Here is an 83,881-nt window from a genome sequence, read left to right as displayed (position 1 = left end):
GGAGGGTGGTGCGCCGGAGGCGTCCGTTGAGGGTGGTGGTGGGCGACGGGTGGGCATAGTGACCCCATGGAACTGGTCACCGCCGACGACGTCCGCGCCGCCGCCGCACGGGTGGAGGGCCGCGTCGTGCGCACGCCTTTGACGGTCGGCCCCGACGGGGGGCCGCCGTTCCTCGTCAAACCGGAGAGCCTCCAGCCGACCGGAGCGTTCAAACTGCGCGGGGCCACCAACGCGGTCGCGCTCCTCACCCCCTCCGAGTGCGCCGCGGGGGTGGTGACGCACTCCTCCGGCAACCACGGCCTGGCCCTGGCCCATGCCGCCCGGGACCGGGGCGTGGCGTGCACGGTGGTGGTCCCCGAGGGGGCGCCCGCGGTGAAGGTGGAGCGCATGCGCGCGTGCGGGGCCCGCGTGGTCACGGTGCCCCCGGGCCAGCGGTCGTCCACCGCGCGGGCACTGGCCGACGATGAGGGGATGGTCCTGGTTCCGCCGTTCGACGACCGGCGCGTGATCGCCGGTCAGGGCACCGTGGGCCTGGAGATCCTGGAGCAGTCGCCGGAGGTGACCACGATCGTGGTGCCGTTGGGCGGGGGAGGGCTGGCCTCCGGGGTGGCCACGGCGGCGATGACCGTGCGGCCCCGCCCGGTCCGGGTGGTGGGCGTGGAGCCGGAGTTGGCCGCGGACGCCGCCGAGAGCCTGCGTCTGGGCCGCCGGGTGGCGTGGTCACCCGAGCGCACCTGTCGGACCATGGCCGACGGGGTGCGGGTGTGTCTGTCCGACCTCACCTTCGCCCACCTGGTGGCGCGGCTGTCGGACGTGGTGACGGTCACCGAGGACGAGATCACCCGCGCGGTGGCCGCCCTCGCGTACGGGTCGCGCCTGGTGGCCGAGCCCAGCGGCGCCCTGGCCGCCGCCGCGGTCATGGCGGGCCGGGTCCCCACGGAGCCGGGTCGACCCGGCTCGACGGTCGCGGTGCTCTCGGGCGGCAACGTCGATCCGGGTCTCTTCGCCCGCCTGGTGGCCCCGAGGGGGCGCGCCACCGCTCCCGGGAACTGACCACCTCCCGGGGCGGTGCGCCTGCCCGCCGCGCGGTCAGCGGGCGGCCGGGTGACCGTTGTGCCGTGCCGGATCGGCGGTCTCACCGCCGCGGCGATCCGCCGCGGCTCGGTCCTCGCGCCGGCGCAGCGCCATGTCGGAGATGATCGCCAGTCCGAGGGCCAGGACGAAGGCGGTGCCGATCAGCACGGACCACAGGGCGGTGCCGAAGGAGGCGGGATCGGTCATGGGGGCTCCCGGGGGGTCGTCTGTCCTTCCCCAAAGCGTAATACCCGTTTACTTTTGAACCTACTGTTAGCGGGAGTGAACTGGGTCATAGCCAGGGGATGGATCTGTGCCCCGAAAGCCACTGGCATCACCGCGTGTCACGGGTGTACTCCGGTGTGCAGACCCGAAAACTGGTTCAGGTCATGTCCTCCGACCCTCAGGAGAACCCCATGCGGCAGAAGTGCACCGTCCTGCGTGACACGGGAAGTCCGTCGACCACCGGCCCCTTCGACCTCGGCGGCCTCAGGCGCCCTTCGGCGCTCGCCGCGACCGTCGAGGCCGCCGGTGAGCCGGTCGTCGAGGTCCTGGAGATGGACAAGCACGACCTCGACGACGCCGCGCGCGATCCACGGGTCCGCGCGGTCGCCCCCGTCATGCCCACCCTCCTCATCGAACCCGCCCCCCACGACACCGAGGCCGGCACCACCGTTGACGACACCCGCACCTGGGGCGTGGCCGCAGTGGGCGCCGACGCCTCCGCGGCCACCGGCGCCGGGGTGACCGTGGCCGTCCTGGACACCGGTATCGACGCCGAGCACCCGGCGTTCACCGGCGTCGACCTGGTGCAGCGCGACTTCACCGGCTCCGGGGTCGGTGACCGCCAGGGACACGGCACCCACGTGGCGGGCACGGTCTTCGGCCGCGACGTCGACGGCACCCGCATCGGAGTGGCCCGCGGAGTGGAGCGCGGCCTCGTCGGCAAGGTCCTCGACGACCGGGGCCGGGGCGACTCCGAGATGCTGCTCCAGGGCATCCAGTGGGCCGCCGACCAGGGCGCCCACGTGGTGTCCATGTCCCTGGGCTACGACTTCCCCGGCCTGGTGTCCGACCTCGTCGACCGGGGGTGGCCCGCCGATCTGGCCACCTCCTCGGCGCTGGAGGCCTACCGCGCCAACCTGCGGATGTTCGACTCCCTGCTGGACCTGTTGCGGGCCCGCGCGGCGTTCGGGAAGGGGACCGTGGTGGTGGCCGCCGCGGGCAACGAGAGCCGCCGCGAGGTGCACCCCGACTACGAGATCGCCGTCTCCCTCCCGGCCGCCGCCGAGGGCGTGGTGTCGGTGGGGGCGCTCGGCCAGGGCGACTCCGGACTGACCATCGCCCCCTTCTCCAACACGTTCCCGCAGATCAGCGCGCCAGGTGTCGGTGTGTTGTCGGCCAAGGCGGGCGGTGGCCTGGTCGCCTTCAACGGCACCAGCATGGCCTGCCCGCACGTGGCGGGGGTGGCCGCCCTGTGGTGGGAGCGCGTCCTGGCCGACTCCGCCCCGCACGCGGCCACGACCGTGACCTCGCGCCTGCTCGCCCACGCCGACGCCGGAGCGATCGACCCCGGGGTGGCCGCCGCCGACCGCGGGGTGGGCATCGTCCGCGCGCCCTAGGGGCGGACACGTGTCGGGGCCGGGCGGACGGAGACCGTCCGCCCGGCCCCGACCGGACCGGGAACCGCGCCTAGAGGATGGCGCCGGGGCGGTAGGCGGCCGCCTCGGGGTGCTCCTCGGTGATCTCGATGACGCGCTCCACGACCGCCGCGACCTGGTCCTCGGCCGCGCCGGTGAACGTGATCCGGCTGCCCAGCAGCGCGTCCAGCTCCGCCCGGTCCAGCGGGAACCGCTCGTCCTCGCCCAGCCGGTCGAGCAGGCGGTTGCCCGTGCCCTCCTGGCGCATCGCCAGCGCGGAGGCGACCGCGTGCTCCTTGATCAGCTCGTGCGCGGTCTCCCGGCCCACGCCCGCGCGCACGGCCGCCATGAGCATCTTGGTCGTGGCCAGGAACGGCAGGTAGCGGTCGAGCTCGGCGGAGATCACCGCGGGGAAGGCGCCGAACTCGTCGAGCACCGTCAGCATGGTCTCGACCAGCCCGTCGAAGGCGAAGAACGCGTCCGGCAGCGCCACGCGGCGCACGACCGAGCACGACACGTCGCCCTCGTTCCACTGGTCACCGGCCAGCTCGCCGGCCATGGACGCGTAGCCGCGCAGGATCACGGCCAGCCCGTTCACCCGCTCGCACGAGCGCGTGTTCATCTTGTGCGGCATCGCCGAGGAGCCGACCTGGCCCTCCGCGAACCCCTCGGTCACCAGCTCGTGCCCGGCCATCAGGCGCACGGTCTTGGCCAGCGACGAGGGCCCCGCCGCCAGCTGCACCAGCGCGGTGAGCACCTCGAAGTCGAGCGAGCGCGGGTAGACCTGGCCGACGCTGGTCAGGCGGTGCTCGAACCCCAGGTGCGTGGCGACCTCGTCCTCCAGCGACCGCAGCGCGTCGCGGTCCCCGCCCAGCAGGTCCAGCATGTCCTGGGCGGTGCCGACCGGGCCCTTGATCCCGCGCAGCGGGTAGCGGGCGATCAGCTCCTCCAGCCGCCCGTGGGCGACCAGCACCTCGTCGGCGATCGACGCGAACCGCTTGCCGAGCGTGGTGGCCTGGGCGGCCACGTTGTGCGACCGCCCCGCCATCACCGTGCCGCCGTACCGGGCCGCCAACTCGCCGAGCCGCGCCAGCAGCGCCACCGTGCGGTCGCGCACCAGCAGCAGGCTGTCGCGCACCTGGAGCTGCTCGACGTTCTCGGTGAGGTCGCGCGAGGTCATGCCCTTGTGGACGTGCTCGTGGCCCGCCAGGGCGTTGAACTCCTCGATCCGCGCCTTCACGTCGTGCCGGGTGACCCGCTCGCGTTCGGCGATGGAGGCCAGGTCCACCTGGTCCAGGACCTTCTCGTAGTCGGCCACGACACCGTCGGGCACGTCGACGCCCAGGCGCGCCTGCGCGCGCAGGACGGCCAGCCACAGCCGCCGCTCGGCGACCACCTTGTACTCGGGGGACCACAGCCGGGCCAGCTCCGCGGACGCGTACCGGGCGGCCAGGACATCGGGGATCAGAGGTTTCGCGCTCACGTCGTCCCACCCTACAGTCCTGAACTGCGGAGTCCGTGCCCGGTCCGACGCTCGCGGGGTAGGGCTGGACCCACCGCGGAGGGTGGGGCGCGACCGGTTCCTCCCCACCCGCCCCTGCTCCTAGCTTGGGCACATGACAACGCTCGACACGCGGTCGGCGCGGCCGGGGAGCCTCGCCCAGGCCATGGCCCGTCCACGTTTCCTCCTCACGGTCTGGCCCTGGCGGGCGCTGCTCCACTCGATGACCACCGCGGTCGTCGGCCTGGTCGTGGCGGTGGTCGCACTTCCCCTCTACCTCCCCTGGACCCTGGCCCTGAGCGCGGTGGTCCCGGAGTGGGGCGCCGTCCGGATCGGGGCGCCCGCCGTCGCGGCGCTTCTCGTGGGTGTGGTGATGATCGCGGTCTTCGCGCCCCTGCTCGCCCTTCCCCTGGGCGCCCTGGAGCGCCGCCGTCTCTCGCTCGTCTCCGGGGGCCGGGGCGGTGGCGGCCACCGGCTGCCGCCGCCGGGCCTGTGGGGGTGGGTCCGGACGCGGTACACCGAGGGCGCCACCTGGCGGACGGTCGCCTACATGTTCCTCCTGATGCCGATCAGTGTGCTCGTCGTGAACGTCGTGGGCGGACTGGCCCTCATGGGAGCGGTGATGGCGGTCGCCCCGTTGCTGGTCCGGGACGCCGTCGGCACGCAGATCTCCCTGGGTTTCCACACCGTCACCACCGTCGAACAGGCCGTTCCCTTCGCCGTCGCCAGCCCCCTGGTCCTCGTGGCGCTGCTCTACGCCTCCGGGATCCTCGCCCAGGGGCACGCGGCCATCGCCAGAGCCCTGCTGTTCGGTCCGCCCAAGGAGAAGCTGCGTGCCGAGCTGAGCCAGGTCACCGAGTCCCGGGCCCGCCTGGTCAACGCCTTCGAGTACGAGCGCCGACGCATCGAACGCGACCTGCACGACGGAGCCCAGCAGCGGCTCGTCGCCCTGTCCGTGGACCTCGGGATGGCCCGACTCGACCTGGCGGAGTCCTCCGAGGCCGACCGGCGCGTCGCCGCAGCCCAGACCAAGGCCAACGAGCTCATCGACGAGCTGCGTGAACTCGTGCGCGGTATCCACCCCCGGGTGCTCACCGACCGCGGGCTGCCCGCCGCGCTGGCCGAACTCGCCGACCACTGCCCGGTCCCGACCCGCGTGGACACCGAGATCCCCGGCCGACCGCCCGCCCACGTGGAGGGGACCGCCTACTTCGTCGTCGCCGAGGCGCTCACCAACGTCGCCAAGCACACCGAGGCCAACGCCGTCACCGTGCACGCGGGCACGGTCCCCGGTAAGGACGCGGCCCCGGACACGCTCGTGGTCGAGGTCACGGACTTCGGTCCCGGCGGCGCCGACCCCTCCCGGGGCACCGGGTTGACCGGCCTCCGGGACCGGGTCGCGGTCATGGGCGGCACAATGTCCCTGTCCAGCCCCGTCGGGGGACCGACACACATCAGAGTGGAGCTGCCGTGCGGCCCGATTCCGCCGACCCCGGGTCCGTGACCCCCGTGCCGACCGTCCTGGCCGAGGACGGGGTGCTCCTCAGGGAGGGGCTGGCGGGGGTCCTGGAACGGTTCGGGTTCCCCGTCGTGGCCGCGGTGGGGGACGGGGAGGCCCTGGTCGGGGCGGTCGCCGAACACCGGCCCGGCCTCGTGGTCACCGACATCCGGATGCCCCCCGACCTCACCGACGAGGGGCTGCGCGCCGCCGTGGCCCTGCGCCGCCGCGACCCGGGGCTGGCCGTCGTGGCGCTGAGCCAGTACGTCGAGCTGAGCTACGCCGCCGACCTGCTCGACTCCGGGAACGGCCGCGGGGTCGGGTACCTCCTCAAACAGCGGGTGGGTGACGTGCGCGAGTTCGCGTCGGTGCTGCGCCGGGTGGTGGGGGGCGCCACCGTCGTCGACCCCGAGGTGGTCCGCCAGCTGCTGCGCCGCAGCGCCGATCCGCTGGACCGGCTCACCCCGCGGGAACGGCAGGTGCTGGGGCTGATGGCCGAGGGGCACTCCAACGCCGCGATCGCCCGGCGGCTGACCGTCAGCGACGCGGCCGTGGGCAAGCACATCGGCAACATCCTCGCCAAGCTCGACCTGCCCCCGGACGACGGGGTGCACCGCCGCGTCCGCGCCGTCCTGGCCTACCTCCGGGGCCGGGGCGACTGAGGGCGCCGCACCGGGGCGGCGCCGACCGGGTACGACCGGGACTCCGGGGCGCTTCGGCCACCCATCCGAACGGCGAGCGAACCGGGACGTATCGTGGGAGCCGAGCCCGCCACGCGGTGCGGACCCCCGCGGCCCCTGGAGGAGACCGGATGCAGCCGACCGTCGCCGCCCCGGAGAGCGTCACCTGGAAGATCCACCTGGACCGCTCCATGTGGGTGGCGGGCGTCCGCGCGCTCATGCTCCAGGCCCTGCACCCGGTGGCGATGCAGGGCGTGTGGCAACGCTCCGACTTCCGCGTCGACCCCACCGGGCGGCTGCTGCGCACCGCGCACTTCGTCGCGGTCACGACCTACGGCAGCCCCGACGAGGCCGAGGAGCTCGGCGCGCGCATCCGGCGGGTACACCGCGCACTGCGGTTCACCGACCCCGCCACCGGCCGACGCCACCGCGTCGACCAGCACGACCTGCTCGTGTGGGTGCACTGCGCCGAGGTCTCCTCCTACCTGGAGACCACCCACCGGGCCGGTGTGCCGCTGACCGCGGCCGAGATGGACCGCTACGTCGACGAGCGGGCCCGCGCCGCCGTCCACGTCGGACTGGAACCGGGCGACGTGCCGCGCAGCGTGTCCGAACTGCGCCGCTACCTCGCCGCCGTGCGGCCGGAGCTGCGGGTCACACCCGAGGCCCGCCAGGCGGTGCGGTTCCTGCTGTGGCCCGCGGTTCCCGACCACCTGTCCTGGCTGGCCCCGCTCAAACCCCTGTGGTTCCCGGTGGGCGCGCTGGCCTACGCCACCCTGCCCGCGTGGGCGCGGCGGGCCTACGGCGTCCTTCCTGAGGCCCCCGGCACGCGGTCGGCGGCCACCGCCGCGCTGCGCGCCCTGCGCGGGGGCCTCAACCTGGTCCCGGAGCGCTACTACAACCTCGTCTTCGACGAGGCCACCGTGCGCAGCGCCGAGGCCGCCCGGGAGCGCCTCCTGGCCGCCGGGTACCGGGTCGAGAACGGGTTCCGGGCGCTGCGGGCGCGTACCCTCTTCACGTCGCCGGTTCCGGAGCCCCGCGCCCCGGTCTGACCGGCGTCCAGGCACGTGAGGAGGACGAGGGTGACACACGCCCAGGGCACGGGTGCCCAGACGGGGGGCGCGGCGGAGGCCGGGCCGCGAGACGGCGTCCGGATCGCGCGGGTCCACCACGACGACCCGCGCGTGGCCGGGCTGCTCGCCGGGCTCCTGGAGGAGTACACCGAGCGCTACGGTGCGGACAACGCCGCCCGGGAACTGGAGCGCTATCCGGTGACGGAGTTCGCGGCCCCGCACGGCCGCCTGGTCCTGGCCGACCTCGGCGGTGAGATCGTGGCCGGGGGAGCGGTGCGCCCGTACAAGGAGGGGCGCGCGGCCCAGACCGGGACCGCCGAGTTCAAGCGCGTGTGGACCTCGCACCGGCACCGCCGCCGGGGGCTGGCCCTCAGGGTCATGACCGCCCTGGAGGAGGCCGCGCGCGACCTCGACTACACCCGCGTGGTGCTGTTCACCGGCCCCTCCCAGCCCGAGGCGCTGGCCCTGTACGACCGGATCGGCTACCGCCGCCTGGGCCGGGGCGAGGTCGACGAGTTCCCGCACCCCGACGCGATCGGCTTCACCCGCGACCTGGCCTCCTGACCGCGCGGGTCACGGCTGGTCCGGAGGGGGCGTCCCGTCCGGCGGCGCCATCCCGTCCGGGGGCGTGGCACCGCCGGGAGGCGCCATCCCGTCCGGAGCTCCCCCGCCGGGAGTGCCCCCGCCTCCGCCGCCCGGGGACTCCTCCGGGGTGACCCCCACGGCCACGGTCAGGGTGTACCCGTCCTCGGGTGCGCCCTCGGCCACCGGGACCGGGGTCACGACCATGCTGTCGGGTTCGCCCTCGACCGACTGCGCTTCCCGGTACACCTGGTCGTCCTCGACCCGGGTGAGCTCCAGGACGTGCTCGGAGTAGGGCTCGCGCTCGGCGACCTCGGCGCAGAAGCCGTCGGAGAACAGCAGTTGGCCGGTGTGCACGGTGGTGCCGCCCTCGTAGGTGGTGTCGATCTCCCCCCGGGTGTGCACCTTGAGGTGGATGTGCGTGACACGCGGGCTGTACCATCCCGGAACGATCGTGCGGAAGCGTGCGGTGCCCTCCTCGTCCACCGGCTGGACACCGCGCAGGTAGGAGTCCTCGTTCCCCTCGCCGTCCTCCGCGGGGACCTCACCGCCGGGACCGGCCTCGGTGTAGCCCGAGTAGTACCCCCACGCGTCGCAGTGCCAGATCTCCACCGCGACGTTCTCCTCGGCCAGCGGGGCGCAGCCGTTGGCGTGGTCGACCACGGTGATCGCCAGTTCCAGCGGGAACCCCTGCTTGCCCTCGGTGATGTCCTCGCGGACCAGCTGTCCGTCCAGGTAGTAGGGCCCCTCGGTCACCTCGGGGCTCAGCACGCAGACCTGCTCCCCCGTCGCGGGTGAGGGGGACGCCGTGGTCGTGCCCGAACCGCTGTCGCCCGCCGTCGCGCATCCGGCCAGCGCCGTGGCCGCCAGCGCGGCTCCGCCGCCGGCCGCGATCGCCTGCCGCCGCCCCGGGACCGGCCCCGTCGTCGGTGTCTCGCCCATACGATCCGTCCCGTCGTCGTGCGGTCACTTCCGGTGAGCAACTCCGTGGTCCGCACGTTATGCGGGACACCTGGGAGAAGTGTGTGAACGGTGTTCGAGAGCCGTGGGTACCGGGCGGCGTCCGCGCCGGGTCGGCGCTCCCACCTGGTCCGGCGTTATGGGGGCCGCTATGTCCGTGGAGCGGACGGGCCGACGGCGCCGCCGTACGATGGGTCACACGGGCCGCCGGGAGCGGCCGAGACCCACGCGACCGACGAGGAGAGCCACGACGTGAGCGACCAGCAGCGCCCCGAAGCCGAGAAGGACACCTTCGTGTTCACTCCACGCAAGAACGGCCAGGCGCAGTCGGTCTCCGACGAGCTCGCCGCGTGGATGAGCACGGGGTGGGCCGACACCGAGCGGCGCGACCTGGAGCCCATCGAGCAGGCCGAGCACACCGCCCGCCGCCGTGCCGCGCTCAGCGCCGCCTTCCCCGGTGAGCGCCTGGTGGTGCCCGCCGGCCAGCTCCTCACCCGGTCCAACGACACCGAGTACCCCTTCCGCGCGGCGACCGACTACGCGTACCTGACCGGAGACACCTCCGACGGCGGCTGCCTGGTGCTGACCCCGCGCCCGGACGGCGGCCACGACGCGGTGCTCTACCTCAAGCCGCGCTCCGACCGCGACAACGGCGAGTTCTGGCTCGGCGGGTACGGCGAACTGTGGACCGGCCGTCGCAACAGCCTGGACGAGGCCGCCGACCTGCTGGGTGTGGCCACCGCCGACGTGCGCACCCTGCCCGGCTCCCTGCGCGCCGACGCCGTGGCCACCCGCATCGTGCGCGGCCACGACGCCGAGCTGGACGCGGTCGTGGACGGCCTGCGCGCCGACGCCGACGACGAGGCCCGCGCCAAGTCGGCCACGCTCGACGAGGACCTGGGCGTGGCGCTGGCCGACCACCGCCTGGTCAAGGACGAGTGGGAGGTCGCCCAGCTCCAGCTGGCCGTGGACGCCACCGTGCGCGGCTTCAACGACGTCGTCACGGCGCTCCCGCAGGCCAAGGACACCTCCGAGCGCTACGTCGAGGGCACGTTCTTCCTGCGCGCCCGCGTGGAGGGCAACGACGTCGGCTACGGCACCATCGCCGCCTCCGGCCCCAACGCCACCACCCTGCACTGGACCCGCAACGACGGCCCCGTCCGCGACGGCGAGCTGCTGCTGCTGGACGCCGGTGTGGAGACCACCACCCTGTACACGGCCGACGTCACCCGCACCATGCCGGTGTCGGGCACGTTCACCGACCTCCAGCGCAAGGTGTACGACCTGGTGTACGCCGCCCAGGAGGCCGGGATCGCCGCCGTGGCGCCGGGACGCCCGTTCACCGACTTCCACGAGGCCTCCCAGCGCGTGCTGGCCGAGGGCCTGATCGAGTGGGGTCTGCTGGAGGGACCGGTCGACCGCGTCCTGGAACTGGGCCTCCAGCGCCGGTACACCCTGCACGGCACCGGCCACATGCTCGGCCTGGACGTGCACGACTGCGCGGTCTCCCGCCAGGAGGTCCACCTGTACGGCGACCTGAAGCCGGGCATGGTGCTCACCGTCGAGCCGGGCCTGTACTTCCAGCCCGACGACCTCACCGTGCCGGAGGAGTACCGGGGCGTCGGCGTGCGGATCGAGGACGACGTGCTGGTCACCGAGGACGGCCGCCGCGTGATGTCGGAGGGCCTGCCGCGCGCGTCCGCCGACGTCGAGGCGTGGCTGGCCGAGCGCATGCCGCGCTAGCTCTGCTTGTTCTGGGCCTCCGTCGCGCGATGACGGAACCCCGCGTGTCCGGGCCGTCTCCCCGTGGGGGAGGCGGCCCGCCGCCGTCGGGACACGGTACGCCGTGATCCGACGGAGGGTGGGCGGGGACATGGTGCGCGTGGTCCGGCTGCGGGACCGGGGCCCGGCCGGGCGGGGAGGCCGTGTGCCCGGCCGAGCCGCCCGGCCGCCGCCCGGCGCGAACGTCACGGGCCGGGACCGCCCCAGCCGCCGGTGAGCAGGTGGAACACCAGGTACGGGACGGCGATCAGCGGCGTCCACGCCAGCCACGGACCCGGACTCCGCCTTCGCATCAGCGGGATGAGGACGTTGATGAGAAGCGCCAGCAGCATGAGGGCGCTCCCGAAGACGGCGAGCCCGGACATGACGACGGGATAGTGGTCGAGCGTGGTGTAGTTGCAGTTCTCCATGCCGGGGGCGCCCATCTGCTCGACGCTCCGACAGTCCATCGGCAGCAGGTAGGTCACCAGCCAGAACACGCAGAACGAGGGAATCAGGGCGAAGACGCCCAGACACAGGTTGGCGACGACGGGTTTCCACGTGGGCGTGGGTGCGCTGGACACGGCTCTCCGGGGGTGGGGGAACGGGCTGTGACGAGGACGCGCGGGAGCCGTCCGGCGTTGACCGCGGTGCTCGGCCCGCGTGTGCGTGTTCGGTTGCGGGTTCGTGAAGGAACGCACTGACCTGTGGTTTTTCCGTGTGTCCTGTGCTGTGGTGAGGAGCATGAGGACGGACCGGGTTCGGCATCCCCTCTTCGCCCGCTTCTACACCTGGATGGCCGGGGCGATGGACGACGCCGGTCTGGTCGACCACCGCCGCGCGCTGGTGTCCGGGCTCCACGGGCGGGTCCTGGAGGTCGGTGCGGGCCACGGTCCCAACTTTCCCCACTACCCGCGCACCGTCGACCACCTCACCGCCGTGGAACCCGAACCCCACCTGCGCCGCACCGCCCGGGAACGGATCACGGCGGCGCCCGTCCCGGTCACCGTCGTGGACGGCCGCGCCGAGGGGCTTCCCTTCGGGGCGGCCCGGTTCGACGCCGCCGTCGTGGCGCTCGTCCTGTGCTCGGTCGCCGACCAGGGCACCGCCCTGCGCGAGATCCACCGCGTGCTGGTCCCCGGCGGTCGGCTGCGGTTCCTCGAACACGTGCGTGCCGACACCGCCCGGATGCGCCGGACCCAGCGGTGGATCGACGCGACCCTCGGCCCGCGCCTGCTCGGCGGCTGCCACTGCGGGCGGGACACGCTCACCGCGATCGAGCGCGCCGGGTTCACCCTGACCGTCCTGGACGCCTTCCTCTTCCCCGAGGCCCGCACCCCGCACTCCTTCCACGTGCGCGGCGAGGCGACCCGGTCCTGACCCGGGCGCCCGCGTGGCGCCCGCCCTCGGGACCGGGTCGTGACCGCCGCTCCGGGCCTTCGCCCACGCGGGTCAGCCCGCCGCGGACGCCTCCGCGAACGCGGCGCGCAGCCGCACGACCTCGGCCGGGTCCCACCCCGGCCCGGGGACGCTGGAGACCAGCATCCGCGTGTAGGGGTGCTCGGGCCGTCGCAGGACGTCGTCGGCGGCCCCGCGCTCCACGACCGCCCCCCTGTACATGACCAGGACGTCGTCGGCGATCTGGCGGATGACGGCCAGGTCGTGCGAGACGAACAGGAGTGCCACCCCCGACTCGCGCCGGATCCGCGCCAGCAGCCGCAGGATCTGCGCCTGGACGGACACGTCCAGGGCGGCCACGGCCTCGTCCAGGACCAGGACGGAGGGGTCGGCGGCCAGGGCGCGGGCGATCGCGAGCCGCTGGCGCTGCCCTCCGCTGAGCTGGTGCGGTCGGGCACCGGCCTCGCGGTCGCCCAGGCCCACCTGGCCGAGCAGTTCGGCGGCGCGTGCGGCGGCCTCCTCCCGGCCCGCGCCGTGCAGCCGCAGCACGTGGCGCACACACCGCTCGGCGGTGAGCCTGGGGTCGAGCGATCCCAGCGGGTCCTGGAAGACGAGCTGGATCTCCCGGGCACGGCGCAACCGGGCCGCGCGTCCGCGTTCGACCGCCGCGCGCGACCGCCCTTCGACCCGCACCCGCCCGGAGTCGGGCCGGGTGAGACCGGCCAGGATCCGGGCGACGGTGCTCTTGCCCGACCCGGACTCGCCCACCACGCCCAGGGAGCCCCCGGCCGCCAGGGTGAAGGACACGTCGTCCACGGCCACCAGGTCCGGTTCGCCGTGGCCCAGGGGGAAGGTCCTGCGCAGGCCCTCCACACTCAGCGCCGGGTGGTCGGTGGTCATCGTGTCTCCTCCTGGCGAACGTCGTCGGCCACAGCGGTGTCCGTGCCGAGGTCGGCCCGGCGGCAGGCCACATGGCCGTCCGGCAGCGGTCGGCGTTCGGGCCGCCAGGTCGCGCACGCGTCGTCGGCCTCGGCGCAGCGCGGTGCGAAGGGGCAGCCGGTGAAGGCCGTGGCCAGCGACGGCGGGGCCCCGGGAACGGGCTCGGGCTCCCGGTCGGAGTCCAGCCCGGGAACGCACGCCAGCAGGCCGCGGGTGTAGGGGTGGCGGGGGTCGGCGAACAGCGCTGCGGCCGTGCGCTCCTCCACCACGCGCCCCGCGTACATCACGTACACGCGGTCGCAGTAGGCGGCGGCCAGGTGCAGGTCGTGGGTGATGAACAGGACCCCGATGTCGCGCTCGCCGCGCAGGTCGCGCAGGAGCCAGAGCACCTCGGCCTGGGTGGTGGCGTCCAGCGCGCTGGTGGCCTCGTCCGCCAGGACCAGGTCGGGTTCGGCGGCCAGGGCTGCGGCGAGCACCACCCGTTGCAGCATCCCGCCGGACAGTTCGTGCGGGTACTGGCGCAGCCGTTCCTCCGGGCGGTCCAGCCCCACCCGCTCCAGCAGCTCCCGGGCCCGTTCCACGGCCCGCGCCCTGGGCACGCCGAGCGCCAGGACCAGCCGTTCGGTGAGGAAGTCGCCCACGCGGCGGACCGGGTTGAGGACCGAGCGCGGGTCCTGGAACACCATGGACACCCGGCGCGAGCGCAGCGCGGTGAGCGCGTCACGGTCGGCGGTCAGCACGTCGGTGCCCGCGACCGAGGCCCGCCCGCGCGCCGTGGCGCCCTCGGGCAGCATCGCCAGGGCGGCGCGCGCGGTCGTGGACTTGCCCGACCCGGACTCGCCCACCAGGCCGACCACCTCGCCGGGGGCGACGGTGAGCGACACCTGGTCCAGGACCGGTCGGCGCGTGTCGGCGCCGGGCAGTTCGACGGTGAGGTCGTCGATGTCGAGGAGCATGGGACTACCTCCGTGGGCTGAGCAGGTCGGCGAGGCGGACCCCGACGATGTTGAACGCGATCACGACCAGGGCGATCGCCGTGCCGGGCACGAGGGAGGGCCACAGGACGCCCTGGATGAGCGCGGCCTGCCCCTCCTGGACCATGAGCCCCCACTCCGAGCTGGGCGCCTGGGCGCCGAAGCCGAGGAAGCTGAGCGTGGCCAACCCCATCAGGGCCTCCCCGAACAGCACCACGAGGTAGCCGATCAGGGCGGGTGCCATGTTGGGGATGACGTAGCGGACGCAGATGAGGAGTCCGCCCACGCCCTGCACCCGGTAGGCGTCGACGTAGGGCCGGGCGACCTCGGCGAGCGCGAGGCTGCGGGTGAACTTGGCGATGATCGGGGCGAAGGCCAGTCCGAGCGCGACGACGGCCGTGGTCATGCCGCTGCCGAACACGGCCACGACCAGGACGACGAACAGCAGGCCCGGGAACGCGTACATCACGTCGGTGACCCGGGCCAGGACGGCGTCGACCCAGCCCCGCCGCCAGGCGGCCAGCGTGCCCGCGGCCACGCCCAGCACGGAGGCGAGCAGGAGCAGTGCCAGGGGAGCGAGCAGCCCCTCGCGGGCGCCGAAGACCACCCGGGAGAGCAGGTCGCGGCCCATCTGGTCGGTGCCCAGCCAGTGCTCGGACCCCGGCGGGGTCCACACGCTGCCGAAGTCGATGGCGTCGGGGTCGTAGGGGGCGATCAGCGGGGCGAACACGGCGGTCAGGACGACCGCGCCGAGGAAGGCGGCGCCCACCCACAGGGGGCCGTTCCCGCGTCGGCGGGCGGCGGAGGACCGCCCTGCGGCGGGGCGCGCCGTGTCGGCGGTGCTGGTGGTGGGGTCGCTGGTGGCGGGGGCGGTCATACCCGGCTCCCTTCGGCGCGCACCCGCGGGTCGAGCAGCGGGTGGACGAGGTCGATCAGGGTGGTGACGGCCATGTACGTGATGACCATGTACAGCAGGACCGCCTGCACCACGGGGAAGTCGAAGGTGTTGATCGCGTCGACCAGTAGCGATCCGATGCCGCTGAGGCCGAACGCCGCCTCCACCACGACGGTTCCGCCGAGCATGCTCGCGATCACCAGGCCGCACATCGTCACCACGGGACCCAGGGCGTTGCGCAGGACGTGGCGGCGCACGATGTGCCCCTCTCCGATCCCGGAGGCGCGGGCGGCGGCCACGTGCTCCAGGTCGAGCTGTTCGGACATCGTCTGGCGGGTGACGCGGGCGACGATGGCCAGCGACCCCAGGGACAGCGCGACCGCGGGCAGGGTCAGGTGGTGGATCCTGCCGAGGAGGCCCTCGCCCAGACCGGTGACGGGGAACCAGCCCAGGCGCACGCCGAACAGCGAGACCAGCGCGATGGCCAGGACGAACGGCGGGATCGACGCGGCCAGGGTGGTGCCCGCGGTGACGGCGGCGTCGGTGCGGCGGCCGCGCCGGACGGCGGCCAGCGCGCCCAGACCGACGCCGAACACGGTGAAGAGCACCGACGCGTAGCCGACGAGGGACAGGGTGGCGGGCAGCCGGGTCAGGATCAGGTCGCCCACGGCGGCGTTGTACTGGAACGAGGTGCCCAGGTCGCCGGTGACCGCTCCGACCGCCCACGCCCCGTACTGCACGAGCAGCGGTTCGTCGAGGCGGTAGGCGGCGCGCACGGCCTCGACGCGTTCGGGGGTGACGTTCTCGGGGTCGCCGATGAGGAACGACACGGGGTCGCCCGGGGCGGCGTACATGGCGCCGAAGATCAGCAGGGAGCTCACGGCCAGGGTGAACACCATGCCCAGGAGTCGGCGCAGGGTGCGCACGATCATCGTTCTCCCTCCGCTCGGGCGCCCAGACCGGCGGCCCAGGGGCCGGACAGGAACATGGCCGAGGCCGGGGCCCCGGTGACGTCGGCGGCCATCGCCAGCGTGGTGGGCACCTGCACGACGGGGATCCACACCATGGACTCGGTCCAGCGGCGCTCCAGCTCCACGGCGAGTTCGGCGCGCTCGGCGTCGTCGGTGGCGGCCTGGGCCTCGCTGACGAGGCGGTCGTACTCGGGGTCGGCGAAACCGGAGAAGTTCACCCCGGCGTCCGAGGCCCCGTTCTTGTAGAAGCCCACCGGGTCGTTCTTGGAGATCCAGTACTCGTCGGCGAACAGGTCGACCTGCGTGCGCTGCTCGGCGTCGACGTAGAAGCTGCCGAACTGCTGGCGGGGCACGGTGAGGATCCGGGCCCTGAGGCCGATCCGGTCGGCGGCGTCGACGACGGCGTTGGCGATGACGGTGCGGGCCGCCTCGCCGTCGCTGGCCACGACGATGGGCTCGTCCGGTGCCCCGGCCTCCGCCACCAGGGCGCGCGCCCGGGCCAGGTCGGCGTCGTCGGGTTCGGCCGGAGCGCCCCCGATCGCGTCGTAGGCCCGCTGGAAGCGTGCGGTCTCGTATCCCCAGCCGCCGGGGCCGAGCGGTGTCGACCACGGTTCGGCCAGATCGCCGAACGCCGCCCGGGCGATCCCGTCGCGTTCCAGGGCCAGCGAGAGGGCGCGGCGCAGGCGCGGGTCGGCCAGGCCGCCCCGCTCGGTCGTGATCAGGGACCACACGTTGGTGGAGGGCCCCTGGAAGACCTGGACGGACCCGTCGCTCAGCAGCGGCACGGCGGCGGCCGCGGTGTCCAGGTAGGCGCCGTCGGCCTCGCCGGTGGTCAGGGTGTTGACGACGGCGTTCTCCGCCGCCCAGCGGAACTCGACCCGCGCGGTGCGGGCGGCGCCCCCGGCGTCCCAGTAGGCGTCGTCGCGTTCCAGCACCACCCGCTGGCCCGCGCGCCACTCGGCGACCCGGTAGGGCCCGGTGCAGGCGTCGGAGCCCTCGGGTGTGCCGTAGGCGTCGCCGTCGGCCTCGATGACGCGGCGGTCGTAGACGATGCCGCCGTTGCCCGCCATCGCGGGCAGGAACACCGCGTCGGCCTGGGCCATGTGCACGGTGACCTCGTACTCGCCGGTCCGCTCGATCGACTCGACGTTGGCGTACTCGTCGGCCTCGGCGGCGCCCTCGGCCGCGTGCCGCCGCATGCTCCACACCACGTCGTCGGCGGTGATCGGGGTGCCGTCGCGGAAGGCGGCGCCGCGGTCCAGGCGCAGGACGACCGTCCGGTCGTCGGTCCAGGCGGCGGACTCGGCCAGGTGCGGTTCGGTGCCCAGGTCGGGGGTGATCCGCATCAGCCGCTCACACGTGTTGGCCAGGATCGTGTTCTGCGCGGTGCCGCCGTCGTCGTCCAGGTCGAGCGTGCCCGGTTCCTCCGGGAGCATCCAGGTCACGGTGTCCAGGTCGCCCACGGGCGCGGCCGTGGTGGGGCTGGGATCGGGGGCGGTGGCCACGGGCGCGGCCGCGCAGGCGGTCGCGGCCAGGGCCAGCACCGCGGCGGGCAGCGCCAGCGGTGGCCCGGTGCGGGAGTCCTTCATGGTCGTCTCCAGTGGATGGTGTGCGGGGGATGGGCGCCGGGGGTCACGGTGTGCCGCCGGGGCCGTCGTAGAGGTTCCAGGGAACGGGGAGGAACTCGTGCTCGCAGGGGTTGCCCGCGGCGACGCGGTACTCGCCGCTGGTCAGGTCGACGAGGTTGGCCAGCACCGTGGACCACCGCCGCACCTCGGATCTGGCGGGGTCGGGGTGGGTGCACAGGGACTCGGGGTGGCCGAGGTGGTCGGACATGGCCTCGCGGACGGTCGCGCGGACCTGGTCGCCGGTGCGGGCCAGGCGCGCGGCCCGCAGGCCGCGCCGGGCCCGGGGCACCCGGATGAGGGAGTCGGCGGCGATGGGCCGGTAGTCGTCGGCGAGCTGGGGCGGGACACCGGCCTGGTAGTGGTTGCCGTGGACGAGCAGGCCCTCCTCGTCGGGGTACATCCACTGGCAGGGGCCGGGGGTGGTCTCGACGTCGACGGCGTACCCGGATCGGTGGGTGAGCAGCGCGTTGCTCGCGATGTGGGCGCGGGTGCGCAGCAGGACGTTCAGGGCGTCGGTGAGACCGGCCGCGTCGAGCACGCGGCGGCGGATGAGGGTCTGCGGCACGCCTGTGGCCGAGCCGAACCGGCCGCCCAGGCCGTTGGCGTTGAGCGCCAGCCCGGCGGAGTTGGCGCCGTGCCGTCCCACCTGACCCGCCTCGACCTGCATGATCAGGGTGGGCTTGGGCGGCTGGACGACGCGCAGCATGACGATGGTGTCCTTCGTGCCGTGCCGCCAGTCCCAGTTCTGGCCCGCGTACACGTGCCCGTCGCCCGCGGCGCCCTCGGCGAGGGCGAAGGACGTGCAGCCGTCGGCGGCCTCGCGCTCCTCCGAGGGGGTGTCGGCGGGCATGCGGGTGAAGGAGGAGTCGTAGATGATCTCGCCGCGCACGTTCAGGGCGAGCACGTCGAGCAGGTCCACGCCCGCGCCCTCGGCGATCCCCTCCATCTCGGTGGCCAGGTCGGCGTCGAAGTCGCGGCAGACCGGGAGCCAGCCGCGCGCCCGGTCCAGCACCCCGCCCCAGCTCAGGCCCCGCTGCTCGGCGAAGGCGCGCTCGTAGAACTCCAGCGCGGCGGTGATCCGGTCCCGCGCCGCCGCCCCGTAGGCCAGGCCCCGGTCGCGCGGCCCGCCGGAGATCTCGACGAGGGGAAGGTCGGCCGGCGGTGTGTGTGGTGCGCCCATGCTGTGGTGTCTCCCGGCACGCGTCGCGTAACATCCATTACAAGGACGCGTGATGTTGAACTGATTGTTTCTCTCAGGAGTGTAATGAGTAATACGCCACAGTCAAGGGATGTAATGGATGTTTCACACACGCCTGGCCTGGACAGACTCCGCGCCAGCGTCCGCGAACACTGGCACACCCTGTCCCCGGCGGAGAAGTCGGTGTGCCGCCTGCTGACCTCCTACACCAGCGCGCAGATCCTCTACGCCAGCGCCCAGGAGCTCGGATCCGCCAGCGGCACCAGCAACGCCAGCGTCATCCGCACCCTGCGCCGCCTCGGCTACGAGGGGCTGCCCGCCCTCAAACAGGAGATCGCCGCCCCCTTCAGCTCCGTGGTCGCCCCCGAGGTCCGGCTGCGCGACCGCATCGACCGGATGGGCGGCGACCTCGCCCGGATCTGGGACCGCGTCACCGACGAGGCGCGCGAACGCGTCGAACACCTGCGGACCGCCGGCTCGGCCGAGGACCTCACCCGCGCGGTGAGGCTGCTGGCCGACGCCCGCGAGACCGCCACCTACGGGGTCGGCGCCTCACGCATCGCCGCCGAACACCTCGCCCTGCGGCTCAACCGGATCGGCGCCCGTGCCAGGCACCTGGACACCGACGGCTTCCGCCTCGCCGACGACCTGCTGCGTCTGGACCGCGGCGACGCGGTCGTCGTCTTCGCCCCCGGGCGGGTCCTGCCCGAGGTCGAGGTCCTGCTCGAACGCGCCCGCCAGGTCGGCGCCGCCGCCGTCCTGGTCACCGACGAACTCGCCGACGAGCTGAGCGACCGCGTCGACGTCGTCCTCCCGGCCCCCCACACCCCCACCGGCATGACCGCCGAGGCGCTGACCGGCATCGTCGTGGCCGACGCGCTCGTGCAGTCCGTCGCCACCGTCGGCGCCGACCGCGCGGTGGCCTCCTCCCACGAACTCACCGCGCTGCGCGCCCGCCTGGGCTACTGACACCCCTCGGCCCCCACACGAGCGGTGTCTCCCGGGGAGGGGCGCGCCCCCGGACACGACGGGGGCCGGGCCGCACGACGGCGCGGCCCCCGTCGTGCGGCCCGGCCCCGGACGTTCGTCAGCTGCTCGTGCCCGCCACGGCGTCGAGCGCGGCCCGGTAGAACAGGCCGATCGTGACGGCGCCGGGGTCGGGCACGCCCAGGGCCGCCTCGCCCACGTAGCTCGTCCGACCCTTGCGGCCCAGGATCTGACTGGTGCCCTCCGCACCCCGCTCGGCGGCCTCCGCCGCCGCGCGCAGCCCCGCCTCCAGGGGTTGGGCCTCCTGCTCCGCGCGCTTGAGGGCCTCGGTCGCGGGGGCGATCGCGTCGACCATCGTGCGGTCGCCGACCTTGGCCGACCCCAGCCGGGTGACGGTGTCCCAGCCCTTCTGGCTGGCCTCGGCCACCGCGCCCAGGGTCAGGAAGTCCATCTGGGACCCCACCTTGGCGAAGTCGCGGAACCACATGCCGAACAGCGGGCCGCTCGTGCCGCCGCTGTGGGACAGGAAGGTGTCACTGAGCACCTGGAACGGCGTGCCCGGGGTGTCCGGCCGGTCGGGCAGTGCGGCCAGGGCGCGGCGCAGACCGGTCGTCATGTTCACGCCGAAGTCGCCGTCGCCGCTGCGCCGGTCCATGTCGGTCAGCCGGTCGTTGGCCTCCTCCACCGCGGCCGCGAAGCCGCGGACCCAGCGGTCGGCGAGTGTGGGGCTGAGCTGTTGGGCCATCTCGGATCTCCTCTGCGGTCGCGGTCGTTTCACCAGGTCAGCGCGGGCGTGGCCACGGGGGCGTCCCACAGGTCGAGGATCTCGTCGTCGGCGCGCACCAGCGTCACCGAGCAGCCCGCCATGTCCAGCGAGGTGACGTAGGAGCCGACCAGCGAGCGCGCGGTCTCGATCCCGGCCTCCTCCAGCACCCGCCGCACCTCGCCGAACACCCCGTACAGCTCCAGGTCGTGCGTGCTGCCCAGGCCGTTGACGATCACGATCACCCGTTCGCCGCGCTCCAGCCCCAGCGCCTCGACCACCGGCGCGGTCATCTGGGGCACGATCTCGCCCGTGGGACCGAACGCGCGGCGCTCGCGGGCCCGCTCGCCGTGGATACCCACGCCGAACTCGACCTCGTCGCCGGGCAGCTCGAAGGAGGGTTCGGACTGGCCGGGGTGGGCCCCGGCGGCCAGGGCCACCGACAGCGTGCGGCTGCCCGCCGCCACCCGGCGCCCGAGCTTGGCGAGTTCGTCCAGGTCGGCGCCGCGTTCGGCCGCCGCCCCGCACACCTTCTCCACCGCCACGACGGCGGCCGTGCCGCGCCGTCCCGGGGCGTCGGGGTCGTCGGTGTCGGTGGCCAGGTCGTCGTCGACCAGTACGAACTCGGTGCGTACGCCCTCGTCGGCCAGGAGTTCGCCCGCGATGCGGAAGTTGAGCACGTCGCCGGTGTAGTTCTTCACCACGTGCAGGACGCCCCGGCCGCCGTCGGCGGCCAGTGAGGCGGCCCTGATCTGCATGGCGGTGGGGGAGGCGAAGACCGCCCCCGGGACCGCCGCGTCGAGCATGCCCTGGCCCACGAAACCGATGTGGAGGGGTTCGTGGCCCGAACCGCCTCCGGAGACGACCGCGACCTTGTCCCGGGTGGGCGCGGCGCGCACGACGTAGCTCGGCTCCGGGCTCCAACTGACGTGGTGCGGCCACGCGGCCGCGAAGCCCGCCAGGGCCTCGGGCACCACGTCCTCGGGCGAGTTGATGAACTGTCGGCGCATGCGCTGCCCCCGTCGAGTAGCCCCTGTGTTGGCTGGCGTGGCACATCCAACCACAGCGGCTCCCGGCGGAGCCAGAGCCGCGCGGGGAGCCGGTTCGGCCGGGGGCGGGGCGCGCGTCCCCGGGCTGTGCCGAGCCCCGCGCGGCTCCGTTCCCACCGTGATCCGGGTCTGCGTTCCACCGGGTTTCCGGCGCGGAGAAACCGACCCCCGGGAGCGCCTTCCCCGTGCTTCGCGGGAGGGATATCCCTCGGTTGGTCCGGGCCTGTCCGCCGGACTCGGCGAGCGCCTCCGACACGGATGATTACGGAGGGTGTCGACTGGGGGAGGTGGTGTGTGACCCCCGGTGCCTGGCGGACCCCACACCCCCGGCACGGGGGTTCCTCTTCCGTCTCTCCCCAACCTCGACGAGGTGTCATGCCGATCGACGTCGCCGAGTTGCGACCACTCCTGGACGACTCACCCGGACACGTGGAACTGCCGCGGTCCGTGTTCGCGTTCGACGGGCTCCCCGAGCGCGTCACCAGTCTGTTCCCCGCACCCGGACTGCGCCTGGACGACGCGCGGGCCGACCCCGAACGGCTCACCGTCACCGGAACCGCGCCGGACCCGGACACCGGAGGACGGCTCGCGGTCCGGGTCGCCTTCCACACGGACGGCCCGACCGTCACCGGCGCCGAGGTCACGGTCGACATCTCCGGTGCCCCGTCCTTCCGGCGCGCGCCCACCGCCCTGGACGCGCTCACCCGCGCCGGGTTCACCAGCCCGCGCCTGGTCCTGGTCGCCGGAACCGCGGCCGACGGCGGGTTCGAACGCCACGTGATCGGCCTGGACACCGTCGACGCCGACGGCGCCACCCGGCGGATCGACCTGTCGGCGTCCGCCGACGGCGCCGCCGACACCGTCGTCTACAGCGCGACCACCGACCCGGTGGCCGTCCACGACCTGGCCCGCGCCCTCGGCCTGGACGACGCTCCCGGCCTTCCGGAGACCGCCCTCGCCGCGCTCACCGACCTCGCGGTGCACGCGACGGCCGACGGCGTGGTCCTCACCGGCAACGGCACGCGCGGACGGATCGCCCTCGTGCACCGCGGCGGTCAGGCGACCACCGCCCGTCTCCTGGTCGCCGAGGGGGACGGCGACTGGCAGGTGCTGTGCGCCGACCGCGACCTCGGCCCCGCAGCCCTGGCCGAGGCCACCGCCCGCCTGACGGGGGTGGACGGCGCGCCCCGACCACCCCTGGTCGACCGGGTCGGCGAGGGTGCGTGGCTCGTCCTGCCCGCGGGCCGCGACGGAGCCCCCGAGTCCCTGCCGCTGCGCGCCCGCGCCCGGCGGGCCACCGACCCCGACCGCCGCGACGGCCTGGGCCGTCCGCTGCCCGAGGGCGCGCCCCAACGCCGCTCCCGCGCCCGCCTGCGCGCCAACCGCGCCCGCCGCCACGCGGTCGCCGGACGCGACGGCTTCCTCGTCGTCGACCACGGCCCGCGCGGCCGTGGCCGCGGACTGCGGCGGCCGACCGTCCGGCGCACGGTCACCCCGCTCGGCTTCGGCGCGCCGAAGATCTCCGACGGCATCGTCTCCATCTCCTACGCCAGGACGCCGCTGAAGATCTCCGGCGCGCTGACCGCGCGACCCGCCGAGTCCCCCTACGACACGCTCTTCGGCGGCGCGGTCTCGGTGAGCGCCACGACGCTGTTCGGCAGCGGCGCCGCCGCCTACGTCCTCCCCGAGAGCGGCACCGAGCCGTCCTTCTTCGCCTACGGGGCCGTCCAGTCCCGCAAACCGATCGGCCCGCCGCCGTTCCAGGTCCGCGGGATCGCCCTCGGCATGGGGTGGAACAGCCGCATCCGCGTCCCCGGCGACATGGCCGAGGTCCCGAACTTCCCCCTGGTCAGGGCGCTGAAGGACCCGGGGGCGATCGGTGCGGAGGGCGGCGACGCCGTCCAAGTCCTCAAGAACCTCACCGGCGGCGGCCAGCCGTGGATCACCCCGTCCGAGGACGAGCTGTGGTTCGCCGCCGGGCTGGCCTTCAGCAGCTTCGAACTGCTCAAGGGCGAGGCGGTGATGGTCGTCCAGACCGGTGCCGACCTCACCCTGGCCCTGCTCGGCCGCGGCGGTATGGCCTTCCCGTCCGAACGCAGCAGGAAGATCGCCGGGATCGACCTGGCCGTCAGCGCCGTGCTCAAACCGGACAGCGGCGAGCTGTCGATGAGCTCCCGGCTGACGTCCGACTCCTACGTCCTGGACAGGAACTGCAAGATCACCGGCGGCAGCGCGCTCATGGTGTGGTTCGGCGACCACCCCAGCGCGGGCGACTTCGTCTTCACCGTCGGCGGCTACCACAAGGAGTTCGAGCGAAACCTGCCCGCGCACTACCCGCGCGTGCCCCGCCTGGGACTGGACTGGGGCGTGGGCTCCTCGGTCAGCATCACCGGCCGGACCTACTTCGCCATCACCCCCTCCGCCGCCATGGCGGGCGGGCTGCTGGCCGTCCGCTTCCACGCCGGACCGGTCAGGGCGTGGCTGGACGCCTGGCTGGACGCCCTCGTCACGTGGAAGCCCTTCTACTTCGACGTCGGTATCGGCGTCTACGTCGGCGTGCAGGCCAGCGTCAAACTCCTGTTCGTCCGGATCACCGTCACCGTCGAGGTCGGCGCCGACATCACCGTGTGGGGTCCGCCGACCGGCGGCGAGGCCAGGATCAAACTCTGGTTCGTCTCCTTCACCATCGACTTCGGCGCCGGCCGCGACAGGGGCTCCCCGACCGTGGACTGGCGGGGCTTTCGCGACGTGCTCCCGCCGCCGGAGAGCACCGTGCGCGTCATCGCGGGCGACGGGCTCATGGTGGACGAGCACGACGACGGCGAGCGGACCCGCGGACGGGGACCGGCCTGGCAGGTCTCGGCGGCCGGGTTCACCTTCCGTACCGACTCGGCGGTGCCGCTGCGCGACCTGTACCTGGACGACGGCGCCGAGCCGGTGTACTCGGGTCCGGACCTGCGCATCCGCCCCATGGACGAGAGCGGGCTCACCAGCCGGAACCGCGTGGCCCTGACCCGCGACCTGGACCCCGAACCCCTGGCCGCCTGGGAGCCCGCCGCCCTGCGCGGCGCGGTGCCCGCCTCGCTGTACGGGCCCGGCGACGGCTCCGCGCTGCCCGCCCCCGGCGACCAGCTCCTCGACGACCGGCTGCTCGGCATCGAGCTGACCTCGCCGCCGGTCACCCATGGCACCACCACCGGCTACGTCTCCGAGAAGGCGCTGGCCTTCACCACGATCGTGCCCGACGGACCGGAGCCGCTGGACCCGCAGGCCGGGCCGGTCGGGCCCGGCCCCGTGCACCGCGCCGGCATCGCCGCCGAGATCCGCGACACCGTCGCCGCCGCCACCCGGGACGCGCGCGACGCGCTCGCCGCCGCCCTGGCCGACCTCGGCGCCGACGTCGGGGAGCGCGACACCGAGCTGCCCGGCTACGCGCGCGAGGCCGCCGTCGCCTTCACCCGCGAGCCGATGCTCGTCCCCGCAGGCTGAGCAACGAGGACGAAGAGGACACGATGACCGACGACACCGTCCAGACCCGCACCCGGTTCTTCGACCACCGCATCCCCTCCCTGTCGGGAGGCAAGTACGACATCACCGTCACCCAGGGCATCGACGAGCTCGACACCGGCGACGACCTGCCCCGGGTCCCCCAGCCCTTCGACGTCCGCACCCAGCGGTTCGTGCTCGGCGACGACGACGTCCGCGCCTGCTACCCGGTCCCCGGCACCGTCGGCGACTACAAGGGGCTGCTCCCGCACGTCACCGTCGAGCTGCCCGCCCTGGCCTGGGCGCGGACCCTGTTCGACGACCAGCGCGAGATCCCCTGGGTCGCGCTGCTGGTCTTCCGCGAGGGCGAACTGCCCGAGGACCCCGACGCCCTGGGCCTGGCCGAACAGCTCACCGTCCGGGACCTGCTGCACCACGACACGTCCGAGATCCGGCCCGACATCACCGACCACTCCGTCTTCGACGACGAGTGGAACCTGGCCTGCGACACCGTCCTCGTCCCCGGGGACCTGCTGGCCGCCGTGCTGCCCCGCCGGGAGGAGGCGGCGCTGCTGGCGCACACCCGCGAGGGCGGCCCGCCCGACGCCACCCACACCCGCTCCGACCACGAGGACGACCCGCCCCGCGAGGACGAGCTGACCTCCGTGGTGGTCGCCAACCGCTTCCCCGCGCCCGAGGGCCGCCACGCCGTCCACCTCGTCTCCCTGGAGGGGCTGGAGGCCTACCTGGACGGCACCGTGCCCGCCGGGGACGTGCGCGCGGTCTCACTGTGGTCGTGGTCCTTCGAGGCCGAGGACCGCACCACCCTCGGCTTCGGCGACGTGGTCAGGAACCTCGCGACCGAGGGTCTGCCGGACGGGGAGCGGCCCGACCTGCTGCTGCGGCTGCGCGTCCCGGGCGGCTCCGGATCCACCGACGCCGAGAAGGAGGCCCGCGCACGGCTCGCGGGCGGCGCCGTGCCGCTCCCGCACCGCCTGGAGTCCGGGGAGCTCGGCTACGCCTTCCACCGGGGGCCGCTCACCGCCGCCCCGGCCCAGGCGCTGCCGGACACCCTGCCGCCCCGGTTCGACTCGGCCAACTCCGCGCTGATCTACCTGGCGGAGTACGGGGTCTTCGACACGACCTACGCGACCGCGTTCTCCCTCGGCCGTACCCTGGCGCTGGCCGACGCCGAGTTCCGCCGCCACCTGCTCGCCTACCGGTCCGCGGCCCGCTCGGCCGTCCGCCGCCTGGCCGCCCTCCCGGACGTGTCGGGCCGCTCGGCCGCCCAGACCACCGCCCTGCTGCGCCCGGGCGCAGCCCGCAGCGCCTTCGACCGGCTGCTCACCGCCGACGGCGGCGCGGCGGTGGCCGCGGCGCTCGACGGCGCCGGTCCGGCCCTGTGCGCGGGGAACCGGCGCCGGCGCGTGAGCACCGCGCGCTCTCCGCGCCCGCACACCGCAGACCTGCGCGCCCGGATCGCCGACACCGGGGCGCGCGCCGCCCTGACCGGCGTGCTCGAAACCGAACTGGAACCGGTCACCGCCTGGCTGGACCGGCTGCGACTGCTGGAGCCGGTGCCCTTCGACCACCTGGTCGCCGCGTTCGGCACCGAGGACGACGAGGGCGCCCTGCCGCCGGAGAGCGTCCGCTTCGCCTACGTCGACCCCGGCTGGGTCCGCGCCGCCGTGGACGGCGCGCTCAGCGTCGGCGTCGGCCACGTGCTCGACGCGGCGCTGAACGACCTGGCCTCGGACGGGTCGGCCGTCCCGGAGGCGGCCGTGCTGGTCCGCTCGGAGCTCGTCCCCCACTGGCCCGACACCGTCTTCACCGCCCACCGGGCGGGCGAGGAGGTCGCGGCGGTGCGCCGGTCCGACGTCGGCGAGGACATCAGCGTGTTCCTCTACCCCGAGGTGATCGACGCCTTCGCCGTCGCCGAGCCGCCGCAGGGCCTGCACTTCGGGATCAGCAGCCTCGGCCAGGTGACCCTGCGCAACCTCGACCCGGACAACGGGGACGTGGGTACCGAACTCGGGCCGTTCCCCGAGCGGACGCACGACTTCGCCCGCTTCCTGCGCAACCCCTCCGACGCCGCGCTCGGCGCCGACGTGGTCGCCGTCACCGAGGGAGCCGACCCGCTGGCGCCCGCCGTCGCCGCCGCGCTGGCCGCGTCCGGGGGCGGCGACGGCGGCGCACTGACCCCGGCCCAGTTCGCCCTGGAGATGGTCAACGCCCCCGAACTCCAGCGCTTCACGCGCCCCCAGAGCTAGGAAGACCCGCACACCATGACCGAACCGCAGTCCATCCCGGCCGCCGACACCCTGGTGGTGCCGGTCGAGGTCGCGGCCCTGGCCGTCAACGAGACCGTCCGCGACACCAGCGTCGTCTACCGGGGCCGGGCCAACTACCGCACGGTCCTGGACGGGGAGCGCGCCGCCGACCCCGCCCCGTTCACCAACGACACCCAGTGGTGGCAGAACCCCGACGTCCCCGGCGTCTACCTCCAGTGGCAGCTGCCCGAGGCGCTCACCCGGGGCCGTCAGGGACCCGACGGCGAGATCGGCGACTTCCCGCTGGTACCCAACCGGTGGCTGGTGGCGCGCTACCGCTTCGCCTCCCGCCAGGTGCGCGCCTGGATGGTGCACAGCGACTTCGTCGACGCCTGGGACGGCACCGTCTCCTTCGTCGACCCGCACGCCCACGCCCCCGAGGCGACCAAGATCGGGCGCAAGACCGACCTGGTCAAGGGCACACCCTGGAGCGAGCCCGACGACGGCCGCGAGCCCTTCCTCACCGCGGTCGGCCCTGGCCTGCTCACCTTCTCCGTCTACCAGCCGTTCAACGAGAACGTCTTCTCCGTCCACGACCCGCTGGAGGACGTCGGGGGAGAGGAGCGGATCGGCTACTTCGTCGCGGGCTGGTACTCCGACCCCGACAGCGACATCCTCTCCGCCGGGCCCGACCACGCCGCGCTCCTGGACCGGCTGGGGTGGCGCTCGCCCCCCGGCGCGGGCGAGCGGCGCCGTTCCCTGTACACCGGCACGGTCCTGGGCGTGCCGTGGAAGCCCACGGGGCACCTCGACGGGGACGACGCCATCCCCGACCGGCGCGACGTCGCCGTGGCCGTGGGCAACAGCACCGCCGAGGCCGAGGGGGCGCTCCAGGAGCAGGCCGACGGGGACGGGGCGATGAGCGCCCAGGACGCCGAGCTGTTCCGCGCGTTCCTGCTCGACACCCTCGACGACATGGACCGGCCCGAGGCGGACATCATCCTCCAGCGGGCCGCCCACCGCTCCGGTTTCGGCCGCGGATCCGGCGGTTACACCTGGCAGGTCGCCGACCGCGGCGACCCCTCCGCGCTGCCGCCCGAGCCCGCCGACGCCCGCGAGCGCCGTCTGCGCGACGAGCACGCCGTGGTGGGCGCGCTCAACCGGCTCCAGTCCGAGCACGACCGCCTCGAACGACGGCTCGCCGCCGCCCGGGACCGCCTGTACCACCTGTGGTTCCTCCAGCGCACGCCCACCTACGAGGACAAACCGCGCGAGTTCACCGACCACATCACCGCCGAGCTGGACCCGGGCGACCCCGACGGCGCCGCCGGGACCGTGCTCCGCCTGGCGGGCGAACTCGCCGCACTGCGCGGCGCGACCGGGACCGGCCAGGACCGGCCCTGGGTGCCCTGGGGGATGGACCCCCACACCCTGGAATCCCGGACCCGCGCCTACGCGGACGCGCACGGCATCACCGGCACCCGGGTCCTGGTGCGGGTGCCCGACACCGGGTTCGACCACGCGGCCGACCCGGTCGTCCTGCTCCAGGGGGCCGGTCTGCACGCCCCGATGAGCCGTGACGGCCTCCTGCCCTGCCGCACGCCCGACCAGGCGGTCACCAAGGTCACCGACGGCGGCACCACGGACGCGCCCGGAGTGCGACCGGAGGTCGACCAGATCGAACTGACCGGGCTGCCCGCAGCCCTGGACCCGCTGGCCGCGGAGTTCTTCGTCCTCGAACGCGCCCGCGCGCGCGGAATGAGCCTGGACGACCACGAGGGGACCCTGCCCGAGTACGGCACCGACGACTGGAGGCAGGCGTGGCAGCCGCTCGCCCTGCACTGGAGCGTCCGCTACTTCCACACCCCCTTCCAGCAGGACGGCCAGGACCGGTGGGAGTTCGACGCCGCCAGCCTGCGCTACCGCTGGAAGGGCGGCGAGAGGCAGGACGGCTACCGGGAGATCACCGGAAAGCAGTACCTGATGCCCAGCGCCGGCGCCGACCTCGACGGGCGCATCGCCGCCTACGCCAGGAACCGCACCGATCTGGACCCCGCGCTCGTCCGGGGGCTGCGCCGGCGCGCCGGCGAGCTCGACGTGCTCTCCCAGCGCCTGGACGGCTTCTCCACCCGCCTCGGCCAGCGGCGGGCGGGCGGGCACGTCGCCCCGACCGGCCGGATCGGCGACCTGGTCGGCGACGGCCAGCGGCTCGCCCCCGACCCCGGCCCGCTCCCGGGCAGGCTCGACCCCTGGCCGGAATCGGAGTTCGTGGACCTGCGCGCCGGTCAGGTCCTCTTCTCCAGCCTGACCGTCGTCGACCGGTTCGGCCGCGCCGTGCGCCTGGTGCCCGACGACGACCCCGCCCACTTCGCCCTGGACGCCGTGCCCGCCACGATGGTGCCCGACCACCCGGTGGGGGAGTTCGGCGCCGACCGGTACGTGGAACTGGGGCCGCGCCTGCTGCAACCCGCCCGGCTGTACTTCGAGCCGCTCATCCCGGGCAGTGACGACCCGGTCGCCCACGACCCGTCGCGCAACCCGGTGTGCGGGTGGGTGCTGCACAACCGCCTGGACGCCTCCCTGGCCTGCTACGACCCGCGGGGTGCGGCGCTGGGGGAGCTGCGCACGGTGCTCGACCCCGATTCCGGGAACCAGGCGGTGGCCTGGCGGCGGCTGCCCGGCTCGGACCTGCACACCATGGACGACCTGAGGGACGCCCACCCCTACCTGTACGACCTGCTGGAGCCGGTCCGGCGCAAGGGGCCCGACACCCTGGACGCGCTGCGGGCCACCCTCGACGAGGCCCTGGCCGGGATCGACCCGGGCGGCGCCGAGCCGGGCGGGGCCGGGTTCTTCCTGGGCCGCCCCCTCGCCCTCGTGCGGGCGCGGCTGGACATGCAGCTGGAGGGGCCGCCCCGTACCGATGTCGGGTGGCGCGAGGCCGTCGACCCGCCCGCGCCCGCCACCACCGACTACCGGTGGATCGTGCGGCTCGGCGAGGCCCGGCAGAGCGACGACGGGCTGGTCGGCTACGTGCTCAACCGGGACTACGAGCACCTGGAGACGGTGGTGGACCCGGAGGGGCCCGCCACCGACTACCTGCGGCCCGTCGGCAACGGGGACCGGCTCCGACTGCGGCTGGACACCGACGACTCCGCCGAGGTGATGCTGCTGCTCGACCCCCGGGCTCCGGTGCACGCCGTCAGCGACGTGCTGCCCGTGGGGAGGCTGAGTGTCCCCGACGAGTTCGTGGCGCCCGCGCTGGAGCACATGTCCGTGTCCTTCCGCACCGGGCCGGTGCTGGCCGCCACCGTGCACCGTCAGGTCGAGGGGGAGCGGGTCAGCGCCGTGGCGGTGCCGTGCCCGTCCACGGTCACCGGTACGTGGACGTGGACCGAACCGGTCGGCGAGGACTGGCGGACGCACGCCGTCCAGACGCCCGACCCGGCGGAACCGCCCGTCGCGCCACCGCACATCCGGTCCGGGTTCCTGGTGCTGGACGACGCCGTCGCCGCCCGCGGCGCGGGCGAGTAGTCATTCTCCTCAGGAAAGGAAACACGGCACATGCCGATCATCAACACCGTGCGCACCGGCTCGGAGGGTTCTCCGGGGTTGGAGTACAGGCTGTACACGACGCCGCATCCGATCCGGGTGTCGCCGGACGGTGCGCAGGAGGGTGACGGTCCGGAGGTGGATCCGGTGCGGGCGCGGTTGGATTTCGTGGCCTCCAACAACGGTCGTTACGCGCTGAGGTTGGAGAAGTTGTCGGTGGAGATCCCCACGGGGGAGTCGGCGGCCCAGTTGGCGCTGTCGCTGGACCGGGCGGAAATGGATATCAGTCTGGCGGGCTGGACGGCGGCCGTGGTCGGGGAGCGGGTCGAGTTCACGACCACGGACCCGTACGCGGAGTTGGCGCCGGGGGACGGGTTGACGTTCAAGGTGTCGAACATCCCGGTCAACCACGAGGTGGGGGCGGTGGAGTTGCGTGTGCGGGAGGAGTTCGACGGGGATGGCGGCAACACCGTAAGCATCGTCACGGGCAAGTTCCCGCAGGACTTCTTCCTGGACGACTTCGCGGCCGACGCCTACGAGATCGACAACGGCGGGTCGGTGGTGCTGACGTGGAAGCGGTCGGAGGGGGTGACCACGACGCTGCTCTACGGCGGGAACGATCCGTCGGACGTGACCGACCTGGAGCGCACGGTGGTCGAGAAGGTCACGGCGACCACGACGTTCTACCTGATCGGCCGGGTCGGGGACGTGGAGATCATGAGGTCGGTCCTGGTCACCGTGCTCAATCCCGACCTGGTGGTCAACACGCTCACCGTCAACCGGGAGTTGTTCGTCAAGAACACGGCCGGTGACGTGAACCTCCTCCGGGTCGGCGAGGGCAACGGCTTCGGGGTGAACGCGCCCGCCTCCTTCCACAACACCGTCACCGCCAATGACACCGTCACGGTCAGAGGAGAGTTGACCGCACAGCGGAAGGTGGACGCGAAGGCGGGACTGGACGTGGCCGAGACACTGATCGCCAAGGGAGCGGCCACGGTGCAGGGGCAGCTCTCGGCCGAGGGGGACCTGGCCGTCGACGGGAACTTCAATGTGAGGGAATTCCTCACCGTCGACCCGACCGACGACGCATACGGCACCGCGCCCGGCCGGTTCCAGGTCGCGAACGCGGTCATCAGGCCCGGTGACATCCTCGTCCGGGACGGGATCAGGGTGGAGGGCGAGTTGGCCGCGGAGGGCGGCACCACGGTCAGCAAGCACTTCACTCTGGACAGCATGACCGGGGGTGTGTCGCTACTGGGATCCAGTCACAACCTGAACGCCCGACACCCGTTCTCGGGACAGGCCGAGGGCACGATGTACAAGTACCGGGCCAACACGGACGGATTCGTGTTCGCCACCGTCAAGCGCGGCGACAGGGGCTGTGTGGCCAGGGCCAACATCCACAACCTCTCCACCAACGTGGTGACCGGTGCCCTGGCCGATCCGGCCAACCTCGCACCGGACCGGACCTCGGCGGTCATGACCGTGGGCAAGGGGCAGGAGTTCGGCCTCACCCGTGCGGTCTGGTCGGGCCATGTGTACATCTACTTCCGTTGGTTCTCCATGGGGCCCGGTGCTCCCGAACCGAGCTACATCGGCACGGCGTCGGTGTCCGCCGACGAGTTCACCGAGGCCGCGGAAACCGACACCGACCGCGCGCTCGACGAGGCCGGTGTGCCCGAGCCGAGGTAGTCGCACCGGCGTGCGCGTGGGCCCCGCCGGGATCGGCGGGGCCCACGGGGTCAGAGTTTGGCGGTGGTGAGGAAGGCGTCCCACTCGGCGGCGGGGAAGGGGAGGTGGCCCTTGGCGGGGTGCTTGGAGTCCCGGACGGCCGCGCCGCAGGGGAGGGAGCCGACCTCCACGCAGTTCTGGCCTTGGCCGCTGTAGCTGCTCTTCCGGAAGTTCGCGGGGATGTGGGCGACCTCCACACACTCCTGTCCTTGAGCGCTGTAGCTGCTCTTCCGAAACTCCAGCTTGCTGATCATGACCGGCCTTCTATGGAACGGAGAACGTCATCGATGAACTCCAACGACAGGGCTGTGGACAGCGCCACCCCCTGTACGTTGCTGAACGCCACGCTATACCGCTCCAATTCTTCGGGCAGTTCGAGGTACAGGCCGTCTGATGCAGTCTCGATGTACACGATCGGTTGGTCCCGAGGCTCAGGGAAGTCGAGGATCGTGAAGGCACCCGCAAGTGCCAGGTGCGCTCCGGCCTGGTAGGGGAGCACCTGGATGTCGATGTGGTGGCGGATGGCCATGTTCTTGAGGTGCACAAGCTGACCACGCATCACTTCGGGGCCGCCGATGGAGCGACGGAGGGCACCTTCATCCAGAACCGCGATCAGGTGCGGGGGCTTGATCCGGTTGAAGATCCTGCGGCGCTCCATGCGGGCCTCAACGCGACGTATGACCTCGGCTTCGTCTATGGCTCGCCCCGCTCGGAAGACCGCCGCAGCGTACTCCGGTGTCTGTAGAAGGCCGGGGATCGTCTGTGCCTCGAACCTGCGGATCATGGAGGCTTCGGCCTCCCAGTCGGGGAGTGCCTGGTCTCCGAAGATGTCCTTGTACTTCGACCACCAGCCACGCTGTTTGGACTGTTGGGCGAGTTCGTGCATGCCCTCGCGTGTAGCCGGATCAACCTTGTAGAGGTCCGCCAGGGAGTCGAGGTCGGCTTTCCGGAGTCTGCGCGCTTCGGCGGTCTCCATCCGGCCGAGCGTCGAGCGCGGCACCTTGGACTGCTTGGCCGCCTGCTCCAACGTGAGATCCGCCTTCTCGCGGAGGCTGCGTAGGACGTGGGCGAGTCGTCGCCGTCGGATGTTGGGACTCTGCTGATCCATGGGGGCACCTTACATCCTGTTCATGGGAATCCCATGAAAACTCTTGACTTGTGGGATTCCCATTATACTCTTATCGTAGCGGGATGACTACGGGGTGCCACTCCGTGCTGAACGCTACTGCGCGCCCGTCCTCCCTGCCCCGGCAACCGGGAAACCTCCCACGGGCCCGCGCGAACCGTTGCCCACTCCCACACGCCAAGGAGCCCGTTCGCCATGCGCTCTCTCGCGCCGCCGCCCGCCCTGCCCGAGGTGACCGTCCCGCTCATGGAGCTGGTCCACCCCTACTACCGGCACTACTTCACCGGCAGCCCCGACGACGCCCACTACCGCGTCCGCCGCCACGACTTCGGCCCCTCGCCGCTCTACCTGCCCCTCGTGCGCGCCTACCTGGGCACCCTCTCCGCCCACCGCGACGACGAGTACCGCCACCTGTTCACCCTGCTCGGCTCGGAACTCGCCGCCAACGCCCTCACGCACACCCGCTCCGGCCTGCCCGGCGGCTCCTACTCGCTCCTTGCCCAGCGCCACCGCGACGGCATCACCCTCACCTGCCGGGACGAGGGCACGCCCACCAACCGCGTCGTCGGCCACCGCGACCGTGAGTACCTCGCCCCCGACCCCGGCGGCCTGGACCCCTCCGCCGAGGCCGGGCGCGGCCTGGCCATGGTCGACGCCCTGTCCACGCGCTGGGGCGACAACGGCCAGCCCACCCACCGCCAGGTGTGGTGCTTCCTCGCCTACGACTTCGCCGACAGCGCCTGGCCCGGGCTCTGATTCACACCCCGGAAACCAGAAAGGCTCAGAAGAGCGCGGCAACGCTCCTCTGAGCCACACGAACCAGTCCCAAACCACTGCAAAGAGTCAAGGAAGGATTCGATGACGCATCGTATCCCCTCCCCGCGCCCGTCCAGCGACCCGCTGCACCGCTCCCGCCCGCCGCTGCCCCGACGACACCCGCTGATCGGCCCCGCCTGCCCGGTGTGCGCGCACCCGTCCTGCCGTCGACGCCGTGCCGAACGCTCGCCCCGCCTGGGCGGCCACCGCGCCGAGTTCGCCCCCGAGCATGCCCTCGCCGCCACCGTCCAGGCCCGCCACCGGCACCTGGTCGTCTGGTACGGCGAGGAGACCGGTTCGTACTGGGTGGCCTCCTCCACCGGCCTGGCCGAGGTTCCCGACGCCGGGACCCTGACCCGCCTCCTGACCCCGGTTCCGGCCCACGTCTGACGAACCCCGAGAACCAGGGTGGGGCGGACGGGTATTCGTCCGCCCCACCCCTCAGCCCTCGGTCCTAGGTCCCCAAGGCGGACACCCCGCCAGATCGGTACCCGGATACGTGGGCCACCGCTACGAGTACGAGTGTGGACTGATGGTCCGGGTCAATCCGGCCACGCACGTGCCGACCATCCCGACGGTGGTCGTCACCGCTCTCCACGTCCACCGAATGACTGCTGTGCGGGCGGCCGCCCGGCACGTCATCGCCTCCGGGGGGACCACGCGGTCCAGAGCGGCCCGCCCCACCCGGGCTGACCGGGACTCGGCGGGCGGGGCCGGGGCCGTTCAGGTGTGCGGTGTCCAGTAGGCCGCCAACCGCGTGGTGCCGGACCCCACGCCCTCCCAGGAGCCGGTGAAGGTCAGCACCGCGACCGCGCTCGTGGGGAATCCGGAACGGTCCATCCAGGAGAGCAGGTCTCCTCCGGCCTCGCCCGAGAGCGTGTCGGCCAGCTCGTGCAGGCCGGGGTTGTGGCCGACGATCAGCAGGTTCTCCACCTCGTCGGCGGTCTCACCGATCACGGCGATCAGCTCGCCGACGGAGGCCCCGTAGAGACGGTCCTCGTAGACGGTCCGTGGCCTGCGCGGCAGTTCCGCGACGACGAGTTTCCAGGTCTCGCGGCAGCGTGCGGCCGTGGAGCACAGAGCCAGGTCGGGTGTGATGCCCGATCCCGCCAACCAGCGGGCTGCCCGGGGAACGTCCCTGTGCCCCCTCGCGGCCAGGGGGCGGTCGTGGTCGTCCACCGGGGGCCGGTCGGCTTTGCCGTGCCGCACGAGGACGATGGTGCGCGATCGCTCAACCATGCCACCGATCGTTCCACATGTCGTGCTCGCACCACCGCGTTCGGTCACCTCCGCGCGTCGGGGAGGCCGGAAAAACCGGACGCCGACGGACGGCGGGCCGGTTCGCGCCCCCCGTACCCGGTCGCCTGGCGTGGGGAGGAGGCGGGGGCGTGCCGGGCGGACTCCTCCACCGGCCCCGGCGCCGGGGCCGCACTCTGGACCGTCGGGCCGTTCCGCCCCGGCGCGCTGCCCCCGGTCCGGGCGGCTCGTGTGGGCGCACGGCCCGCCGGTGTCAGCAACCGTGGCGGGTCCCGCCCGCCGACGATGGCCGAGTCCCCTCAGGCCACCCGTCGCCGTAGAGCACGGTGCCTGTCCCGACGGTCCGGCAGAGCTCCTCCGGCCTCCGGCTGTCAGCGTGTCTTAGCGAGGAACTCCGGGGCTTCAGCCCCGGGAGGAATCGCCCCCAAGACTAGGTAGAGCGCCGCTCGATCCCTGGAGCACCGGGACCGGGACGTTTCTGGTTCTCGATGTACTCCCGCACGATCGACAGCGGCGCCCCACCACACGAGCCGACGAAGTAGGACGGCGACCAGAAGTGTCCGTGCATGCGGGCACGGTTGACCCGTCCGGTGAACTCCTGACGAAGCCTGCGAGCGGACACACCCTTGAGCGAGCCGACCAGGCGAGACAACGCGACCTTGGGCGGGTAGTGCACCAACAGGTGGACGTGGTCGGTCTCGCCGTTGAACTCGCGCAGCTCCGCCCCGAAGTCGGCACACACCTCGCGCATGATCTCCTCGCATCGGGTGAGCATGGCGTCGTCGAACACACCCCGGCGGTACTTCGGTGTGAAGACCAAGTGTGCGTGGAGGTTACAGACGACGCTTCTTCCCCTGCGCATGTCGGGGTCTGGTTCCCATCGCGGTGACATAGATCAATGCTACGGTGCGGTGGTGTCCACGATCGTCGTGCAGCTCAAACTCACGCCTTCGCCCGAACAGGCGGCGGCGCTTGAGGCAACCCTGCACACGGTCAACGAGCAGGCCAACCGTGTTTCCCGGATCGCCCACAGCGAAGGTGCCCACCGCAACTACGCGCTGCGCAAGCTCGTCTACGCCGACGTGCGCGCGGCCGGTGTCGGATCCCAAGCGGCACAGCATGTCGTAAAGAAGGTCGCCGACGCCTACACGACGTTCAAGGCCAACCTGAAGGCCGGGAACTATGGAAAACCCGGGTCGAAGCGGCGCGAGCGCGTCGAGGAAAAGCCGATCGTCTTCCGGTCGGACGCCGCACAGCCCTACGACCAGAGGAACCTTTCCTTCTGTGTGGACGCCCGCACGATCTCGTTGTGGACTGTCCGGGGACGGTTGAAGGACGTGCCCTTCGCTTGCTCACCTGATGCGGCCAAGGCCTTGGGCGAGCACAAGCGCGGAGAGTCCGACCTGCTGTATCGGGACGGGGTGTGGTTCCTGTCCGTCACGCTCACCGTGCCCGACGACGAGGAGTATGACCCGGAGGGATTCCTGGGTGTGGATCTGGGGATCGTCAACATCGCCACCACCAGCGATGGCCGTGTCATGGCCGGGCGCAAGCTCAACCGGTACCGCGGGCGGCAGCAGCGTCTACGCCACAAGTTGCAGGCCAAGGGCACCACGTCCGCCAAACGTGTGTTGAAGCGGCAGCGACGCAGGGAATCACGCGTCGCCAGGGACGCCAACCACTGCGTCTCCAAACGCATCGTGGCCGAGGCTGAACGCACCTCGCGCGGGATCGCCCTGGAAGATCTTTCGGGCATCCGGCAGAGGGTACGGCTTCGCAAGCCCCAACGGGTCACGTTGCATTCCTGGGCGTTCGCCCAGCTCGGGAGCTTTATCGTCTACAAGGCCAGGCGGGCGGGTGTGCCCGTGGTGTTCGTGGATCCGGCGTACACGTCCCAGACGTGTAGCTGGTGCGACCACCGCGAGAAGGGCAACCGGATCAGCCAGGACTCCTTTGTCTGCCGGTCGTGCGGCGTCGTTGCGCACGCCGACCGGAACGCTTCCCGCAACATCGCCCACCGTGGCGGGGTTGTGTGGAACGCGGGGCGGAAGTCACACGTCCCACCCGGATCCTAGGATCCGGGTAAGACGCGGTGGACGTTCCTGGCAGCCAGTCAGGTGTTCGACCGCAAGCTCGGCCCTTCAGAGCCGAGAAGCTGACAACAGAAGGAAGCTCCTGCCCTCGGCGGGCCAGTCGACATCGTTCTCCCCTTCGAACGCGACCGGCATGACCGTGCCGACATCGGTTCCGGCCCTGGTCCCGCACGGCTGGTCCATGATCACGACCAGCGCCTCGCTGTTGTTGAGGATGCGCGAGGTGCCCCGGGGCGCGTCGTGGCAGTCCCCCCTGTCCAGGTCGGTGAGCACGTGCACCTGGATGACTCCGTCCCGGTTGCCGAAGAGCACGATGCCGCCCTCAGCGGATCCGGCCTGTGCCGGTGCGGCGGTGGACAGGGCCAGTCCGCAGGCGGCCAGCGTCGTGACGGCAGCGGCGGGAGTACGCACCACGCCACCCCTTTCCGTGTTCGTGAAGGTGCACGCCGTGATCGGCGCGGGTCAACCAGTACCACGAACACGGCGGCGACACGCCGCTCGGCCACGCTCCCGGGGAGAGCGTGTCGACGGGTGGCCGACGGCCTCGGGCGGAGCGTCGGGGCGGTGCCGCAGCGTCCCCGCACGACAGCGACGCGTATCAGTGGGCGCCGTCGCGGGAGACAGCGGCGGATCGAACGGCGGCTTCGCAGGCGTGGGGCCACAGGACGCGCACCCGTTCCAGCCACAGAGCGCCGTATGCGACGCACCGCCCGTACCGCCCGCCGGTGAACGCGAACCGGTACCGGAACCCGGTCAGCGCGGTGGGACCGCCTCCTCTCCGTTCGGGGCGGGGCGGCCGTCCCCGTCGTGAAGGAGGAGGTCTGCCCTCCCCGTACGAGGGCGGGCAAACCCGTGCCGTGTTCGGGGGCGGCCGAAGGTCCGTGCGCTTCTCGGCGCTACCCGAAGGCGGAGCGTCGCTCCGGTGGGACGGCGGTGCGTCGCGCCCAGCGGTGATCGGGCCCGCGGTGACAGGGTCAGGGCTCCTCCACGAGGTCTTCGATCCGAACGAACCGGTAGTCCCTGGCCAGCAGAGTCTCGATGATCACGGGCAGGGCCGCCACGGTCTGCGCCCGATCCCCTCCGCCGTCGTGCATCAGGATGATGGACCCCGGACGGGCCCGGTCGAGTACCGAACGAGTGATGGCATCGGTTCCGGGTGTCGCCCAGTCCTTCGAGTCCACGTCCCACAGGACCGTGGTCGTCTCCGTCGTCAGCCAGTCATACGGTCCTGGTGGCAGGGCGCCGTACGGGGGGCGAAAAAGTACGGGCGCATCGTCGCCCGTGGCGGCAGAGAGGGATGCACCTGTTCGGCGTATCTGTTCAGTGATCTGTGCTTTCGACAGATCAGGAAGATGCGGATGCGACCACGTGTGGTTTCCGAGCCAGTTTCCTTCGTTCTTGATCCGTCTGATGATTTCGGGGTGGGAGATGGAGTTCAATCCCACACAGAAAAATGTTGCTGGAACCGAGTAGTGGTGGATTATGTCCAGTATCTGGCCGGTGTAGGGGGGAAGTGGGCCATCGTCGAAGGTCAGGGCGATCTTCTTTTCGCCGCGCGGACCGTGGTCAAGGAATCCCCCCGGGCCGGGTTGGGCGGCCACCGCGTCCATGCTGTTCTCATATCCCTCGGAGAGTTCCTTGTCCCGGCCGGAGTGGGTGCCCGAACCCGCGGTCAGCATGGTGAGGGCGGACCGGTCGCCGATGGCCAGGCGTGCCAGTTCCTCGGCGGAGGCAGACCCGAGAAGAGGAAGTTCGCACGGATCCCAGCCGTCCGCCCGGTACACGGTGATGCCTGCCTCGGCGAGTCGGCTGTCGAGCAGGCCGTTGGCGTTGTCGATGACGACCTGTCGACCGTTTCTGTCGAGGAAGTCGATCATGGCGTCGATATCGCCTGCCTGGAATCTTTGGGATGGTCGCACCGTTTTTCCGTGCTTATCGACCACGGAAATCCAGAATCCTGCCGCATCCCACGCGATTCCTGCATGCATCGCTCAGCTCCGTCGGTTCCTCGGTGCCCGATTCAACGATGATGACCTTTGCACGCGATTCATCCGGTGTCCAGGTCCGGGAGGGCGCGGAAGGGGGCGTGCGGGTTGTGCGCACGGTTTCCGGTGAACGGCGGCGATCGCGGCCACGGCTCCGCGCTGGTGAGGTCGCACGCCGTCCCGAACCGTCTTCCGGGCGCCGCCGGTGTCGAATCCGGCCCTCGGCCCGCAGAGGACACGAGGAGCCGTTGGCCACATGTGGCCAAAAACGCATTCCCCGCAGAGTCAGCAAAAGTACGTTGAACTGCGGCTATCGCCCCCGATTCATGGCCCCGACGCGTTCCGGTCGCCCGGGGAGGGCGGTGACTTCCTGGTGAACATTCCCTAGGATCGGTCGCGCCCATCCGGTCTATACCGGTCCAGACATGTGGTGAAGCACGCGACATCCGGCGCTAGGAGCCCACTCATCCTTCCGCTGCTGCCCCTCGTACAGACCTCCCCCTACCTGAGCACCGTGGAGCCGGACCAGCCGTCACCGGTGCGCTACCTGACCGACACCTTCGGACCCACCCACCCGAGACAGGAGCCGCCCCCGCCGGGCACCGCCTTCGGCGTCGTGGGCCTTGACCGGAACGTGCACTGGCACGCGGACATCCGTATGCGGCACCTGCTCCGCGACTGCGCCTCCGCGCCCACCCCCTCAGCGGCGGTGTCCGCCCGTTTCGGGGCCGATCTGGTGGAGGAGGCCGTGCGCCGGGACTGGCTCCAGGCCCCGGAGGCGCTCTGCCGTGACTACCACCTGCGCAGCGGGGAGATCGAGGTCACCGCGCACTGCAACTGGGGCTGTGACTTCTGTCCGGTCTCCACCGACCCCAAACCACGGCAGACCATGCCCATGGACCTCTTCGAGGAGGTCGTCCAGAAACTGGCCGACCTGGGCACCGTCGAGTACGTCACCTTCCACTTCTTCAACGAACCCACCTTGGACAAGCACTTCAACGAACGCCTTGAGGTGCTCGCCGGACACGGCCTTCCCCTCGCCCTCTACACGAACGCGAGCGGACTCAACGGGAGCAAGATCGAGGCGCTCCGCCACCACGGCGTACTCCGCCACCTGATCGTCAACCTGCCCACGGCCGACGAGACGCGGTTCGCGGGACTGACCCGGTCACGCACCTACTCCCGCACCCTCGCCAACCTCGAAGGGGCCATCCACGCGGGGTTCCCCGTGCAGATCGTGGTGAACGGCGTCGGTGAGTCGCGCGAGCGCGACCTCCACGACCTCCGGGAGAGGTACGAACCCCTCGGCGCCGAGGTGGTGCCCACCATGACCTGTGACCGGGCGGGTGACGTCGGGGGGGAGTACCGGCAGGACGTCCGGCTCTCGGGGCGGCTCACCGGATGCGGTTGGCCCCTGGCGCACGGCAACATCAGTGTCCGCGGTGACCTCTTCCTGTGCTGCAACGACTACTACCAGCGTGAGGTCTTCGGGAACATCCGGGACGGCTCGCTGGACGAGGCCATGCGCAGTGACGCCGCGGTCGGACTGCGCCGGAAGGTGTTCGGGGTCGCCGAGGCGGAGGACGACTTCATCTGCCGCAGGTGCCACAACCAGACGGTGGACTTCCCCGGTCGCGAGTTCCGCCCCATCGCGACCTTCGGCTAGCGGCTCCGGTTCCGTCAGCCGCCTCCAGTGCCGTTCCACGCGGCGGGCCCCGCCCCTGCGGCTCCCCTCGGGCGGGACCCGCGTGCCCCCACCACCCTCCAGGAGGACGTGTGTCCGATACCCCGCCGCTCCGCGTCTGGTACGTCGCGGGACAGCGTCTGTGCAACTTCGACTGCCCCTACTGCGTCTCCGTCGGGGACTGGTCCAAGAGCCGCCGGAGCAACTGGAAGACCCCCCGGGACCTGGAGGACTTCCGGTCCATCGTGCGTTGGATCGGTACCAGACCCCACGAGGTCTCCGTCCGGCTCGGCAGCCTGGGGGAGCCCTTCGCCTCCCCGGACTTCCTGGAGGAGGCGGGATGGCTCACCCTCAGGCCCAACGTCAGGTTCGTGGAACTGCTGTCCAACGCCTCCCTGCTGGAACGGCGGCTGCCCCGGATGGCGGACAGCGCCAACCTGGGCAAGCTCTCCCTCTGGCTCACCTACCACGACGGCGAGATCGACCTGGACCGTTTCTTCCGCAACGCGCGCGCGGCCCAGGACGACTTCGGCTGCTTCACCGTCGTCAACGTCCTGCTCTTCCCCGGCAACGGTGCTCTGGTGGAGCGTTTCGTCGAACGGGCCCGTGAGTACGGGCTGCGCTACAACGTCGACCTGGGCTACGACCCCGAACTCCCCTCGGACTCACCCGAGAACCCCGACCCCGAGCGTGCCGTCCCGGTCCTGGGCACGACGGACGTCCTCCGGCGCGTCGAGTGCCTGGGGGGAGACACCGAGCTGACCAGGGTCGCCCTCACCGCCCTGCGCGCGCCCCGCGGACTCCCGTGCAGTGCCGGACACGACCACATCTTCATCGGAATCGACGGTGAGGTCTACCCGTGCTCCCGCTACCACGTCCTGGAGCACCAGCGCATCGGCAACGTTCTGGACCCCGACTTCCGCCTGGAACGGCGTGAACGGCGCTGGTCCCCGTGCTCCGCCGAGCACAGCTGCTGCAACAAGGAGGACTTTCTGAACCTCGCGCCGGCGGAACGGCTGCGCCCCGAGACCGTGCCGAGCCTGGGATGGACGGACGCATGAGCGACGGTAGGCACCCCCACCATCTGCGGGCCATGGCCTGGCCGGAGTTGCGGGAGTCGGCGGGCACCTCCCTCGCGGTCCTGCCCGTCGGTGCCATGGAGCCCCACGGGCCACACCTGCCCCTGGCCTCGGACACCATCATCAGCGAGTACTTCGCCCGGGAACTCGCCGAGCGGGTCCGGGCCTACGTCCTGCCCTCCCTCGGGTACGGGGTGTCCACGCCGCCCTTCCGCCTCGGAGGCCACTTCCCCGGGGTCTTCGCCGTGTCGGGGGCCACCTTCACCGCCCTCGTCGAGGACCTCCTCGAAGGTATCCGCGAACACGGCACCCGGGACACCGTCGTGGTCAACTCGGCCATCGACAACACCTCCTTCCTGTACGAGGCGGCGCGACGGCACCGCCAACGCCACCCGGACTCCCGGATCATGCTCGTGAGCTGGTGGGACGTGGTGGGTGAGGAGTTCCGCGACGCCCTCGCCGAGGAGACCGGGGTGGGCCGCCACGACGACCACCACGCGGCGATGGTCGAGTCCAGCCTGGTGGCGCACATGGCCCCGGAGTCGGTCCGGCTCGAACTGGCCCAGGGGACCCGCGAGCACACGACCCGGCGGATCGGCTATCACATGCTGCCCCTTCCGGAGGGGTGCGGCACCGAGAGCGGCGTCGTGTACCGGGCCGACACGGCCAGCGCGCAGATCGGCGCCCGGGTCGCCACCCAGGTCACCCGGAACCTCGTCCGGGCCGTGCGCGAGGAGTTCGGCCTGGAGGGCGCGGGGCGATGAACCGGCACCTGCTCTTCTCCCCCTCCGCCACCTATCCGGTGCCCGTGGCCTACCTGGTGGACCACACGGGCCGGGTGGTCCACACCTGGAGCAGCGGTGAGGGGCAGCCCGACGCCGCCGACCACCCACCCGGCTACCTGCGCGGGTGGAACCACGTCGAGCTGGGTCCGGACGGCAGCCTCTACGCACTGGTGCCCCTGCACGCCCTCCTCCGACTCGGTCCCGAAGGCCACCTGGTGTGGGAGCGGGAGCTCCCCGTCCACCACGACCTGGACGTCGACGCCCGGGGGCGGGTGTACGTCCTCACCGAACGTCCCCGAACGGTCGGGGGCGGCGACGGGAACGACGGCGGGGGCCGCCCCCGCGTCGTCCTGGACAACACCGTGGCCGTACTGGACCCGGAGGGCCGCTCCGTCGCGGAGTACTCCCTCCACGACCTGCTCACCTCCGACCCGGAACTGCGTCCGTTCGTCCAGGACCTGCACGAACGGCGGTGGCGGGCCTTCACCGACAGCGGGTGGTCCCCCTCCTGCGCACGGGAGGCCGACCTCGTCGAGCGGGCCGAGTACCGGGGACCGACCCGGGACGCCCTGCGGTTTCTCCGGGACCTGCCGGGGTCGCCCGCCGACATCCTGCACGCCAACACCGTCGAGCTGCTCGGGGACCACCCCGCGGGGTTGTGGTGCGAGGGTGACGTCCTGCTGTCCTTCCGCGACCTCGACCTGGTCGTGGCCGCGGACCTGGCCGCCCAGCGCGTCCGCTGGTGGTGGGGGCCGGGAACCCTGTCCGGGCAACACCAGCCCAGCGCCCTGGCCGGGGGCACCGTGCTTCTCCTGGACAACGGGAGGTCACGCGGCCACTCACGGGTCTTGGAGTGCGACCCGGTGACCGGAAGGGTGGTGTGGCGGTACACGGCCGACCCCCCTGAGGACTTCTTCACCGAGGTCGCCGGCGGATGCGAGGCCTCGGGCACCGACCGGGTACTGGTCACCGACGCCCAGGCCGGACGCGCGTTCGAGATCGACCGATCCGGGTGTGTGCTCTGGGAGATGAGCGTCCGGCCACCGGCCACCGGCGCCCGGCGCTCACGCGCCTCGGTGTACCGGATCTCCCTGCCCCGGGAGGAGGGGGTCCGGGCCGTTCTGGAACGGGCCCGACCCGAAGCGCGGGACACCGACCGGCCGACGGTCGCTCACGTCCGCACGTATTCGAGTACGGCAGAGAGGCGACAACCGTGATCAGCGTCATCATCCCCACACGTGACCGCCCGGGACCACTGCAGAGGTGCCTGCGCGGCCTGCGGCGCCAGGACGTGCCCAAGGACGGGATCGAGGTGGTCGTCGTCAACGACGGAGGCGTCTCCCCGCGTCCGGTCGTGGACGGTTGGAAGGGCGAGTTGACCATCAACCTGATCGAGTCGGGGGAGCGCAGAGGGGTGTCGGCCGCGCGTAACACCGCCCTCAACTCCGCCCAGGGCGAGCACGTCGCCTTCCTGGACGACGATGACGTCTTCCTGCCCCGCCACCTCTCCCTCGCCCTGGCCGCCCTCTCCAACGCGGACCGACCCACCCTCGTCTACGGGGACGCACTGGTCAGCGAGGTCTGGTTGGAGGCGATGCCGCGAAACACCGGGGGGATGCCCCGCAAGGGCGGTCCGTTCGACCCCGATTTCCTGATGGTCGCCAACCATCTGCACACCGGTTCCGTCGTCGCCACCAACTTCTCCGACCTGCCCGTCCGCTTCGACGAGGAACTCGACCACTGCGAGGACTGGGACCTGTGGCTCGCCCTCAGTGAGGCCTTCCGCGGAGAGTTCCTGAACCTGGGCGAGGTCACCTCGGTCTACCACCAGGTGTCCTCGTTCGACGGCACGGTGTCCAGCGCCTACAGGAGCACGCCCACCGCCTTCACCCTGGCGCGAAGACACCTCTACCGGAAACGGCCCTCCCGACATCCGCGAGTCCTGGCCTACCGGGAGTGGCTGACCCGCTTCGACCAGCGCCTGGACTCCCTCATCGCCGCGGGTGTGCAGCCGCCCAGGCATATCTTCGACGGAGCCCTCGGGCTGATGGCCCCGGCCTTCGCGCGGGGCCTTCCCCCCGGTGGGAACTGGCTCGGCGAGCTGTTCGACGGCACACCGCCCGCTCCGGTCCCTTCCCGGTGAGGAGGCACAGCATGAGCACCGCGCCCTACGACGGGTACGCCGAGGCGTTCGCCTCAGCCGCCGAGGACAACGCCTACAACGCCCACTACGACCGTCCCGCGGTCCTGTCGCTCATGGGCGACGTGCGAGGGCGGCGCGTCCTCGACGCCGGCTGCGGTCCCGGCCTCTACGCCCGGGAGCTGGTCGCGCGCGGGGCGCGGGTGACGGGCCTGGACCACAGCGCCGACATGGTCAGGGTGGCCCGCGCGCACCTGGGGAGGGCGGCGGAGGTCCTCCAACGGGACCTGGCCGCGCCGCTCGACCTTCCCGACTCCTCCTTCGACGCCGCTCTGATCGCACTGGTCATCCACTACCTGCCCGATCGGGTGGCCACCCTGCGGGAACTGCGCCGAGTGCTGCGACCCGACGGTTTCCTGCTGCTGTCGACCAGCCATCCGACGGCGGACTGGATGCGTGACGGAGGGGGCTACTTCGAGGAGCGCCACGTCGACGACCAGTGGGACTGCGGTCTGCTCAGCCGGTTCTGGCGCCAGCCGCTGGACCGCTGGTTCGACGAGTTCCGCGCCGCGGGGCTGCGGGTGGACCGGTTGGTGGAGACCCGCCCCCAGGAGTCCATGCGCGAACGCCACCCCGAGGAGTACGAGCTGCTCAGCGGGCAGCCGGGTTTCATCACCTTCCGCCTGGTCCGGGGGTAGCGCGTGGTGTCGGCTTCCCGGGGCTCTCGGTGGGGCCGGGCCGCCCTCCCGCAGTCCGATGACGGGGCCCGGCCCGGCCCCCTGCCTCCGGTTCGACTCCTGCTGTGGTTCTACGCCCGCCAGCGGCGTCCGCTGTTCCTGGGCGCCCTCGCGGGCACGGCCTGGATGGGTCTGCTCGCGCTGCTGCCGCACGTCGTGGGACGCGGCGTCGACGAGGCGCTGGCGGGTGGGGGCGGAGGGGCCCGGCTGTGGGTCTGGGTCGGGTTGCTGGCGGCCGCGGCGCTGGTGATCTGGCCGCTGACCCTTCTGTCGACCTCTCTGGTCACCCTCAACGAGCTGGGCCTGGCCTTCCGCGTGGTGCGCGTCGTCACCGATCACGTGACCAGGGAGGGGGCGCTGGTTCCCCGCCGCCTGGACACGGGCGAGGTGGTCGCCAACATGAGCACCGACGCCCGGGTGGTCGGCGACTCCAACGAGATCTTCACCCGGGCCGCGGGCGGGCTGCTCGTGTTCGCCTCCGTGACGCTGCTGATGTGCGGGCTCTCCCCCCTGCTCGGCGGTCTGGCGTTGGCCGGGCTGCTGTCCCAGTTCCTCCTGCTGGGGCCGCTGGTGACCTCCCTGCAGAAACGGATCCACACCTACCGGCTCCAGGAGGGGGAACTGCGCACCGCGGCCGCCGACATCGTGTCCGGCCTGCGCGTGACGAAGGCGATCGGCGGCGAGGACGTCCTCGCCGACCGCTACCGCGCGCGCTCGCGCGGTCTGCGTGCGCTCGGGTTCCGTACCGCTCTTCCGTTGAGCCTGATCAGTGGGCTGGAGACGCTCGTGGCCGGCCTGTTGCTGGTGGCGGTGGTCGGCGTGGCGGGCGACGCCGTCGTCCGAGGGGACCTCACGGTCGGAGGTTTCACCTCGGCCTTCGGTTACGCGGTCTTCCTACGGCTGCCGATGAGCGACTTCGCCCTGGTCGCGGGGAAGATCGCCCGCGCCCACGCGGCCGCCCGGCGCATATCCGCCCTGCTCTCGGTGCGGGCGGACCGCGCGGAACGGGTCCTGCCCGCACCCGACGTGCGCGCGGAGATCCACGACCCCGACACGGGGCTGACCATCTTTGCCGGGGCCATGACCGCGGTCGTCTGTGACGATTCCGCGTCCGGGTTCGCGCTGGTCGGCAGAATCAGCGGCGACACCGTGTCCCCTACGGCGTGGGGCGGCGTCGAACTCCACCGGATCCGCGGTTCCGACCTGCGTGCCCGCCTGCTGCTGGCCACACCGGAGGACGAGTTGTTCGAGGGCGCCCTGGCCGAGGCGGTGGATCCCCGGGGCGCGCGCGGTGCGCACCAGGTCGACGCCGCACTGTGGTCCGCCTGCGCCGGTGACGTGGTGGAGGCCGTCGGAGGGCTCCAGGGGTGGGTCGAAGCCCGGGGGGACAACCTCTCCGGAGGACAGCGCCAGCGGCTTCGCCTGGCGCGGGCGCTGGCGCACGACCCGCCCGTCCTGGTCCTGACCGACCCCACCTCCGCGCTGGACGCGACGACCGAACACCTCGTGGCCGAGCGGCTGCGCGACCACCGGAGGGGCAGGACCACGGTCGTCCTCTCCCTTGCTCCGCCGCTGCTCGACCGCGCGGACCGTGTCGTGTTCCTCCGGGAGGGGAGGGTCCGGGCGAGCGGCACCCATCGTGCGCTCCTGGCCCAGGAGCCCGGGTACCGGGCCCTGGTCGACCGCTCCTCCCCCCTTCCCGGGATCACCGCCGCCGCGAACGCCCCGACACGGGAGAGGAGCGGGCTTGTCGAGGACGACGCTGCCCGTGGCTGACGCACGGACCACCTGGCGGGCCGCGCTCGACCTGCTCCGGCTGGAGAGACGGGCCGTGTTCACGTCGGTGCTGTTCTACGCGATGGCCACGACCGCCTCCCTGGCTCCCGCGTGGATGGTGGGCAGGCTGGTGGACTCCCTGCCCGGGGCTGGGAGGGCCGCCGCCATCGCGGTGGTGGCCGTTCTGTCCGTGCTGTTGGTCGCCCAGACCGGGCTGGTCGTCCTGTGCCGGGCCATCGTGGTCCGGCTCAGCGAGCGGGCCATGTGCCGTCTACGGGAGGGGTTCGTCCGCGACACGCTGCGGCTCCCTCCCACGCGGCTCTCCGGCGGGGACACCGGGGAGTTGATGACGCGCAGCACCGACGACGTGGCGGTGCTCAACAACGCGCTGCGCAACGCGGCCCCGGAGGTCCTCCTCGCCTCGGTCACGATGGTCGTCGTCGGCGTCGGCCTGGTGCTGACCAGCCCGTTGATGTCCCTGGCGTGCGTGGTGGCCGTGCCGTTGGTGGGCCTCCCCGCGCGGTGGGCCCTGCGCCGGGTACGTTCGCGCCAGCTCGCCGAACGCGCCGCCTACGGGGCGATCGCGGAGAGTCTCGCCTCGACGGTGCGCGGTGCCCGCACCGTCGAGGCGTTCGGGCTGGAGGAGGTTCGGGTGCGCCGGGCCGAGGCGGACCTGGAGGAGATCCGTACGACCGCCCTGCGGGCGCTGCGCCTGCGGCAGGTGCTGTTCCCCGCCATCGACGGAGGGATGGCGGCGGTCCTGGCCTGCGGGATGGCCCTGGGCGGCCTGTTCCACGCGGCCGGGTGGGTGAGTGCGGGTGAGGCGGCCACGTGCCTGCTGCTCATCCGCCAGCTCTCCGAACCCGTCGCGACCCTGGTGATCTGGTTGCAGCGGTTCATGGTGGGCGGGGCCTCGCTCTCCCGGGTGCTCGGCGTCGCGGGAGCCGCCGGCCCCGACACGCGACCTGCCCGGGAGCCCGGGGGTACGCCCCCTTCCGCGACGGTCCGGAGCTGCGCGTCGGGCCTCCTCCCGGCCGGTTCCCCCGCCATGGAGGCCTGTCCGGGGCCTCCCGCCGTCGAGTTGCGCGCGGTCGAGCATTCCTACGGGAGGGCCCCGGTGCTGCGCGGGGTCGATCTCACCGTGCACCGGGGCGAGTTCCTGGCCGTGGTGGGGCCCTCCGGTTCGGGCAAGACCACGCTGGGCCGACTGCTGTGCGCGAGCGAGCGCACCCGGGCCGGTGAGGTCCTCATCCACGGCACTCCCGTCACGGAGCTGTCCTTGGAGGAACGCCGCCGCCGGGTGCTCATGGTCTCCCAGGAACAGCACGTCTTCCACGCCACGGTCGCCGACAACCTCCGGATGGCCCGCGCCGCGGCCACGGAGTGCGAGCTGCGGGACGCCCTGGACCGGACCGGGGCGCTGGACTGGGTGCTCTCCCTGGGACAGGGAGTCGACACCGTGGTCGGGGGGCGGGACCGGTCGGTCACCCCGGAGGTGGCACAGCGGTTGGCTCTGGCCCGCGCCCTGCTGGCCGCACCGGAGGTGCTCATCCTGGACGAGGCCACCTCGGTACTGGCCCCGGCGGCCGCGCGGCGGCTGGAGGACGCGGTCGTGCGCGCCCTGCCCGGCGGAACCATCATCGCCGTCGCCCACCAGCTGCACACCGCCCACCGCGCGGACCGGGTGGTGGTGCTCCGCGACGGACTGATCGCCGAGACGGGGCACCACCGTGACCTGGTCAGGGGCGGCGGGGTGTACCAAAGTCTGTGGGAGGACCACCTGGTGTGACAGCCGCCCCGGCACCGAAGGCCAGGCCGGCGCCGGCCAGGGAGACCATCGCGTCAGCCAGAGCCGGGTCCCCGGCCACGGCCGGGGCGACGGTGCGCAGAGCGCCCGGACCCAGGGTGGACATGGCCCGGGACACCGACGAGGGCGAAGGCTCCCCCCGGTCGGGGAGAGGGGAGAACACGGCCAACGCCGCCGCGACGGTCCACAGCTCGTGGACCAGACCGTAGCCCAGGGCCCCCTCCAGGGTCCGGCCCTCCCGCCCGTCCAACCAGGAGTCCAGCCCGCTGACGAGGTCGGCGTGGGCCGTGCCCGCCCGCTCCAGCTCGGCCCGGACGAGGGACACGTGGCCGTCGTGGCGGCGCGCACCGGCGTCCCAGCGCACCATCGCCGCACGGGCACGGCGCCAGCTGACGCACGGAACCAGGGGCGGAGCCGCCAGGATCTCCTGACCGAGCCCCTCCCGGGGACGGGCGAGCAGTGCGGACCGTCGGGCACCCATCGCGTGGTCGTTGCCCACGAGGCTGCCGTCCCCGTCGTGCTGTACGAGGTTGGGCACCGTGACGAACGCGCTCCGCCCGCTCGCCTCCAGGAAACGGGCGATCGCCTCGTCGTCGGGCTCGTCGGGGGCGAGCCCGTCGATCGCCTCGACGAGCGCGCTCGCCGTCTCCGAGGGCAGGACCAGACCGACGGTCGGAACGTAGGAGTCGACGCACTCGGCCAGACCGAACCCGCCCAGCGCGCCCCAGCGCACCATCGAGGCGGTGCCCGAACCCCACTCGCAGAACAGGGACACCGGCGGTTCGGGGTGGGCGCTCAGCAGTGTGACCAGGGAGTCCGTCATCCCCGCCACCGGGGTCGCGTCGTCCTGGAGCACGAGGTGGTGGGTGCTGCCCGGGGCCACCGCGGACCACGCCGCGCGCGCGGTGCGCAGGGTCGCCGGCGGACCGTGCGGTTCGGGGTCGAAGACGACTCTGGGAGCGAGTTCCGGCAGTGCCGCGGCCAGCGCGCGGGCGTTCGAGGCGCGGCTCGGGTGGGCCATGATCGCGCAGGACAGGCGGATGTCGGACATCAGAGCTCGCCTTCGGGCAGGTCCAGGCCCGCTCCCAGTTCGAGCGCGGTGAGGGTCAGGTCGACCAGTTCCTCCTCCAACGGCTCCAGGGAGGGGGCGTCGACGAAGGCACGCAGCGCTCCGGGAACGTGTGTGTACAGGGCCCGTCGCACGGCGGGCACGCGGATCCGTTCACGGAGGGTGCCGACACTGCCCGGATCGGCGTGTTCCTGAACCGTGCCCAGGGCCACCGCGGTGTTCCACACCCCCTGGAGCAGGTCCGGGCTGACCGAATCGGCCAGGGCGGCGTGGCCCGCGGTGGACTCCAGCGCCCGGAGCGAGGCCTTCGCGTCCAACCCCCAGGACTCCAGGACGTGTTCGGTGGGGCGGTGGGAGGAGGGGACGTCGTCACCGGTGTCGATCACCACCGCGTTCCCCGTGTTCCAGGCGTAGAAGGGAAGGAGCTCGGGCAGGTCGAGCACGGACGCGTCGAAGTCGACGCCGCCCTCCGCGCTGAAGCAGACCGAGCGCCGCACCCCCTGGGCCGTGTTGCCGGTCAGGCTCGGTAGGTCGCCGTGCTCCACGAGGTTGGGGACCATCACCAGGGTGCGCACCCCGCCTTCCCGCAGCAGACGCAGGACGGCCTGGTCGTCGGCTTCGCCTCGGCCCGCGTCCGCGCGCATCCGCCGCGCCATCGCCGCGGTCACGCCACTGGGCATCGCCAGGGCGAGGGAGGGCATGTAGGGATTGATCACCGGGACAGCGCTGATTCCGGAGAATACCGCCATTCTCGCCAGGACGGCGGTGCGGGAACCCCATTCGACGAAGAAGGACAGGGCCGCTTCCGGATGTAGTCGGCAGCATTCCAGAACGGAAGCGGAGAAATGCTTCGTCAGGAGCGTGTCGTCCTGGAGGAGGAGATGATGGGTGCTCTTGTCCGGTGTGGCGCGGGAGAGCGCGGCGGCCGCGGTTCTCAGCGAGTCCCGTGGCGCTTCCGGCTGGGGGTCGAAGACCACTTCGGCGCCGGGGAGCGAGAGCTCCGCCAGCACACGTTCGGCCTCGGCGCTCCTGAGCGGATGGGCCATCACCGTCGAGGTGAGGGAGGGGTGGGGCAGATTCGCGCGGCGGGTTCGGGTTCTTTCCTCAAAAGTCATCGCCTCAGTTTATTGGGTGGGGCAGTCGGGGTTTTCTCAGTGCGCCGTTTTCCTCGGGTCGGCTGGTCGTAGCCGTGCGCCGACCGCGGGAAACCCCCGGTGTCGGCAGGGAGTCGCTGGTGGGTGGGTCAACGACCGGGAGAATCCGCCGTGCCAATGGCACGGATGCCGCCCCACCGTGTTGCGCTGACCCGCGGGCGCGGCGCGGAGCACGCCGGAGGGCCGACCCGGGGCGGAGGAGGGGCGGGGCCGGGGGCGGCGGAGTTCCTGTGCGGCCACAGGTGTGAGGGCCCTTCCCCGCCAGCGGGCCCCGCCGCATCGGTCACGACGATCAGTCATGTCCAACTTTCTTGACATGAGGTCAATCCTTCTTTACATTCCTTGTCATGTCAAAGATGCTTTACATCGCAACGCGGCAGGGGCTGCACTCCACCGTGGGAACCGCCCGGCTGACCGGCCTGGCCTACCTGGGCCTGGCGGTCACCGGCGTGCTCGGCTTCATGCTGGCCCGCCCCCGCCTGTACGTCGCCGACGACGCCGCCGCCACGCTGGCCAACCTCGTGGCACACGAGGCCCTCGCGCGGGGCGTCGTCGCGCTGGAGCTCGGAATCGTCCTCACCCAGGCGCTGGCCGCCCTGCTGTTCTTCCGGCTCTTCCGCCCGGTCAGCGGCTTGGCGGCCGGTTCCGTGGCGGCCTTCGGCCTGGTCAACGCCACCATGATCCTCACCAGCGCCGGGCTTCTGGCCACCGCCGGACACGTCGCGCTCGACGTGCCGCTGCCGACCGCGGCCGACACGCAGACCACGGTCCAGCTCCTGTACGTCGCGAGCGGATACATGTGGGACGTCGCCGCGCTGTTCTTCGGCCTGTGGCTCATCCCGATGGGCTGGCTCGCCCTCCGGTCGCGGTGGATGCCGCGCGTCCTCGGCTGGACCGTGGTGGCGGGCGGCGTCGGCTACGTGCTCAGCGCCTTCCTCGGCTACCTTGTACCCGACATGGCGCTGGCCAAGGAGATGCTCACCGTTCCGGCGGCGGTCGGCGAGTTCTGGATGATCGGCTACCTCCTGGTCCGGGGCGTGAGCCCCAGGGCCACACCGGAGGACGCCGACCCCGCGCGGGCGGGCGTGGATGGCTGATCCGATCGGGACGGACGGCGCCGCCGGACACCGCGCCGTCCGCTCCGACCGCCGCCAGGCGTGTCCCGGCAGGATCGGTGCCAAGAGAGGTGGAGTGGACGTGTCCTACGAGGAGAAGGGCACCTGGGCCTTCCTGACGGCCTCGGTCGCGGTCTACCTCGCCTACGTGGTGATCGTGCTGGCCAGGGCCGCCGACCCCATCACCGAGACGGCCTACCAGTGGCCGCTGCTGTGGTCCATCGCCGCCTGCGTCGCCGTCGCGGTCCTCCTGCGGGTCCTGATCGAGATCGTCCGGCCGAGCGAGAGCCACCGCGGTGATCCCCGGGACCGGGAGATCGCCCAGCTGGGCGTGCTCCGCTCCTGGGGGTTCCTGATCGCCGCGGCCCTGGCCGCACTGGGGATGTCCCTGGCCGAGGTCGCGCACTTCTGGATCGCCAACGTCCTCTACCTCGGCTTCGTCCTCCAGGCGGTCACGGGCGCGGTCGTCGGCCTGGTCGCCTACCGGCGGGGGTTCTGAGGTGGTCAAGCCGACGCGGGTCACCAACCGCATCCGTACCCTGCGGTTCGAGCACGGCGAGATGACCCAGGCCCAGCTCGCCGACGCGGTCGGGGTCACCCGGCAGACCATCATCGCCATCGAGCGGGGCCGGTACTCGCCCTCGCTGGAGATGGCCTTCCTCATCGCGCGGGCCTTCGGGGCGGGCCTGGACGACGTCTTCCAGTACCCGGACGAAGCTCCCTGAGCGTCCGCCGGTCCCGGGCTCCGGTCAGCCTCGCACAACCAGAAGGGCCCGAAGGAGCGTCGCCGCGCTCTTCCGAGCCACACGAACCGACCTTGCCGTCGGGCCCGGCCCTGTCGGCCGGTCGGCAGTACTCGACAGGGGTTCGATCGCGACGTGAGCCGACTTCCTACCCGCCCGCATGTCCCGTCCCTCACCCCGGTGCCCGTCCCCGCGCGTCCGGTGACCGCAGCCCCTTTGCGCAGTCCAGGGAACGAGGGGCTGTTTCGTGGAAGTGGGTGTGCGGGTGGGCCCGCTCTGGCAGGGCCGTGTTCATGGCCGGTGGCCATGAACTCTCCGATGCCGAGTGGGCCCACCCGCGCCGCCGCACGATCAAAGCGACCATCGCCCAACCCCGTGACCAGTGCGAGCACCGATGACGCAGGGGATCGACGGGCGGGCGGCCCCCGGCTTTCGACCAGGTGGCCTACCGCGGCCGGAACGCGGTGCAGCGGTGCATCAACCTGCTCAAGCAGAACCGGGCGATCGCGACCCGCTACGACAGGCGGGCCGCGATCGTCGACGGCACTGTGCCGGTGGCCTCGATCCGGATCTGGCTCCGCGACCTGGACCGTTCACAAAACAGTGCCTAGGCGCGGGTCATGGTGGAGTCGTAGCCGCCCCCGCCGGGGTAGACCCACGCGCCGGTGACGGTGGAGCCGTCCGCGGAGAACTCCCCCGTGAAGTAGGCGGGGCCGCCCCGGACACCTCCCCAGATGGTCAGGGTGTCGCCGGCCAGCTCGTAGACGTAGTCCAGGGTGTTGCCCTGGGAGTCGTAGAACCGGGACACCACGTCGGCGCCGACCGGCTCGCCGAACGGGTGCAGGTTACCGATGACCTCCAGGCCGGTGACCGGCTCGCCGAACTGGGTGAGCTCCACGTGCTGGAGCAGGAAGAACCCGCCCTCCATCCACTCGTACCGCACGGTGCCCTCGGCGCCGCCGGTCACCGCCCAGGTGCCCACGAGCCGGTCCAGGACCGTGACCGCTTCGTTCGGCCGGGTGTTCTCGTTCATGCCGTCCTCCTCGATCGGGGTTCCACTGACACCTCGGGGCCGCACTCCGCTTCCTGACACACTCTCGACGTGATCCAAGTCACAAATTTTGGCTGTCGGAATCCGGGAGGCGGCCCCGAGGTACCGGCGAGAACCCACTGAGGAGGTCCCATGAGCACCGTCACCGACACCCCGGCCGCCAACGTTGCCGACCCCCGCCCCGCGCGGCGCCTGCTGACCGCCGGCGCCCTGGCCGGGCCGGTCTTCTTCGCGTCGGCCCTCACCCAGATGCTCACCCGCGAGGGCTTCGACATCACCCGGCACCCCATCAGCCAGTTGGCCACCGGAGATCTGGGCTGGGTGCAGATCGCCACGTTCGTGACCGCCGGGCTCGGCGCGCTGGCCCTGGCCGCGGGCACCGCCCGCACCCTCACCGAAGGTCTCGGACGGCGGGCGCTGCCCGTGCTGATCGCCGTCTTCGGGATCGGCCTCGTCGCGGCCGGGGTGTTCACCATGGACCCCGAGTACGGGTTCCCGGTCGGCACCCCCGAGGGGCCGGCGGCGCAGATGTCCTGGCACGGCGTCGCCCACTCGGCCGCCGCAGCGGTCGCGTTCACCGCGCTGGCCGTCGCCGCCGCCGTGCTCGCCGTCCGCCACGCCCGCCGCCGGGCGGTCCTGCCCGCCGTGCTGGGCGGGGCGGCCTCGCTCGTGCTGTTGTTGCCGATGTCGCCGGACCACATGAGCGTGCAGATCGCCGTGAACGGCCTGGTGGCTTTCACCTGGGCGACCGCCGTGGCACTGTGGCTGCGCCGCGCGGCCTGAACGGTCGCCGTGCCCACACCGCCACCGGAATCGAGGACACCGTGAAGTACCTGCTCCTGGGCTACACCCCGGCCGACGCCTGGGACCCCGCGATCGCCGACACGCCCTCCCAGGACGCGCTCGACGCGTTCGCCGCCTACCAGCGGCTCGAGAAGGAGCTGTTCGACAACGGCGAACTGGTCGCCACCGAGGGCCTGGGCCACCCGGCCGTCAGCACGACCGTCCGCCGCGCCCCGGAGGGGGTGGTCGCCACCGACGGGCCCTTCGCCGAACTCAAGGAGGTGCTGGCCAGCTTCGCCGTGATCGACGTGTCCGGTCACGAGCGCGCCGTCGAGATCGCCTCCAAGATCGTCGAGGTGCTCGGGGAGCCGGTGGAGGTCCGGCCGATCATGGGCGAGGACTTCGCGGCGTGAACCCCGAGATCGAGCACCTGCTGCGGGCGGAGGCGCCGCAGGTGCTCGGCGCCCTGGTGCGACGCCTGGGGCGCTTCGACCTCGCCGAGGACGCGGTGCAGGAGGCCCTGCTGGCCGCGAGCCGGTCCTGGCCGCGGGAGGGCGTCCCCCGGGAGCCGCGGGCGTGGCTGATCCGGGTCGGCTACCGCCGCATGGTCGACCTGCTCCGCTCCGACCGGGCCCGGCGCCTGCGCGAGGAGAGGATCGCCGCGGCCGAGTCGGCGCTGCGCGGCCCCGGGCGGTCGGCGCCCCCGGCACCGGAGGGCGACGACAGCCTCACCCTGCTCCTGCTGTGCTGCCACCCGGCGCTGAACCCCGCTTCCCAGGCGGCCCTGACCCTGCGCGCGGTGGGCGGACTGACCACGGCCGAGGTCGCGCACGCGTACGGCACCACCGAGGCCACCATGGGCACGCGCATCGCCCGCGCCAAACAGCGGCTGGCCGAGGCGGGCGCCAGGTTCACTCCGCCGACCGACGAGGACCTGGGGCGGCGGCTGGCAGCCGTGATGCAGGTGCTCTATCTGGTCTTCAACGAGGGCTACACCGCCACCACCGGGGAGAAGCTGTCCCGCACGGACCTGTCGGGCGAGGCGATCCGGCTGGCGCGGATGCTCCGGGACCTGCGGCCGCGGGACGGCGAGGCGGCCGGGCTCCTGGCCCTGATGCTGCTCACCGAGGCGCGGCGCCCGGCCCGCACCGGGGCCGGCGACGCACTCGTCACGCTGGACGACCAGGACCGCGGCCTGTGGGACCGCGACCTGATCCGGGAGGGGACCGCTCTGATCGACGCCGCATGGGACCCGCGGGAGGCGGGACCGTACCGATTGCAGGCGGCCGTCGCGGCCGTGCACGCCGCGGCCCCCTCCCCGGAGCGGACGGACTGGACCCGGATCGCGGTGCTGTACCTGTGGCTGGAGCGCCTGGCCCCCGGCGCCCCGGTACGGCTGGGCCGGGTGGTGGCGGTCGCCCGCGCCTACGGCGCCGAACGCGGACTGGCCCTGCTCGACGACCTCGACCGGCGCCACGGCCTGGAACAGGACCCGCTGACCCGTCAGCGGTACCCGGCCGTGCGCGCACACCTGCTGGAGACGACCGGGGACACGGCGGCCGCCGCCGCGGCCTACCGGGTCGCGGCGGCGCTGGCGACCAACCCGGTCGAGGAGAGGTACCTGCTCGATCGGGCGGCCCGCCTGGTCTGACGCGTCCGTGCGGTCAGTCCAGCAGCGCGGTGGCCTCCAGTTCGACGAGCACGTCGGGCTCGAAGAGGCGGTCCACGCCGATCAGCGAGGCCGGGGGCATCGGACTCGGCAGGCCCAGCTCCGCCGACGCCTTCTCGACGCCCTCCATGAACGCGCCGATCGTGTCCGGCGTCCAGTCGGTGACGTAGAAGGTCAGACGCAGGACGTCGGCGAAGGTCGCCCCCGCCCCGGCCAGGCCGGTGGCGGTGTTGCGCAGGACGTGGGCGACCTGCCCGGCGAGATCTCCGGGGGCCAGCGGGGAGCCGTCGGCGGCGCGGGCCACCTGGCCGCTGACGTGTACGTGCCGGGTGCCGGTCCCGACGGCGACGTGGTGGTAGGGGGCGGGCTGCAACATGCCCTCGGGGGTGAAGTGGCGGACGGCCATGGCGGTCTCCTCGTGACGGGTGCCGAAGTGGTTTACCCTTGGTACCTGGTAGCCAAAGGAAACTTCAACGAGACCAGGTGTCATGACCGATACCGCCCCCCGGGCCCACGACGCCCTGGAGATCACCGCGCCGCACCGCGAACTCCTGGACCAGGTCCTGGACAAGTGGTCGCTGGAGGTGCTCGCCGTGCTGTGTGAGCGCCCGTCCCGGTTCAACGGGCTGCGCCGCGCGATCCCCGCAGTCACGCAGAAGTCGCTCACCGCCACCCTGCGCCGCCTGGAGCGCAACGGGATCGTGGAGCGCGAGGTGGTCGCCACCCGGCCGGTCGCCGTGGAGTACCGGATCACACCGCTGGGCAAGTCGATGCGCGGGCCGGTGGAGGTGCTGCTCGGCTGGATCGGCGAGCACACGGCCGAGATCGAGCGGGCCCGCGAGCGCTTCGACGACGCCGGGGGATGATGCCGGGCATGGGGAAAACCCCGGTGCGGTGCTCCGGGGGTCGTTCGCGTCCGTGCGGGGGTTTCAGCGCTCGGTGCGCAGCAGCGCCGCCCACTCGGCGGCGGTGAAGCTCAGCGTCGCCCGCTCCCGGTTCTGCGTGTCGCGGACGTCCGCTCCGGTGCCGTGTTCGCGCACTTCGACACACTTGGAACCCGAAGTGCTGTCAGTAGGCCCTGTCGTCGAGCACCCGGTCCGGGCGGGTGCGCGGCCACCCCGTGCTGCGGGGCGGACGCAGAGCCCTCGTCGACGGCCCGAACACCGGACCGTCCCCGCCCCGGGAACGCGCACCGCCCAGGCCCCGGCAACCATCCACCGTGTCCTGCTCGCCCCGGCCCCCGGCCCCCGACGCCCTGGCCGCGCTGCGAGCGATCGCCGCAGCGTTCCTGGGCCGGTTGGGTCGGGACACGGTGCCCGACGCGCTCCGGTGGGTGTCGTATGGGGCGTTCACCCGCCCGCCCGCCCGCCCGCCGACGCGGGAGGCTAGCGGACCAGGTCCTCATAGGCGTCCGCGACGCGGGCCCGGCCGCCGTCCACCACGATGATCCGGTCGGCCGCGGCCACCGTCGACAGGCGGTGGGCCACGACCAGCACGGTGGTACGGGTCGCGGCCTCCTCGATCACCTTGCGCAGCGCCCTCTCGTTCACGGCGTCGAGCTGGGAGGTCACCTCGTCCAGCAGGAGCACCCGGGGCGAGCGCAGCAGAGCGCGGGCGATGGCCACGCGCTGCCGCTCCCCTCCCGAGAGCGTCGTGCCCCGGTGGCCGACCCGGGTGTCCAGGCCGCGGGGCAGCCGGGCGACGAGGTCGGACAGCTCCGCCAGCCGCACCGCCTCCGCCAGCCGCTCCTCGGACGCGGCGGGGTCACCCATCACCAGGTTGTCGCGCAGCGTCCCCGCGAGCACCGGGGCGTCCTGTTCGACGTAGCCGATCGCGCCGCGCAGCGCGTCCAGGGGCCAGTCGCGGACGTCGACGCCGCCCACCAGGACGCGGCCCCCGTCGGGCTCGTAGAAGCGCTCGACCAGGGAGAAGAGCGTGGTCTTCCCGGCGCCGGAGGCTCCGACCACCGCCGTGAGCCCAGGACCCTCGGCGCGGAAGGAGACGCCCCGGTGCACCGGGGCGGCACCCGGGCCGTAGGAGAAGGACACACCGTCGAACTCCACCGTCAGCGCGCCGGCGTCCGCAACGCGGGCGGCGTGTGCGGAGCCGGGCACCGCGACCTTCCGCGGCCCCGGCTGCTCCTGGTCGACGGACAGGCTCTCCTCGACGCGGTCGAGGGCGGCCAGACCGCTCTGCACCTGGGTGACCGCCCCCGTGAACATCTGCAGCGGGGAGGAGAGGTAGAAGAGCAGGAGGACGTAGGCGACCAGGTCGCCGATCCCCAGCTCCCCCGAGGCGACCCGTGCACCGCCCAGGCCGAAGACCACCAGGTAGGCGGCGTGCTGGGGCAGCCAGGTGGAGACCATCATCGACGACTGCCAGGCGACGACCTCCATTCCGGCCCGACGCGAGCGGTCGTTGGCGCCGTCCAGGAGCGCGAGTTCGCCGTCCTCCGCCGCGTTGGCCTTGACCGTGCGCAGGGCGCCGAACATCCGTTCCAGGTGGCCGCCCAGGTCCCCCAGAGCCCGTTGGGAGGCGTCGAAGGCCCCGCGGACCCGGGGGACCACCGCGCGCATCACCGCCGTCACGCACGCCAGCGCGGCGGCGGTGACGGTGAACAGTAGCGGGTCCATCCAGGCGAGCAGCGCCATCCCCGCGCCGAGCAGGAGCCCGCAGGTGACGGCGTTGCCGATGGACGCGGTGGCCACGGTGCGCAGCAGCGTCGTGTCGGCCGTCATGCGGGTGACCAGGTCACCGGGTCTGAGCCGGTCGGCCTCCGGAACACGGATGCCGACGAAGGCCCGGATCAGGCGCCCGCGCAGGGCGTGCACGAGGTTCTGGCCGGCCCGGTCGATCAGGTAGTAGCCGCAGGCGGTGATGAGCGCGCCGCAGAACAGGGCGCCGGCCAGGCGCAGGATCGGTCCCCACGCCGGTCGGCCGGCCTGGAGGGCATCGATGACCGCCGCGGCGAGCAGCGGCTGGGTCAGTGACACGGCACCGCCCAGGAGGGACAGGGCGCAGCCGCCGACCAGCAGGCCGCGCTGGCCGCGGGTGTAGGACAGCAGCCGCCGCAGGCCCAAGACGCGCCCCGACACGCTCCCGGGAGCGGCGGCCCCGCCGGGTCCGCCGGTCACGGCCGTCCCCCCAAGGCCGTCACAGGGGCGGGCGCCCCCTTGGCCGCCATGTCGTCGAGGCGCCGCAGCAGGTGCGCGGCGACCTGCGCGCCGGTCGCCCACTCGAAGGCGGCGAAGGCGGAGCGGTCCCGTTCACCGTGCCGGTCCGGGCCCTTCCCGTGTCGGCCGCGCTCCATCCCGGCGCCCATGAGCCCCCACAGCTGCGCCGGGGCCGTCGAGTCGTCGCCGTGCGCGATCAGCCCCGCGGCCGCCATCGCCTCGACGCGGGCGGCGAAGGACGCGGGGTAGGGGCCCTCTGAGGAGGTCATTCCCAGCACCGGGACGCCGTTCCAGACCAGGTCGCAGGTGACGGTGCCGTAGGCGTTGACGATGACGAGGTCGGCGGCGGTGTAGTAGCGCTCCGGGGTGTTGGTCAGGCCCACCCACACGATGTCGTCGGACCGGTCGTCGGGGATGTCGCGGAAGGGTTCGGCCAGGACGAGGAGCCGGTGTCCGGGCGGGGCGTGCTCCAGCCACGTGTCGAGCACGGCGTGGGCGATGAGGCGGTTGCTGCGGGTGTTGGCGACCCCTCCGACGGTCAGCACCGCGGCCGGGGTGTCGGCGGCCAGGCCCAGGGACGCCCGGGAGGTTTCCCGGTCCGCGTCGAACTCGGCGACCACCTGCCCGAACGTGCGTATCGGGGCGGAGGTTCCGTGCGGCCCGGGGTGGGCGACCGAGAAGTCCAGGAGCAGGATCTCCCCCGCGTAGTCGAGGAAGCCGTCATCTTGGAGGCGGCCGCCGTCCTCGGAGAAGAACCAGTCGGTCAGCAGGATCGCGCGGCGCCGCCACTGGCGTGCGCAGAACGGGAGGGCCCACACCACCTCGTCGGCGACGACGAGGTCGGGCGGGTCGATCCGGCCCATCATCTCCCAGACCCGCCGGGCGGCGGCCGGTGACATGTCCTCGTGGTCGCCGATGCCCATGTCGGTGAACGGCTCGCCGTACATCTCCAGGTAGCGGGCGGCGCTTCCGGCGGCCAGGACCTCGATGTCGACGTCGGGGCGCCGGGCGCGGATCTCCTTGATGACGCGCAGGTCGCGGGCGGCGTGTCCGAAGCCGTGGCCGCGGACGACCATGAGCAGGCGGGGCATCACTGGGTCCTCTCGTCTGGAGTGGTGGGGGCGGTGCCGGCCTGTCGGCTCCGGAGGATCTCCAGGGTGCCCACGACGGCGGCCAGCGGGGCCGCGCCGTGGCCGTCCCTGCGTCCGGTGGACCAGCTGCGGACGGGCACCGGCGGCAGGACGGCGAGGTTGTGCCGGGCGTCCAGGGCCTGGATGTGCCTGGCGATCACCGGGGTGTCCCAGCCTCCGGGAGGGACCGCCGGTGCCACCGCGATGGGGGCCGACATGCATTGCAGGGCCAGCAGGGCGGGGCTGTCGCCGAGTCCGAGCGCGAGTCTGGCCAGGAAGTTGAGGCTGGCGGGGACGACCGCGGCGGCGTCGGCCCACTCGGCCATGACCACGTGGGCGGCCTCGGATACCGGCCCCTCGGGCCAGAGGTCGGCCATGACCTCGTTCCCGCTGATCAGACCCAAGGCGGTGGGGGTGACGAAGCGGTGGGCCGACCGGGTCATCACCACCCGCACCTCCAGGTCGGGGAAGGCCGTTCTCAGCCAGGTGAGGTCCTGCGGGAGGTAGGCGGCGTTCATCGAGCCGCCGACGACGAGCAGCAGCCGGGAGAACCCGATCGGCGGCAGGGGGCGTTCGCCGTGTTCCGGCGGGGCGCTCCTCACAGCGCCCCCCGGGAGCCCAGGACGATCCCGCCGACGGGCGCCTCGTCGAGCGGGTCGCGCCCGGTCGCCTCGGCGAAGGCGGCGGTGTCGCTGGGGCCGACGGCGCAGGCGGCCAGACCCGCAGCCTCGGCGCTCAGATAGACCGACTGGGTGACCACACCGGCGTCCTTCAGCGCGAGGGTGTGGGCGATCTCCCGGTACTTCCAGCTCAATCGCTGGAAGCGCACCGCGAGGGTGATCACCACCTGCGGGACGTCCGCGGAGCCCAGAGCCCGGTAGGCGTGGTCGATGAGGGGGACCAGCGCCCGCGGATCGGTGCCGAGGGTGATCAGGGCGTGGGCCGCGGGGTCGTAGCGGTGGACACCGGGGGCAAGGCCGGTGCAGCGGCGCACCGTCACGTAGTACTCCAGCGCGTGGAGGGCGCCCGCGCCGGGTACCGGGCGCAGGGCGTGTTCGGAGCGGGAGGCGTCCGTCCCGTCCCCGACCTGCGCGACGACCCGGCCGACGCGGTACAGGACCTCGCCGACCTGGGCGGCGGTCACGGGGGGATCCCCGAAGACCCGGACGGAGCGGCGGCGCTCCATGACCTCGGCGAGCGGCGGGTCGGTCCGGCGCAGCCGCGCCATGTCCGGCCGGGGCAGCGGCCGCGCGGGGCCCTCGGCGGGGGCGAGCGCGGGCGGTGGGAGGAGTCCGGCGGGGGGACCGTCCTCGTCCGGCGGGAGCATGGCGCTGCCGACGCGTCCCCCGTGGGTCCACACGTCGTGGAAGGTGCGTCCGAGGTGACCGGGCGCCCCGTCCTCGGGGAGTCCGCCGTCGGAGTCGGCCGGTGCGACCAGGCCGAGGCCGATCATCAGTCGGAGCAGGTCGGGGGCGCCCGGGTCGGGGCAGTGCGCCAGCGCCTCGGCGGGGGTGCGCGGGATCGCGAGCGCGGCGGGCAGCGCGGCGAGCACGGGGCGGTTGAGGGCCACCCGGCAGGCGGCGGCGGGGGACTCCAGGAGCACGGTGTCTCCGGCACGGCGCACGGCGGCGAACCGGGAGAGGCGCAGGCGCCGCCCGGCCGGCGGGGCCGGCGCAGGCCGGTAGCGTCCGAGCCGGGAGGCGAGCCGGGCCTGCGCCGCCTCCTCACCGTCCTCGCCGACACAGACGACGGCGACCAGCCCCGCCCCGAGTAGGCGCAGGAGTTGCGCCTCGACACGTTCCGGCCCGGCGGCGGGGACGAGGGCGGCGGCCTCGCCGAGGAGGGTTTCCCAGGCGACGGGTGTGTGCAGCAGTTCCAGCAGGGCGGCGACCGCGCCGTCGGGGTCGGGGATGCGGGCCGCTCCCGTCAGGACACCGGGGATGCGCAGGGCGCCGCTCCGGGCCCCGGAGACGTGGACGTCCCCGTGCCCGCCGTCCGGGGGTGCGACGGTCACACCGGAGGCCGTGCGCAGGGCGATCATCGCGGGGGTTCCTCTCGTGCGTGGCGGTGTCCGGCGCGCACCGCCGTGAGCATCAGTTCGGCCAGCGGTTTCTCGAACCGCTCCAGGTCCGCGCGGTCGGCGTAGGGGTGCAGCGCGGCGCGGGGCAGGGTCGAGAAGGAGCGCCGGACGACCGGGGCGCCCAGGGCGGTCTCCAGGTCGAAGGGGTCGCGGAGGGGGAACGGGTCGGGCGGTGCCCCTCCCTCCGGGGCGACCGCCCGGGCTCCGACCAGGGCCAGAGCCATCCCGACGGTGAAGGCCGTCAGCCAGAGCCGGACGAGCACCTCTCCCCCGAGGTCGCCGTGGCGGCGCCGCCACCCGGCGACGCGGACGCGGGCCATCGCGTCGGCCCGCACCGGGTCGGCGCCCACGGCCCTGATCCAGTCGGTGGCCGTGGTGAGGGACCAGGGGAACTCGTCGGGTGCCGGGGCGGGGCGGCGGAGCGCGCAGAACGGCCAGGAGGGCGCGACGGGTTCGGTGTAGTGCGAGAAGAACGGGACGGCGTCGGGGAGCAGGAGCGTCTCGCCCCCCGGGAGAAACGGGACGTCGTCGGCGAAGCAGACCGAGTGCCGCGGCCCCTGGAAGTCGTTCCCGGTCAGGCTGGCGGGGGCGGCGTGCTCCACGAGTGTGGGGACGCGGCACAGCGTGCGCACCCGCCTCTCGTGGAGGAAGGAGTACAGGGACACGTCGTCCTGCGGTTCCCACGTGTCGAGGTGGTCCCGCGCGACCTGCCCGAACTCCCGGGCGAGCGCGGCGGGCAGGACGAGGGCGACGCTCGGAACGTAGGAGTCCGCGACCTCCGCCCACGCTGCACCGGCCAGGGCGGTCAAGCGCAGGCTGTGGGCGGTGATCGACGTCCACTCGGTGAACAGGGACAGGGAGGCGTCGGGGTGGGCGCGGACGGCCGCGAGCACCCGGGGGAGGAAGTCGGCGCAGGGGACCGCGTCGTCCTGGAGCACTAGGTGGTGGGTGGCGTCCTCGGGGACCGCGGCCCAGGCGGCGGCCGCCGCCCGCAGCGCGGACGGTCCGTCCTGGGGCCGGGGGTCCAGGACGACCCGGGCGTCCAGATCGGGATGCCGGGCGGACAGAGCCTCGGCCAGGACGGCCCGCCTGGGATGGGCCATGATCGCCGTGGACAGCCGCACGTCCGCGCTCATGACACCTTCTCCACTGTCACCGAGGACAGGTGGACGATCCGGGTGTCCGCGGCCGGGGGCAGCGGCCAGGGACCCGTCGACTCGTCGACGGCGGCACCCGGCTCCGCGGCGCGCATCCACCGCACCAGGGTCTGCGCCGCGACCCCGGACGCGAGGCAGTGCAGCCGGAAGGCGGCGGCCGAGGACGTGGCCGCGCCGCCGAACAGCACGGCGGACACGGCGCCGGGCCGGGTGGGCAGACCGGTCCGGGGTTCCCGTCCGGAGTCCGCCGGGAGGAGTTCCGCCCCGTCCCAGCGGTGGAGGCGGTGCGGGTCGCCCGGCGCGACGGACAGCAGGGCGCACACCTGGAGCCGGGCGATCGGCTCGGCCGCCCGGAGCGCGGCCGAGATCCCCCGCGCCCACATCCCGGGGCCGGGCACGGCGTCGCCCACCGATGTCAGCGGGAGCGCTCGGCCCCCGTGCGGGCCTGCGGAGGTGTCGAGACCGGCCGCGTCGGCCCGGAGCCGGTGTTCGATGACGTAGGGCATCAGGCCCGCCTTTCGCTGTGGACACCGATAACCGCCGCCGCGTGCTCGCGGGCGGCGTACAGCTCCAGCAGCTCCGGAAGGCGCTCGTCGACCGTCGGAGCGAGGAGCAGGTGGAGTCCGGCGGCTCCGGCGGCCGCGGTCGCGCGGGCCACCGCCCGGCCGGCGCGCAGGTGGGCGCGGCGCATCGCGCCCGCACCGTGGTCCGGGGTCAGCCGCCCCGAGGCCGCGACGACGACCAGGACGGCGTCGGGGTCCGGTGGGAGTCCTTCGGGAAGGAACGGCCCCTCCAGGTCCGCCCGTGTCGCGATGAGTGTTCCGTCGACGGGCGCGTACCGGTAGAGGGGATGGGACAGGCCGCGCGCTCCCAGCAGGTAGGTGTCGACGGCGTGCCCGGCGTCGCAGGCCGCGACGAGCGCGGCCAGGCCGCGCGGCAGCGGCGCGTCGGCGAGCGCGATCCGGGGCGAGGTCGCCAGGTCGGAGTGGCGCCGCGGCCCGCGGTCGGGCGGCGGTCCGGCTCCGGCCCAGGGCACCTGTCGGCCGAGCCACTCCAGCCGTGCCAGGAGGACCTCTTCGTCGGTGCGGCCGCCCACGGCGCAGGTCGCGCACCCGGGGTCGGGGACGAGTGCCGGACGGTCCTCGGCGACCCCGTCGGAGCCCGGGCGCAGGACGCGGTGTCCGGTGAGCGGGTCGGCCATCCCCGTGAGCAGCGCGACCGCCTCGGCGACGGCGAACCCGCAGGCGAGCAGTGCACCGTCGGCGGTGAGCGGCGTGCCGTCCGCGTCCGGGGACGCGGCGCGCAGGCACACGGGGCAGGCGGTCGCCCCGGAGAGCAGCAGCGGACCCACCTCCGGCCGGTCGCGGGCGCCGCCGACCCGCAGGACGGGAACGCCGAGGGGTCCGTAGGCATCGTAGGCCTCCTCCAGGCGCCGCCCTCCGTCGTCGTGGACGATCGCCAGGTCCGCACCGCCCGCGGCCTCGGGCGGTGCGGTTGCGCCGACGACGGCCACCCTCGCGACACCGGTGGCGCGCAGGTCGGCCGCGATCTGTTCGCCCAGGGGCGGGGCGGCGTGCACCGCGACCTCGGCCGCGTCCAGTGGGCGGGGGCGGTCGGTGTCCGGGAGGCCGCGCGACAGGAAGGCCGCCGCGGGGTCTCCGGGGGGCAGGGAAGCGGGGGTGGGGCGGCGCAGGAGACCGGCGCGGCCCAACACCGCCGCGGCCTGGGCGACATGCGCCGCGGGCACCCGCAGGAGCGCGGCCGCCTGCTCCGCCGTCGTGGCGCCGTCGAGCAGCGGCAGCAGGCGCGGGAGCAGGTCGCGGGCGGCGCCGCCGGTGAAGACGCGGCGGACCCCGCCTCCCTCGACGATGAGGTCGTCCCGGCCTTCGATGACCGCCAGTCCGTCGGAGAGCGCGGGCAGGGGGGCGTCCTCGGTCATCGGGCCGCCTCCGCCGTGCGGGGGCGACCGGCCGCGAGCGCCAGGGCGGCCGGTGAGAAGGCGCCGCCCCAGCGGTCGTCCGCGCCGCAGCGCCCGCATCCGTGGCGGGCGACGACGTTCGCGTAGACGATCCGGGCGCCGAACAGATCGGCCATGGCCACCCTCCCGGGGCTGGGTGAGCCCAGTTCACGGCGGATCAGCGCCTCGGCCGTGCGCACGTGGTGGGGCAGGTGGCCGCGGACACCGAGCGCGTCGTCCGCTGCGTAGGCGTCGAGCACCCGGCGGCGGGTTGAGTACAGGGGGTCGTGCTGGGAGCGCCGCCACAGGAAGCAGCGGTGGCAGGGCCCGTCGGCGGGGGCCGTCCACGGGCCGACCGTGAGCAGGGGGTGGTCGATTCCGGCCGGGAGCCACGGGGTCCCGCGTTCGTGGGAGACTCGGTCGAACGTCTCGCAGAGGTCGGGTTCGGGCCGCCAGGTCACCAAGACGGTGGGGCGCGGTGCGGACTGTTCGACGCGTTCGGGGTCGACGGGGGTCGCGCCGGCTTCGACGAGGCGCCGTTGGACGGCGCGCCCGAAGTCCCCGACGGCGGCGACGGCGACGTCCGTCAGGCGAAGGGCTGCGGCCACGGGTTCTGCTCCTTTTCCGGGTGGGCGGGGAAGCCCATGCGGGGCGGGGCCTGCATGAGCCGCGGATGGCCGCGGAACTGGCCCAGCGGCAGCAGGGACATGGGCTGGAGGTCGGGGACGACCACGGAGACCGCGGTCAGGCCCTCGGCGCGCAGTTCCTTCGTGGTGCGGTCCACGCAGAGGACCTGGGCGCCGATGGCGTCGAGCCGTTCCAGAGCCTCCGCCAGCGCGGCGCGCGGGTCGGGGGGAAGCGGCCGGGGTCCCGCCGACGGAGGGCGGGCGGCGAGTCCGTCGGTGAGGAAGGAGAACGCGTGGGCCCGGTCCGGATGGCCCATGTAGCGCGCTCCGTCGGTGACCGCGCTGAACGCGCCGAAGTCCGTTTTGACGTCCTCCTCGCCCTGGGTGCTGTGGCGGATCGTGAAGACCTCGCAGAGCGCGCGTTCGACCGCCTCGGACAGGTCCCCCCCGGTACCCGCGCCGACCAGGTGGGCGGCGGCCGTGTCGTGCGGGGAGTGCTGGAGGACGTAGGCGGTGGGGATGCCGGTGTCGGTGGTGGCGTCGAAGACGTGGGTGTCCAGGAACCGCCGCCGGCCGTGGCGGAGCAGGTAGGCGGACCGCTCCCCGATGGCCTCCGGGGCCGCGGGGCGCAGCGGCAGGCGCTGCAGCCAGGTCAGGGCGACGGCGTCGCGTTCGACGACCTCCAGGAGCCCGCCCAGGACGGCCCGCACCGGGTCGGTGTGCACGGACTGGCCGGTCGAGATGCGGAACACGAAGCGCTCCTGGGGGAACGGGGACAGGCCGTAGCAGGCCATCACCGCGGGCAGCCAGGTGGGCTCCCCGGTCACCAGGTCGGTGCCGCGGATCCAGCGGATCTCGGCGGAGGGGTCCAAGGGGGCGAAGGGGCAGTCCGGGTGCGCGTACTCCTCGTCGGAGCAGCGGGGGATGCGGTCGAGGTCGATGACGGGGCCGTCGAGGTCGGTCGCCCGGGCCGTCGTGGTCGTGGCCAGGGGGTAGGAGCCCGCGTAACGCTCGACGGCCTCGGCGACGGCGACCAGGCGGGCGTGCCCCTCGTCGTCGAACACACGGCTGGAACCGCCCTGGCCGTCGCCCGCGGCGTGCCCGTGGTCGTGGCGGTGGAGGTCGCCGCCCGGGGCCAGGGCGAAGTGGAGGCGGGCCAGGCCGCGGCCGGTGAGCACGGAACGCACCTCGGACACGACCCCGAGCGGGCCGACGAGCCCGGGAAAGGGGTTCTGGTTCATGAAACCGATCTTCGCCAGGGGAGGCGGGCCGGACCCCGGGGTCCGGCCCGCCGGAAGCGGTCGTGGTTCAGCAGTTGCAGCTCTGGTCGCAGGCGCAGTTGAACACGCACCCGCAGAACCCGGCGCAGCTGCCGCCGATGGGGCAGGCCGTGGGGATCTCGAGGTCGGGGTCGGCGGGCGTCAGGTCGCCCGCGCTGCTCAGGATCTGGCTGACCAGGGCGTCCCAGCCACCGCTCGTGGCGTCCTGGACGTCGAGGTCGAGGGGGGCGGTCTCTTCGGTCGCACGTGACATGGTTTCCTCCGGCGGTGGGGGCGAGTGGTCGCCTGCGGGTTGGAGCGAACCGGATCGCGCCGACTGCGGGTATCGGACGGTCTCCGGCCCGGGGAGAGTCTGGGGAACCGACCGTGAGCGTTCCTTGCACGATCCTTGAACGGGACTCCGCACGCCGGTTCCGGCGGTCCGGCTGCGATTGTTCGACCGTGCCCCGGCCCTGCTGGGCCCGCCGCCCCGACCCGACCCGCCCCGCCCCGGGTTGGGGCGGGTCGGGTCGGGTCGGAAAACCCTTGGGCGGAAGGGCGCCGAGGCGCTGGGACGGCGGCCCGCCGTGCCCACCGCCGCCCCCCGGGGTCCGAACGCAGGAGTGCGCCCTTGGCGACCGACCGACCGCCTCGCCGTCGACGGCGTCCGCGTCGACGGCCTGCCAGAAGTGCACGACCTGATCTCCGACGGTCGAGAGCAGCGCGACGAGCACGGGCGGGCTCATCCGGCGGGCGGCGCCCACCCACTCGCCGTTGACGCGGTGGAGGAAGGCGGGGAACGCCTCGTCCGTCGGGGCCGCGGGACGTGGAAACCGTCGCGGTCCATGGACAGCCGTCCGACGTGGTCACCGAGCACGTGCGCGGCCACGTCCTTGACGTTCCAGTCCGGGCAGACCGTGGGCTCGGCCCACTCCTCGGGGCCTGCCGCCCCAGGAGGTCGAGGAGGGCGAGGGCTGCGTGCTGCCCGGCGAACAGCGGGCGGACGTCGATCGCGGGCCCGGCCAGGAGGTGCCGGTCATCGGCTCCCCTCGGCGGTCCCCGGTCAGGTGTGGGCGGTGGCGACGCGGGCGCCGAAGGCGATCAGCACGCCTCCGGTGAGCCGGTCCATCCACCGGCGTACCGTCGGCCGCGCGAAGAAGGACCTGGCGACGTCCAGCAGGAACACGAAACCGCCCAACCGGGCCACCGTGAGCACGACGTGTGTCAGTACCAGCAGGGCCATCCCCGTCTGCGGTGACATCTGGGGCGGTGCCAGTGTCGGGAGAAGGCTGATGTAGAAGACCGCGATCTTGGGGTTGAGGGCGTTGGTGACCGCCCCGGTCATCCACGGGTTGCCGCCGCGTTCCACGGGCTCCGGGGCGGGCTCCGGGGCGGAGCGGCGGCTGGCGAGCACCGCCCTGACCCCCAGGTAGACGAGGTAGCCCGCACCGGCGAACCTGACGACGGTGAACGCCGTGGCCGAGGCGGCCAGCAGCGCGGCCAGGCCGGCGGCGGTCAGCAGACCCCACAGGAGCAGCCCCGCGGCCACACCCGCGACCGTGCGCAGTCCGTCGCCCCGGCCTCCGGACACGGCCTGGCGGGCGACCACGGCCATGTCGGGGCCCGGCGCCATCGTGAGTACGGCCAGCACCCCGGCCGCCGTGAGGAGGTGAGCGGTCATGGACGCATTCTCGCAGGGCGGCGGGTCCGGCCCGCGGGCCGCCCGCGGTCCCGGGCGGCCGGCGTCAGTCCTCGGAGCCGTGGGTGTTGTACCCGTCCGCCCGCTCCTGACCGGACAGGCCGTGGATGGCGTCCATGATCCGGTCGGTGATCTCCCGGCGGGCCTTGCCCGGGGCCAGGTGGTCGTACCCGGTGGAGAAGTCCATCGGCCTGCCGAACCGCACGGTGAACGGGTGCGGTCGGGGGACCGGAGCGCCGATCGGCTGCACGCCCTGGGTTCCGGACACCGCCACCGGCACCACCGGCGCCTTGGACTCCAGCGCCAGGTGCGCCACGCCCGTCCGGCCCCGGTAGAGCCGCCCGTCCCGCGAGCGGGTGCCCTCGGGGTAGACCACGCACGCCTCGCCCTCGCGCAGCCGTTCGAGCATCAGCTCCAGTGAGAGCATCGCGCCCCGGGCGTCGTCCCGGCGGACCGGCATGGCGCCCAGGGAGCTGAACACGGTCTTGGTCGCCCTCCCCTTGAGCCCGGCGCCCTCGAAGTAGTCGCTCTTGGCCAGGAAGCGGACCCGCCGGGTCCTGACCGCCAGCGGGATCACGACGCTGTCGACGAAGGAGAGGTGGTTGCTGGCGAGCAGCACCGCCCCCGTGGCGGGGACGTTCTCCCGGCCCTCGATGGTCGGTCGGCACAGTGTCCGGGCGAGGACCGCCGCGGTCTGCCGCAACGCACCGTAGAGCACGCGTGTTCTCCCTCACGAAGGTGGTCTGGTGTGAACCCCAATGTAAGGGCGACCCATGGGTAACAATGATCTGGGGCACGTGAACGGCATCACGACACGGCAACGGACGATGAGTCCCCAACGCGTCGATGACGTGCGAGAACCCGACTCCTCCGGCGTGCCCGACCCCGGGTCGGCTCAGTCCGCGCGCCGCCAGTCCGCGTTGGCCCCGCACACCACCAGGCACGGGTTCTCACCCGGGACCCGCCCGGCCAGCCACGCGGCGAACGGCACCGCCGCGGCCGGTTCGGTGGCGATCCGGAACTCCTCCCACAGCCGGTCCTGGGCCCGGACGATCTCCTCCTCGCCGACCAGCACGGGCGTCACCGGGTGTGCGCGCAGCACCTCGAAGGGCACCCGGCCCAGGACCGCGGCCCCCAGCGCCGAGGCCGCCACCGAGTCCACCGGGGTCCGCACCGGGTGCCCGGCGGCCAGCGCCGCGTGCAGGCTCTGGCAGCCCTCCGGCTCCGCCGCGACCACGCGCCGTTCGTCCCCGATACCCAGGCGCACACCCGCGACCAGACCGCCGCCGCCCACCGCCACGGCGACCGTGTCGCACTCGGGGGCGTCGGCGGCGATCTCCAGGCCGATCGTGCCCTGTCCGGCGACGACGAGCGGGTCGTCGTAGGCGTGCAGGTAGCGCACCCCCTCGCTCTGCGCGCGCGTGCGGGCGGCCTCGGCCGCCTCGGCGTACTCCCGGCCCACGCGCACGATCTCCGCGCCCGTCCGGGCCAGCGCCGCGGCCTTGGCCTCGGGCACCGTCTCGGGCACGTACACGGTCGCCCGGATGCCCAGCAGCGAGGCCGCGGTGGCCACGCCCAGCCCGTGGTTGCCGCCCGAGGCCGTGATCACCCGGTCGGTGGGCTCCCCGCCGAGCAGGGCGTTGAGCGCACCGCGCAGCTTGAACGCGCCCGTGCGCTGGAGGTACTCCAGCTTCAGGGTGAGCGGGCGACCGTCGACCTCCGCGCGCATGACCGGCGTGCGGCGGGCGTAGGGGGCGATGCGTTCGGCGGCGGCACGGACGTCGGTGGCCGTGGGCGTGCGCGAGGCACGTGCGGTACTCGGGCTCATGGCCCCATGCTGCCGCTACCGGGCATTAACTTAAAGTTGGGTCTGCTAAAGATCGTTAAGTGAAACTTTGTACCTGATCTTGTTGTGCAGCGGAAACGGAGGGGAACCGTGCTGGACGCCAACCGGCTCCGCGTCCTGGTCGAGATCGCGCACGCCGGATCCATCGCCGCGGCCGCCGAACGGCTCTCGTTCACCCCGCCGGCCCTGTCCCAGCAGCTCACCAAACTCGAACGCGAGGTCGGCTGCCGACTGGTCGAGCGCGGACGCACCGGCGCCACCCTCACCGAGGCCGGACGCGTGCTCCTCGACCACGGCGAACGCGTCATGGGGGAGCTGCGCGACGCCGAGGCCGCCGTCCGCTCCATCGCGGGCGAGCCCCCCGACCGCCTCTCCCTGGGCGCGTTCGCCAGTGCGGGCAAGGTGCTGCTGCCCGAGACACTCGCCGCCTTCGGCCACGCCCACCCGCACGTGCGCGTGTCGCTGTCCGACATCGAACCGCCCGGCGGCTACGGCCTGGTCACCTCCGGGGACCTCGACCTGCTCGTCACCCACCGCTACCCGGGCGCGCCCCTGCCCCGGATCGGCGGCCTGCACCGCGAACGCGTCCTGGTGGACCCGCTCATGGTGGTCGCCCCCTCCGGCCATCCCGTCGTGGCGCACCGGGCCCCGACCCTGGCCGACCTGGCCGAGGAGGAGTGGATCTGCGGTGCGCCCGGCATCCCCAACCGGGTCAGCCTGGACACCGCCGCGGCGGCCGCCGGGGTGCGGCTGGCCGTGGCCTACGAGACCCGCGACTACGAGGTCGCCCTCGCGCTGATCGAGGCGGGCGTGGGGGTGGCGCTCGTCCCGAGCAGCATCCTCGGCGCCGCCCGGCCCGGGGACTGGGTCAGCCGCCCGCTGCGCGGCGCCCGGCTCGCCCGGGACATCTTCACCGTGCACCGCCGCCGCCCCTCCGAGCCGGTCTCGGCGATGGTGGCGATCCTGCGGCGCACCGCCGCGCGGGCGCTGGACCGGGGCGGGTCCGGAGCGCGGTAGGGGCACGTCAGAGCGACGGCGCCCCGGGCGGACGCGGCGCGTTCCAGCGGTAGCGCAGCGCCAGGACCCGGACGGTGAAGCACGTCGCCGCGCCCCCGACCGCGACCCACCCCGCGCCGAACCCGAACACGTCCACGACCACCACGAACCCCGCGCCGAGCATCGCCGGGATCGCGTACAGCCGCGAGTCGGCGCTCAGCACGGTCGGCACCCGGTTGATCAGGACGTCGCGGACGGTTCCGCCGCCCACCGCGCTCAGCGCGCCCAGGATCGTCGCCTGGAGCGGCCCGACCCCCAACTCCAGCGCCTTGGTCGCACCCGTCACCGCGAACAGGCTCAGCCCGGCCGCGTCGAAGAGCAGGATCGGCTTGTTCAGGTGGTGCAGCCAGCGGCTGAGGAAGAACGCCACCGTGGCCCCCAGCAGCGCCGTGACCAGGTAGCGCCAGTCCTGGAAGGTCGCCGGGGTCACTCCGAGCAGGACGTCGCGGGTGATGCCTCCGCCGATGGCGGTGACCACGCCCAGGGCTATGACGCCGACGATGTCCAACCGTGCCGAGCGGATGGCGGTCAGCGCCCCGTCCAGGGCGAACGCGAACACCCCGAGCAGGTCGAGGACGAGGAGGATGGTCTGGGTGGACATGCGGCTGCGCCGGGACGGCTTCCTCTCCGGAACGGACGGTGCGACAACCTGCCAGTACACCACGCGCTGCCGGTGCCCTCGCACGTCCGCGCTGTGACACGCCGCACGGCCGCCACCGGCGGAGCGGCCGCGACCGTGTCGGTGAGCGCCGCCCCGACGTCCGACGGGCACTCCCAAGCCGCGCGCGTGTCACCCCTTCCCCCTCCGCCCGCCAACCGCCACGATCGAGGGGACCCACCGGCACACGGGCGAAATGAGACCTATGGACCACGTCGACGCGATCGTTATCGGGATGGGGCCGGGAGGTGAGACCGTCGCCTCCCGGCTCCTGGACGCGGGACGCCGCGTCGCCGTGGCCGAGCGGGAACTCATCGGAGGCGAGTGCGCCTACTACGCCTGCATCCCCTCCAAGGTGCTGCTCCGCGCGCCCGAGGCCCGCCAGGAGGCGGTCGGCGCCGCCGGGGTGGACACCCCCGGGCTCGACTGGCCCGCCCTGCGCGACCGGCGCGACCTGATGATCCGCCACCTCGACGACTCCGCGCAGGTCCGGGGCTACCGCGACCGGGAGGCGCTCGTGCTCCGGGGGCGCGCCCGCGTCGTCGGACGCGACCCCTGGCGGGTGTCCGTGGGCGGGACCGAGGTCAGCGCCGACCACCTCGTCGTGGCCACCGGCTCCGAGGCGGTCCGCCCGCCCGTGGCGGGCCTGGACGACCTGGGCCCGGACCGGATCTGGACCAACCGCGAGGCCACCACGCTCGCCGCCCCGCCCGGGAGCGCGCTGGTGATCGGCGGCGGCGCCGTCGGCATCGAGCTCGGCCACTTCCTCAACCGGATGGGCACCGGGGTCACTCTCGTCCAGCGCGGCCCCCGCCTGCTGGACCGGGAGGACCCGCGCCTGTGCGAACTGGTCGGCGCGCGGTTCGCCCGCGACGGCGTCGACGTGCGGGTGGGCACCACCGTCGACTCGGTCGAGCGCGACGGATCGGGTGTGCTCGCCCGCCTGGACGACGGCCACAGCGTGCGCGCCGACGTCGTCGTCCTGGCCTCGGGCCGCCGCCCGCGCGGCGGCGGACTCGGCCTGGCGGAGCTGGGCATCGAACTGGACCGCGCCGCGCTGCCCGTGGACGAGCGCTGCCAGGCGGCACCGGGGCTGTGGGGGGTCGGCGACGTGACCGGGCGCGCGATGTTCACCCACGTGGCCAAGTACCAGGGCCGGATCGTCGCCGACAACATCCTGGGCCTGGGGCGGACCGCCGACTACGCGGCCGTGCCCCGCGTGGTCTTCTCCGACCCCGAGATCGCCGCGGTGGGGCTCACCGCGGAACGGGCCCGCGCCCAGGGGATCGACGTGGTCACCGCCGAGGTCGACGTCCCGGAGAACCTGGCCCGCCCGTGGACCTACACCACCGACCCCGAGGGCAGGCTCGGCCTGGTCGCCGACCGCGCCGGCGGGGTGCTCGTGGGGGCGTGGGCGTTCGGCCCGCTGGTGTCGGAGTGGATCCACACCGCGGCCCTGGCGATCCACGCCCGGGTGCCGGTCGCGCTCCTGGCCGACTCGATCCCGCAGTTCCCCACGTTCAACGAGGCCTACCTCATCGCCCTGGAACGCCTGGGCATCTGACCGGGGACGGCGGGGCCGGGACCGGTTCCCCAGGCACCCGGCCCCGCCCCGCGCCCGTCCTCACGCGCGGCGGTACACCACCCGCCCGTCGACCACGGTCATCGCCACCGGCAGCTCGGGCAGGTCGTCGGGGGCGGTGCTGAGCGGGTCGCCCGCGAACACGGTCAGGTCCGCCCGGGCCCCCTCGCGCACCACCCCCGCGGCGGCCTCCTCCCCGGTGCCGTAGGCCGCCCACGACGTGTAGCCCGCCAGAGCCTGGACCGCGGTGAGCGCCTGCTCCGGACCCAACGGGCCCCGGCCGTCCTGCCCGGCGGGCCGGCGCAGCCGCGCCCCGGCCATGACCGGCCGCGGGTCGAAGGCGGCGATCGGCCAGTCCGAACCCAGTGCCACCCGGCCGCCCGCCGCGACCACGTCCCCGTAGCGCCAGGCGCGGGCGCAGCGCTCGGCGCCCACCCGGCCCGACCAGTTGTCGGAATGGTCGGGCAGCGTCCAGTCCATGTGCGTGGGCTGCATCGAGGCGACCACGTCCAGTTCGGCGAAGCGCGGCACGTCCTGGTCGAGGATCAACTCGGCGTGCTCGACCCGGTGCCGTCCCCGGGCGGGCGCGCCCACCCTCGCGTACGTATCGAGCGTGTAGGTGACCGCGCGGTCGCCGATCGCGTGGGTGAAGGAGGGCAGCCCCAGTTCGGCCACGGCCCCCACCGCCCTGCGGTACCGGTCCGGATCCCGCCAGATCGGCCGGTCGCCCTCCCCGAGGCAGTCGGGGTGGTGCAGCCAGGCCGCGCCGCCGTCGATCGTGCCGTCGAGCAGGAACTTCACCGCGCCCGTCCGCAGCAGCCGCCCCGACCGCCCGCGCAGGTCGCGTACGACCTCCAGGGTGTCGTCGACCCGCCCGGGCAGCGCCCACGGCGCGAGCAGGACCCGGCTGGTCAGCTCGTCGCGTCCGGACAGCAGCTCCAGGGTCTCCAGGGTCCCGGGTGCCAGGTCCAGGACGTGCAGTCCGGTCAGGCCCACGGCGTTCTGCTCACCCAGCACGCGACGCAGCCCGCGCGCGCACTCCTCGACGTCCATCGGGGGGACGGCCTCCTGGCCGGCGAACACCGCCGAGGTCTCGCGCAGGTATCCGGTGGGGCGCCCCTCGCCGTCCACCTCGATCTCGGAGTGGTCGGCGAACTCGACCGGTCCGGTGATCCCCGCGCGCCGCAGCCCCTCGGAGCTCATCAGCGCGTTGTGCGCGTCGATCATCCAGATCATCGCGGGGCGGCCGCCGACCGCCGCGTCGATGTGGTCGCGGTGCGGGGTACCGGGGGTGAACGCCGTGTACTCCGCGCCGACGCCGATCACCCACGCGTTGGCGGGCAGGTCCGCGCAGTGCGCGCGCAGGGCCCGCCGCAGGTCGTCGAGGTCCTCGATGTGGGTGAGGTCGACCCCGCGCCCCTGGGACAGGGCCAGCACCGGGTGCTGGTGGGAGTCCACGAGGCCGGGTGTGACGGTCAGGCCGCCCCCGTCGACGACCTCGGTGCGGCGGTCCGCCAGCGCGCCGACCTCGCGGTCGTCGCCGACGGCCACCACCGTGCCCCCGCGGACGGCGACGGCGGTCGCGGACGGGCGCGTCGGGTCCATGGTGTGGACGCGGGCGCCGCGGATCAGCAGGTCGGGTGCGGTCAACGGTAGCCTCCTCGGTTCAGCGGACGGACGATCGCCTTCGTGAGCACGACGTGCACCACCGCGGTGACGGCGAAGGCGGGCAGGGAGGCGGTCAAATACGGGAAGAGGGGCGAACTGGCGTAGGTCACCGGGTTGAGCAGGAGCAGGTACGTGCCCGCCCCCGCGGCCACGGCGACGAAGGCCACCGGGTTGACGCCCCGCCAGAACCCGTAGCGGGACTCCTCGTCGCCGGTGTACAGGTCGCGCAGGTGCAGCGTGCGGCGGCGCAGGAGGTAGAAGTCGGCGAAGTACACCGCGCACAGCGGCGCCACGATCAGTGCCACCAGGGCGAGGAACCGGAAGAACAGCTCGTAGACCCCGCCGGGGAAGAAGACCATGACGCAGGCGGGCAGCAGGAGCAGCGCGGCGAGCACCGGCCAGGGCAGGTGGGCGATGGAGCCGTGCAGCCGCTGGACGGCCAGCGCCCCGGAGTAGGTCTGGCCCATGATGCTGGTGACGTTGGCGAAGGCGACGAACAGCAGCGCCAGCGCGCCCAGGACCACGCCGCCGACCGGGACCATCCACGTCGTGGGGTCGCTGGAGCCGAAGGCGAGCGCTGCCAGCGTGCCGACCAGCCCCGCGACGGTGCTGGCGCCGAACAGGCCGATGAGGTTGGGCCAGTACGCCGCCCGCGCGGTGGTGGTGAGGCGGGCGAGGTTGCCGGTGATGGCCCACCAGGAGAACCCGGCGCCGAGGCAGACCTCCAGCGCGGCGGTGTAGCTGGGCAGCGGATCGCCCAAGGGGGCGAGTGGGGCGAGCTGTGCGAGTTCGGCGGGGCCGCGATCGCGCAGGATCACGACGAGCATGACCAGGGTGATCACGGCCAGGGCCGGGGCGATGAGGCCGTTGACGCGGCTCAGTGAGAGCGGTCCGCGCAGCAGCAGGAGCCAGCAGGCCACGAGCGCCACCAGGCAGAAGCCGATCACCACGGGGGAGTCCTCGCGCAGGTCGGTGCCCAGGACCGCGTTGGACACGTTGGCCAGCGCGCGGCCGAACATGATGGCCAGGATGGCGTTCCAGGTGGCCAGCAGGAACGGCATGAGGAGCAGGAGGAGGATCCGGACGCCGTTGCGCCCGAAGACGCTGCGCAGGGCGCCGAACTGCTCCACGCCGTACTTGGCGGACGGGATGCACGTGGTCAACGCGACCAGGACCACGCCGAGGAGGTTGCCGACCACGGTGACGGCGACGGCCTCCTTGGCCCCGACGAAGAGTGCGACGCTCCCGCCGGTGAGGAAGGCCCAGGTGGCGATCGCCAACCCGACGTTCACGCTGGTGAAGCCCCAGAATCCCCATACGCGCTCGCCGCGCAGCAGGGGGAGCCCGGCCAGGGATCCGGCGGAGCCGGGGGTGGTGGACGTGTCGCTCATGACAGCCCCCACCACAGGAGGAGGACGCTGACACCGACGGCGGCGACCGCGGTCACCACGAGGTCGAGGGCGGGCAGGTCGGCGTGCGCTGGGTCGTGGTACTCGGGGGATTCGATGGTGCGGATTCGGGTGTCCAATTCCGCCAGATCGTCCGCGTGCATGGTGGAGCTCCTGACGACTAACGTTGTTAGTTGATACGCTAGGGGGAGTTTCCCGATTTGTGAAGTACCTCATGAAAAACGTGACGGAGAGTGGTGTGGATGTGCGGGCGGCAGCGGTGAACGGCGGACCCCGGACGGCCCTGACGCGCACCCTGATCGCCTCCGCCGCCCTCGGTGTGCTCGACGAGGAGGGCGTCGACGCCCTCACCCTGCGCGAGGTCGCCCGGCGCCTGGAGGTCAAGGCCTCCTCGCTGTACAACCACGTGCGCTCCAAGTCCGAGATCCTCGACCTGGTCACCGAGCTGATCGTGTCGAAGGTCGACCTGTCCCTGCTGGAGGGCCCCGACTGGCGCGCGGGCCTGCGCCACTTCGCCACCACCTACCGGGACGCCTTCCTCGCACACCCCAACGCCGCCGCGGTCATCGCGCGCCGCGCCGTGGAGACCCCCACCGCCCTGCGCTACTACGCCAGGTCCGTCGCCCTGCTCACCGACGCCGGGTGGCCGCCCGCCACGGCGCTGGAGATCGTCCTGGCGGTCGACTACGTCGTCATGGGCTCGATCATCGTGCCCTTCGCCACCGGATTCGTCCGGCCCCCGACCTCCTACGGGCCCGACCACGCGCCCCTGGCCGCGGCCCTCGCCGCCGTGGATCCGGCCACCGTCGACGACACCGCCTTCCGGGCCACCCTGGAGGCCTACCTGACCGGACTCGGTGACCCACCGGCCGGTTAGGCCGTGTCTGCTCGGGTCCTGCGCCGCGCTTCGGACCGGGTTCGGGGAGCGGCCGGGACGGAGCCGCTCAGGCGGCGTCGCTCCGCCCGCTCCGCCGCCCCGTCCGGGTGAAGACCTCGTGCAACGCGCGGTCGGTGTCGGACACGCCCGCGTGCAGGGCCGCCAGCCACGCCGCCCCGCCCGCCGTGCATCCGGCCATGACGATCTCCGTCCCCGCCGATCCCAACTCCAGCTTGCGGGTCAGTGCGGCGCGCACCGGTTCGGAGTGGGTGAGCACACCGCCGGACAGCACCACCGGGGTACGCTCCCCGGGCGTGCGCACCTGGTGCACCGTGTGCGCCAGGTGGCCCGCGGCGGCCTCCACGATCACCTCCGCGGCCGGATCACCCGCCGTGTGCGCCTCGCTGACCAGCGGGGCGAGCGTGGCCAGCGCCACCGGAGGCCCCTCGGTCAGTGTCCGGGCGAAGTTGCGTGCGTGCTCCTCGGGCCAGTGGTCCTCCCGATCGGTCGGGCGCTGGCCGGGGATGACCCGCTTGGCCACCGTGCGCGCCAACGGACTGAGCTCCCCGCCGCGGGACAGCTGCCGGGCGGTCTCCTTCGCGGCCTGGTGACCGATCCAGAACGCCGAGCCGTCGTCGCCGATCAGCCATCCCATGCCGTCGGCCGACCGGGCGCGCCGCCGTTCCTGGATCCTCGTCGCGATCGCCCCGGTCCCGGCGATGAGCACCGTTCCGTCGGGCAGCGGTGTGCCCGAGGCGAAGGCGACCTCGTCGTCACCGGTGAACCTCGCCGTCCCACGGGGCAGGCCCGCCTCGACCAGGGCCCCCTCCATCCGCGCGCGCACGTCCGCGTCCCGCAGCGCCGACACTCCGGCCAGACCGACCACCACCGCCGCGACCTCCTGGCGCGCCCACCGTTCGGCGCGGTCCAGCGCTCCCTCGACCGCCTCGGTCAGCTGGGCGGCGGCCCGGATGACGCCGTGGGTGTTGGGGTTGGCGCCGCCCGCCCACGACTCGCCCAGCCGTTCACCGGTCAGGGTGGTCACCAGGGCGCGGGTGGTGGTGCCGCCCGCGTCCACCCCCACCACGACGCGCGTCGCACCGCGCACGGACCGGGTTCCCTGTCGTTTCGGTACCGAAGGAGGAGTCACACCGTAGAGGTGCCCCTCCGTGACGTTCGCTACTCCTCCGTCACGGCCCTGCGCCCGAACCGGAATGGACGACCGGCCCCGTCCGCCGCACCGAGGGAAAACAGATAGCCACGTCCCTCCGAGTCCTGATAGGCAGACTGTCATGACGAAGACTTCCGAACCGGACCCGACCCCTGCCTCGGAGACGGCCTGGACGGTACGCGGCACCGACCGCGACGAGTTTCCCGAGGTCGCCCGGGTGGTGGGCGAGGCGCTCCTGGCACCGGGCACGGTGGAGGATCGCCTGGAGCACATCCGCCCGCTCATGGACGACCACGGCTACCAGCGCATCCTGGTGGCGGTGGACGGTGACGAGATCATCGGGGCGGTCAACGACTTCGGGTTCGAGATGACGATGCCCGGCGGTCCGCGCCCGGTCGCGGGCGTCACCGGCGTGGGGGTGTGGCCCACCCGCCGCAGGAGGGGCGTGCTCAGCGCGCTCATGCGCCGCCAGCTCCACGAACTGCGGGAACGGGGCGAGAGCCTCGCGGCCCTGTGGGCGTCCGAGGGCGGTATCTACGGCCGGTTCGGCTACGGGGCGGCCGCGATGGAGACACGGCTGACCATCGCCCGACCGCACGCCGCGCTCGTGCCCGACGCCCCGCGCGATCCCGCGCTCACCCTGCGCCTGCTCGGTGCCCAGGAGGCCCGCGGACAGGTGACCGAGGTGTTCGACAGGGTGTTCCCCACCCAGATCGGCCGCTTCCGGCGCAGCGCGGTCTGGTGGGACCGCGCCCTGAAGGACACCCCGGAGGTGCGCGGCGACCGTACCGGGCTGAACGCCGCCGTCGTCAGCGACGCCGACGGCCCCCGGGGATACGCCCTGTACCGGACGCGCAGGAGCTACGACCAGGCCGGCTGGCACAGCGAGCTGCACGTCGAGGAACTGGTCGCCGCCACGCCCGCGGCGCGGGTGGCCCTGTACGACCACGTGTTCCAGCGCGACCTGGTCGCCACGGTCGTCCTGGAGAACGCCGCCGTGGACGACCCGCTGTGGACCCTCATGGCCGACCGGCAGCGGATCAGTGCCGTGCCGACCACCGGTCTGTGGATGCGGTTGGTGGACGTGCGCGCCGCTCTGGCCGAACGTTCCTACGCCGCGCCGGTCCGGACGGTGGTCGAGGTCCGCGACCGGTTCGCCCCCTGGAACGCGGGCCGGTGGCGGCTCAGGGCCGACGGCGACGGCGCCGCGGTCGAGAGCACCGGCGACGCTCCGGACCTGTCCCTGGACGTGTCCCACCTGGGTGCCGCCTTCCTCGGTCAGCACACGCTCGCCGCCCACGTCGCGGCCGGAGTGGCCACCGAGCACACCCCGGGCGCGGCCGACCGGCTGGACGCCGCGCTGCGGGTGCCCCACGCACCCCTGTGCGGCATGATCTTCTAGGGCTCCGGCGAGGTCACCTGGCGATTCGCGCACGCGCGCGCGAGCGTCGGAGGCCGGGTTTCGGGCGGTGAGCCGCCCCGCCGGGTGAGGTCCGACGACGGGCACGAGCACGTCGGCTTCTGGGGCCCGACCGCGCCGCCGAGCCGCGTCGTCCGGTCGACGGAGCAGGCCGCGTCCACGCGTGGAGGCCCGGGGCGCCCCCGGGCCTCCACTCACTCGCACACGTCGTCAGGCGTGGTGGCGATCGTCGCGGCCGGTGCTGTTGCCGTTGCCGTTGTCGCCGTTGTACCCGTCCTCGACGAGGCAGAAGTCGACGTGGCTCAGCTCGTAGAAGTCGAACGGGTTCGGGGAGTTGAGGTTGAGCGGCGCGTGGAGGGTCATGTCCGCTCCGATGCCGATGGGCCGGTAGTCGTACAGGTTGGCGTTCGGGCCGCCCTTGACGATGACGCCGGTGGCGACGAGGTCACCGCTGATACTGAAGTCGAAGACCTGGTCGTCCACGATGTCGGAGATGGTGACCGGTCCGAACGTGCCCTCGGTCACGGGCTCCACCTTGAGGGTGAAGTCGCACTCGAAGTCGAGGTCGGTGAACGTCGGGTTGTCGTCCACCTCCATCGGCGGCACGGCAGCCATGAGCTGGGGGCCCGGGTCCAGCGGCTGGGCCCAGGCGGGGGCGGCGACGGCGACCGCCGCCGCCGTGGTCAGGCCGACGCCGACGAGGTGGAAACCCAACCTCACGTGTTTGGACGCGGTCTTCTCCCGTGTGACTGCTCGCATGCCGTGTGCTCCTTCGTTGTCTTCGCGGTGTCGCGGCCTCGGCCTTCCGGAACGGTCGGCGCTGACCCGTCGGTAGCCGTTCTGGCTTCGAAGCCCAGGTCCGCACCGGCCACGCCGATGCTGACATAAGCGAAGAGTAATCAAATAGAGACACTCCGTGTTTTCCCTGGTCGGGGTGTGCGGAGTGTGTCAGGTGGAGCACTGTTCGTCGCCGCGCACGAGGGGCCGGGCACGCGCTCTGAGCGCGTGCCCGGCCCCGGTGCGGATGCGTCCTAGCGCAGCGCCTTGACCAGCCGCTCGACGTCGTCCTCGTCGTTGTACAGGTGGAACGAGGCCCGCAGCCGTCCGGCGCGGGTGGCGGTGACGATCCCGGCCTCCGCCGCCCGTCGGGCGGACTCCTGGGAGACCTCCAGCGACACGATCGCCGACCCGGTCGGTTCCAGGCCCATGGCGGTGCGGAACCCGTCCCCCAGGGCGGTGTCGTGTCGGTGGATCGCCTCCACACCGACCTCCTCGAGGAGGTCCAGGGCCGGGGCCAGCCCCACCCACGCCGACCACACCGGTGCGAGGTCCAGACGGCGCGTTCCGGCGGCCAGTCGCAGCGGGCCGCCGTACAGGGACGTCCAGGGGTCCTCGCCCGCGAACCAGTTCGCGGCGAGCGGCCGGAGCGTGGCCAGCGCCTCCTCCGTGCCGGTCAGCAGCGCCGCCCCGCGCGGCCCGAGCGCCCACTTGTAGGTGCTGCACACGGTGAAGTCGACGCGGTCCGCGGGCACGGGGAGCCAGCTGAAGGACTGGGTCGTGTCGACCATCAGCCGTGCGCCGTGGTCGGCGCACGCCGTGATCAGTTCCTCCAGCGGGGCGATCGCGCCGTCGGC

Annotated in this window: 79 protein-coding genes and 1 pseudogene (1 of these 80 only partly in view); 36 read left to right on the top strand and 44 right to left on the bottom strand. The window is 73.2% G+C overall.

The features are described from left to right. Positions 1-66 precede the first annotated feature (66 nt). Positions 67-1,053, top strand: a complete 987-nt coding sequence (locus tag ACTVAJ_RS16035; RefSeq protein WP_470388962.1) for a threonine ammonia-lyase — start codon at positions 67-69, stop codon at positions 1,051-1,053. 36 nt (positions 1,054-1,089) lie between these two features. On the opposite strand, the gene ACTVAJ_RS16030 is transcribed toward ACTVAJ_RS16035, so the two are convergent. Continuing rightward, a complete protein-coding gene (locus tag ACTVAJ_RS16030; RefSeq protein WP_470388961.1) occupies positions 1,090-1,281 on the bottom strand; it encodes a hypothetical protein in 192 nt (63 codons plus the stop codon). A 209-nt stretch (positions 1,282-1,490) separates the two neighbouring features. Between ACTVAJ_RS16030 and ACTVAJ_RS16025 the strand changes: the two genes are divergently transcribed. Beyond that, positions 1,491-2,696, top strand: coding sequence for a S8 family peptidase (locus ACTVAJ_RS16025; protein ID WP_470388960.1), 1,206 nt, complete (start codon positions 1,491-1,493; stop codon positions 2,694-2,696). Positions 2,697-2,766: 70 nt separating this feature from the next. Here ACTVAJ_RS16025 and purB read toward each other — a convergent pair whose 3' ends face one another. Next, the gene (purB, locus tag ACTVAJ_RS16020; RefSeq protein ID WP_470388959.1) at positions 2,767-4,197 is read right to left on the bottom strand and encodes an adenylosuccinate lyase; all 1,431 of its coding nucleotides are present in this window, start codon (positions 4,195-4,197) and stop codon (positions 2,767-2,769) included. 133 nt (positions 4,198-4,330) lie between these two features. Between purB and ACTVAJ_RS16015 the strand changes: the two genes are divergently transcribed. From ACTVAJ_RS16015 to ACTVAJ_RS16000, 4 genes are all read left to right on the top strand, one after another. Next, the gene (locus ACTVAJ_RS16015; protein ID WP_470388958.1) at positions 4,331-5,719 is read left to right on the top strand and encodes a sensor histidine kinase; all 1,389 of its coding nucleotides are present in this window, start codon (positions 4,331-4,333) and stop codon (positions 5,717-5,719) included. Further along, complete coding sequence (locus ACTVAJ_RS16010) at positions 5,686-6,375, top strand: response regulator (protein ID WP_470388957.1); 690 nt, start codon at positions 5,686-5,688, stop codon at positions 6,373-6,375. Before ACTVAJ_RS16015 ends, ACTVAJ_RS16010 begins: the two co-directional genes overlap by 34 nt. Positions 6,376-6,524: 149 nt before the next feature. Beyond that, positions 6,525-7,445: an oxygenase MpaB family protein gene (locus tag ACTVAJ_RS16005; protein ID WP_470388956.1), complete on the top strand. Its 921-nt coding sequence runs from the start codon at positions 6,525-6,527 to the stop codon at positions 7,443-7,445. Positions 7,446-7,475: 30 nt separating this feature from the next. Beyond that, positions 7,476-8,030 carry a GNAT family N-acetyltransferase gene (locus ACTVAJ_RS16000; RefSeq protein WP_470388955.1) on the top strand — a complete coding sequence of 185 codons (555 nt, stop codon included), beginning with the start codon at positions 7,476-7,478 and terminating at the stop codon, positions 8,028-8,030. A 9-nt stretch (positions 8,031-8,039) separates the two neighbouring features. On the opposite strand, the gene ACTVAJ_RS15995 is transcribed toward ACTVAJ_RS16000, so the two are convergent. Then, the gene (locus ACTVAJ_RS15995; RefSeq protein WP_470388954.1) at positions 8,040-8,990 is read right to left on the bottom strand and encodes an intradiol ring-cleavage dioxygenase; all 951 of its coding nucleotides are present in this window, start codon (positions 8,988-8,990) and stop codon (positions 8,040-8,042) included. A 270-nt stretch (positions 8,991-9,260) separates the two neighbouring features. On the opposite strand from ACTVAJ_RS15995, the gene ACTVAJ_RS15990 reads away from it, so the two are divergent. Beyond that, positions 9,261-10,751, top strand: coding sequence for an aminopeptidase P family protein (locus ACTVAJ_RS15990; RefSeq protein WP_470388953.1), 1,491 nt, complete (start codon positions 9,261-9,263; stop codon positions 10,749-10,751). A gap of 224 nt (positions 10,752-10,975) precedes the next feature. On the opposite strand, the gene ACTVAJ_RS15985 is transcribed toward ACTVAJ_RS15990, so the two are convergent. Beyond that, a complete protein-coding gene (locus ACTVAJ_RS15985) occupies positions 10,976-11,353 on the bottom strand; it encodes a hypothetical protein (RefSeq protein ID WP_470388952.1) in 378 nt (125 codons plus the stop codon). Positions 11,354-11,513: 160 nt separating this feature from the next. Here ACTVAJ_RS15985 and ACTVAJ_RS15980 point away from each other — a divergent pair, with 160 nt between their 5' ends. After that, positions 11,514-12,149 carry a class I SAM-dependent methyltransferase gene (locus ACTVAJ_RS15980; protein WP_470388951.1) on the top strand — a complete coding sequence of 212 codons (636 nt, stop codon included), beginning with the start codon at positions 11,514-11,516 and terminating at the stop codon, positions 12,147-12,149. A 72-nt stretch (positions 12,150-12,221) separates the two neighbouring features. Here the strand turns inward: ACTVAJ_RS15980 and ACTVAJ_RS15975 are convergent, their stop codons facing one another. The 6 genes from ACTVAJ_RS15975 to ACTVAJ_RS15950 are packed head-to-tail and all read right to left on the bottom strand — an operon-like array spanning position 12,222 to position 18,754. Then, positions 12,222-13,067 carry an ABC transporter ATP-binding protein gene (locus tag ACTVAJ_RS15975; RefSeq protein WP_470388950.1) on the bottom strand — a complete coding sequence of 282 codons (846 nt, stop codon included), beginning with the start codon at positions 13,065-13,067 and terminating at the stop codon, positions 12,222-12,224. Then, positions 13,064-14,062: an ABC transporter ATP-binding protein gene (locus tag ACTVAJ_RS15970; protein ID WP_470388949.1), complete on the bottom strand. Its 999-nt coding sequence runs from the start codon at positions 14,060-14,062 to the stop codon at positions 13,064-13,066. The genes ACTVAJ_RS15975 and ACTVAJ_RS15970 overlap by 4 nt, the downstream gene beginning before the upstream one ends. A gap of 4 nt (positions 14,063-14,066) precedes the next feature. Continuing rightward, complete coding sequence (locus ACTVAJ_RS15965) at positions 14,067-14,957, bottom strand: ABC transporter permease (RefSeq protein ID WP_470388948.1); 891 nt, start codon at positions 14,955-14,957, stop codon at positions 14,067-14,069. After that, complete coding sequence (locus ACTVAJ_RS15960; RefSeq protein ID WP_470388947.1) at positions 14,954-15,907, bottom strand: ABC transporter permease; 954 nt, start codon at positions 15,905-15,907, stop codon at positions 14,954-14,956. Before ACTVAJ_RS15960 ends, ACTVAJ_RS15965 begins: the two co-directional genes overlap by 4 nt. After that, positions 15,904-17,535 carry an ABC transporter substrate-binding protein gene (locus ACTVAJ_RS15955; protein WP_470388946.1) on the bottom strand — a complete coding sequence of 544 codons (1,632 nt, stop codon included), beginning with the start codon at positions 17,533-17,535 and terminating at the stop codon, positions 15,904-15,906. The genes ACTVAJ_RS15960 and ACTVAJ_RS15955 overlap by 4 nt, the downstream gene beginning before the upstream one ends. Positions 17,536-17,578: 43 nt before the next feature. After that, positions 17,579-18,754: a C45 family autoproteolytic acyltransferase/hydolase gene (locus ACTVAJ_RS15950; RefSeq protein ID WP_470388945.1), complete on the bottom strand. Its 1,176-nt coding sequence runs from the start codon at positions 18,752-18,754 to the stop codon at positions 17,579-17,581. 114 nt (positions 18,755-18,868) lie between these two features. On the opposite strand from ACTVAJ_RS15950, the gene ACTVAJ_RS15945 reads away from it, so the two are divergent. After that, positions 18,869-19,741 (top strand): MurR/RpiR family transcriptional regulator, encoded by an 873-nt coding sequence (locus ACTVAJ_RS15945; RefSeq protein ID WP_470388944.1) that lies wholly within the window; start codon positions 18,869-18,871, stop codon positions 19,739-19,741. 118 nt (positions 19,742-19,859) lie between these two features. On the opposite strand, the gene dhaL is transcribed toward ACTVAJ_RS15945, so the two are convergent. Further along, the gene (dhaL, locus tag ACTVAJ_RS15940; protein WP_470388943.1) at positions 19,860-20,504 is read right to left on the bottom strand and encodes a dihydroxyacetone kinase subunit DhaL; all 645 of its coding nucleotides are present in this window, start codon (positions 20,502-20,504) and stop codon (positions 19,860-19,862) included. Between the two features lie 29 nt (positions 20,505-20,533). After that, a complete protein-coding gene (locus ACTVAJ_RS15935; protein ID WP_470388942.1) occupies positions 20,534-21,532 on the bottom strand; it encodes a dihydroxyacetone kinase subunit DhaK in 999 nt (332 codons plus the stop codon). A 414-nt stretch (positions 21,533-21,946) separates the two neighbouring features. Here ACTVAJ_RS15935 and ACTVAJ_RS15930 point away from each other — a divergent pair, with 414 nt between their 5' ends. Genes ACTVAJ_RS15930 through ACTVAJ_RS15915 form a run of 4 tightly spaced genes read left to right on the top strand, consistent with a single transcriptional unit; the run spans position 21,947 to position 32,571 of the window. After that, a complete protein-coding gene (locus tag ACTVAJ_RS15930; RefSeq protein ID WP_470388941.1) occupies positions 21,947-25,060 on the top strand; it encodes a DUF6603 domain-containing protein in 3,114 nt (1,037 codons plus the stop codon). A gap of 23 nt (positions 25,061-25,083) precedes the next feature. Further along, a complete protein-coding gene (locus tag ACTVAJ_RS15925) occupies positions 25,084-27,327 on the top strand; it encodes a hypothetical protein (RefSeq protein ID WP_470388940.1) in 2,244 nt (747 codons plus the stop codon). Positions 27,328-27,342: 15 nt separating this feature from the next. After that, positions 27,343-30,861, top strand: a complete 3,519-nt coding sequence (locus tag ACTVAJ_RS15920) for a hypothetical protein (RefSeq protein ID WP_470388939.1) — start codon at positions 27,343-27,345, stop codon at positions 30,859-30,861. A 30-nt stretch (positions 30,862-30,891) separates the two neighbouring features. Next, a complete protein-coding gene (locus ACTVAJ_RS15915; RefSeq protein ID WP_470388938.1) occupies positions 30,892-32,571 on the top strand; it encodes a hypothetical protein in 1,680 nt (559 codons plus the stop codon). A gap of 50 nt (positions 32,572-32,621) precedes the next feature. Here ACTVAJ_RS15915 and ACTVAJ_RS15910 read toward each other — a convergent pair whose 3' ends face one another. Further along, positions 32,622-32,864, bottom strand: a complete 243-nt coding sequence (locus ACTVAJ_RS15910; RefSeq protein WP_470388937.1) for a DUF397 domain-containing protein — start codon at positions 32,862-32,864, stop codon at positions 32,622-32,624. Beyond that, positions 32,861-33,718, bottom strand: a complete 858-nt coding sequence (locus tag ACTVAJ_RS15905) for a helix-turn-helix domain-containing protein (RefSeq protein ID WP_470388936.1) — start codon at positions 33,716-33,718, stop codon at positions 32,861-32,863. Before ACTVAJ_RS15905 ends, ACTVAJ_RS15910 begins: the two co-directional genes overlap by 4 nt. Positions 33,719-33,931: 213 nt before the next feature. Here ACTVAJ_RS15905 and ACTVAJ_RS15900 point away from each other — a divergent pair, with 213 nt between their 5' ends. Next, on the top strand, positions 33,932-34,492 hold the full coding sequence (locus tag ACTVAJ_RS15900; RefSeq protein WP_470388935.1) for an ATP-binding protein: 561 nt from the start codon (positions 33,932-33,934) through the stop codon (positions 34,490-34,492). A 102-nt stretch (positions 34,493-34,594) separates the two neighbouring features. Next, on the top strand, positions 34,595-34,942 hold the full coding sequence (locus tag ACTVAJ_RS15895) for a hypothetical protein (protein WP_470388934.1): 348 nt from the start codon (positions 34,595-34,597) through the stop codon (positions 34,940-34,942). Between the two features lie 333 nt (positions 34,943-35,275). On the opposite strand, the gene ACTVAJ_RS15890 is transcribed toward ACTVAJ_RS15895, so the two are convergent. Both ACTVAJ_RS15890 and tnpA read right to left on the bottom strand, forming a co-directional pair. After that, on the bottom strand, positions 35,276-35,791 hold the full coding sequence (locus tag ACTVAJ_RS15890) for a SixA phosphatase family protein (protein WP_470388933.1): 516 nt from the start codon (positions 35,789-35,791) through the stop codon (positions 35,276-35,278). Between the two features lie 448 nt (positions 35,792-36,239). Next, positions 36,240-36,701: an IS200/IS605 family transposase gene (gene tnpA, locus ACTVAJ_RS15885; RefSeq protein ID WP_470388932.1), complete on the bottom strand. Its 462-nt coding sequence runs from the start codon at positions 36,699-36,701 to the stop codon at positions 36,240-36,242. A 19-nt stretch (positions 36,702-36,720) separates the two neighbouring features. Between tnpA and ACTVAJ_RS15880 the strand changes: the two genes are divergently transcribed. Continuing rightward, positions 36,721-37,884, top strand: a complete 1,164-nt coding sequence (locus ACTVAJ_RS15880; RefSeq protein WP_470388931.1) for an RNA-guided endonuclease InsQ/TnpB family protein — start codon at positions 36,721-36,723, stop codon at positions 37,882-37,884. Positions 37,885-37,950: 66 nt separating this feature from the next. Here ACTVAJ_RS15880 and ACTVAJ_RS15875 read toward each other — a convergent pair whose 3' ends face one another. Next, complete coding sequence (locus tag ACTVAJ_RS15875; protein ID WP_470388930.1) at positions 37,951-38,313, bottom strand: hypothetical protein; 363 nt, start codon at positions 38,311-38,313, stop codon at positions 37,951-37,953. Between the two features lie 563 nt (positions 38,314-38,876). Further along, positions 38,877-39,890, bottom strand: a complete 1,014-nt coding sequence (locus ACTVAJ_RS15870) for a polysaccharide deacetylase family protein (RefSeq protein ID WP_470388929.1) — start codon at positions 39,888-39,890, stop codon at positions 38,877-38,879. A 427-nt stretch (positions 39,891-40,317) separates the two neighbouring features. Here ACTVAJ_RS15870 and ACTVAJ_RS15865 point away from each other — a divergent pair, with 427 nt between their 5' ends. The 8 genes from ACTVAJ_RS15865 (at position 40,318) to ACTVAJ_RS15830 (ending at position 49,877) form a co-directional block, all read left to right on the top strand. After that, positions 40,318-41,553, top strand: coding sequence for a radical SAM/SPASM domain-containing protein (locus tag ACTVAJ_RS15865; protein WP_470388928.1), 1,236 nt, complete (start codon positions 40,318-40,320; stop codon positions 41,551-41,553). A 110-nt stretch (positions 41,554-41,663) separates the two neighbouring features. After that, positions 41,664-42,632 (top strand): radical SAM protein, encoded by a 969-nt coding sequence (locus ACTVAJ_RS15860; RefSeq protein ID WP_470388927.1) that lies wholly within the window; start codon positions 41,664-41,666, stop codon positions 42,630-42,632. Further along, entirely contained in the window at positions 42,629-43,414 is a 786-nt protein-coding gene (locus ACTVAJ_RS15855; RefSeq protein ID WP_470388926.1) for a creatininase family protein, read from the top strand. Before ACTVAJ_RS15860 ends, ACTVAJ_RS15855 begins: the two co-directional genes overlap by 4 nt. Then, entirely contained in the window at positions 43,411-44,652 is a 1,242-nt protein-coding gene (locus ACTVAJ_RS15850) for an arylsulfotransferase family protein (RefSeq protein ID WP_470388925.1), read from the top strand. The genes ACTVAJ_RS15855 and ACTVAJ_RS15850 overlap by 4 nt, the downstream gene beginning before the upstream one ends. After that, entirely contained in the window at positions 44,649-45,578 is a 930-nt protein-coding gene (locus ACTVAJ_RS15845; protein ID WP_470388924.1) for a glycosyltransferase family 2 protein, read from the top strand. Before ACTVAJ_RS15850 ends, ACTVAJ_RS15845 begins: the two co-directional genes overlap by 4 nt. Before the next feature lie 11 nt (positions 45,579-45,589). After that, positions 45,590-46,273, top strand: a complete 684-nt coding sequence (locus ACTVAJ_RS15840) for a class I SAM-dependent methyltransferase (RefSeq protein ID WP_470388923.1) — start codon at positions 45,590-45,592, stop codon at positions 46,271-46,273. A 6-nt stretch (positions 46,274-46,279) separates the two neighbouring features. Further along, the gene (locus tag ACTVAJ_RS15835; RefSeq protein WP_470388922.1) at positions 46,280-48,088 is read left to right on the top strand and encodes an ABC transporter transmembrane domain-containing protein; all 1,809 of its coding nucleotides are present in this window, start codon (positions 46,280-46,282) and stop codon (positions 48,086-48,088) included. Further along, a complete protein-coding gene (locus tag ACTVAJ_RS15830; protein ID WP_470388921.1) occupies positions 48,081-49,877 on the top strand; it encodes an ABC transporter ATP-binding protein in 1,797 nt (598 codons plus the stop codon). Before ACTVAJ_RS15835 ends, ACTVAJ_RS15830 begins: the two co-directional genes overlap by 8 nt. Here the strand turns inward: ACTVAJ_RS15830 and ACTVAJ_RS15825 are convergent. Next, positions 49,828-50,946, bottom strand: coding sequence for a hypothetical protein (locus tag ACTVAJ_RS15825; RefSeq protein WP_470388920.1), 1,119 nt, complete (start codon positions 50,944-50,946; stop codon positions 49,828-49,830). The two genes, ACTVAJ_RS15830 and ACTVAJ_RS15825, sit on opposite strands and share 50 nt — an antisense overlap. Then, complete coding sequence (locus ACTVAJ_RS15820) at positions 50,946-52,079, bottom strand: hypothetical protein (RefSeq protein ID WP_470388919.1); 1,134 nt, start codon at positions 52,077-52,079, stop codon at positions 50,946-50,948. The genes ACTVAJ_RS15825 and ACTVAJ_RS15820 overlap by 1 nt, the downstream gene beginning before the upstream one ends. A 386-nt stretch (positions 52,080-52,465) precedes the next feature. Between ACTVAJ_RS15820 and ACTVAJ_RS15815 the strand changes: the two genes are divergently transcribed. From ACTVAJ_RS15815 to ACTVAJ_RS15800, 4 genes are all read left to right on the top strand, one after another. Further along, positions 52,466-53,215 carry a DUF4386 domain-containing protein gene (locus tag ACTVAJ_RS15815; RefSeq protein ID WP_470388918.1) on the top strand — a complete coding sequence of 250 codons (750 nt, stop codon included), beginning with the start codon at positions 52,466-52,468 and terminating at the stop codon, positions 53,213-53,215. Next, positions 53,208-53,732, top strand: a complete 525-nt coding sequence (locus ACTVAJ_RS15810) for a hypothetical protein (protein ID WP_470388917.1) — start codon at positions 53,208-53,210, stop codon at positions 53,730-53,732. The genes ACTVAJ_RS15815 and ACTVAJ_RS15810 overlap by 8 nt, the downstream gene beginning before the upstream one ends. A gap of 1 nt (position 53,733) precedes the next feature. Then, positions 53,734-53,958 carry a helix-turn-helix transcriptional regulator gene (locus ACTVAJ_RS15805; RefSeq protein WP_470388916.1) on the top strand — a complete coding sequence of 75 codons (225 nt, stop codon included), beginning with the start codon at positions 53,734-53,736 and terminating at the stop codon, positions 53,956-53,958. A gap of 482 nt (positions 53,959-54,440) precedes the next feature. Next, a complete protein-coding gene (locus tag ACTVAJ_RS15800; RefSeq protein WP_470388915.1) occupies positions 54,441-54,587 on the top strand; it encodes a hypothetical protein in 147 nt (48 codons plus the stop codon). On the opposite strand, the gene ACTVAJ_RS15795 is transcribed toward ACTVAJ_RS15800, so the two are convergent. Then, positions 54,584-55,009 carry a hypothetical protein gene (locus ACTVAJ_RS15795; protein WP_470388914.1) on the bottom strand — a complete coding sequence of 142 codons (426 nt, stop codon included), beginning with the start codon at positions 55,007-55,009 and terminating at the stop codon, positions 54,584-54,586. The two genes, ACTVAJ_RS15800 and ACTVAJ_RS15795, sit on opposite strands and share 4 nt — an antisense overlap. A gap of 150 nt (positions 55,010-55,159) precedes the next feature. On the opposite strand from ACTVAJ_RS15795, the gene ACTVAJ_RS15790 reads away from it, so the two are divergent. Genes ACTVAJ_RS15790 through ACTVAJ_RS15780 form a run of 3 tightly spaced genes read left to right on the top strand, consistent with a single transcriptional unit; the run spans position 55,160 to position 57,461 of the window. After that, positions 55,160-55,810, top strand: coding sequence for a DUF998 domain-containing protein (locus tag ACTVAJ_RS15790; protein WP_470388913.1), 651 nt, complete (start codon positions 55,160-55,162; stop codon positions 55,808-55,810). Continuing rightward, positions 55,789-56,223 carry a YciI family protein gene (locus tag ACTVAJ_RS15785; protein WP_470388912.1) on the top strand — a complete coding sequence of 145 codons (435 nt, stop codon included), beginning with the start codon at positions 55,789-55,791 and terminating at the stop codon, positions 56,221-56,223. The genes ACTVAJ_RS15790 and ACTVAJ_RS15785 overlap by 22 nt, the downstream gene beginning before the upstream one ends. After that, positions 56,220-57,461, top strand: a complete 1,242-nt coding sequence (locus tag ACTVAJ_RS15780; RefSeq protein ID WP_470388911.1) for an RNA polymerase sigma factor — start codon at positions 56,220-56,222, stop codon at positions 57,459-57,461. Before ACTVAJ_RS15785 ends, ACTVAJ_RS15780 begins: the two co-directional genes overlap by 4 nt. A gap of 13 nt (positions 57,462-57,474) precedes the next feature. Here the strand turns inward: ACTVAJ_RS15780 and ACTVAJ_RS15775 are convergent, their stop codons facing one another. Further along, positions 57,475-57,885: a RidA family protein gene (locus tag ACTVAJ_RS15775; protein WP_470388910.1), complete on the bottom strand. Its 411-nt coding sequence runs from the start codon at positions 57,883-57,885 to the stop codon at positions 57,475-57,477. Between the two features lie 82 nt (positions 57,886-57,967). Here ACTVAJ_RS15775 and ACTVAJ_RS15770 point away from each other — a divergent pair, with 82 nt between their 5' ends. Next, entirely contained in the window at positions 57,968-58,345 is a 378-nt protein-coding gene (locus tag ACTVAJ_RS15770; protein ID WP_470388909.1) for a winged helix-turn-helix transcriptional regulator, read from the top strand. 63 nt (positions 58,346-58,408) lie between these two features. Here ACTVAJ_RS15770 and ACTVAJ_RS15765 read toward each other — a convergent pair whose 3' ends face one another. The 15 genes and pseudogenes from ACTVAJ_RS15765 to ACTVAJ_RS15695 all read right to left on the bottom strand — a co-directional run bounded on the left by ACTVAJ_RS15765 (position 58,409) and on the right by ACTVAJ_RS15695 (position 72,388). Next, positions 58,409-58,693, bottom strand: a complete 285-nt coding sequence (locus ACTVAJ_RS15765) for a DUF397 domain-containing protein (RefSeq protein ID WP_470388908.1) — start codon at positions 58,691-58,693, stop codon at positions 58,409-58,411. 171 nt (positions 58,694-58,864) lie between these two features. After that, on the bottom strand, positions 58,865-60,613 hold the full coding sequence (locus tag ACTVAJ_RS15760) for an ABC transporter ATP-binding protein (RefSeq protein WP_470388907.1): 1,749 nt from the start codon (positions 60,611-60,613) through the stop codon (positions 58,865-58,867). Beyond that, positions 60,610-61,743 (bottom strand): hypothetical protein, encoded by a 1,134-nt coding sequence (locus ACTVAJ_RS15755; protein ID WP_470388906.1) that lies wholly within the window; start codon positions 61,741-61,743, stop codon positions 60,610-60,612. Before ACTVAJ_RS15755 ends, ACTVAJ_RS15760 begins: the two co-directional genes overlap by 4 nt. Beyond that, entirely contained in the window at positions 61,743-62,384 is a 642-nt protein-coding gene (locus ACTVAJ_RS15750) for a flavoprotein (RefSeq protein ID WP_470388905.1), read from the bottom strand. Before ACTVAJ_RS15750 ends, ACTVAJ_RS15755 begins: the two co-directional genes overlap by 1 nt. Next, complete coding sequence (locus tag ACTVAJ_RS15745) at positions 62,381-63,823, bottom strand: SagB family peptide dehydrogenase (protein ID WP_470388904.1); 1,443 nt, start codon at positions 63,821-63,823, stop codon at positions 62,381-62,383. Before ACTVAJ_RS15745 ends, ACTVAJ_RS15750 begins: the two co-directional genes overlap by 4 nt. Beyond that, complete coding sequence (locus tag ACTVAJ_RS15740; protein WP_470388903.1) at positions 63,820-64,998, bottom strand: hypothetical protein; 1,179 nt, start codon at positions 64,996-64,998, stop codon at positions 63,820-63,822. The genes ACTVAJ_RS15745 and ACTVAJ_RS15740 overlap by 4 nt, the downstream gene beginning before the upstream one ends. After that, positions 64,995-65,525: a hypothetical protein gene (locus ACTVAJ_RS15735; protein ID WP_470388902.1), complete on the bottom strand. Its 531-nt coding sequence runs from the start codon at positions 65,523-65,525 to the stop codon at positions 64,995-64,997. Before ACTVAJ_RS15735 ends, ACTVAJ_RS15740 begins: the two co-directional genes overlap by 4 nt. Continuing rightward, on the bottom strand, positions 65,525-66,958 hold the full coding sequence (locus tag ACTVAJ_RS15730) for a hypothetical protein (protein WP_470388901.1): 1,434 nt from the start codon (positions 66,956-66,958) through the stop codon (positions 65,525-65,527). Before ACTVAJ_RS15730 ends, ACTVAJ_RS15735 begins: the two co-directional genes overlap by 1 nt. Further along, positions 66,955-67,584, bottom strand: a complete 630-nt coding sequence (locus ACTVAJ_RS15725; protein ID WP_470388900.1) for a TOMM precursor leader peptide-binding protein — start codon at positions 67,582-67,584, stop codon at positions 66,955-66,957. Before ACTVAJ_RS15725 ends, ACTVAJ_RS15730 begins: the two co-directional genes overlap by 4 nt. Continuing rightward, entirely contained in the window at positions 67,563-68,843 is a 1,281-nt protein-coding gene (locus ACTVAJ_RS15720) for a YcaO-like family protein (protein WP_470388899.1), read from the bottom strand. The genes ACTVAJ_RS15725 and ACTVAJ_RS15720 overlap by 22 nt, the downstream gene beginning before the upstream one ends. A 67-nt stretch (positions 68,844-68,910) precedes the next feature. Beyond that, on the bottom strand, positions 68,911-69,135 hold the full coding sequence (locus tag ACTVAJ_RS15715) for a hypothetical protein (RefSeq protein ID WP_470388898.1): 225 nt from the start codon (positions 69,133-69,135) through the stop codon (positions 68,911-68,913). A 468-nt stretch (positions 69,136-69,603) separates the two neighbouring features. Beyond that, positions 69,604-69,798, bottom strand: a pseudogene (locus ACTVAJ_RS15710) (maleylpyruvate isomerase N-terminal domain-containing protein); the annotation flags it as partial. Positions 69,799-69,924: 126 nt separating this feature from the next. Then, positions 69,925-70,542, bottom strand: a complete 618-nt coding sequence (locus ACTVAJ_RS15705; protein WP_470388897.1) for a LysE family translocator — start codon at positions 70,540-70,542, stop codon at positions 69,925-69,927. Positions 70,543-70,606: 64 nt separating this feature from the next. Continuing rightward, positions 70,607-71,278, bottom strand: coding sequence for a lysophospholipid acyltransferase family protein (locus ACTVAJ_RS15700; RefSeq protein ID WP_470388896.1), 672 nt, complete (start codon positions 71,276-71,278; stop codon positions 70,607-70,609). 177 nt (positions 71,279-71,455) lie between these two features. Next, entirely contained in the window at positions 71,456-72,388 is a 933-nt protein-coding gene (locus ACTVAJ_RS15695; RefSeq protein WP_470388895.1) for a threonine/serine dehydratase, read from the bottom strand. Between the two features lie 108 nt (positions 72,389-72,496). On the opposite strand from ACTVAJ_RS15695, the gene ACTVAJ_RS15690 reads away from it, so the two are divergent. Continuing rightward, a complete protein-coding gene (locus ACTVAJ_RS15690; RefSeq protein WP_470388894.1) occupies positions 72,497-73,423 on the top strand; it encodes a LysR substrate-binding domain-containing protein in 927 nt (308 codons plus the stop codon). A 7-nt stretch (positions 73,424-73,430) separates the two neighbouring features. Here ACTVAJ_RS15690 and ACTVAJ_RS15685 read toward each other — a convergent pair whose 3' ends face one another. Then, complete coding sequence (locus ACTVAJ_RS15685) at positions 73,431-74,063, bottom strand: trimeric intracellular cation channel family protein (protein ID WP_470388893.1); 633 nt, start codon at positions 74,061-74,063, stop codon at positions 73,431-73,433. Between the two features lie 262 nt (positions 74,064-74,325). Between ACTVAJ_RS15685 and ACTVAJ_RS15680 the strand changes: the two genes are divergently transcribed. Then, positions 74,326-75,684, top strand: a complete 1,359-nt coding sequence (locus ACTVAJ_RS15680; RefSeq protein WP_470388892.1) for a dihydrolipoyl dehydrogenase family protein — start codon at positions 74,326-74,328, stop codon at positions 75,682-75,684. Positions 75,685-75,744: 60 nt separating this feature from the next. On the opposite strand, the gene ACTVAJ_RS15675 is transcribed toward ACTVAJ_RS15680, so the two are convergent. The 3 genes from ACTVAJ_RS15675 to ACTVAJ_RS15665 are packed head-to-tail and all read right to left on the bottom strand — an operon-like array spanning position 75,745 to position 78,922. Next, positions 75,745-77,352 carry an amidohydrolase gene (locus ACTVAJ_RS15675; protein ID WP_470388891.1) on the bottom strand — a complete coding sequence of 536 codons (1,608 nt, stop codon included), beginning with the start codon at positions 77,350-77,352 and terminating at the stop codon, positions 75,745-75,747. Continuing rightward, a complete protein-coding gene (locus ACTVAJ_RS15670) occupies positions 77,349-78,761 on the bottom strand; it encodes a cytosine permease (protein WP_470388890.1) in 1,413 nt (470 codons plus the stop codon). Before ACTVAJ_RS15670 ends, ACTVAJ_RS15675 begins: the two co-directional genes overlap by 4 nt. Continuing rightward, complete coding sequence (locus ACTVAJ_RS15665) at positions 78,758-78,922, bottom strand: hypothetical protein (protein ID WP_470388889.1); 165 nt, start codon at positions 78,920-78,922, stop codon at positions 78,758-78,760. The genes ACTVAJ_RS15670 and ACTVAJ_RS15665 overlap by 4 nt, the downstream gene beginning before the upstream one ends. Before the next feature lie 80 nt (positions 78,923-79,002). On the opposite strand from ACTVAJ_RS15665, the gene ACTVAJ_RS15660 reads away from it, so the two are divergent. Next, the gene (locus tag ACTVAJ_RS15660) at positions 79,003-79,656 is read left to right on the top strand and encodes a TetR/AcrR family transcriptional regulator (protein ID WP_470388888.1); all 654 of its coding nucleotides are present in this window, start codon (positions 79,003-79,005) and stop codon (positions 79,654-79,656) included. A gap of 67 nt (positions 79,657-79,723) precedes the next feature. On the opposite strand, the gene ACTVAJ_RS15655 is transcribed toward ACTVAJ_RS15660, so the two are convergent. After that, the gene (locus ACTVAJ_RS15655; RefSeq protein WP_470388964.1) at positions 79,724-80,734 is read right to left on the bottom strand and encodes an N-acetylglucosamine kinase; all 1,011 of its coding nucleotides are present in this window, start codon (positions 80,732-80,734) and stop codon (positions 79,724-79,726) included. Positions 80,735-80,948: 214 nt separating this feature from the next. Between ACTVAJ_RS15655 and ACTVAJ_RS15650 the strand changes: the two genes are divergently transcribed. Further along, complete coding sequence (locus tag ACTVAJ_RS15650) at positions 80,949-82,229, top strand: GNAT family N-acetyltransferase (protein ID WP_470388887.1); 1,281 nt, start codon at positions 80,949-80,951, stop codon at positions 82,227-82,229. Positions 82,230-82,457: 228 nt separating this feature from the next. On the opposite strand, the gene ACTVAJ_RS15645 is transcribed toward ACTVAJ_RS15650, so the two are convergent. Next, positions 82,458-83,006: a hypothetical protein gene (locus ACTVAJ_RS15645; RefSeq protein WP_470388886.1), complete on the bottom strand. Its 549-nt coding sequence runs from the start codon at positions 83,004-83,006 to the stop codon at positions 82,458-82,460. 272 nt (positions 83,007-83,278) lie between these two features. Further along, a protein-coding gene (locus tag ACTVAJ_RS15640; protein ID WP_470388885.1) for an aminotransferase class V-fold PLP-dependent enzyme crosses the window boundary here: on the bottom strand, positions 83,279-83,881 show its 3' portion. Its footprint extends 450 nt past the window's final position; only the last 603 of its 1,053 coding nucleotides appear in the window; its start codon lies beyond the right edge, outside the window; its stop codon occupies positions 83,279-83,281.

Source organism: Nocardiopsis sp. KDC1DS13DA1 (assembly GCF_055632325.1).
This window is presented reverse-complemented; position numbering and strand designations above follow the sequence as displayed.

Bases quoted from the DNA above. Each gene is read 5' to 3' on its own strand.
- ACTVAJ_RS15900 (WP_470388935.1), top strand. From the start codon at position 33,932: ATGCGCTCTCTCGCGCCGCCGCCCGCCCTGCCCGAGGTGACCGTCCCG.
- ACTVAJ_RS15745 (WP_470388904.1), bottom strand. From the start codon at position 63,823: ATGATCGCCCTGCGCACGGCCTCCGGTGTGACCGTCGCACCCCCGGAC.
- ACTVAJ_RS15960 (WP_470388947.1), bottom strand. From the start codon at position 15,907: ATGATCGTGCGCACCCTGCGCCGACTCCTGGGCATGGTGTTCACCCTG.
- ACTVAJ_RS15975 (WP_470388950.1), bottom strand. From the start codon at position 13,067: ATGACCACCGACCACCCGGCGCTGAGTGTGGAGGGCCTGCGCAGGACC.
- ACTVAJ_RS15840 (WP_470388923.1), top strand. From the start codon at position 45,590: ATGAGCACCGCGCCCTACGACGGGTACGCCGAGGCGTTCGCCTCAGCC.
- ACTVAJ_RS15755 (WP_470388906.1), bottom strand. From the start codon at position 61,743: ATGCCCCGCCTGCTCATGGTCGTCCGCGGCCACGGCTTCGGACACGCC.
- ACTVAJ_RS15795 (WP_470388914.1), bottom strand. From the start codon at position 55,009: ATGAACGAGAACACCCGGCCGAACGAAGCGGTCACGGTCCTGGACCGG.
- ACTVAJ_RS15650 (WP_470388887.1), top strand. From the start codon at position 80,949: ATGACGAAGACTTCCGAACCGGACCCGACCCCTGCCTCGGAGACGGCC.
- ACTVAJ_RS15790 (WP_470388913.1), top strand. From the start codon at position 55,160: ATGAGCACCGTCACCGACACCCCGGCCGCCAACGTTGCCGACCCCCGC.
- ACTVAJ_RS15915 (WP_470388938.1), top strand. From the start codon at position 30,892: ATGCCGATCATCAACACCGTGCGCACCGGCTCGGAGGGTTCTCCGGGG.
- ACTVAJ_RS15770 (WP_470388909.1), top strand. From the start codon at position 57,968: ATGACCGATACCGCCCCCCGGGCCCACGACGCCCTGGAGATCACCGCG.
- ACTVAJ_RS15945 (WP_470388944.1), top strand. From the start codon at position 18,869: ATGGATGTTTCACACACGCCTGGCCTGGACAGACTCCGCGCCAGCGTC.
- ACTVAJ_RS15890 (WP_470388933.1), bottom strand. From the start codon at position 35,791: ATGGTTGAGCGATCGCGCACCATCGTCCTCGTGCGGCACGGCAAAGCC.
- ACTVAJ_RS15715 (WP_470388898.1), bottom strand. From the start codon at position 69,135: ATGTCACGTGCGACCGAAGAGACCGCCCCCCTCGACCTCGACGTCCAG.
- ACTVAJ_RS15705 (WP_470388897.1), bottom strand. From the start codon at position 70,542: ATGACCGCTCACCTCCTCACGGCGGCCGGGGTGCTGGCCGTACTCACG.
- ACTVAJ_RS15685 (WP_470388893.1), bottom strand. From the start codon at position 74,063: ATGTCCACCCAGACCATCCTCCTCGTCCTCGACCTGCTCGGGGTGTTC.
- ACTVAJ_RS15730 (WP_470388901.1), bottom strand. From the start codon at position 66,958: ATGACCGAGGACGCCCCCCTGCCCGCGCTCTCCGACGGACTGGCGGTC.
- ACTVAJ_RS15925 (WP_470388940.1), top strand. From the start codon at position 25,084: ATGACCGACGACACCGTCCAGACCCGCACCCGGTTCTTCGACCACCGC.
- ACTVAJ_RS15950 (WP_470388945.1), bottom strand. From the start codon at position 18,754: ATGGGCGCACCACACACACCGCCGGCCGACCTTCCCCTCGTCGAGATC.
- ACTVAJ_RS15980 (WP_470388951.1), top strand. From the start codon at position 11,514: ATGAGGACGGACCGGGTTCGGCATCCCCTCTTCGCCCGCTTCTACACC.
- tnpA (WP_470388932.1), bottom strand. From the start codon at position 36,701: ATGTCACCGCGATGGGAACCAGACCCCGACATGCGCAGGGGAAGAAGC.
- ACTVAJ_RS15955 (WP_470388946.1), bottom strand. From the start codon at position 17,535: ATGAAGGACTCCCGCACCGGGCCACCGCTGGCGCTGCCCGCCGCGGTG.
- ACTVAJ_RS15970 (WP_470388949.1), bottom strand. From the start codon at position 14,062: ATGCTCCTCGACATCGACGACCTCACCGTCGAACTGCCCGGCGCCGAC.
- ACTVAJ_RS15935 (WP_470388942.1), bottom strand. From the start codon at position 21,532: ATGCGCCGACAGTTCATCAACTCGCCCGAGGACGTGGTGCCCGAGGCC.
- ACTVAJ_RS15775 (WP_470388910.1), bottom strand. From the start codon at position 57,885: ATGGCCGTCCGCCACTTCACCCCCGAGGGCATGTTGCAGCCCGCCCCC.
- ACTVAJ_RS15930 (WP_470388941.1), top strand. From the start codon at position 21,947: ATGCCGATCGACGTCGCCGAGTTGCGACCACTCCTGGACGACTCACCC.
- ACTVAJ_RS15850 (WP_470388925.1), top strand. From the start codon at position 43,411: ATGAACCGGCACCTGCTCTTCTCCCCCTCCGCCACCTATCCGGTGCCC.
- ACTVAJ_RS15895 (WP_470388934.1), top strand. From the start codon at position 34,595: ATGACGCATCGTATCCCCTCCCCGCGCCCGTCCAGCGACCCGCTGCAC.
- ACTVAJ_RS15695 (WP_470388895.1), bottom strand. From the start codon at position 72,388: ATGAGCCCGAGTACCGCACGTGCCTCGCGCACGCCCACGGCCACCGAC.
- ACTVAJ_RS15735 (WP_470388902.1), bottom strand. From the start codon at position 65,525: ATGCCCTACGTCATCGAACACCGGCTCCGGGCCGACGCGGCCGGTCTC.
- ACTVAJ_RS16005 (WP_470388956.1), top strand. From the start codon at position 6,525: ATGCAGCCGACCGTCGCCGCCCCGGAGAGCGTCACCTGGAAGATCCAC.
- ACTVAJ_RS15910 (WP_470388937.1), bottom strand. From the start codon at position 32,864: ATGATCAGCAAGCTGGAGTTTCGGAAGAGCAGCTACAGCGCTCAAGGA.
- ACTVAJ_RS15720 (WP_470388899.1), bottom strand. From the start codon at position 68,843: ATGAACCAGAACCCCTTTCCCGGGCTCGTCGGCCCGCTCGGGGTCGTG.
- ACTVAJ_RS15765 (WP_470388908.1), bottom strand. From the start codon at position 58,693: ATGGTTGCCGGGGCCTGGGCGGTGCGCGTTCCCGGGGCGGGGACGGTC.
- ACTVAJ_RS15680 (WP_470388892.1), top strand. From the start codon at position 74,326: ATGGACCACGTCGACGCGATCGTTATCGGGATGGGGCCGGGAGGTGAG.
- ACTVAJ_RS16025 (WP_470388960.1), top strand. From the start codon at position 1,491: ATGCGGCAGAAGTGCACCGTCCTGCGTGACACGGGAAGTCCGTCGACC.
- ACTVAJ_RS15740 (WP_470388903.1), bottom strand. From the start codon at position 64,998: ATGAGCGCGGACGTGCGGCTGTCCACGGCGATCATGGCCCATCCCAGG.
- ACTVAJ_RS15825 (WP_470388920.1), bottom strand. From the start codon at position 50,946: ATGTCCGACATCCGCCTGTCCTGCGCGATCATGGCCCACCCGAGCCGC.
- ACTVAJ_RS15995 (WP_470388954.1), bottom strand. From the start codon at position 8,990: ATGGGCGAGACACCGACGACGGGGCCGGTCCCGGGGCGGCGGCAGGCG.
- ACTVAJ_RS15670 (WP_470388890.1), bottom strand. From the start codon at position 78,761: ATGAGCGACACGTCCACCACCCCCGGCTCCGCCGGATCCCTGGCCGGG.
- ACTVAJ_RS15665 (WP_470388889.1), bottom strand. From the start codon at position 78,922: ATGCACGCGGACGATCTGGCGGAATTGGACACCCGAATCCGCACCATC.
- ACTVAJ_RS15645 (WP_470388886.1), bottom strand. From the start codon at position 83,006: ATGCGAGCAGTCACACGGGAGAAGACCGCGTCCAAACACGTGAGGTTG.
- ACTVAJ_RS15905 (WP_470388936.1), bottom strand. From the start codon at position 33,718: ATGGATCAGCAGAGTCCCAACATCCGACGGCGACGACTCGCCCACGTC.
- ACTVAJ_RS16015 (WP_470388958.1), top strand. From the start codon at position 4,331: ATGACAACGCTCGACACGCGGTCGGCGCGGCCGGGGAGCCTCGCCCAG.
- ACTVAJ_RS15815 (WP_470388918.1), top strand. From the start codon at position 52,466: ATGTCAAAGATGCTTTACATCGCAACGCGGCAGGGGCTGCACTCCACC.
- ACTVAJ_RS15870 (WP_470388929.1), bottom strand. From the start codon at position 39,890: ATGCATGCAGGAATCGCGTGGGATGCGGCAGGATTCTGGATTTCCGTG.
- ACTVAJ_RS15855 (WP_470388926.1), top strand. From the start codon at position 42,629: ATGAGCGACGGTAGGCACCCCCACCATCTGCGGGCCATGGCCTGGCCG.
- dhaL (WP_470388943.1), bottom strand. From the start codon at position 20,504: ATGGCCCAACAGCTCAGCCCCACACTCGCCGACCGCTGGGTCCGCGGC.
- ACTVAJ_RS15820 (WP_470388919.1), bottom strand. From the start codon at position 52,079: ATGACTTTTGAGGAAAGAACCCGAACCCGCCGCGCGAATCTGCCCCAC.
- ACTVAJ_RS16030 (WP_470388961.1), bottom strand. From the start codon at position 1,281: ATGACCGATCCCGCCTCCTTCGGCACCGCCCTGTGGTCCGTGCTGATC.
- ACTVAJ_RS15920 (WP_470388939.1), top strand. From the start codon at position 27,343: ATGACCGAACCGCAGTCCATCCCGGCCGCCGACACCCTGGTGGTGCCG.
- ACTVAJ_RS15965 (WP_470388948.1), bottom strand. From the start codon at position 14,957: ATGACCGCCCCCGCCACCAGCGACCCCACCACCAGCACCGCCGACACG.
- ACTVAJ_RS16035 (WP_470388962.1), top strand. From the start codon at position 67: ATGGAACTGGTCACCGCCGACGACGTCCGCGCCGCCGCCGCACGGGTG.
- ACTVAJ_RS15810 (WP_470388917.1), top strand. From the start codon at position 53,208: ATGGCTGATCCGATCGGGACGGACGGCGCCGCCGGACACCGCGCCGTC.